The following is a 111,504-nucleotide window of genomic DNA, read 5'->3' as shown; positions in this document are numbered from 1 at the left end:
GCCCAGCGAGGTCACCATCAGCAGAACGAACACTTCCATATTCATCCCCGGGATGGTGGCGGCGATGGTCAGCATGGCCGGCAGCAGCGCGGTAGTGTGCGCGGTGGTGCTGGCAAACAGATAGTGCAGCAGGTAGAACGCCAGCAGCAGGACGATGGTCGCCATCCCCGGGGAGATACCGCTCATCAGCGCGCCGCCCTCTTTACCCAGCCAGGCGATAAAGCCGGTAGAGGAGAGGCCGTCGGCCAGCGCCACCAGGGTGGCGAACCAGACAAAGGTGTTCCACGCCGCTTTGTTGTTGGTGATATCGCTCCAGGAGAGCACGCCGGTCCACAGCATCAGCACGATAACCAGCAGGGCGGCCAGAGCCGGTTCAATCCAGTCGGCGGCGAAGATCCACATCATCAGCGCGAAGCAGACGAACACCAGCAGCAGGATCTCATTGCGCGACAGTTTGCCCAGTTTTTCCAGTTCACGAGCGGCCCACAGCGGCACTTCGTTATTGACTTTCACTTCCGGCGGGTAGAACCAGTAGGCCAGCAGCGGCATGGTCAGGATCAGCAGTACGCCAAGCGGCAGGAAGGCGATGAACCAGGTGCCCCAGGAGATGTTGATACCGACGATGCTTTTTACCAGCGCCAGCGCCAGCAGGTTCGGCGCCAGTGCCGACAGGAACATCGAGCTGGTGATACAGGCGGCAGTGATCGCTACCCACATCAGATAGGAACCGATTTTACGCGCGCTCGGATCGTTTGGTTTTGAACCGTACAGCGGCGGCAGGTTGGCGATAATCGGGTAGATGGTGCCCCCGCTGCGCGCGGTATTCGACGGCGTAAACGGCGCCAGCAGCAGATCCGCGAAGGTGATGGCGTAGCCCAGCGTCAGGCTGCGACGGCCGAGATATTTCACCAGAATCAGCGCCAGGCGGCGGCCGAACTGGGTTTTATCGTAGCCGGCGGCGAACATAAAGGCGCCGAAGATAAGCCACACGGTGGAGTTGCCGAAGCCGCTCACCGCCCACTTAAAGGAGGCGCCGGCCATTTTGAAGCCAGGTGCGGCCATCTGTTCCGGACTGAACAGCAGCCACTGACTGCACAGGGCGATGACCACCACGCCGGTGATGCCGATAACGGCGCCAGGCAGTGGTTCAAAAATCAACCCGACGATCACCCCGACGAAGATAGCGAAGTAGTGCCAGGCGTACGGCGGCAGGCCGTCCGGGACCGGGACGAAGAGTAACAGCACGGCAACGATAATTGGCAGCGCCATCATCAGGAGACGTTTTTTATTCGCAGTCGTTGGATTGACTGCACCGGCAGGCGGTATGGTTGTCTTTTTCTCTTTCATAATGAGTATCTGCAAGTTGTTGAAAATAACGTTTACGCCAGCGATGCGCTCAGTGGTTTCTTTAATTACAAAAGTTTCTTTAGTTTTTATTTTGCGTTTCTGAGTATCGTTGGGGCGATTATTTAACGCGATTTGATGGGCGTTAAATTAAATTTATTGGTTATTTATATATTGCGCTTTCAATGGCCGTTGCAATTGATCAAGATCAAGAAAAGCAGGTGATTTCACTATTTTTTTATTATCAGTATAACCCTATGTGATGAGGTGTTATTTTGGCGAAAATATCGGTAAATGTTAAAATAAAAATAAGCAATTAATGCTAATTTTTTCCATTTGTTTTGTAAGTTGCTGAATAATAACTGTAATGTTCGCGAGTTTGGTTGTTGTGAATGTTAACGTAAGTATCTGAAATGTTATCGTTCATTTGTATTATGTAAATGCTATTTATTATTTTAATAATACAATAGAGGTAGCGATGTTATTGCTGGGGTTAAATAGTTTTATAACTAACGTAATTGATTTAGTAACTAAAAAACCCGTTATATTATTGGCATGACAACAGGAATTAAAAAACCACAACCATTAATGATTCCGTCACCCCATTCTGAATTTTTAATATTTTAAAATCTGGAGCGTAACTTATGACCAGTAACGAACGAATTCTGCAGCCATTTACTTTACCAAATGGTACGGAGCTGAAAAACCGTTTGCTCATGGCGCCGATGACCACCTGCACCGGTTATTTCGATGGGACTGTCACCAGCGAGCTGGTGGAATACTATCGCGCTCGCGCCGGCAGCATCGGCACCATTATTGTCGAGTGCTGCTTTATTGATGACTACGGCCTGGCCTTCCCGGGTGCTATCGGTATCGATAACGATGAAAAAATCGCCGGCCTGGCGAAAATCGCCGAAGCGATTAAAGCGGAAGGTTCGAAAGCGATTCTGCAGATCTATCACGGCGGCCGCATGGTCGACCCGCAGCTGATCGGCGGTCGCCAGCCGGTGGCGCCGAGCGCTATCGCCGCCCCGCGTGAGGGCGCCGCGATGCCGCGGGCGCTGAGCGGAGACGAAGTGGAAGGCATGATCGCCAAGTTTGGCGATGGGGTCCGTCGCGCTATCCTCGCCGGTTTCGACGGGGTCGAAATTCACGGGGCTAACACCTATCTCATTCAGCAGTTCTATTCGCCGAACTCCAACCAGCGCGACGATGAGTGGGGCGGTAGCCGCGACAATCGCGCTCGTTTCCCGCTGGCGGTGCTCGACATCACCCATAAAATGGCCCGCCAGTACGCTGACGATGCCTTTATCATCGGTTACCGCTTCTCGCCGGAAGAGATGGAGGTCCCGGGGATCCGCTTCGACGACACCATGTATCTGCTGGAAAAACTGGCCGCCCGCGGCGTCGATTATCTGCACTTCTCGGTGGGCGCGACTCTGCGTCCCTCTATCGTTGATACCTGCGACCCAACGCCGCTGATTGAGAAATACTGCGCCATGCGCTCTGACACTCTGGCTCAGGTGCCGGTGATGGGCGTCGGCGGGGTGGTTAACGTCGCCGATGCCGAGCTGGGCCTCGATCACGGCTATGACCTGATCGCCGTGGGCCGCGCCTGCATCGCCTATCCGGACTGGGCGGCTCGTATCGCCGCGGGTGAAGAGCTGGAGCTGTTTATCGACAGCACCCAGCGCGAGGCGCTGCACATTCCGGAACCGCTGTGGCGCTTCTCGCTGGTGGAAGCGATGATCCGCGACATGAGCATGGGCGACGCCAAATTTAAGCCGGGGATGTTTGTTGAAACCGTTCAGGATGACGCCAATGAGCTGGTGATCAACGTCAGCCTCGAAAATGACCATATCGCCGATATCGAACTGGCGGCGAGCCCGGTGCAGACCGTGGAGTTCACCTCCAGCTTCGAAGAGATCCGCGAACGTATTCTGACCGCCAATACCCCGCACGTAGACGCTATTTCCGGGGCCACCAGCCAGAGCGAGGCGGTGAAAAAAGCGGTCGCCAAAGCGATGCTGAAATCGAGCAAAGCGCTGGCGGCGGAAGAGGGCGGCAATGACGCCGCGCCGAAAAGCTATGATGTGGTGGTGGTCGGCAGCGGCGGCGCCGGTCTGGCGGCCGCCATTCAGGCTCACGACGAAGGCGCCAGCGTGCTGATCGTCGAGAAAATGCCGACCATTGGCGGGAATACCATCAAGGCTTCCGCCGGGATGAACGCCGCGGAGACCCGCTTCCAGCGCGTGAAAGGCATTCAGGACAGCAAAGAGCTGTTCTATCAGGAAACCCTGAAAGGCGGGCACAATAAAAACAACCCGCAGCTGCTGCGCCGCTTCGTGGAGAATGCCCCGCAAGCCATTGAATGGCTGGCTGACCGCGGCATTATGCTCAACGATATCACCACCACCGGCGGGATGAGCATTGACCGCACCCACCGTCCGCGCGACGGGTCAGCGGTCGGCGGCTATCTGATTAGCGGCCTGGTGCGCAACATCACCAAACGCGGCATCGACGTCCTGCTGGATACCTCGGTGGAAGAGATCCTGATGAGCGGCGATGAAGTCAGCGGCGTGCGTCTGAGCAACGACGAAAACGAGATCATTGAAGTCCAGAGCAAAAGCATTGTGGTGGCCACCGGCGGCTTCAGCGCCAACAGCGCGATGGTGGTGAAGTATCGTCCTGACCTCGAAGGCTTCGTCACCACCAACCACAAAGGGGCCACCGGGAGCGGTATCGCGCTGCTGGAGCGTATCGGCGCCGACACGGTGGATATGGGCGAAATTCAAATTCACCCGACCGTTGAACAGCAGACCTCCTATCTGATTTCCGAGTCGATTCGCGGCGGTGGGGCGATCCTCGTCAACCAGCAGGGTAACCGCTTCTTCAACGAAATGGAGACCCGCGATAAAGTCTCCGCGGCGATTATCGCCCTGCCGGAACACTATGCGTACATCGTCTTTGACGAACATGTACGGGCGAAAAACAAAGCCGCCGATGAGTACATCGCCAAAGGCTTCGTCACCAGCGCCAGCTCGCCGCGTGAACTGGCGGAGAAACTGGGGATGGATTACCATGCCTTCCTCGCCACCCTCGAGTGCTACAACGGGGCGGTGGAAAAACAGCATGATGAACAGTTTGGCCGGACCACCGCGCTGCGCGCGCCGATTAACGAAGGTCCGTTCCACGCCATTCGTATCGCCCCGGGGGTGCACCACACCATGGGCGGCGTGACCATTAACACCGATGGCGAAGTGCTGAACGTTGCCCGGCAGCCGATCCGCGGCGCCTACGCCGCCGGTGAGGTGGTTGGCGGGATCCACGGCGGCAACCGTATCGGGGGTAACGCGGTGGCGGATATCATCATCTTCGGCACCCTCGCGGGCCACCAGGCGGCGAAACGCGCCAGAGGATAACACGCCATTGTTGATGCCGGGCCGGCGCTGTCGCCGCCCGGCTTACCCCTACTAAGGAGAGCCCGATGTCTGATAACCGCGTCTATAGCTACTCCGCCGTTCTGATGGGTTCTCCCATCCTGCTCAAACTCTGCTCCCATGATGAGGCGCTGGCCTCCCGCGTATTTCAGTTAATCAAGCGCTACGAAGATCTGCTTACCGTTAACCGCGCCGAGTCCCAGGTGATGGATATCAACCACGCCGCCGGACGTCACCCGGTGACCGTCAGCCGCCCGGTCTTTCAGCTCATTCAGTGCGCCAAAGCCGCCAGCATGGTGCGCGACAGCGCCTTTAACCTCGCGATTGGGCCGCTGGTGAAGCTGTGGCGGATTGGCTTTCAGGGACACAGCGTGCCTGACGCCGGCGAAATCAGGGCCCGGCTGGCGCTGACCCGCCCGCAGGAGGTGATCCTTGATGAGGCAACCTGCAGCGTGTTTCTTCAGCAGCCGGGGATGGAGCTGGATCTTGGGGCGATCGCCAAAGGCTATATCGCTGACCGGGTGCGTGATTATCTGCGTCAGCAGCAGGTGGAAAGGGCGCTGATCAACCTCGGCGGCAATGTGCATACCCTCGGCGAATGGGCTATTGGCCTGAAAAAACCGTTTGCCGATGCGCAGGCGCTGATCGGCTCCCTGACGGTCAACGGACAGTCGGTAGTCACCTCGGGCACCTACGAACGTTATTTCGAGCAGGACGGCAAGCGCTGGCACCATATTCTCGACCCGCGCAGCGGTTACCCGCTGGACAACGAACTCGACAGCGTCACGGTGATTTCCAGCGATTCTTTAGACGGCGATATCTGGACCACGCTGCTGTTCGGCCTCGGCGTCGAGAAAGGCTGCGCAGCGTTGCGTCAGCGGCAGGATATCGACGCGATTTTCGTCACCAAAAATCGCGACATTATACTGTCATCGCCGCAGCGCTTGCGCTTTGCGTCGCTGGACAGCGGCTACCGCGTTACTGACTGTACTGCTTAAGCAAACTGTACTGTTCGGCCACCAGGCGGTAGCGATAGACCGGCCGCCCGGTGGCGCCGTAGTGGATAGTGGTATAGAGAATATTGATCTGCGCCAGCCAGATCAGATACTTGCGGCAAGAAACGCGGGAGATATTCACCGCCGCCGCCAGCTCATCGGTAGAGAATTCAACGTCCGGGTGAGCGTCAATCCACTGGCACAGGGTGCGCAGTGTTTGCGCGGTGAGCCCCTTGGGCAGCTTGCGCGCGTCGCTGGCCTCCGGCGCGCCGCCGTGCAGCAGGCGGTCAACGTCGGCCTGCTCGTAATAGGGTTGGCCGGTTATCAGCTTGCGCTTCTCCCGCCAGGTGGTGAGCGCCTCTTCAAAACGGGGAAACTGGAAAGGTTTAATCAGATAATCGACCACTCCGTAATGCATGGCGGTCTGCACCGTGGCGGCATCCGCCGCCGAGGTGATCATGATGACATCGATGGCGCGCCCCGATTTACGGATAGTCGGCAGCAGATCGAGCCCGCTGTCCTGCTGCATATAGACATCCAGCAGCACCAGATCGATCTCCAGCTGCGGATCGTTAATCATCTCCCGGGCTTGACTGAGCGTCGAGGCGCTCCCGCTGCAACGAAAGCCGGGAACCCTTGCCACGTACAGGCGATTCAGTTCGGCCACCATGGCATCATCGTCAACAATCAACACATTTATCACGCACGTTTCCTTTTACTATCCCAGGGGAGATGAACAAAAAATTGGGTAAATACGCCGGGTTCCGACTCGACGGCGAGGGTGCCGCCCAGCTCGCGTAATTGCTGGTTGGCGAGAAACAGCCCGACGCCGCGATTCTCGCCTTTGGTGGAGAAGCCTTTGTTAAAGATAGCGTCGATGTTGTTTTCCGGGATCCCCGGCCCGTCGTCGCTCACTTCACCGCTTAGCCAGCCGTCCTGATAGTGCAGCAGCAGGCCGATTTCGCCCTCCGCCTGACCGCTCATGGCGTCCAGCGCGTTCTCGATAAGGTTGCCCAGCACCGTCACCAGCACGGTGACCTGCTTCTCATTCGGGCAATCCGGCACCAGGCTCTCTTCCGCCAGCTTAAGGGTAAAGCCGCACTCGGTGGCGCGCTGCATTTTACTTATCAGAAAGCCGGCCACCACCGGGGATTTAATGCGGTGCTGAATATCGCCGATGTCCGCCTGGTAGCGGTGGGCGGTCTGCAGCACGTACTCCTCGAGTTTGCCATAGCTTTTCATATTCAGCAGGCCGAGGATCACGTGCAGTTTGTTCATGAACTCATGAGAGGTGGTGCGCAGGGCATCCACATAGCTCATCATGCCGTCCAGCCGCTGCAGCAGCTGGCTGACTTCGGTCTTATCGCGGAAGGTACAGATGGCGCCGACCACCGCCTCCTGGCTGCGGATAGGCACCGTGTTGCTGATGAGCAACAGGCCATTGCACCCCAGCTCGCGGTCGTACATCGGCTCGCCGCTATGCAAAACCGTCTGCAGGTCGGCGAGCAGCGGGGTATGCGCGAGGGTCTTGTCCGGCCCGGAAAAGAGTATCTCGCGCGCCGCCGGATTGATCAGGTTAACCTCACCATGGGCATCGACGGCCACCACCCCCTCCTTGAGGGCGTGAAGCATGGCCTGACGCTGCTGAAACTGAGTGGAGATTTCGTGCGGCTCCAGCCCCAGCAGGACGCGCTTCAGGCCGCGCACCAGGCTCCAGGTGCCGATGGCGCAGACCAGCGCGCTGAACAGGATGGTCAGCAGCACGTCCCAGCGGCTGTTGGCGATCTGCTCGTCCACTTTACTCAGCGAAATGCCGACCACCACCACGCCAATCTGCTGATGCTGGTCGTTGAACACCGGGGTAAACACTCGCAGCGCCGGGGCCAGCACCCCGTGGTTAATGGCCACGTTCTCTTTTCCCTGCAGCGTCGGCTGGATATCGTGGCCGATGAAGCGTTTGCCAATAATTGAGCTGTCCGGATGCGAATAGCGAATACCGTGCATATCGGTGACGATAGCGTACAGCAGGTCGTTGCGCCGGGTGATGGCCTGCGCCAGCGGCTGAATAATCTGCTGCTGCGGCGGCGCCGCCAGTCCGCGCTTCACCTGCGGCATATCAGCCATGGTACGCGCCACCGCCAGCGCGGTCTCTTTCAGGCCGTCGCGGGTGGCATTGCTGATCTGCATATACCACAGGGCATAGACCAGCAGCAGCACGGCGCCGATCACGCTGCCAATCATCAAGGAGACGGCGGTGCTCAGCTTTAGCGGTAAGGCGCGTTGACGAACGCGAGGCGGGTGCTCTGATGCCTTCATGACGATCCCGGATAGATTCAGTGAACGATTATTATCGCTGATAGCGCGGCATTCATAAAGCCGTGTAATCAAAGCAAAAGGCCGCTTTTGCTACGGTAGCCTCGGCCCGACCACGATAAACTGTCGCTTTTCGCCACAGGCTTAAGGCAGACATGATGGAACTGGCATCTCTGGTCCGGGATATCCTCCGGCAACAGCACGTTGAACGACTGACGCAGCATCGTCAACAGGACCGTGAAGCGGAAGCAGAGTGGGAGATCGCGCGCTGGCGGCATCGCAGCGGGGTGGTGATCCAGCACCGCTACGAGCTCGAGCTTCCGCAACAGGATGCCGCCTCCTGCCCGGAGTGCTGGATCGACTGGCTGGTTATCGACAGCGCCGGCCTGGAGGTGAAGCCAATGCGCAAACAATTTTATAACCTCTGTCAGCAATCCTTCTGGCTGGCCATGCAGGCGGAAGGCGAAGATAAGACCTGATACAGGATTGCTCAGATAATCGGCAATTGCCCGTGAACGGGCGATCGGGACGGTAAACTGTGACCCCGACGGCGGTAAAGCGCGGAAGATTCCCCTTATAGTGGCGACAGAGGTTAAATAGTCCTGATGAATATAAGGATATGCATCAGGCCGCTGATTTCGCCGAGATGCGCTTTTTCTGTCGTAAATGGAGGTTGTTATGAGCAGTTCGCTAACCGCGTCAATGCAGGCACGTCGTCACCCGGATACCACCCACATCGATCGCCTCGCCACCGCCGACATGCTGGCGATGCTGCATCAGGATGATAAGCAGATATCGGAGGCGGTCGGCGCCTGTCTGCCGGATATCGCCCGGTTGATTGATATCGCCACCGCGACAATGAGCCGGGGAGGGCGTCTGGTCATTATCGGCGCTGGGGAATCAGGCCGCACGGCAGTCCAGGCGGTCAGCGACTACTCTCCGGAAGGCAAACACGCGCTGGTGGGGCTGATTGCCGGTGGCCAGACGGCGGCGATGGCCGAGCGGGAGACGGCGGCGAATAATTACGATCTTGGCGCCTTCGAGCTGCAGTCGCTGGACTTTTCCAGCCACGATATGCTGCTGGCGCTGACCGTTAGCGGCAAGACCCCGTGGGTCTGGGGGGCGATGCGCCACGCCTGGTCGCTGGGGGCCCCGATCGCGGTGGTGACCCAGCAGGCGGCCAGCGAGGCGGCGCAGCTGGCGGATATTGTTATTGCTCCGCAGACCGGGCCGGAAGCGGTGGCGGGCTTGACCAATCCGAAGGCCCGGCTGGCCCAGCGGCAGATCCTTAACATGGTGTCGACGGGCCTCGCTATCCGTGACGGCCGGGTGTACAGCAACCTGCGGGTGGATCTGCAGGCTGACACTCCGCACTGGGCGGAGCGGCAGGTGGCGATTGTCATGGCGGCCACCGACTGCACGCGCAGCGAAGCAAAAGCCGCGCTGACCAGCTGCCACCACCATTGCCGCACCGCGATCCTGATGCTGCTCAGCGGGCTGGACGCCTGGCACGCGCGGGAGCTGCTGACCAAACATCACGATCATCTGCGTCTTGCCCTGCGCGAAGCCCAGCGCAGCGCTGTCACTCCCGCCCATTAAGCCTGTCGCCAGGCGCGCACCAACGGTGTGCGCGTCTGGACTTTATTAACTAAAGAAACCCCTCTTTTCTATTTTCCCCGGCAATCGCGCTGAATTTTCAGCGATAATTTTACGGCGACTTTTATTTTTGCGTCGTTCTGATTTTTTAAGTTAAATAATTATTTGATTAAAAATGCGAGAGTGTAAATGATATTTTAAAATAAAGTAAAAGTGCGTTAATATGCTGCCTCTTATTACCGTGTGCTACGTGATAATTCTATTATGCCTGCAATGAAAAAAACGATTATTTCCTTTACCGCATTAGCGATGTTCGTCAGCGCGGCGACGCATGCTGAAGCGGATACCTCTAAAAAAACTGACTTCCTGCTGATTGGCGGCGGGATCATGAGCGCCTCGCTTGGCACGTGGCTGCAGGCGCTGCAGCCGGACTGGGACCTGACGATGGTGGAGAAACTGGACGGCGTGGCCCTGGAATCTTCCAACGGCTGGAATAACGCCGGTACCGGCCACTCGGCGAATATGGAGCTGAACTATACGCCGGAGCGGGCCGACGGATCGATTGACGTCAGCAAAGCGCTGGATATTAACGAACAGTTTATGATCTCCCGTCAGTTCTGGTCGGCACAGGTGAAGCGCGGTATTTTGCACGATCCGCACTCCTTTATTAATTCCACGCCGCATATGAGTTTCGTCTGGGGCGATAATGTTGATTATCTGCAAAAGCGTTATAACGCGCTGCAGCAGACCACCTTATTCCAGGGAATGAAATTCTCCACCGATCACGCGCAAATTAAACAGTGGGCGCCGTTGGTGATGGAAGGCCGCGATCCGCAGCAAAAAGTGGCTGCCACCTGGACGCCGGTCGGTACCGACGTGAACTACGGCGAAATTACCCGGCAGCTGATCGGCAGCCTGAAGAAAAACAGCCATTTCACCCTGCAAACCTCCTCTGAGGTCACCGATTTCAAACGCAATGCCGATAACTCCTGGCACGTGACCATTAAGAACGTGCAGAGCGGGGAAGCGCAGACTATTGACGCGAAATACGTCTTTATCGGCGCCGGCGGCGGCGCGCTGAAGCTGCTGCAGAAAACCGGTATTCCGGAAGCGGACAACTATGCTGGCTTCCCGGTGGGCGGTTCGTTCCTGATGACCGAGAACCCGGCGGTCACCGCGCAGCACCTCGAGAAAGTGTATGGCCAGGCTTCGGTCGGCGCGCCGCCGATGTCGGTACCGCACCTTGACGCCCGCTACCTGGATGGCAAGCGCGTGGTGCTGTTTGGGCCGTTCGCCACCTTCTCGACCAAGTTCCTGAAAAACGGTTCCTTCTTCGACCTGTTGAGCACCACCACCACTGACAACGTGCTGCCGATGACCCACGTCGGACTCGATAACTTCGACCTGGTGAAATATCTCGTCAGCCAGGTGATGCTCAGCGATGATGACCGCTTCGCCGCGCTGAAAGAGTACTACCCGGACGCGCGTAAAGAGGACTGGAAGCTGATCCAGGCCGGCCAGCGCGTGCAGATCATTAAGAAAGACGCAGAGAAGGGCGGCGTGCTGAAACTGGGCACCGAAGTGGTGGTCGATCAGCAGAAAACCATTTCCGCGCTGCTCGGCGCGTCGCCAGGGGCTTCCACCGCTGCGCCGATCACCCTCAATGTGCTCAAGCAGATGTTCCCGACGCAGTTTAACTCGCCGGAGTGGCAGACCCGTATCCACCAGATCGTGCCGAGCTACGGCCAGAAGCTGAACGGTAACGTGGCGCTGACCCAGCAGGTTTGGGATGATACCGCCGCGACCCTGCAGCTGACGAAACCGCCGGTGATCCAGATGCCAGCGGCTGCGCCCACCGCGACCGCGAAGCCGGCTGAGCCGCAGCGCGACGCCTCGCCGCAGCACGATATGGCGCTGTAAAAGCAAACTCGATAGAGAACAAAAGGGAAGACCACGGTCTTCCCTTTTTTGCGTTCCTTGCCGGCCTAAGCCGCTCTCTGCCTGCAACTTTGCCGTCATAAACGATATACTGATTTGAATTGAAAAAAGAAAAGCAAATCAGGAGTGTGGAAGGGCTATGCAAGACGATATCAACCAGGAGATCACCTTCCGCAAGCTGTCGGTCTTTATGATGTTTATGGCGAAGGGCAATATCGCCAGAACCGCCGAAGCGATGAAGCTTAGCAGCGTCAGCGTTCACCGCGCGCTGCATACCCTGGAAGAGGGGGTGGGCTGCCCGCTGTTTGTCCATAAAGGGCGCAATCTGCTGCCGCTGCAGGCGGCGTGGACGCTGCTGGAATATTGTCAGGATGTGATGAGTCTGATGAGCCGCGGCCTTGAGGCGACGCGCAAAGTCGCCGGCGTCGGCCAGGGGCGGCTGCGCATCGGCACCCTCTATTCCCTGACCCTGGAAACCGTCCCGCGCATTATCATGGGTATGAAGCTGCGTCGCCCGGAGCTGGAGCTGGATTTGACCATGGGCTCTAACCAGATGCTGCTGGATATGCTGGAAGACGACGCTCTCGACGCTATCCTGATCGCCACCAATGAAGGGGAGTTCAACAATACCGCTTTCGACGTGGTGCCGCTGTTTGAGGACGATATCTTTCTCGCCGCCCCGGCGACGGCGCAGCTGGATAGCACACAGCTTGCTGACCTGCGCGATTACGCCGACCGGAAATTCGTCTCGCTGGCGGAGGGGTTCGCCACCTATGCCGGGTTCCGGGAAGCGTTTCATATCGCTGGCTTCGAGCCGACGATCGTCACCCGGGTGAATGACATCTTTTCGATGATTAGCCTGGTGCAGGCGGGCGTCGGGTTTGCGCTGCTGCCGGGGCGGATGAAAAAAGTCTATGAAAAAGATGTACAGCTGTTAAAGCTGGCGGAACCGTACCAGATGCGCCAGCTGATCTCGATTGTCTATTCACACCATCGCGAACGCGATGCCGACCTGCTGGCGCTGGCGGCGGAAGGGAGAATGTACGCCCGGAGCCTTAATCGCTAAGCCGCTGCGCCAGATGGCGGGCGACGTCCACGCCGCTGCGTTCCAGCGAGAGGGTCTCCCCGCGCCAGCCCGCCTGGCGGGTCAGGTAGGTCAATACCCCGCCGGGGGGCATCTCAATGGCTAAGCGCGCGTCGCGCTCATCGGCGGCGATCATCGCCTCCTGCCAGTGGACGGTGCGCGCCATGTTCATCGCCAGATCGTCGGCGATCCGCTGTGGATCCCACAGCACGCGCGCCGTCGAGCCGCTTAAATAGGCGCACTGCGGGCGCGTTAAGGTCACGTCGGCAAAGGCTGTTGCCAGCGCGGCGGCGGGTTTATCCAGCAGCGCGCAGTGCGACGGGACGCTGACCGCCAGCCGCTGCGCCTTACTGGCGCCCGCCTGCAGCGCCAGCTGCGCCACCTCGGCCATGGCTTCATCGTGTCCGGCGATCACGATCTGCGTTTCGGCGTTCAGGTTGGCAAGATAGACCTCGTGACCCTGCATCAGCGCCTCAACCCGCGGGCGGGTCAGGCCCATGATCGCCGTCAGCCCGTAACCGTCGGGATAGGCCTGCTCCATAAGATCGCCGCGCAGGGCCACCAGGCGCAGCGCGCTGGCGAAATCGAGCGCGCCGGCAATCACCGCTGCGGGAAAGGCGCCGATGGACAGGCCGCTGACAATCTGCGGATTGACGCCCTGGCGCTGTAGCTCGCGCGCCCAGGCTACCCCGGCGATCAGCAGGCAGAGCTGGACTGCACGGGTATGTTTTAGCGATCCGGCGCTATCTAGGGCCTCGACTTCATTCCCCAGCACGGCGCGCGCCTGGCTGAGGATCGCTTCGCGGTCGGGGATAGCCGCCAGCATGCCGGGACGCTGGGCACCCTGTCCGGGAAAAGTAAACAAAATCTTCATCATTCCTCCCTGCGCCACGGCGCAGCGGTTAAGCGCGCGCCGCGGGACGTTTTCAGCAGCGCTCGCCCATCGCGTAGCCACTCATTGAGGGCGAAGGCGCCGTATGGCGTTTCGACCTGGGTATCGGCGCGGCACGGGAGCTGGGCCACCCGGGACTGCCAATCCAGCAGCGCCTCGCGGGCCAGCGGCTGCGGGGCGCGGATCAGTAGATCCAGATCGCTTGCCGCATGGAGTACCGGGATTTCGGTCGCCAGCGCGTAGCCGGTGCTGCCGGTGACGCCCCAGCGCCAGGGCCAGTCGCCCAGCGTCAGGGCGATGGCCGCCTGGACCGGCGGCTGCGAAACAAAAGGGGAGCCCAGCAGGCGCTCGCGCTCCACCAGCATCTCCGGGGTGACGCTGCGCACGATATTGTGCGCCTGTACCCAGCCGGCGGCGCGCTGTTCGCGCTTCATGCCCCGCACCCCAACCGGGATGCGGGCCTGGCCGTCAACATCGCGCCTCACCACCACCGGCAGCGCGGCTCGCCACTGCTGCGCCACCCACGGCTCGACAACATCTTCCAGGGCGCTGGCGTGGTTTAACCACACTAAATCGTGGGGACGCGGTGTTGATGACATGGTTTACAGTCCTGAAGTCAAAGAGATAAACAGCGGTAGCGACAGGATACACAGAACCGAGCTCAACAGCAGCACGGCTTCAGCATCCGGGGACTGTACGCCGAAGCGGTTGCCGAAGACCACGCCGAAGAAGCCGGCGGCCAGGGCAATCATCAGGATCGCGGTGATGGCGATGGCGCCGTGCAGACCCAGCAGCATCACCAGACCCCAGGCGATAAACGGCTGTACCAGCAGTTTCACGATGGTGGAGGTGGCGATCAGCGCATTGAGCTGCAGTTTACGCGCCGAGAGGATCACCCCGGTGAGGAACAGCGCCGCGGCGGTGGCGGCCAGGCCCAGCGGTTTGATGGCGGCCAGCAGCAGGTCCGGCATTTTAATGCCGATAGCGGAAAGCACCACCCCGAGCAGCGGGCCCCAGACGATCGGCTTTTTCACCGAACGCCACATCAGCACCGGCAGCATCGCCAGCGTAGAACCGGTGGTTTCCCCCGCGGCGCGGGCTTTTTCACGTTCCAGAATCAGCAGGCAGAAGGGGGTCATCAGTACCGAACCGCAGGCGATAGAGACCGCCACCGACAGCGAAGTCGATGCGCCTTCGCCGAGCACGCTGCCGAGGATCGGCAGGCCCAGCGCGGCATAGTTCGGCAGGGCGACGGTGAGGGTCAGCACCGCGGCATCCTGCGGGGTGCGTTTGAAGACGCTGGTGGCGAGGAAGTAAATCCCGGCGTAGGTGATCCACATCGCGCCAGTAAGCGCCAGCACCAGCGGCGACTGGGCGACGATACCGGCCCACGGAGTTTGCACCGTGGCGCTGAACAGCGTAGCGGGTAAGGCAAAATCCATTACAAAGATATTGAGCAGGGAGACATTTTTGTTATCTACCATCCCGGCCTTACCGGCCCAGAAGCCCAGCAGCATAATGACGAAAATCGGGGCAAGAGCATGAATAATCACATAAGTCATAAATCACCTGTAAATAAAATAGAGTACTGGCGCGATTGTTATTTTTTCTAAAAGCCGTCCCTACCCGGCGCGGTTATTACGCGCTCCGGGGGACGGCTTCCGGCAGGTTTTCTTCTACTACTTACGTACGAACGTGTTACCAGCTGGCGCGCATCAGGTCGCGGACCCGCTGCGAGCTGCGGCGGTTTTCCGCACCCAGGCGGCACTTCAGCGAGGGATCCTGGCGCGCGTCAGCGATGGCGTCGCGCAGGGTGTGGCTGACCAGCGCCAGATCGTGGTCGTCAGGGGCGTCCGGATGGCTGATGTCAAGCAGAGCGGAGAGCAGGCCGAGCGTGGCGTAGTTGCTGACGTCATAGGCCATCGGCGGGATGGTCGCCGCCAGTTTCTCCAGCGCCTCCACGCTGCGCAGGGTAATGCGCGCGGCCGACGCTTTACCCATCGCGTGGACCAGTACGCCGCTGTCGTTAAAGGCGATCAGACGGTTGGCCTGGTAGCCGTGGGCCAGAAACGCCCCGGACATCGCTTTGCCGACGATCAGGCCAATCACCGGATGGCCGGCCAGACGGGCTTTGGCGTAGGCGCCTGCCGCTCCGGCCAGCGCCTGGTGAATACCAAAGGCTTCTTCGCGACGGCCATAGGCCTGGCTGGGGACATCGATAACCGCGATAATCGGGCGCTTTACCGTTTTATCGGCATCGGCGTCGAGGGTTTCGTTGACCACTTTCGCCAGCGTCCAGCCTTCCAGCAGGCCGACTTCGCCACCGGCGGCGCGCGGGTAGTGGTTATTAGCATCCGGTACCACGGCAATAAAACGCACCTTTTCGCCATTAAGCTGGCCGTCTGCCACCTGCACGGAAGGGCACAGGCCGCTCATCAGCGGCGCCTCGGGCGCCAGTTTGTTCAGCCATAGCGCGGCGCGGTTTGGGAACTGACTCATTATTTTTCCTCCCGGGCAAAAAGCTGTTTAATCTGCGCGGTATCCGCCTGCTGGCGGGTGTCGAACTGGCTCAAACGGCGCAGATAGTCGTCATAATTGTCGCTGCGGTGCTGCGCCGGTACGCCTTTGGCGATCGCTTCGTTCATCGCGGTTTTGACGGCCTTGACGCCATCGTTAACCAGCGCGTCGACCAGGCCGCTGGCGGCGCGAATTTCGCCGCCGGTCATGCTCCAGATAAACGGCCGGTTACGCGAGTCGTACTCTTCAATGCCGGCTTCCTGCTCGATAACCTGCGGGCCGTTGAGGCCGAGACGGGCTTCTCGGGTGACGATGAGATAGCTGCACAGCGCGGCGGCGATGGACATGCCGCCGAAGCAGCCGACGGTGCCAGCGATGATGCCGACTACCGGGGTGTAGCGGCGCAGATCGACAATCGCGGCGTGAATATCGGCGATGGCGGCCAGGCCAAGGTTGGCCTCCTGTAGCCGGACGCCGCCGGTTTCCAGGCACAGCACCGCCTGCGTCGGGATACCGTTGCGGTTATCCTCCGCCGCCAGCTCCAGCGCGGCGGCCATTTTGGCGCCGGAGACTTCGCCCATACTGCCGCCCTGGAAGGTGCCTTCGATGGCAATCACCACCGCCGGCTGGCCGTTGATAGTGCCTTTGGCGACCACCATACCGTCGTCGGACTGCGGGACAATGCCCTGCGCGCCGAGCCACGGCGACATAATGCCGTCAAACGGATCCAGCAGTTCACGGTAGCTGCCGTCGTCCAGCAGAGCGTGGGCGCGTTCGCGAGCGCGCAGTTCGATAAAGCTGCGATCGTTACGCATGAGCGGCCTCCTCAAAGACTTGTTCAATACGAATACGGGCGACGCCCGGCGTGGCGCCGAAGTCGTGAATAACCAACTGCCCGGCGGGCAGGCCGTTAATCAGGCTCAGCCGGTCGAACAGCGCCTGCCAGCGCGCCTGGCTGTTATCCACCGAGGTGGTAATTTGCACGCTGAGCGTATCGCTTCCGGCGGCGGTATAGAGCACTTCCATATCGCCTGAACCTACAACCCCTGCCAGCGCTCGGCCGCGGAGGGCGCGGCTGGCAGGAAATGACAATGTAATCTGTTCCATAACATCCTCTGAATGCGTTAGCCGGCAACCCGGTCGAGAAACAGGGTGGCGGCAAGGAGATCGGCGGCGCCGCCCGGCGAGGCGTTGTGCGCCAGCATCTGCGCGTCAAGCCGCGCCAGGGCGGCGGGGGGGGGGCGCGTCCGGCGACGCTGGCGCACCCGCCGGCCGCCAGCACCGCGCGGGCGCCCTGCTGCATGGTCTGCAGGCCGGTCAAGCCGGCGCGCGACAGCACGCAGGTATCGCTCAGCGAGGTCATGATGGCCATCAGCGCGTCAAGTTGCGCCTGCGGCTCGCTGGCGCCACGGGCGCGGCTTTGCTGTAACTGCGGCAGCGCCAGGGTGGTGATATGCGGGAAACCGCGCTGCGCCTCTTCGCGCGCGCCCGGCACCTGCCAGCGGCGGCTGGCGCGTAGCCCTTTACTGAAGCTTTTCGGCGCCAGGCCGTCGGGCAGGCGGGCGAGGGCGGCGGCGGTGTCGGCGATCGCCTGTGAATGACCCGCTCCCCCCAACATCGCTACCGCGCTGACCAGCAGCCCCAGCGCCCAGATGGCGCCGCGGTGGGTGTTGACCCCGCCGGTGGCCTGCATCATCTGCGCTTCGCCTTCCCGGCCGAGGCGGCCGACGGTTTCGCGCAGCGCGATATCTGCCGGGCGGCGCCAGCTTTGCTGGGCCAGCGCGTGGAAGGTCGGCTGCAGGCTGCGGGCGGAGCGTTCCATCAGCGCCAGCGTGAGGTCCTGATGCGCGCCGCTGCCGCGGCTGTCGACCAGACCCGGTTTCGGGCTCAGACGGGCTTCGTCAATCAGACAGGCGCTGGCGGTATCCGCCAGCCAGCTGACGCGGCTTTCTGCGTGCAGGGGGGAGAGAATTTTCATTACCAGCTCCGGAATTTTGCCGGTGGGTTGTACAGTCCGTCGGACCATTCCACCAGGTCGGCGACGCTGCCGGCGGCCAGCAGCGAACGGGTGGCCTCGCTGCGGCGAATGCCGAGATCTTCCGGGTAGACCACTTTGCCGCTCTGACGCAGGGCAGCCACGCGTTTCGCGTCCACTCCGAGACCGATGTCGGTGATCCCGGCGACGGCGGCGACCATCGCCCGGCGCTCTTCCAGGCTTTCCGCACGATACAGGTAGGCGATACCCTCTTCGGTCAGCACGTGGGTGACGTCATCGCCGTAAATCATCACCGGCGCCAGCGGCATGCCGGAGGTTTTGGCGACGTCGACCGCGTCGAGGGTCTCAACAAAGGTCGGCTTCACCCCGGCCTGAAAGGTTTCGACCATCTGCACTACCAGTTTTTTACCGCGCTGCATTGGGTCCGGCTCGGTGATCATATTGAGCCAGGCAGGGGTGGCATGGCGGCGGCCGTGCGGATCGTGGCCCATGTTCGGCGCGCCGCCGAAGCCGGAAAGGCGGCCGCGGGTGACGGTCGAGGAGTTAGCCAGACCATCAACCTGCAGGGTCGAACCGATAAACATATCCACCGCGTACTGCCCCGCCAGCTGGCAGAAGGCGCGGTTGGAGCGCATGGAGCCGTCCGGGCCGGTAAAGAAGATATCCGGACGGGCGCGGATGTACTCTTCCATCCCCAGCTCGCCGCCGAAGCAGTGCACGCTCTCCACCCAGCCGCTCTCGATCGCCGGGATCAGCGTCGGATGCGGGTTCAGGGTCCAGTGTTTACAGATTTTGCCTTTCAGACCGAGCTGTTCGCCGTAAGTCGGCAGCAGCAGTTCGATGGCGGCGGTGTTGAAGCCGATCCCGTGGTTGAGGGACTGCACCTGATGCTCGGCGTAGATGCCCTTGATCGCCATCATCGCCATCAGAATGTGTTCTTGCTTAATCAGGCGCGGGTCGCGGGTGAACAGCGGTTCAATAAAGAACGGCTTGTCGGCGACCACCACGTAATCAATCCACGAGCCGGGAATATCGACGCGGGGCAGATCGCACTCGTCGTCCACCAGTTCGTTAACCTGGGCGATAACAATACCGTCGTGGAAGGCGGCGGCTTCCACCAGCGCCGGGGTATCTTCGGTACTCGGCCCGGTATACAGGTTACCTTTACGGTCGGCTTTGTAGCCGGCGATCAGCGCGACGTTGGGCGACAGATCGACGTACAGGCGGGAGTAGAGTTCGATATAGGTATGAATGGCGCCGATTTCCAGCAGGCCATCTTCCAGCAGCTGCGAAATGCGCAGGCTTTGGGTACCGGAGAAGGAGAAATCGAGTTTGCGGGCGATACCTTTTTCAAACAGGTCCAGATGCTCGCTGCGCCCGACGCTCGGCATGATCATATGCAGATCGTGGATTTTCTGCGGATTGACTTCCGCCAGCATGCGGGAGAGGAAATCGGCCTGCTTCTGGTTGTTGCCTTCCAGCACCACCCGGTCGCCGGGGGCGAGCAGGTTTTCCAGTACGCTGACCAGCTGGTCAGTGGGGATGACTTTGCCGGGGATGTTGGCCTCGGCCAGCCGCCGCTGCTTTTCCGTCCGGCGACGGTTCCAGACCCGCCCCGTCGTTTGTTCGGCATTCATTATTAACCTCCTGATTCGACAAATCGTTTTGTTTGTCCTGGTGGAGGTTAGTGTGCGATGCGAGGCGCGGAGCATCAATTAAGCACGGCGGCCAATCGTTAGCCTGAGAGTAACAATTGTGATTGGCCCTTTGTGATGAGGATCAATAATACGAAAGGCGTAGTGGTCTACCACAGGTGTCAGGGAGAGGGGGGGCCGGCCAGTCGCCGGCCCGGGGAAGGGTTACTCTTTGCTCACATCACTTAATAAGAATGCGATGCTCTGGCCGCCGCTGGTCTGCTCGAGGGCGATTTTGACGATGATCGTCAACGGCACCGACAGGAGCATACCGACCGGACCCAGCAGCCAGCCCCAGAAGATCAACGACAGGAATACCACCAGGGTGGAGAGTCCCAGGCCGCGCCCCATGATCCGCGGTTCGAGAATATTGCCGAACACCAGGTTAACGATCAGATAGCCGGCCAGCACCACCAGCGCCTCGTACAGGCCGCCGAATACCAGGACCTGCAGGATCGGCGGGATGGCCGCCAGCACGGAGCCAATATTGGGAATATAGTTCAGCGCGAAGGCCAGCAGCCCCCACATAAAGGCGAAACGCACGTCCAGCAGAACCAGCATGCCCCAGACCACCAGCCCGGTGACCAGGCTAATCGCGGTCTTCAGCACCAGATAATGCGACACGCTGTCGATGGCGCGCTGAATGGCCCCCATGCCTTCTACCGGGCGGGACATCAGCTGCTGCAGTTTGGCGGGCAGTTGCGGAACCTCCAGCAGCATAAACACCACCGTCAGCAGCAGCAGAAAAATCGAGGACATGGCGTTCGACAGCTGAGTGAGCAGACCGGTGACCAGGGTCATCACGGCGTTGGGGTCGATGTATTTGTTTAGCTCCACCACCGAGACGGTAAAGCCCAGGCGCTGCAGCCAGGGAGCGATGGTTTGCATCGGTTCGTAGAGATAGTTGCGGTACTGCGGCAGGGTGCGCGCCAGCTCGTTAAGCGAAGTCCCCAGCGAGGCCAGCAGCACAACGGCTAACATGACGATAAGGCCGATCAGCAATGAGATCGCCAGCACGCGTGGCACCCGGCAGCGGACCAGCAGCTGGACCAGCGGATTAATAATCACCGCCAGAAAAAGCGCGAGTATAAACGGGACAATAATGTCTGCCGCAAAGCGAATGCCGGTCAGGATGATCACCAGCATGCCCAGCATGATGACCATCTTTAATCCGTTAAGTGTAATAATAGGTTTAGCCATAGGATCCCGTCCTCAATCTTCCTTGCCTGTTAACAGGTTGCGTTACATTAGCATAATGACGTTTTTTTTCAGAAAAAACGCATTGCAGCAAAACCGCGGCGTAAAGAATTGCAAAGTCTTTGAATAAAATGTAGCACTATGCTACAAATGTACCTGTGTTTAACTACTGAGGACAATTTTCATCCGCACCGGACGAGAAGCAACACCGCGGATAATTGTAATTTTATGGACAATCAGTTCAGGATGTATATTTTAAATCACCCCGCAGTATCCCTCACTTTTTCCCGTTTTGCCGGCGAACAGCACTGGCATTCGGCGCTATAGTCACCTTCTTTCTGCCTGAGCTGGCGCCAAGCGCACAGCGAAATCTACGTCAGAAATTTTCCTGTTTACGCGTCGCGTAAACGGTAATGGATTATATTCTCAAGCAGGAGAAGGGATCATGTTTTATTGGATTTTATTAGCTTTAGCGATTATTGCTGAAATTACCGGCACCTTGTCGATGAAATGGGCAAGCATTAGCGGTGGGCATACCGGATTTATTTTAATGCTGGCCATGATTGCCCTGTCATATATTTTTCTCGCCTTTGCGGTTAAAAAAATTGCCCTCGGCGTGGCCTACGCGTTATGGGAAGGGATTGGTATTTTGCTGATCACCCTGTTCAGCGTACTGTTGTTTGATGAAAGCCTGTCGCTGCTGAAAATAGCCGGTCTGACCACCCTGGTGGTGGGGATCGTCTTAATTAAGTCCGGCACCCAGAAAAAAGCGTCGTCGAAGCAGGAGGTGGCTCATGCAGCAGTTTGAGTGGATCCACGCCATCTGGCTGGCTATCGCCATTGTTCTGGAAATTATTGCCAACGTCTTTTTGAAGTTTTCCGACGGTTTCCGCCGCAAGGTCTATGGCATTCTGTCGCTGGCGGCGGTGCTGGGCGCGTTCAGCGCCCTGTCGCAGGCGGTGAAAGGCATCGATCTGTCGGTCGCCTATGCGCTGTGGGGCGGCTTCGGTATCGCGGCGACCATCGCCGCCGGCTGGGTGCTGTTTGGCCAGCGCCTGAATAACAAAGGCTGGGCGGGAGTCATCCTGCTGGTTGCCGGCATGGTGTTAATTAAACTCGCCTGACGTCGCGCCGCCTGCAAAGCCAGGCGGCAAAACGGGTTCGCTGTAGTATGCTTACTCAAGACCGGCCCCGCAGGTATTGTGCCCGGTGACGATGAGGACTGCGCATGCTCACAGCTTTCGGCTGGCGGAAAATTCCTTCCGCCAGGACGTTGTCAATAATGATTTTTCTCGCCGGGCTCGGCCTCACCGCGTCGGTGATCTCCCTGCTTTACCTCTCGCAACACCTCATTGCCAGCAAATCCAATGAAATTGACCAACAGCGCTCGGTCCTGTCGGTGGAAGGGGCGGTGCAGACCTCGGTCAACCGGGTGCTGTCGCTGGTGCTGGACAATGCCATCTGGGACGATGCGGTGACCCAGACTTACGCTCCCAGCCTGGATCAAAAATGGCTGTACGACTCCTGGGGATCCGGCTTCAAAATCAATAATCTGTATGACGGCACCTTTGTCCTTGATGAACATTATCACATCCTGTGGGGCGCCTTTCAGAGTCAGGTTATGCCCCGGGCAGACCTCTCATTTCTCGGCGCCGGGCTGACCAGCCTGATCCGCTATCATGCACAGGCTCTGCGCGAGGGGAGAAACGCCTTCGCCGGCATCACACGTACCGAGGCCGGGATCGCTTTCGTCGGCATCGGCCTGATACGGCCGACGAGCGGCCGGCTGCAGGTGGCTGACGAGACCCGACGCTATCTGGTCATTACCCGGCACATCAGCCCTCAGCTGCTGGAGCGTTTAGGCGACACCTTCCAGATAAGCCATCTGCATCTCAGCGACGGCCCAGGCGAACACCGGATCCCGCTGCGCACGCAGGGAGGCGAGGTTCTGGGCTATCTGGCGTGGCAGCCGCGCCTGCCCGGCGCCGAAGCGGCCCTGGCCTCGTCAGGCAGTATGCGGTTGATCGCCGGGGTGGCCGCCAGCCTGATCCTGCTGTTTATTCTGTTCAGCAGCCTCGGCATGTATAAGCTGGCCCGCGGCGAACGTCAGGCGCGGGAGATCGCCCTGATTGACTGGCTTAGCCGCCTGCCCAACCGGCGTGCGCTGCTGCTGCGGCTCAGCCAGGTGTGCGACACGAGTAAGCACGATATGCAGTGCGTGGTGTTTATCGATCTGGACGGTTTTAAGGATGTGAATGATAACTATGGCCACGATGTGGGCGACACTCTGATCCGCCATATCGCCAGCGCGCTGCAAAAACGGGTGCCGGCGGGGGCCATGCTGGCAAGAATGGGCGGGGATGAGTTCGCCATGGCGGTGAGCGGCGAACAGGCGATCGACCGGGCCGCGGCGTTCGCCTGGGCGGCGCTGGAGCTGCTTAAAGCGCCGGTGGCGCTGAGCAAACGCACAATTTATATCGGCGCCAGCATCGGCATCGCCAGCGGTACTCCGGCGGAATGCTCCAGTACCGAACTGTTTCGCCGGGCGGATATCGCCATGTACCACGCCAAGAAGAGCGGCAAGGGGCGGACGGCCTGGTATGACGATGCGCTGGATGCCGTGCGACGTCATCAGCTGATGATTGAGAATGGCATCCGTCAGGGGCTGGAGCAGGATGAATTTGAGGTCTGGTATCAGCCGGTGGTCGATGCCGATACGCTGGCGATGACCGGCGTTGAAGCGCTGCTGCGCTGGCCGCGTCGCCCGCAGGGTGCGCTGGCGCCGGATGCGTTTATCGCCATTGCCGAGAGTAGCGGCCTGATTGACACCCTCGGCCAGTTCGTCCTGCAACGCGCCTGCAGCGACCTGCAGCCGGTGGGCGATCTGCTGCTGTCGGTGAACATCTCGCCGGCGCAATTTCGCGATCCGGCGTTTGAACGCCGGGTGATGGAAACGGTCGCTGCCTGCCGCTTTCCGCCGTCGCGCCTGCAGGTGGAGGTGACGGAGAGTTATGTGCTGGAAAATCCGGAACGTTCGCAGGCGGTGGTGGAGAATCTGAAGGCCCAGGGCATCGCCGTGGCGCTGGACGATTTTGGCACCGGTTACTCCAGCATCGGCTATTTACGCCGCTTTCGCTTTGACAGCCTGAAGATTGACAAATCCCTCGCCGGGCGGGTGGATTGCGATGCGCAGGCGGCGGAGATGGTGCGCGGCACGGTGCGCATCGCCCGCGCGCTGGGGATGACGGTCGTGGCGGAGGGGGTTGAAGATCCGCAACAGCTGGCGCTGCTGCGGCGGGCCGGTTGCGACCGGCTACAGGGCTTTTACTTCAGTAAACCGATGCCGATCGCCGACCTGCTGCAGCGGCGTCAGCAGCAAGGGTAATTACTCTCCGGCCAGCGCCTCCAGCTTATCGCGAAAGCCGGTCACCGCGATGGCGCGGTTGTCCGCCCGCCAGCGATCCTGCGGGCCGGGAGCCGAACTTTGCACGGCGATCACTTGCCAGCCGTCCGCGGTTTTCAGCAGCAGCGGCGAGCCGCTGTCGCCGGGCAGGGTGTCACACTGGTGCGACAGGACGCTGTTTTGCGCCCAGCCGGTGACGATGCAATCCTGATGGCTGTAAAGATTGTCCAGATGATCTTCAGGATAACCTGACTGGGTCACTTTCCGGTCCGCCGCCTTCAGCGCGGCGGTTAAATCGGCCTTACTGCCGGGGAAGAGCGGGATCGGCGTGATGCCCGAGGGAGCATAGCGCAGCACGATCAGGCCAAAATCCGAGGGCGCCGCGGCGGAGGGAACGATCCAGCCGTCACCGTCGGCTTTCAGACGCTTGCCTAACCCGGGATCCACGCGTCCGGCAATGCCGTGGATCTCATACACCCAGTTACCCTTGCGGGAAATAAAGCGCAGAGCGACCGCTTTGTCCGGCTTGCCGCGCGGGGGCGTTAACAGGCAGTGGCCCGCGGTCAGCGCCAGGTTGGGGGAGATGAGCGTCGCCGTGCACAGATTGCCGCTGGCGGTCTCCAGCTGGCCAATCGCGTCCCACGGACTCTCCTCCGGGCGGCTCACCGCTTTACGCTCATCGTGGCCGAAAAACAACGTCTTAATATCTTTGGCGCTCAGTCCGCTATCTTCGGCATGTGCGCCCAGAGGTAACAGATAAAATGAACACAGTAATAACAGAACGTCTCTACGCATATCACTCTCTGGGGGAGGCTATGATGTCTATTGACAGTAGCAGGAGATTTAAGTTTTTGAAAGTAAACAATAATTCTAATCAGGCCAAACGGCATGTCTCATCTGCGCGCGACGGGCTCTGGCGCGGGTAAAACCTTCTGATTTCAATCGGTTAATACCATTAACCTTCTGCTGCTATTTCCGCAGAAAGCACGGTCTGGCGCAAGCACATTCGTGTATCAGAACGTACTGAAATTGGCGAATAATGCAGCAATACCTCTTTGAGGTTATTCCTGGTTTGGCAGCATAATGCGCAAAAATAATACTTTTACCCGCCAGAACTTCACCAGAATTCGCACTTCTTTACGCCTCACGTAATTATTTTCAATGCGAAACATTTTCTCACCGAAAACGTTGTTACCGTCACCCGGCCGTTGAGTAAATAGAGAGGTAATACCGGCGATGATAGCCTGAATTCTATTTCCCCGGCGTTCGGAGGGTATATGTCTAAAAAAGGTATTCGCGCACTGGTCTATGTTTCCCTGGTCTCGGTGGCCATCTGGGGCGCAACCGGCTATCTGGTGATGGAAGCGGTACGTGCGTTGTGATGAGTCTGGCCGCCGTGTGGGGGCCAGGCGCGCGATGGTTTATTGCTAACGTGTCTGGCGTCTTCGGGCGCCGGGCATGATTTGCGCCGCTGGCAGCGGCAGGGTAAAGAGAGTGATAAGGGTGGGCAACAATATTTGCACGACATTCACCTTGCGGGAAGTCTGAGCCAGGCGGCAAAACGGGAGAGAAAGGCGAAATGATTAATAGAGGAAAAAGCGGGTCGCAACCACTGCGCAAATGATTAACAGGATCAGGATGAGCTCAAAACGATAACGCCGCAGCATAGTGCTCTCCAGAAAAAACGGCGCTGAAGCAGCGCCGATTATTTAAGAAGGTTGGTTCACCGGGAGGAATTAGGCTGCCGGCTGTGCAGCAGGTTTAGCGGCCTGGTGTTTGGTGGTTTTGTGGTGTTTTTTCGCTGCCTGAGCTTTCTGGGCTACCGGTTTAGCGGCAGCTTTGTGGTGCTTTTTCGCGGCCTGGGCTTTCTGCGGAGCGGCGGGTTTGGCTTCTGCTTTTTTGTGTTTTTTAGCGGCCTGGGCTTTCTGGGCAGCGGCTGGTTTAGCTTCTGCTTTCTTGTGTTTTTTGGCAGCCTGAGCTTTCTGCTCTGCAGCTGGTTTGGCCGCGGCTTTATGGTGTTTTTTGTGATGGGTGGTCTTGGCAGCAGTGCTGTGGGTAGCAGCTGGCGCGTGAGTGGTGCTTACTGCGTCAGCAGCGAAAGCGGCGGAAGAGAGACCCATAGCAGCGGCAACGACCAGAGCTAATACTTTTTTCATTCTGATATCCTCGAAAAGTTTTCTTAATTTCAACCCCACTGCGGGGCCGGTGAAATCACTATATGCTTGTCTTTTCGGGCTTTCCGTGAGTGTTTGGTATCGGCGTGTAACCGAATGTACAAGGCGGGGAGTGGAAGGACGCGCCGGGCAGCCCGGCGCGGACGATCACAGATAGCGGGCGGAAAGGTGGTCGCGGAAGTAGCGGCTGTTAAGATCCTCGCCGGTGGCCTGTTGGATCAGCTGCGAGGTGGTGAAGCGGCTGCCATGCTGCCAGATATTCTGCCGCAGCCAGTCAAACAGGGCGCTGAAATTCCCTTCCGCGATATCGCGGTCTAACGTTGGCAGCGCGCGACGGGCGGCGGCCATCAGCTGCGCGGCATACATCGCCCCCAGCGTGTAGGAAGGGAAGTAGCCGAAGCCGCCGTCGGTCCAGTGAATATCCTGCATACAGCCGTCCCGGTAGTTGCCGGTGGTCGACAGTCCCAGCCAGTGCTGCATTTTCTCATCCCACAGCGACGGAATATCTTCCACCTCTATCTCGCCGTCGATCAGCGCGCGTTCAATTTCATAGCGCAGGATCACATGCGCCGGATAGCTGACCTCATCGGCATCAACGCGAATAAAGCCTGGTTTCACCCGCTGGTTCCAGGCGATGAAATTCTCCTCGCTAAAGGCCGGCCGATCGCCAAAGCGTTCGCGCACCGCCGGCAGCAGGCGTTTCAGGAAGCGCTCGCTGCGTCCCAGCTGCATTTCGAAGAACAGGCTCTGCGACTCATGGATAGCAGTAGAGCGGGCCAGTCCTACCGGCTGGTCGACCCACGGGCGAGGCAGATTCTGCTCATAGCGGGCGTGGCCGGTCTCGTGGATCACGCCGAACAGAGCGCTGAGCAGGTCGTTTTCGTTGTAGCGGGTGGTGATGCGCACATCCTGAGGGACGCCGCCGCAAAACGGGTGGGCGCTGATGTCCAGACGCCCGCCGTCAAAGTCAAAGCCGAGGATGCGCATCGCCTGCAGACCCAGTTCGCGCTGCTCAGGGATCGGGAACGGCCCCTGCGGGGCGATCAAGGTTCGCGTCGCCTGCTTATCGACCGCTTGTCGCAGCAGGGAAGGCAGCCAGGACTTGAGATCGGCAAACAGGCTGTCCAGCCGGGCGCTGGTCATATCCGGTTCGAAAATATCCAGCAGCGCGTCATAGCGTGAGCCGCCCCGGGCGTCGGCGCGGATCTGCGCTTCCTCGCGGCTCAGCCTGACCACCTCGCGCAAATTATCGGCAAAGCCAGCCCAGTCATTAGCCGGCCGCTGACTGCGCCAGGCATGTTCGCAACGGCTACCGGCCAGCGATTTGGCCTCCACCAGGCTCTCCGGCAGCAGCGCCGCCTGAGCGTACTGGCGCTGCATTTCCCGCAGGTTGGCCTGTTCGAGGTCGTTGAGATCCTGCTGGCGGGCCGCCTGCAGCCATTGGCCCACTTTTTTATCGGTCAGGATCTGATGCTGTAGCACGCCGAGTTCCGCCAGCGCTTCGCCGCGGGCGGCGCTACCGCCCGGAGGCATCATGGCGAACATATCCCAGCCGGCGATGGCGGAGAGATGCGAAAAGCGCGACAGGCGCTGAAAGGTGCGGGTAAGCTGCTGATAAGGCGTATTTTCAGTCATAGTAGCGTTCGGTCCGTGACAGGTGAATGAACAGATTATCGGTATGCCTCTACACTATCCTGATACGCCTGGCGGGTCGAGCGTGGCGCGCAGAGGGCGGGGTAAAGCATTAGCCGCGTGATAGCAGGAAAAAAAGCGTGGCTCTGTGAGCAGTATTGCAGAAATCGGTAACGCATCGTGACTAAACTGTGATCGATAACGCAAGTCTGGAGGTTCGGGGGTGGTTTATGAATCCGTTCACCTGGCTGTTTATTGCCTTACTGTCCGTTGATGCCGTCAGAGAGCTGATGGGCTTGTCATCTATCATGGGCATGTGGTGAAACGTGGCCCGCAGGCCACGTCACGCGCGATTATTTGAGTCGCCGATACAGACAAGTGCCGGTCAACAGCGCGGCAAGGAGCAGCAGCGCGATAAATCCGCCGACGCCGTTCCAGCCGTAGCGATGCCAGAACACCCCGCCTAATGTCCCCGCCAGGCTTGAGCCAAGATAATAGCTGAACAGATACAGCGATGACGCCTGACCGCGGGCGCGGCGCGCGCGCGGGCCAATCCAGCTGCTGGCGACGGAGTGCGCGGCGAAGAAGCCGGCGGAGAACAGCAGCATGCCGAGGAAAATAAGCCACAGGGAAGAAAAGAGCGTCATCAGCAGGCCGCAGAGCATCACGCCGGTAAAGCCGAGCATCACCGGACCGCGGCCATAGCGTACGGTCATGGCGCCCGCTTTCGGCGAGCTCCAGGTCCCGGTGAGATACGCCACCGACAGCAGACCCACCACCGCCTGGCTTAACGACCACGGCGACATCATCAGACGGTAGCCAATGTAGTTAAACAGGGTGACAAAGGCCCCCATCAGCAGGAAACCCTCGACGAATAGCAGCGGCAGGCCGCGATCGCGCCAGTGCAGGCGGAAATTAATCAGCAGCGTTTTTGGCCGCAGCGAGGTCGGGCGGAAATGGCGCGACTCGGGCAGGATTCGCCAGAACATAATCGCCGCGGCCAGGGCGAAGCCGCTGATCACCGCCAGCGCCACGCGCCAGCCGAAAAAATCGGTAAAGACCCCGGTGAGCAAGCGGCCGCTCATGCCGCCGATGGAGTTGCCGCTGATATAGAGTCCCATAGAGAAGGCCACAAAGCTGGGGTGGATCTCCTCGCTCAGGTAGGTCATACCGACCGCCGCCACGCCGCTCAGCGACAGGCCAATCAGGGCGCGCATAATCAGGATGCCGTGCCAGCTGGTCATCATGGTCGACAACAGCGAGCAGCAGGCGGCCAGCAGCAGCGCGGTGACCATCACCGGCTTGCGGCCTATGGCGTCCGACAGCGGGCCGGTAAACAGCAGGCCCACCGCCAGCATCGCCGTGGAAATGGAGAGAGAAATACTGCTGCTGGCCGGCGATACGCCGAACTCGTTCGACAGCACCGGCAGGATCGGCTGTACGCAGTAGAGCAGGGCGAAGGTGGCCAGACCGGCGGAGAATAGCGCGAGCGTGACGCGCATAAACTGCGGGGTGCCGCGCTTAATAAACGGATCCGGGCGGGATGTACCAGCGACGCTGACCTCGCCCGCCGGCACGGTGTCAACGGTTGTTGTACGACTCACAGAGAATTCCTTGGGTAGAAGTTGCTGCTTACCAACAGAGTGTTGTGACCATTCAGCTCACATTTTTAGGGTATGAAAATGTAAATATTCTGTCTAATATATTAATAATCTCAAATAAGACGTTTTAAATATGAATATCGAGTTGCGTCATTTGCGCTACTTTGTCGCCGTCGCCGAGGAGCTGCATTTTGGCCGCGCCGCGGCGCGACTGAACATCTCTCAACCGCCGTTAAGCCAGCAAATTCAGATCCTCGAGCAGCAGACCGGCGCCCGCCTGTTCGCCCGCACCAACCGCAGCGTCAGCCTGACGGCGGCGGGGAAACAGTTTCTCGCCGACAGCCGACAAATTCTCGCCCAGGTGGAGGACGCGGCCGCCCGCGCCGCCCGTCTGCACCATGGGGAAACGGGCGAACTGCGTATCGGCTTTACCTCCTCGGCCCCTTTTATCAAGGCGGTATCCGATACGCTGTCCCTGTTTCGTCAGCGCTACCCGGATGTGCATATTCTCACCCGCGAGACTAATACCCGCGAACAGATTGTCCCGCTGAGCGAGGGAGCCCTCGACCTCGGCCTGTTGCGCAATACCCAACTGCCGGACACCCTGGCGTGGCAGCGAGTGCTGCGCGAGCCGCTGCTGGCGATGGTCCCGGCGGACCATCCGCTGGCCCGCCAGCCCTCGGTCAGCCTGGCGGCGCTGGCGCGGGAGCCGTTCGTCTTTTTCGACCCGCACGTCGGTACCGGCCTGTATGACGATATCCTTGGCCTGCTGCGCCGCTACGGCCATACGCCGGTGATTGCCCAGGAGGTGGGGGAGGCGATGACCATTATTGGCCTGGTGGCCGCCGGGCTGGGGGTGTCGATCCTGCCGGCCTCCTTTCAGCGCGTGCAGCTCAGCGAAATGCGCTGGCTGCCGATTGACGAACAGGATGCGGTGTCGGAGATGTGGCTGGTGTGGTCGAAACACCATGAGCAGGGGGCGCTGGCAAAACGCTTTCGTGACACGCTGCTGGCCTGGAAAAACGAGCGCAATTGAGGCAAAAAGGGGCTGGAAATGTGCGGTAAATCACAAGGCTAAGCAAAAATTTGACGTTCACCATCGAAGTGCTTCACCATAGCCGAAAGTTTATTTCGAAGCGCGAAAATAAAGGGAGTCAATGGTGGTAGCGGATAGTCAACCAGGCCATATCGATCAAATCAAGCAGACCAATGCGGGCGCCGTCTATCGCCTGATTGATCAGCTCGGCCCGGTATCGCGTATCGACCTCTCCCGATTTGCGCAACTGGCGCCCGCCAGCATCACCAAAATTGTCCGCGAGATGCTGGAAGCGCATCTGGTGCAGGAGACCGAGATTCAGGAGCCCGGCAGCCGCGGGCGCCCGGCGGTGGGTCTGATGGTGGAAACCGAGGCCTGGCACTATCTGGCGGTGCGCATCAGCCGCGGCGAGATCCACCTTTCGCTGCGCGATTTAAGCAGCCAGCTGGTGGTGGAGGAGCAGCTGGAGCTGGCCCTTACCGACAGCTCGCCGTTTCTGACGCGGATCATCGACCATATCGATCGCTTCTTTATTCGCCACCAGAAGAAGCTGGAACGCCTCACCTCCATCGCCATAACGATGCCGGGTATCATTGATACCGAAAACGGCATTATTCATCGCATGCCGTTTTATGAAGAGGTCAAAGACGTCCCGTTGGGCGAAACGCTGGCCAACCATACCGGGGTGCCGGTCTATATTCAGCATGACATTAGCGCCTGGACCATGGCGGAATCGCTGTTTGGCGCCTCGCGCGGCGCCCGGGACGTCATTCAGGTGGTGATCGATCATAACGTCGGCGCCGGGGTTATCACCGACGGACGTCTGCTGCACGCCGGCAGCAGCAGCCTCGTCGAGATCGGTCATACCCAGGTCGACCCCTATGGCAAACGCTGCTACTGCGGTAACCATGGCTGTCTGGAAACGATCGCCAGCGTGGAGAGCGTGCTGGAGCTGGCGCAGATGCGGATGGCGCAGTCGATGAGCTCGCTGCTGCATCAGCGTCCGCTGAGCGTGGAGTGGCTGTGCCAGGCGGCGCTGCAGGGCGACCTGCTGGCCCGGGACATTATCAGCGGCGTCGGTCATCACGTCGGTCGCATTCTGGCGATCATGGTCAATCTGTTTAACCCGCAGAAAATCCTGATCGGCTCGCCATTTAACCTGGCGGCGGACATTCTTTTTCCGGCAATTTCCAGCTGCATTCGGCAACAATCACTCCCGGCCTACAGCCAGCATATCGCGGTTGAAAGCACCCAGTTCTCCAACCGCGGAACGATGGCTGGCGCGGCGCTGGTCAAGGATGCGCTCTATAACGGATCCTTACTCATACGACTGTTACAGGGTTAACATTTTTTCATAGTCACACCAAAAATTGCGCTATCTCAAGCTGACCCCCAGCGGCTTCACGTAGACTTTGCCCACTGTTGATTATTTCTCTCCCGTATATTTCATCGACAAAACTGTGGGGTTAGTGATGTTTAAGCGTTTCTTTATTACAGGTACAGACACTGCTGTCGGGAAGACAGTGGTTTCCCGTGCGCTGTTGCAGGCACTTGCTGCCAGAGGCAAAAGCGTGGCCGGGTACAAGCCTGTGGCGAAGGGCAGCAAAGAGACGCCGGACGGTTTGCGTAATAAAGACGCGCTGGTGCTGCAGAGCGTCTCCACGCTGGCGTTACCCTATGAAGCTGTCAATCCCATCGCCTTAAGCGAAGACGAAAGCAGCGTGGCGCACAGCTGCCCGATCAACTACGGTCTGCTGTCGGATGGTTTGCAGCGGCTGGCCGGGCAAGTTGAACACGTGGTGGTTGAAGGCACCGGCGGCTGGCGCAGCCTGATGAACGACCTGCGACCGCTCTCCGAATGGGTGGTACAGGAGCAGCTCCCGGTGCTGATGGTGGTAGGGATCCAGGAAGGGTGCATCAACCATGCGCTGCTGACGGCCCAGGCGATCGCCAATGACGGGCTGCCGCTGATCGGCTGGGTGGCCAACCGCATCAACCCCGGTCTGGCGCACTACGCCGAAATCATCGATGTGCTCAGCAAAAAGCTGCCTGGGCCGCTCATTGGCGAGCTACCGTATCTGCCGCGCGCCGAACAGCGTGAGCTAAGCCGCTACGTCGACTTAGACATGCTCGGCAACGTGATGGCGATAGATCGAATCCCGGCGTAACGTACGCGACAGCACCGACGCCACCACGCAGGTGATCAGCAGGCCGGGCAGCAGCACATACTGCCCGGTCATCTCACAAATCATCAGAGTCGACATGATTGGCGCATGGGTAGTGGCGGCAAGAAACGCCGCCATGCCGGTCAGTCCCATCATCATAGCCATCTCCTGCTCCCCCGGTAGCCACAGCCCGCTGAAGCGGGCCAATAGCATGCCCATCGCCAGGCCGACAAACAGCGTGGGGGTAAACACCCCGCCCGGCGCGCCGGAGCCACTGCTGGCCAGCACCGCCAGCAGTTTGCACAGGAATACCGCCACCAGCAGCGCGCCGGGCGGCGGCAGCAGCAGATAGCTTTGCACCACGCTGTAGCCGTTGCCCCACACCGCCGGCGTGATGAGCGATAGGCCGCCGACGATCAGACCGCCCAGCGCCAGCTGCCACGGCGGCGCCAGTTTCAGCCTGACGAACCCGCGGTGGCTGTATTCCATCAGCCAGATAAACAGCGGCCCGCACAGTCCGGCCAGCAGTCCGGTGGCGAGCATCAGGCCATAGTGCAGCGCGCTGAGATCCTGCTGCAGGACGACATGGTACAACGGCGCGGCGCCGCCGTTGAGAAACTGGGTCAACAGCAGGGCGATCACTGCCGAGATCACTACCGGCCCAAGCGAAGCCAGCATCAGCGTGCCAAACAGAATTTCAGCGATAAACAGGCTGCCGGCCAGTGGGGCATGATAGGCGCTGGCCATCCCGGCGGCGGCGCCGCAGGCGACCCACAGTTTCCATTCGGCCTGCGGCGTGAAGCGGCGGGCGAACAGCGAGGCCGCCAGCGCGGCCAGCAGGATCATGGCGCCTTCCCGGCCAATCGCGCTGCCGGTGACCACCACCAGCAGCGAGGCCAGCGACTTCACCAGGCTTGCCGGCGTATCGAAGCAACCGTCTCCGGTCTCCAGGGCTTCCATATAATCGGTGGCGGCGTGCGGACGGGCAACGCGGCGTCGTTGCCATAGCCAGAGAAGTGCCCCTGCCGCCAGTCCCCCCAGCGCCGGGGTAATCAGCCGTCGCCACGCCGGCAGCGACTGCGCGGCGTTGACCAGGCTCCCGCTGTCGTTACCGAGAAACAGCGTTTCCAGCACCACCATGGCATGGCGAAACAGGGCCACCGCCAGGGCGGCGAGAAGGCCAATCAGCGTGGCGATCAGCAGGCGACGAAACATCACCTGCACATCAGGATAGGGATGAAGACGGTGCATCGGTCACGGCGAGATTGGGAAAACATGGCCTTATTGTGATAGGGAATAAACTTATATGCAAAAGCGATAAGTGCGGGGCACGGAGAGGGGAGCCATCAAGGAAACCGCGCCGACTCCCGGCGCGGCAAAGGGATTAGCGATAGAGCGGCTTTTCCGCCACCGCGAGGGGCAGACCCGCCTGCCACTGCGCCAGGGTCGCCTGCGCCAGCTGGCCCAGCGCCTGGTAGAAGGGGTGGGTGGCATGTTCGACAAAGACGCTCAGGAAGCGCCCGGACCACGGCAGCAGATGCCAGGCCAGCAGCTGGGCAAACAGCGCCTCCTGCTCCGTTTCGCACAGCCACGCCGCCAGCAGCAGCAGGGTGCCGAAATGGTCTTCCGGCTCGTTGCGATCGGCGTCCAGTGCGATGCCGTTCGCGCGCATCCATTCGCGCAGGGCCAGTGTGGATTCGCCGAACAGCACCGACTCTTTATCCAGCCAGACGGATCCCCAGGGCGGCGCCGGCAGGGCCCACGGTCCGATAAACAGGCGCTGCCATGCTTCCGGCAACGACTCTTCAACCGACGCGGCAAACCCCGATGCCAGCGGGGCGGCAACCGGGAAGGGCCACTGTTGCTGCCAGCTGCCATCCTGGAAGGCGGCCACCAGCGGCGCGATTTGCGGGCTATTCGGCGCATAAGAGAACAACGCGCCCAGGGTACGGGCGCTTAAGGCGACAGCGTCGCGGTGAGGGAACGGCATCATCACTTATTCCTTTCTGCGGCGCGCGCCGGCGCGCCGTCTCATTAACGGGCAACCGCCATACCGACGGTCATATGGAGCCCATAAAACAGGCCGCGGCCAATACATTCCGCGATCAAGACCAGCAGCAGACCGGCCAACAGCCCCGCAGCGCGCGGCGGCTGACGGCGGATCAGCGGACACAGCCAGCAGCCAAGTCCCAGCGCGAGCAGGATCAGACGTAAGGCCTGCAGTCTGCCGTAATCCGGCAGCAGGGTGGCCGCCTGCTGAACGGCGCTGTGAATGGCGCCGAGCCCGGCGCTTTGCATCACGATAATCGCGGCGCTGATGACCAGCGCGGCCACGCTCAGCCCGGCAATAAACCAGACGTTAACGTCGACTTTCGCCATTCGCAGCAGCAGGGCGGCGAACAGCGGCCCGCTGAGGAGTACCGTCAGGAAGAAGGCGCTGGTGGTGTAGCCAGTGTACCATGTCGGCACGGTATCGATTTGATAAACCCGGGTCATCGCCAGCACAAACACCAGCCCCAACAGCAGGGCGATCGCCAGCCAGACTTTACCCAGCGCCGCCGGCATTTTTTCCAGCACGGCCAGCAGCCACCAGAATCCGCCCACGACGAAAAACAAGGCACCGCTGGCGATTTCGTTGCTCAGCGCCGAGGCCCCGACGCGGTTCAGCGAGTTAAACGCCCGCAGCGGCGAACCGAGATGCATCACTGAGGCGAGAAAACCGATCCCCATCAGCAGCCAGATAAAAAACATGCTGCGCACCAGCCGCTGCCGCGCTTCGCGCTGGTCAGCCAGCGCCAGCCAGACCAGACCGCTGACGAGGGTCGCGCCGACCACGCATTGCCCCAGTACCGTAAACAGCACCAGCGGCCATTCCTGCCATCCGCTTCCCATCTCACACCTCCTTCGGATTTGCCAGATAACCGATGGTATCGCCACACGGCCGGGCGTTGCGGTTAGGTTTGATCGCGATGCTCGGCTGAGTGAAGTGCGCCGAGGGCAGCGGGGCCACCGCCGCCAGCTGGCCGTGCTTAGCGCGCAGTTCGGCAATGGGGCCGAAATCGAGCGCCCGCAGCGGGCAGGACTCGACGCAGATCGGCTTTTTCCCCTCGACGACGCGCTGATAACAGCCGTCGCACTTGGTCATATGGCCTTTGTCGGCGTTGTATTGCGGCGCGCCGTACGGGCAGGCCATATGACAGTAGCGGCAGCCGATGCACACCTCTTCATCCACCACCACAAAACCGTCTTCGCGCTTGTGCATCGCTCCACTCGGGCAGACCTTGGTGCAGGCCGGATCGGCGCAGTGGTTACAGGCGATGGAGAGGTAATAGGCGAACACGTTCTGCTGCCAGATGCCGTTGTCCTCCTGCCAGTCGCCGCCGGCGTACTCATAGATGCGACGGAAGCTGACTTCCGGAGTCAGGTTCTTATAGTCCTTACAGGCCAGCTCGCAGGTTTTGCACCCGGTACAGCGAGCGGAGTCGATAAAGAATCCATATTGCGTGCTCATGGTTTACTCCTTAAACCTTCTCGATGTCGACCAGGTTGGTATGCTGCGGATTCCCTTTCGCCAGCGGCGACGGGCGATGGGTGGTCAGGGTATTCATGCAGGCGCCATGGTCAACCCGGTCCCCGGCCATATTGGCGTCGTGCCACGCGCCCTGGCCCATCGCCGACACGCCCGGCATGATGCGTGGCGTCACTTTCGCCGGCAGCCGGACTTCGCCGCGCTGGTTGAACACCCGCACCAGATCGCCGTTTTTAATCCCGCGTTTTTCCGCGTCCAGCGGGTTGATCCACACTTCCTGACGGCAGGCGGCCTGCAGCACGTCCACGTTGCCGTAGCTGGAATGGGTGCGCGCCTTATAGTGAAATCCAAACAGCTGCAGCGGATACTGGCTGCGCAGTGGATCGTCCCAGCCTTCAAATGTGGAGGCATAGACCGGCAGCGGGCTGATGACTTCGTCTTTCTCCAGCTGCCAGCGGGCGGCAATCTCGGCGAGCCGGCTGGAGTAGATCTCAATTTTGCCGGACGGGGTTTTGAGCGGATGCGCTTCAGGATCGCGGCGGAAGTCGCGATAGGCGACGAAGTGGCCGTTCGGGTCCTTGCGTTTGTAGATGCCCATTCGCTTCAGCTCATCGTAGGCCGGCAGCGCCGGATCTTTCGCCACCATTTTGGCGTACAGATGCTGCAGCCACTGCGCCTGAGTACGTCCCTCGGTAAAACGCTGGTAGACATCGTCGCCGAGCCGTTGCGCCACTTCGCTTAAGATCCAGTAAATCGGTTTGCGTTCAAATTTCGCCGAGGTGGCGGGCTGGATGAAAATCAGATAGCCCATATTGCCGGCGTAATCGTTGGGAATAATATCTTCCTGCTCAACGGTCATCAGGTCGGGCAGCAGCAGGTCGGCGTATTTCGCTGACGAGGTCATAAAGTTGTCGATAACCACAATGGTTTCGCACTTGCTTTCGTCCTGCAGAATCTCGTGGGTCTTATTGATGTCGGAGTGCTGGTTGATGAGGGTATTGCCCGCGTAGTTCCACAGGAACTTGATCGGCACATCCAGCTTCTCTTTGCCGCGCACGCCGTCGCGGGTGGCGGTCATCTCCGGGCCTCGAGCGATGGCGTCGGTCCAGGTGAAGCAGGAGATGGCGGTTTTCACCGGGTTTTCCAGCACCGGCAGACGCTCGATGGTGATGGTGTAGGTCGATTCACGGGCGCCGCTGTTGCCGCCGTTGATGCCGACGTTGCCGGTTAAGATCGGCAGCATGGCGATCGCCCGGGCGGAGAGCTCGCCGTTGGCCTGGCGCTGCGGCCCCCAGCCCTGGCAGATGTAGGCCGGTTTGCTCATGCCGATGTCGCGCGCCAGCTTAATGATGCGATCGGCGGGGATGCCGGTGATACGCGAAGCCCACTGCGGCGTTTTGGCGACGCCGTCGTCGCCCTCGCCGAGGATATAGGCTTTATAGTGGCCGTTTGCCGGCGCCCCGGCCGGCAGCGTCTTCTCATCGTAGCCGACGCAGTATTTATCAAGGAACGGCTGATCCACCAGATTTTCGTTAATCAACACCCAGGCGATACCGGCGACCAGCGCGGCGTCTGTGCCGGGGCGAATGGGGATCCACTCATCTTCGCGACCGGCGGCGGTATCGGTGTAGCGCGGATCGATAACGATCATCCGCGCGTGGGAGCGCTCGCGGGCCTGTTCCAGATACCAGGTAATGCCGCCGCCGCTCATGCGGGTTTCCGCCGGGTTGTTGCCGAACATCACCACCAGCTTACTGTTTTCAATATCCGAGGTGCTGTTGCCGTCGTTACTGCCGTAGGTGTAGGGCATGGCGCAGGCGATCTGCGCGGTGCTGTAGGTACCGTACTGGTTAAGCGAGCCGCCGTAGCAGTTCATCAGCCGCGCCACCGGCGAAGCGGAAGGCGAGGAGCGGGTCATGTTCCCGCCGACGATTCCTGATGAGTAGTTAATGTACACGGCTTCGTTGCCATATTGCGCGACGACGCGTTTCAGACGGTCAGCAAGGGTATCCAGCGCTTCCTGCCAGCTGATACGCTCAAATTTGCCTTCTCCGCGTTTGCCGACGCGCTTCATAGGATAGTTAAGGCGATCCGGGTGGTTGATGCGCCGGCGAATCGAACGCCCGCGCAGGCAGGCGCGGACCTGATGATCGCCGTAGCGGTCGTCGCCGGTGTTATCCGTTTCCACGTAGACCACTTCATCATCACGCAAGTGCAGCCGCAGGGCGCAGCGGCTGCCGCAGTTGACCGAACAGGCGCCCCAGACAATCCGGGTGTTGTCGCCGGCAGCCTGCTGTACCGCCGCCGCGGCGCTGCGCAGCGTAAAGGGCAGGGGAAGCCCGCCGGCGGCCAGCGCCAGAGTACCGAGGGCTGTGGATTTAAGTAGCGCGCGTCGGGTGACGCCGCCGGAAGATTCCTGATTCGACATTGCTCACTCCATGATAGTTATGCTGGGCGGAGAAGGGCCGCCGCGTCATTAACAGACGCCGGGGTGAGCGATAATACGTTATGGGTAGCCGGCAGATCTTATCCCTGGTCAATGCAGGGATAAGATCTTTCGTTTGAAAGCGAGGCGGGTTTACTGAGCGTCGTTTTCGGCGGGACTGTCGCTGTTACGGGTGTAGGTGATTTTGAAGGTGTCGTTGGCGCAATGACCCACCACCTGAGCGCCGGGCTGGTCCGCCTGGTCGTTTGGCACGATGGCCAGACTGAAGGCCGTTTCCGGTACGCCATTGTTAATGATCTTCTGTTGAATATCATTTTTGACCCGTTCACAGGAGTCGGGGGCCGCCAGCACGGTCGTGGAGCACAGCAGCAGCGCGGCGCCTGTCCAGAGGGATAGTTTCATCTTACGCTCCTTATCGATGGTATCCAGATTTAAGCATAGCAGAACTGGTGTAAACAATTGTATTTGCTAATATGATTGGATGTACACAAAAGGAATCATCTGTGAAAAGACTGTATTGGCTGATCCCGGCAGCGCTGCTGCTGACGGCGTGCGACCGCGAAAGCGCCCCTGAAGCCTTCACCCCGGAGATGGCGAGTTTTTCCAATGAGTTTGAGTTCGATCCGCTGCGCGGTCCGGTGAAGGATTTTAGCCAGACGTTACTGGACGAACACGATGTGGTGGTCAAGAAGGTGAGCGCGCAGCTGTCAAAAGAGGGATGTTTCGATCTGCTGACGCTGGAGGATGTGGAGAATAACACCGGCGCCACGCTGCTGCTGGACGCCAACTATTACGTCGATGGCCGCACCCATGAAAAGCGGCTGCGTCTGCAGGGGAAATGTCAGCTGGCGGAGATGCCCGCCACCGGCGTGAGCTGGGAAACGGATGATAACGGCTTTATTATCAGCGCCCGCGGCAAAGAGACTACCGCCACCTACCGTTACGACAGCGATGGCTATCCGCTGGGGAAAACCACCACCGCCAAAGAGGAGCGATTTACCGTCGCCTCCACGCCGTCGAAGGATCCGCGCAAGAAAATGGACTATACCGCCATCAGCACCTTCAACGACCGCACGCTGGGCACGGTGCGCCAGACCTGCGACTACGATCGCCATGACAATCCGCTGAGCTGTGAGCTGCAGGTGATCGATGAAAGCGTCCAGCCGCCGCTGACCCGTCACTACACGATTAAAAACCGCATTGATTATTACTGAGCCGTCGGCTTCAGCAGAGACGGGCCCGGCGTTTTGTGTTCCGCCAGATACTGATGCTGGAACAGACACATGCGGATGGTGTTGCGGTACTCGCCGTTAATGAAAAACTCATGGATCAGTTCACCCTCGACCATAAAGCCGAGCTTGCGGTAAATATGGATCGCTTTTTCATTCTCTTTATCCACAATCAGATACAGCTTATACAGATTGAGCACGGTAAAGCCATAGTCCATCGCCAGCCGCGCGGCGCGGGTGGCGAGGCCTTTTCCCTGGAAGTCGGGTGAGATGATGATCTGAAATTCGGCCCGGCGGTGCACATGGTTAATTTCCACCAGCTCCACCAGTCCGGCTTTATCGCCATTGCATTCGATCACAAAGCGACGCTCGCTTTGATCGTGAATATGCTTGTCGTACAGATCGGAAAGCTCAACGAAGGCTTCATAGGGCTCTTCAAACCAGTAGCGCATCACGCTGGCGTTGTTGTCGAGCTGGTGAACAAAGCGCAAATCTTCGCGCTCAAGGGGGCGGAGTCTGACGTGTAGCGCGTCGGTCATGGGAATTCCTGTGGTCAAAGCGGAAAAGAGGGGACTGAAAGGCGGCGCCCGCAGGCGCCAGCGTGCTCAGGGATTGATCGCCCGGCCGGTGCGGCGGTCAAGGCAGCGCAGGGTGTTTGGTTCCCAGTAGGCATTGACGTTGGCGCTCTTCTGGCAGTTATCCTGCGCGTCAAAGGCGACATCGGTTTTGTCCCACTCTTTTTCCGCCCGTTTGTTCACCTTCTGGCGCAGGCTGCGGGTGTCGTTCCATTGCTCTTTTTCCATCGACGCCTGCTGACGGCTTTGCGCGCTGTCGCCGGACTCAATCACCAGCCGGTCGGTGGCCGCGAACGAGCTGGAGGTATAGACGACGGCGCTTAACGCCAGAATGGCGGTCAGGCACCAGCGTTTGTTCAGTGTCATGTTCATCACGGTTTCCTTTAAGTGATGGGTTAACCCTCAGGTTAAGTTTACTACAGCTCTTTTGCCGGGCATAGCCGACGAAACAGCGTAGGGAAAGGGCTATTATCGCGTAGAATAGTTCAACGCTTTGTCTCTTTTACGAATCTTTTAATGCTCAAAACAACGCTGCTGTTCTTTGCCACCGCCCTGTGTGAAATCGTCGGCTGCTATCTGCCGTGGCTATGGTTAAAGCGCGGGGCCACGCCGCTGCTGCTGATCCCCGCCGGCCTGGCGCTGGGGCTGTTCGTCTGGCTCCTGACGCTCCATCCGACCGCCAGCGGGCGGGTATATGCCGCCTACGGTGGCGTCTACGTTTGTACGGCATTGCTCTGGCTGCGGGTCGTTGATGGGGTCAAATTAACCCATTATGACTGGGCGGGCGCGGCCATCGCCCTGTGCGGCATGCTGATCATCGTGGCGGGCTGGGGACGAGCGTAAGCCCGTCTTGTGTGATCCCTGCCACTTTTTTAAACCCTAATTCTTGTATGGTAGTCGACCTGTTGCCTTACTTATCAGACATCATATTGGGTTATGACTCTGTAAGGAATCACGATGGCTATTGAGATATTTGCCCCACAGGCGGGCGCGACGCCGCTGCGCATCCGTCGGGTGCAGAAGATCACCCTGACGCTGCTGTTTATCGCCGGGATCGTTAACTTTCTTGACCGCTCTTCCCTGAGCGTCGCCGGGGAGGCGATACGCGCCGATCTGGGTCTGAGCGCCACCGAGTTCGGGGTGCTGCTCTCCGCTTTTTCTCTCTCCTATGGCTTCGCGCAACTGCCCTCGGGAATTTTGCTGGATCGCCTCGGACCGCGGGTTGTGCTGGGCGCCGGGCTGATATTCTGGTCTGCGATGCAGGCCCTGACCGGGATGGTCAATTCATTCTCGCATTTTATTCTGCTGCGCATTGGCCTCGGGATCGGTGAAGCGCCGTTTATGCCCGCCGGGGTGAAATCGATCAACGACTGGTATGCGCAAAGAGAGCGCGGCACGGCGGTGGGGATATTTAACTCCTCGACGGTGCTGGGGCAAGCCATCGCCCCGCCGGCCCTGGTCATCATGCAGCTGGCCTGGGGCTGGCGGACAATGTTTGTGGTGATTGGTTTGGCCGGTATTCTGGTCGGCCTGTGCTGGTATGTGGGATACCGTAACCGGCGGCAATTTACCCTCCAGGAGGAGGAGCAACGCTATCTGGCCAGCGAGGAGGCGGCCCGGCCGGCGCTGAAACTGAGCGAATGGCTGGCGCTGTTTAAACGGCGTACCACCTGGGGGATGATCCTCGGCTTCTCCGGGGTGAACTATACCGGCTGGCTATATATCGCCTGGCTGCCCGGCTATTTGCAGGCTCAGCAGGGGTTAAGCCTGGCGCGCACCGGCTGGGTGGCGGCGATCCCGTTCCTCGCCGCGGCGGTGGGGATGTGGGTCAATGGTCTGGTGGTCGACGCCCTGGCGCGCAGAGGCTACGATCTGGCGAAAACCCGCAAAACGGCGATCGTTGCCGGTCTGGTGCTGTCGGCGCTGGGAACGCTGCTGGTGGTGCAATCGTCCACGCCGACCCAGGCGGTGGCATTTATCTCTATGGCGCTGTTCTGCGTCCATTTCGCTGGCACCTCGGCCTGGGGATTGGTACAGGTGCTGGTGGCGGAGCATAAAGTGGCGTCGGTGGCGGCGATCCAGAACTTTGGCAGCTTTGTGTTTGCCTCCTTCGCGCCGATAGTCACCGGCTGGGTCGTGGATACCACCCATTCTTTCAATCTGGCGCTGGTGATCGCCGCCGGGGTGACCTTCGCCGGGGCGCTGTGCTACTTCTTTATCGTCAAAACCCGCATCGATTAACCGACCAGGAAGCAACAGGCCCGCAAGGAGGCGCGGCCTGCGCCATGTTCCATCTTCTCTTACCGCTTCGCGGCGGATTTTCTCCTGCCATCCCAGAGATTTTGTGATCGCTCGCCAGCGACCACAACCCGGCAAAAGCTTCTTGTATGGTAGTTGACAGAAATCAAAGATGTTATACCAATTGCGTGAGATGGTTGAGGCACAAAGGCATTCTCCTCGAGAGTTCTCCCAGAGAATGGTTGATGAGCCACATAACAACGAGAGTCATCATGGAAAACACCCTCTTAACCGCTAACGCCATACAGCCGGACTACGATCGCCGCGCGCTGGTTCCCCGTATCGTCCATCTGGGTTTTGGCGCGTTCCACCGCGCCCATCAGGCGGTCTACGCCGATATACTGGCCAGCGAGCACGGCAGCGACTGGGGCTACACTGAAGTCAACCTGATTGGCGGCGAGCAGCAGATCACCGATCTCCGGCAGCAGGATCTGCTGTACACCGTGGCAGAAATGTCCGCCGACGCGTGGACCGCGCGCGTGGTCGGGGTGGTGAAGCAGGCGCTGCACGCCCAGGTCGATGGTCTCGAGGCCGTGCTTTCGGCGATGTGTGAGCCACAGGTGGCCATTGTCTCCCTGACCATTACCGAGAAAGGCTATTGCCATTCGCCAGCCAGCGGCGAGCTGCAGCTCGATCACCCGCTGATCGCCGCCGATCTCGCTAACCCGCGCCAGCCGAAATCGGCAGTGGGCGTGGTGGTGGCGGCCTTAGCGCGTCGCCGGGCGGCAGGGCTGTCGGCCTTTACCGTGATGTCCTGCGATAACATGCCGGAAAACGGTCATGTGATGCGCAACGTCGTCTGCGCCTACGCCCGGGCGCTGGACGCGGATCTCGCCGCATGGATAGAACAGAATGTCACCTTTCCGTCGACCATGGTGGACCGTATTGTCCCGGCGGTGACGGCGGAAACCCTCGATAAAATTGAACAGCTGACCGGCGTGCGCGACCCGGCTGGCGTGGCCTGTGAGCCTTTCCGCCAGTGGGTGATTGAGGATAACTTTGTCGCCGGACGTCCACAGTGGGAGAAAGCGGGGGCGGAGCTGGTCGCCGATGTGGTGCCTTTCGAAGAGATGAAGCTGAGGATGCTCAACGGCAGCCATTCGTTCCTCGCCTATCTCGGCTATCTGGCCGGTTATCAGCATATCAACGACTGTATGCAGGATGACAACTACCGCCGCGCGGCGCTGGCGCTGATGCTGGACGAGCAGGCTCCGACCTTGAAAGTGCAGGGGGTGGATCTGTCACACTATGCCAGTCTGCTGATTGACCGCTACTGCAATCCGACGCTCAAACACCGTACCTGGCAGATTGCCATGGACGGTAGCCAGAAGCTGCCGCAGCGCATGCTGGACTCGGTACGCTGGCACCTGGCGCACCAGCATGACTTCACGCTGCTGGCGCTGGGCGTGGCGGGCTGGATGCGCTATGTCGGCGGTGTTGACGACGCCGGCCAGGCGATCGAAATTTGCGATCCGCTGCTGCCGGTGATCAAGGAGGCGGTAGCCGCCAGCGCCGATGGCGAAGCGCGCGTCAAAGCGCTGTTGGGCATTGAGGCCATCTTCGGCCGTGAGCTGCCGCAGGAAGCGCGGTTCGTCTCGGCGGTGACCCGCGCCTATGTTGCGCTGCAGCGTCAGGGGGCCAAAGCCACCGTTGCCGCATGGGCTGAGGCGCAATAATCGTTTATTCCCGGTGTCGGTCATGGGGTCGACACCGGCTCTTCTGCTGTTTCCGCACGGTTCCGCTGATATATCTTTTTTTGCTGTCGATCGCTTTTAGCAGACTAAAAATATGATCGACCGCAATGTCCTTACATAACTCTATATTTCCCTGATTTACTAAAGATAATTAGCTGTTATTTTTCCGAATAAAGGCTGGTCATTCACCGCAAAAATGGCATAGTTAAGTTATTGAAAAATCACTTTCTCTGGAAAAGGAGTGCGGGCCATGTATAAAAAGATTTTATTGCCTGTTGATGTTTTTGAAATGGATTTAAGCGATAAGGCAGTGCGTCACGCGGAATTTCTCGCGTCGGCGGAAAATGGCGAAATCACCTTGCTCAACGTTCTGCCGAACAGCAGCCGTTCGTTATTACGCGGGTTTACGGCGGATATTCGTAAATTCGAAGCCTATATGCAGGAAGAGTCGGAGAAAAAGATGCGCGAGGTGGCGCGACTGTTCGACATACCGATGTCGCGGATCCATACCCGGGTCGTCTTTGGTAACGTGCGCGATGAAATTCTGGCTATCAGTAACAACGAAGCGTTCGATGTGATAGTGATTGGCTCCCGCAAACCGGGGATCTCCACCCATCTGCTGGGCTCCAACGCCGAATCCATTTTGCGCTACGCCAAAACGCCGGTGCTGGTGGTCAGATAATCCTTTCCATTACGACGGCTGCGTCTGCCTTATTTCGCAGCCGTCTGGTCCTTACTCTTCGCTAAACCAGTCGCGATTCTCCTGGCGGATCAACAGCACGGATTCGCTGATTTCATGCAAATGAATACTCATGGCTTTCTCGACCGCCTCGGCGTCGCGTTTTTCCAGCGCGGTGAAAATTTCATGATGCTGGCGCAGCAGCATCTCCGGGGAGGAGACATGGTCGAGGCTCATGTAGCGCACGCGGTCAATAGCGGCTTTGATGTTTTCCACCGTATCCCAGGCCAGCTGACAATCGGCAATAACTGACAACTTCTGGTGAAATTCATCATCAAGCAGGAAAAAGTCGTTTAACTGCTGACGGTCGACGGCAATACGCTGCTGATGAAGATTCTGCTCCAGCTGATAGACTTGCTCATCGTTAATCATGCCAGCGGCACGGCGGACCACCGCGCATTCAATCGCCTGGCGGACAAAGCAACCATTGCGCACCTGAGACAGGGAAATTTTGTTGACGTAGCTGCCGCGCTGGGGACGGATCTGGATAAGTCCATTCTCCGCCAGCTTAATAAAGGCCTCGCGCACCGGCTGACGAGATACCGCAAAACGCACGGAGACTTCTTTCTCCGACAGCGGCGTGCCAGGCGGGATCAGGCAGTGAACGATATCCCGGCGGAGGATGCGATAAATTTGCTGATTGACGGGTTGCGTCGGATTCAGTTGCGATTCTGCGGCCATTGATGGTTACTTTTTATGGGGTTATGCGCACTATTTTACGCGTTTTTTGCGGTTCCGCCCATACCCGGCCAGCAGGCCGGGTGGCTGACGGTTAGCCCTGGCGGTGAACGCTGAGTCCGGCAAAGCTCTGGCTCACCGGCATCATCTCCAGGGTGTTGATGTTGACGTGTTTCGGCAGGGTGGCCACCCACCAGACCGCCTCGGTCACATCTTCCGGCGTCAGGGCTTCGGTGTTCTCGTAGGTTTTACCGGCTTTGGCGTCATCGCCTTTAAAGCGGACGTTCGAGAACTCGGTGCCGCCCACCAGGCCCGGCTCGATGTCGGTGACGCGCACTGCGGTGCCGTGCAGGTCGGTGCGAAGATTGAGGCTGAACTGACGGACGAAGGCTTTGGTCGCCCCATAGACGTTACCGCCGGCGTAAGGCCAGCAGCCTGCCGTGGAGCCGATGTTGATGATGTGGCCGCGATTGCGCGCCACCATGCCCGGCAGGACGGCGCGGGTCATGTACACCAGCCCTTTATTATTGGTGTCGATCATATCTTCCCAGTCTTCCACGCTGGCGCGGTGCGCCGGCTCCAGACCGAGCGCCAGACCCGCGTTGTTCACCAGCACATCGATTGCCTGCCACTCGGCGGGCAGGTCGGCAATCAGCGTCTCAATAGCGGCGCGGTTGCGAACGTCCAGTTGCGCGATATAAAGATTATCGCCCAGCTCGTCTTTCAGCGTCTTCAGGCGCTCTTCGCGACGTCCGGTCGCAATCACTTTATGACCGTTAGCGACAAAACGGCGAGTAATACTTTCACCAAAACCGGCAGTGGCGCCGGTGACCATGATAATCATCTTACTGTTCCTCAACGCTTTTTGTGTTTTCATACCATAGCACGCACAGGCGGCGACCGGTAACGGAAATCATTGCGACCCCTTAAGGAGAAGCCTAATCTTACAGGATAAGCCTGTACAGGAGAGAAAGATGTCCGAACAAAACCCCTTTTTTAGCGTCAGTCTGTTGCCTTACCAGGCGCCGCGGTTTGATCTGATTGAAGACAGTCACTATCGGCCGGCGTTTGATGAGGGCGTCCGGCAGCAGCGCGAGGAGATCCGCGCCATTATCGACAATCCGCAGCCGGCCAGTTTCGCCAACACGCTCGAGGCGCTGGAGCAGAGCGGACAGCTGCTGGCGCGGGTGACGCGGGTCTTTTTCGCCATGGCCAGCGCCCATACCAACCCTTATCTGCAATCACTGGATGAACAATTTTCCGCCGAGCTCGCCGGGCTGGGGAATGACATCTGGCTCAACGAGGCTTTATTCCAGCGGGTGAACAGCGTCTACGAGCAGCGCGAGACGCTCTCGCTTGACGACGAATCCCGGCGTCTTCTGACCCTGACATGGCAACGCTTTGTTCACGCCGGGGCAACGCTGGCCCCGGCGCAGAAGGCGGTGCTGCGCGCCCTGAACACCGAAGCGGCCACTTTACAAAGTCAGTTCCAGCAGCGGCTGCTGGGGGCGGCGAAAAGCGGTGGCCTGGTGGTCGATGACCGGCATCAACTGGATGGCCTGACCGATGAGGAGATAGCGGCAGCGGCCGACGCGGCGCGGGAAAAAGGGCTCGGCGATCGCTGGCTGCTGACGCTGACCAACACCACCCAGCAGCCGCAGCTGCTTGCGCTGCGCGACCGGCAAACGCGGGAGAATCTCTTCGCCGCCGGCTGGACGCGCAATCAACAGGGCGATGAGCATGATACCCGTAGTCTGGTGCTGCGGCTGGCGGCGATCCGCGCGCAGCAGGCGGAACTGCTGGGGGCGGCAAATTACGCCAGCTGGGCGCTGACCGATCAAATGGCGGCTTCTCCGGCGGAGGCATTGGGCTTTATGCGTCAGATCGCGCCGGCGGCGCGGGCGAGGGCGGAACGTGAGCTGGCGAACATCCAGCAGGTGATCGACAACGAAGGCGGGGAGTTTCGCGCGCAGGCATGGGACTGGCTCTACTACAGCGAGCAGGTGCGGCGGGCTGCCTATGCCATTGATGACGCACAGCTCAAACCCTATTTTGCCCTCGAGCGCGTGCTGCAGGACGGCGTCTTCTGGACGGCATCGCAGCTCTTTGGGCTCCGCTTCGTGGAACGCTTTGACATCCCGGTGTACCATCCGGATGTGCGGGTTTGGGAGATCTTCGACCACAATGGCGAAGGGATGGCGCTGTTTTACGGTGATTATTTCGCGCGCGATTCAAAGAGCGGCGGCGCCTGGATGGACGTGTTTGTCGAACAGTCGACCCTGCGGGAGCAGCGCCCGGTTATCTACAACGTCTGCAATTATGCCCGGCCGCAGAGCGGACAGAGCGCGCTGTTGTCATGGGATGAGGTGATCACCCTGTTCCATGAGTTTGGCCACACCCTGCACGGACTGTTCGCCAGCCAGCGCTATGCCAGCCTCTCCGGGACCAATACCCCGCGGGATTTTGTCGAGTTTCCGTCGCAAATCTTCGAACACTGGGCCAGCCATCCGCAGGTATTCGCCCACTATGCGAAGCACTATCGCTCCGGAGATCCGATGCCGGAGGCGCTGCGCGACAATATGTTGCGTGCGGCAACCTTCAATAAAGGGTATGACATGAGCGAGCTGCTAGCCGCCGCGCTGCTTGATATGCGCTGGCACACGCTGTCGACCACCGGATTTCCGGACGAGGTGGATGCATTTGAGCAGAGGGTGCTCCGGGAAGAACACCTCGATCTGGCGGCCGTTCCCCCGCGCTATCGCAGCAGCTACTTCTCCCATATCTTCGGCGGCGGCTATGCGGCAGGCTATTACGCCTATCTGTGGACCCAGATGCTGGCCGACGACGGCTATCAGTGGTTTGTGGAGCAGGGCGGTTTGACCCGTGAGAACGGTCAGCGCTTCCGCGACGCGATTTTATCTCGCGGCAATAGCGCTGATTTAGCTGAACTGTATCGCCAGTGGCGCGGGCACGATCCACAGATTGAGCCGATGCTGAAAAATCGCGGGTTGAGCGCATAGGCCATCGGGCGGTGAGAAGCGATCGATAGGGTGTTTTCCTTATCAGGCGCTTTTCACTGGCCGTGCTTTGATCGCAGGGGATTGCGCCAGACGCCGGTCAGGAGAAATAGCGCGAAAATAATCAAATACACATTTAGATAAAAGCCACTTAATCCCGTTGCGATATCGAGGTAGTCTTTCAATAACGTCATGCAGGTGGTAATAAAACCACCTGCCACGATATCTCTCCCTGGAAAACGGATAAATAAATGGTTTTGATCGTTACTATGCTTATGTTTGCGCTGGCCCTGTCATTTTCGCCAGGTCCGGTTAATATGGTTATTATCTCTTCCGGCGCTGCGCATGGATTCAGAAAAATATTTTCTTTCGTCTCGGGCGCCACTATTGGTTTTACATTGTTACTGGTCTTTATTAGTTTTGGACTCTACGCGGCCATCGCAACGTCCCCCTGGTTTTTTAGCTATCTGAATATCGTTGGTTCGTTATTTATCTTGTTTCAGGGCTATAAAATTGCTACTTCACATCCGGAATGGACACTGAAAAAAGCACAGGCGCCGGGGTTTGCGCAGGGTTTTTTAATGCAATGGCTCAATCCTAAAGCCTGGGCTGCCTGTGCCTCTGGCGTCGCCTTGTTTTCTGAACCCTCGTCGCGCCTGAGTATATCGCTATTTATTATCATCTACTTTTTTGTCTGCTATCTGTCCCTGGCGGCCTGGGCGATATTCGGTGATAAAATGTCAGCGATTCTCAAAAGCAGAGCACAGATCCGCCTGTTTAATCTGGTGATGGGCGGATTATTGTGCATGACTGCGGGTTATATACTGTATTCGCAGTATATTACCTATTCATAGCGGCTGATGTTCAATGGCATTATAGATATAATTAATCAGTTTATAGGCCGCGCCGCTAACTGAAATATTGCCAGGCCATAGGGCATACACTTTTAGCGGGGCTAATGACCAGTCAGGAAGTAGTTCCTGCATGTCGCCGCGGCGGATATCCTCTTCGCAGAGAAAACGCGGCGGAGCGGCCAGGCCAATTTGTTGCCTGGCAAGGGCATAGGCGGCCTCAACACTATCGACATACACGCCGGGTGTATACTTTATTATCGCCTGTTCGCCGTTGCGATGTCTGAACTCGCGCACATTCTCCCTCATCGTCAGCCCAATCCACGGCATTGATTCAAGCATAGCGGGATGATCAATGGGGGGATAGCGCAGGAGAAAGCCCTTTGCTGCCACCAGCTTTCGCGGCAGAACAAACAGGTGCCGTGCCTTGAGAGCGCTATCGGGGAGCTCGCCAATGCGAAAGGCGACATCAATACTGTCGGCAATAATGTCCTCGCGCAGGTCACTATAAGAAATGCTCAGAGCAATATCCGGGTTCTCTTTAATGAAATTTGCAAGATGGTGAGTGAATGGGCTGTTTAAAAAAACGGCAGGTATGGAAATACGCAGCTTACCGGCTGTGGATACCGAACGTTGCTTAAACTCAATGACGCCTTTTTCATAAAGCTCGAGCATCGACCTTGCGGTCTCCAGCACACTTTCGCCATCTTGTGTTAGAGAAAGCTTTCGGGTATTTCTGTAGAGCAAAGCGCTGTTAAGGTTTTTCTCAAGCCTGGATAAATGTGCGCTTGCTGTTGCGGTCGACAACCCTAACGCCGCGGCGCCGCCTGAAACAGAACCGCTCTCGACAATTTTGGCAAAGACTATCAGGTAGCGGATGTCATCGATCATTTACAGTCCTGTTTTCACTCGGTAACGATATGCGTGGCGCCGACAAAAGGGGATCCCGTTTCCGGATTAACATATCCTATTTTTATTGCCGGAAGTATCTGTTTAATCGCGCTTCTCAGGTCCGCTTGAACAAGTCCCAGGCATCCACCACGGCAGGGAGGGTTCGCGAAGCGTCGCGGGCCACCTCACTCGTCAAGGAGATACGTTTGCATATTGAGACTCATCGCCTGCGTCTTCGCCCAGTCATGGCTGAAGATGTCGCCGATCTTTACCGAATTTATGGCGATCCGGCGACTAATACCTTTAACCCCGCAGGACCCTACCCGGATATTGACTATGCCAGTACGGTTCTCCAGCGCTGGCTTGCCCACTGGCACGATCGCGGGTTTGGCAACTGGGCCATATCGGCGCGTGATGCTCCGAAAAAAATCATTGGCTTTGGCGGCTTAACTATTCGTCGCTATAACGATGTCATCCTCAACAATCTTGGCTATCGATTCGCAACTGAGGCATGGGGAAAAGGGCTGGCCACCGACCTCGCGACCTCGGCGGTAAGATATGGCTTCGAGGCGATCAAACTCACGGAGATTTCAGCGGTGGTGAGGGCGAATCACCTGGCCTCGCGAAAAGTGCTCGAGAAAGCAGGCTTGAGGTTCATCAACGAGATTGCCGATATAGAAAATGCGCCGCCGAGTCTGCTTTATTCGTTGACCTTAAGCGAGTGGTTAAGCCAGTCGGGATAACCCGCGGGGGCTTATTGGCAAGGCTGGATCGCACCGCAGCCGGCGCATCAGGCGGGGGATCGGCCACAGAGTTAGGCGCTCACTCTACTGGCTCAATTAACGCTGGCCCCTGATTGTTCACATTGCCGACCGCCCGCGATACCGCGTGCCAGGTGAAATCGTCGGCGGAGACGCTTCCGTCCCTGGCAATCTCCTCCGCTTCCGCGCCGGTGAGATCCTGCCTCATCCATTCCCGGGCGGCTTCCGGCGTCAGGACCAGCGGCCGGCGGTCATGTATATCGACAAGACCGCGATCGGCGGCAGCGGTCACCAGCAAAAATCCTTCGGCGCTGTCCCCGCGTTCGAAGGGGGTGCTGCCAATAGCGGCCATAAATATCGGCTGGCCATCCTTTCGCTGAATGAAGTAGGGCTGCTTTTTGCCTCCGACCTTTTTCCATTCAAACCAGCCATCGGCGAAACAGATCGCCCGCCCGTGCTGCCACAGCGGTTTGAACATCCTGCTGGTGGCAGCGGTTTCAACCCGGGCATTAATCAGCGGTGATTTATCCCACCATCCCGGCGCATAGCCCCAGTGAACGGGATCGAGGTGGAGTTGCTCATTCCTTTCACTCAGGAGTAACACTTTTGTCCCTGGCGCGACGTTATACCGCCCAATGGGCTCCGGGTCCCAGGGGATATCGCGTTCGGCCTTTTCTGCGAGAAACGCCAGGTATGCTTCACGCGTCTGCGCTTGCGCAAAACGTCCGCACATCGCCACCTCCAGCCAGATATCTGAAGGAAAGTATAGTTCAGCAGGGAAGGGGCGCGGTTAGACATGATTTTGAAATCATGCGATTGTGAATTCTTTTCGCAGGCTTATAGCTGACGCTTAGGCACATACTAGTTAAGTTGCCTACATTGCAGGCCTTAATTCTGGCCTGAACTATATTAATTGAAGTTACACATTCGCCATGTGAATTTTTATTTCGCAAAAGGGTTCGCGGGCGCAAATACTGAGCATTTGTCGCCTGAACAAGAAGTGTGGATGGGGTAGAGGGTGGTGTATTGACCCGCCGCTGCATCAGGTGAATGGCAACGGCGTCCAAAAAGGATTAGTTATCCGGGTTGTTGGAGATGCCTTTCCATACCATCCCCAGACCGATCAACATCGACGCGAAGAGGGCGAACAGGGTGGTAGAGATAAAAATGCCGGTCATAGTGATGCCTCAGAAAGTGCGTATGCAGGTTATTAGGCACGGAGGGATGAGAAAGGTTCCTTCCCTGACGGCGTAAATTTTCGCCAGTGTCTTCCAACTGGCGCCAGCGAGGCCAATGTGATGTCGAGGTCGCCGCAGCTGGCGAAACGATCGTCAGGGGAACCGCATTTCTCGTGGCGCTATTGCAGGGCGACGGGTGAGGGGGCGCGATTCGGGCGTTGACATCCCCTTGAACAAGTAATATATACATGACGCTTCTGTTTATTGAATGTTAAACAGCATCAGTTATGGGACTCAGAAGCACCCCAGCCCCCGCCGTCTGGCGGGGGTCACTTTGCCACCTGACCTGGTTATTTGTTTCTGTGACTGACGAAAAAATTTTTTTATTTCAGGTCTTGAAAAACGCGCTTTAGCTATTATTTTATAAAGCGGACAAGCAATGCTTGCCTTTATGTTGAGCTTTTGAATGGATATTCAGGAGGTTAATTATGGCACTCAAAACCTTGTCAGCACTCCCGGTATTTGCTGATTCCCTTTTTGCCGATCGCTTTAACCGTATCGACCGTCTTTTCAGCCAGTTAACGGGCGATACGCCGGTGGGGACCTTACCAGCCTACGATTTACAGAAAGTGGATGACAGTAATTTCCTGCTCAGCGTCAGCGTGCCTGGCTGGAAAGATGATGAACTGGAAATAGAGACCGTAGGCGGTAATCTGCATATTACCGGTAAACGCGCGCAAACCGAAAATCATTCCGGAAACAGCCAGGGCTGGATTTATAAAGGCATTCGCCGGGCTGATTTCCAGCTTAGTTTTTCGCTTCCCGAACACGCCCAGATTAATCAGGCGCAGCTGGAGAGCGGGATCTTAAAAATCGCTATCCATCAGGAGATCCCCGAGAGCGAAAAACCGCGCAAAATTGCCATTGAGAACCAGGGGCGGGTGATCGAACACAAAGTGTGATTCCGCTTCTGTGCCGAGGTAGTTCCTTTCAAGGCCCGCGCTGCGGGCCTTTATTTTATCCACTCAAGATGGCGTAAACGGCCTCCAGGCGACGAGAGAAATCACTATGCTATCCTGTTAACAGGGCAGTGAGGCGGTGATACTTTTCAAATTCGGCGAGGAGTGAGAATGGCTGACGAGATCGATAAAGACGCACAACATACTCATCAACTGACCGCCGAGGTGGCCCGGGCGCTTATCGCGCGCGGCTGGCGGCTCACCACTGCGGAATCCTGCACCGGCGGCAATCTGGCGGCTGCGCTCTGTGCTCAGGCTGATACTGCGGCCTTTTATGATACCGGCGTGGTCACCTTCAGCGATGAAGCCAAGCGCAATGTGCTGCAGGTGCGCGCGGAAACCCTGGCGGAACACAGCGCTGTCAGCGAAGCGTGCGTGAAGGAGATGTCCAGCGGTATGCTGGCGATAGCCGGGGCCGACATCGCCATCGCCATCAGCGGCTATGCGGGACCGGAGGGGGGAGAGGATGGTACCCCCGCCGGCACGGTATGGTTTGCCTGGAACTTTCGCGGCCAGATCGAAACTCAACGGCTGCGCTTTACCGGCGACTGCGAGACAGTGGTGGCGAAAGCGGTGCGCTTCGCCCTGGCGGCGCTGGGTGAAAAGCTCCCCCACTGGCAGTGACGCTGCCGACTACCGCGGCCTTACAGATCCGTTGCCTGACGCGCTATCGGCCAGCAAATTTCCCCGATGCCGTTCAGGCACGGTCGGGAGAAAAGGAACCCCTGAAACAGGCGAATGCCCACCGACTGCAGCCAGCACCACTCTTCCAGGGTTTCGACGCCTTCCGCCACCACCGTGATGCCCAAATCCTCGCAGCAGCGCACGACCGAGGCGACAATCGCCTGCTTGGCGCCGCTGATATGAATATTGCGCACCAGCTCCGCATCCACTTTGATTTTATCGGGCTGAAAGCGGGTCAGTAACGACAGGCCGGAGTAACCCGCGCCAAAGTCGTCGATGGCCAGCTTCATGCCCGCGACGCGCAGCGCTTTGAGCACCTTGCGGAACTGGTCAAAGCAGGTGATCACCTCCGTTTCGGTAACCTCTATCAGCACCTGGTCCGGTCGGAGGCCGGCCGCCAGCAGGCTGTTCATCAGCCAGCCTACGGCGTCAGGGTGGTTATACAGCGAACCGGGCAGCAGGTTAATGGCCAGCTGGTGTTTACCAAGCGGTAACTGACCAGCGAGAGAGAAGGCATACGCTTTGCTCTCGAGGTCGAAACGGTAGCGATCCTCCGCCGGGATGGCGGCAAACATCTCTACAGGAGATCCGCCGGTGGGGCTGCGGATCAGCGCTTCAAAGGAAGAGACCCGCTTTTTGGCCGGCTCGACGATGGCCTGCAGGGCAAACTGGCAAGGTTGATCGGGCAGGTGGCGCGCGGTGGCAGTGGCCGGGGCAGGCATCATCGTCCAGCGAGAAGGCTGCAGCGGCTCAGGCAGACAATAGCGCCCACCGTCGGCGATAAAGGCGCTAATCAGGCGGAACATCCGGTCGTTGACCGGCTCGGTGACCCCAAACGAGCTAAAGCGCAGGAGCTCCTCAAGCGCGCTTCCGGCTTCGAAAAGACGAAGATCCAGCAGGCGCATTCCGGTGTCGTGAAAACGACGGTAGGCCGAATAGTCGCGCATCAGTTCCACCACGTCGCGATGGCGCGGATCGCTCTGTATCTCGTGGAATAACGACTCAAGATCTTCCTCGCTTCCTTCCAGCACCTGGAAGAACTGCAGGCCGTTAAACAGCAGAATACCGGTGATGCCAAGAGGCATGTTTTTCCCGCTGGCGCGATGAATTAAAGCGTCGAGATCGGTGGGCGGGCGGGCAGGATTAACCTGGCTGCGGTATATCAGGGTGGTTAGCATAATCATTCCGGTCGCTGCGGCAGCGCGTGATGGTCCGCACAGCGCGTATTGAGGGAGGTATGGCCGGACCCTCGAAGAAGGAGGCTGTTTTTTCTGACATTTAACCAACCGTGATGTCCGCTACGCGGAACGGGAGCTTCACTTTGTGATTACCTTCACTCTACAGGGAATCTGAGGTTTAGCTATCTTTTTCTCATTTACAATGCAAAAGGGGGAATCAGGCCGCTCACTCCTCCTGTGGTATAGGCCCACCTCCTTAAATTATCGGTTAACATTCGCCACCAGGAATTATCCTGCCATTATATTACCCGCTCTCAAAAAGAGATGCTGGTCTTGCCTGATTAAAAGCAAATCCATATTATCAACGTAAGTTTAATTCCTTTTTTCAGGTCTGATATGAGCGACTTATTTATTATTTTGTGTCTGATTTTTTGTCCCGTCATTTCTTTATGGAGTGGTCTTTCTTATATTCAGGAAAGACGTAAAAGACGCTACGTCTTCCGTTCCAGAAGATAATCTGCAGAGGTAATATAATGACGATTGTATTAACGTCTGGCGAGTAGTTTTACGAGGTTGTTAAATTGCTGGCGGCTGTGCAAATTGAACTTGCTCATTATATTCTTTTTATGCGAGTGAATGGTTTTGTGGCTAATTTTTAGCGCCGCGGCGACTTCATGCGGACTTAGACCAATACTGAACGCGTAAATGACTTTGGTTTGCGCATCGCTGACCGACTTGCAGGCGCAATTGATGCAACGCCGCAGCCGATTGAAGGACGGGTCTTGCTGAGGTGGCAAGGGGCGCTGAATCGCGCTGGCTATCTCATCTTTAAGACGCTGAACGGGAGCGTGGGGAGGAATAAACACCGCCTGCCGTAGACAGTTGGGTAAGCCCTCTTCGACGGTAGCTTGTTCATTGTCCTGGAAAATAAAAAGCGTGTATTGCTCTGGGGCATGCTGAAACAGGTCATGACACAGGTACCATTCTCCCGCCACCATTTCCGTGAAGAACACCTGAGATTGCGCTATCGACTCCAGGTCCCATTGTTCAGAAAACTGATACGCTGATCCCCCGTAGGTCTTCATCGCTTCATCCACCAGCTCCGCAATAGCGACTCGCAAATAGTGATTTTTTATATTGATCAAAAAATTCGTCATATAACTTCCCTGTGGGGTATGAAAAAAGTGTCAGAATAAATTAAAGAATATAATGGTGATGCGCAGGCCTTTTTTAGCTGGGGTAATCTAAGGGATGTTTTTCATTAATGCAATATCTGCCAGTAAAAGTGAGATAACGGTGTGTTGGTATGCGAAAGTTCCTAATAAACAAAATGATAAGCATATATTTGAAGGTGTTTTAAGCGCTTTGGTAATTTTTTATTTTTGCGATGCATAAAAAGCTTAGTGGCAGCCAGTATCTGTTGCTAAAATTAGCGGAGGACAAGATTACAGGAAGTATGTGGTGCTTATGAAGCAAATGCTCTATTTAAAAATGCTGGCGTGGCTGGAGGATAATATCTACTGTAACCCGGCGATCGATGACCTGGCGCAGTATATGGGCTATTCGCGTCGGTTTGTGTACGAGGTGTTTTATCAATATGGCCGGTTACCCATCGGGCAGTATATTCGCCTGCGGCGGCTGACCATCGCAGCGGTCAGTCTGCGTTTAACGCGGCAACCGATCGCCGCCATAGCCTGGCAGTTAAGTTACGATTCGCCGCAGACCTTCTCCCGGGAGTTTAAGAAACGTTTCTCGCTTTCGCCACGGGAGTACCGCTGCGCGGCGCACTGGGACACGGCAAAACTGTTAAAAAAATTCCCCACGGATGATGAGAGCCTGCCTTTGGCTCGGATCTGTTCCCTGCCGGAGCGGGTCTATTATGGCTACCCGATGAAGTATGAACTGCGCCTGTCGGATATGGTGTTGCAAAGTACCGCCAAGACGGCTATCAGACAAAAGGTTGACCGTTTTTTCGCCGCTGGAGGCGGTTCGCTTTCCATACTCTCCGATTACGCGGCAGCGAGTCAAAATGAGCTTAACGTCGAGGTTAACGCCTTTGTCGGTTGTCACGAGGCGCGAAAGCCGTCGTCCGCGTTGACCACCCGGTCGGGGCTGTATGTGGGGGTTGAATTCTACGGCAGCTGGTCACGCTATGCCCGTTTGTCCAGCGATCTCTATCTGGAACAGTTGCCAACGCTGGGGGTAAGCCGTCGGGATGGGCATGACATTGAATGCTTCATGACCCGTCATGCGGAAGGAGGAGAGGCAGAGGAGAAGCGCTATCACGTACGCTATTTTATACCGGTGACGCAGTCAGCGGGAGGCCAGCTGCCGGGCAGCGATAATGAGTTAGTCCCCGCGAAGGGGACACGATAAGGTGGCCGGAGCCACCCGGGTGAATATTACAGTACAAACCACAGCAGCCAGGTGATCAGGAAGCCCGTCACCCCCATGATGGTGGTCAGTACGGTCCAGGTTTTGAGCCCGTCCGGCACCGAGAGCCCGAGATAGCGCGTGACCACCCAGAACCCGGCGTCGTTAACGTGCGATAACCCGAGCGAGCCGAAACAGGTCGCCAGCGTCACCAGCACCAGCTGCAGCGGCTCCAGCCCGACAACCGCCTGTGACAGCAGGCCGGAGGTGGTGAGGATCGCCACGGTGGCCGAGCCCTGCGAGGCCCGAAGCACCAGCGACAGCAGGAAAGCGGCGGGCATCAGCGGCAGATGAATCGTCTCCAGCGCCTCGGCTAAGGCATTGCCGATGCCGGAGGCGACCAGCACCCCGCCAAAGGCGCCGCCGGCGCCGGCGACGAGGATCACGTCCGCCGAGGAGGGGATCGCGCTGCCGGTGACTTCTCCCAACTTTTTCAGGTTCATCCCCCGCCGGATGCCCAGCGTCCAGCTGGCCAGCCCCAGGGAGATCAGCAGGGCGACGGGCGGGGTGCCAATGACGGTCATCAGCTGGCGAATCGCGTTATCCGGCAGCAGCAGGGCCTGACACAGCGTTCCGGAAACAATCAGCACGATGGGCACCACGATCAGCCCGCCGATAACCAGCGCATTCGGCGGCGCCAGTCGGGTCTGCTGGGCGTTGACGGAGAGGTCGGGCACCTCGGCCGTTTGCTGCTGTTCCAGCACGTTAATCGACAGATGATAATGGCGCTGATTGATAGACCGGGCGACAAAATAGCCCACGATACCCACGACGATCGACACTCCAATTCCCGCCAGCATCAACCAGCCGACATCGCTATGCAGAATACCTGCCGCCGCCGCCGCGCCAGGGTGGGTTGGCAACGCCACATGGACGGTTAACATCACTCCGGCCATCGGCAGGCCAAATTTCAGCGGCGACAGATGGGCAACTTTACTGAAGCCGTAAATTAACGGAATGATGATAATAAAGCCGACTTCAAAGAAGACTGGCGTGCCGAGAATAAAAGCCACGATGGTTAAGGCGGCAATAGTCCGTTTAGAACCCAGCACGCCGGTCAGCGTTTTCGCCAGCGATTCGGCGCCGCCGGATATTTCAATAAGCACCCCCAGCATTGATCCCAAAATAATTATGCTGGCGATGTGGCCGAGCAGGCCGCCCATGCCTTTTTCAATGGTGGTAATGATTTTATCCGCCGGAATGCCGGTGGCGAACGCCACCAGCAGGCTGACGATCAGGAGCGCCACAAAAGGATGCGCTTTCGCTTTGATCACCAGCAGGAGCAACAGCACTACGCTGGCTAACGCAATAAGTAACAGCGCCGATGTCGACATAGTTTTGCCTCGGGTATTAACAGGTGTACAGAGAGTTATATTTTTAGAACCGCGCTTTATTTTTTCCGGTAGGGCGAGAACCATTCCAGTCCGGAAAGGGTATCCGCCCTGGGGATATATTCGCAGCCGATCCAACCGTCATAGCCGACGTTATCCAGCAACGCATAGATCCATGAATAATTAATCTCGCCCTCGTCCGGTTCATGGCGGTCGGGCAGGGAGGCTATCTGAATATGGCGGTACTGACCGGCATACTCGGTAATAAGATGGCTTAAATTGCCGTCCACTTTCTGCGCATGAAACAGATCTAACTGCACGGCGATGTTTGGCCGGTCGACCCGCTGCGCTATCTCCAGCGTCTGATATTGACTGTGGTAGAAATAGCCCGGTTTGGTCTGCGGATTCAGGGCTTCAATAAGCGCCCGCTTGCCGTGGCGGGCAAAGCGCTCAGCGGCGTAGCGCAGGTTATCGAAAAGCTCCGCCTCGCAGGCCGCGCGATCCATCCCCGACTGCACCACGCCGGCCATAACATGCACCTGCGGACAATCCAGCTGGCAGGCATACTCCAGCGCCAGCTCGATATCACGCCGGGCCTCGGCGCTCCTGCCCGGTAGGGCGGCGAGTCCCCATTCCCCGGCGTTAACGTCGCCGGGCGGGGTATTGAACAGCACCAGCTGCAGCTGGTTTTCCTGCAGGCGCTGTTTAATTTCCCCGGCGGCATACTCATAGGGGAACAGAAACTCCACGGCTTCGAAACCGGCGCGGGCGGCGGCGGCAAAGCGGTCCAGGAACGGCAGTTCGGTAAACAGCATGGATAAATTTGCAGCAAATTTTGGCATGGTTTTATCTCAGTTCATCCACTTCGTCAGCGGTCAGGTAACGGATCTCGCGATTGCCGAGGGTAAACATCAGCCGCGCGGTCTCTTCCAGCTCTTCGGTATTATTGGTGGCTTCGCGCAGCGATGAGCCAGTGACCACCGGACCATGGTTGGCCAGTAAAAAAGCGTTATAGCGCGGCGCCAGGCCGGCCAGCGCCTCGGCAATGCGGTCGTCGCCCGGTCGGTAGTAGGGAACCACCGGGACGTCGCCGACCCGCATCACCACGTAGGGAGTAAAGGGGCGAATACAATTGTGCGGATCGAGCCCCTGCAGGCAGGAGAGCGCGGTCAGATAGTGGCTATGCAAGTGGACGATCGCCTTGCAGGCCGGGTTATGCAAATAGACCGCCCGGTGAAAAGCGATCTCTTTCGACGGTTTGTCGCCGGCGATCCATTCGCCTTGCAGGGTGACCACCGACAACCGCTGGGCCTGCAGCTCGCCCAGGCAGGAGCCGGTCGGCGTCGCCAGCAGGTTGCCGTCCGGCAGCAGGAGCGACAGATTGCCGGCGGAGCCGGTGGCATAACCGCGGTTAAACAACGAGGCACCAATCTGCACCATCTCATCTCGCAGCTGTTGCTCAGTCATGACAAAACTCCTGCTGGGCACGGGCAAAGAACTGGATATCGCCGAAATTACCTGACTTCAGCGCCAGGGAGAGCGGCTGGCGGGTGTCACGCACCCAGGGAACCCCAGGGGAGATCGTCGGCCCGATATGGAACGCCTCGACCCCCAGCGTCTGCGCCACAATGCTCGACGTTTCCCCTCCGGCCACAATAAACCGGATGAATCCTTTCTCCTTCAGCGCGGCGGCGAGGGCGGCGAACAGCTGTTCCACCCGTTCGCTGCTGGCCTTGTCGCCATACTGCGCCTGGATCCGCTGCAGCGTTTGCGGCTCAGTCGTGGCATAGACCATCGGCGCCAGCGGCGAATCGCGGTTTGCGTCCACCCAGGCCGCCAGCGTCCCGGCATAGCCCTCCAGATCGGTAAAGCAGGCGCTTAAGTCGACGGCGCGGGCGGGAGCCTGTTCACGATAGGCCACCACCTGGCTGTTGGTCATCAGCGAACAGGAGCCCGAGAGCACTACCGCCGGGCCGGGCAGCGGCATGCCCGCCTGGGATCCTTCACCCTGGGTTCCGTGGCGCTGCGCCCAGTCGCGGGCGAGGCCGATGGCGAGACCAGAGCCGCCGGAGACCAGCTTCATCTCCCGCAGCGCCGCCCCCTGAGTCAGCAAATGCTGTTCACTGAGGGCGTCGAGCACCACATAGCGCACCGCCGGATCGCTGATGGCCGCCAGCGCGGCAGCGACCGCCTCCGGCCCCTGATCGATAATCGGCCAGGCGATCAGCGCCGCTTTTCCGCCGCCCTGGCGCTCAATTAAGCGGCCCAGGTGGGCATCTTCCATCGGCGTCACCGGATGGTGGCGCATCCCGGACTCATTGAGTAACTGCTGGCCGACAAACAGATACCCCTGATAGACCGTGCGGCCGTTTACCGGCAGCGCCGGGGAAATCACCGTCCGGGTCTCGCCCAGCTCTGCCAGCAGAGCATCCAGTACCGGGCCAATATTGCCCTGCGCGGTGCTGTCGAACGTGGAACAATACTTAAAATAAAATTGCTGACAGCCCCGGGCCTGCAGCCAGCGCAGGGCCGCCAGCGACTGGCTGACGGCGGTTTCCACCGGGCAGGAGCGCGTTTTCAGGCTGATCACCACCGCTTCGCTGGTCAGCGGCAGTTCGTGGGGCGGTACGCCGTTTAGCTGCACCGTCGCCATGCCGTTGCGTACGAGGAAGCTGGCAATATCCGTGGCGCCGGTAAAGTCATCGGCAATGACACCAAGCTGCATCTTGTCTCTCCTCACTGTTTATGGCCCGGCAGGGTAATGCCGTTGAAGATCTTGATCACCGCGCTGTCATCTTCCCGGCCGAATCCGGCGTTGCTGGCGGAGGTGAACATATTCAGCGCGGTGGTGGCGAGCGGCAGCGGGAAGGTCAGCGCCCGGGCGGTGTCATTCACCAGGCCGAGATCTTTGACAAAAATATCGACGGCGGATTTTGGCGAGTAATCGCCATCCAGGACGTGCTGCATACGATTCTCAAACATCCACGAATTACCCGCCGCGTGGGTCACCACGTCGTACATCGTCTCCAGCGGGATGCCGGCGCGGGCGGCGAGGGCCATCGCTTCGGCGGCGACGGCGATATGCACCCCGGCCAGCAGCTGATGGATGATTTTTACCGTCGAACCGAGGCCAATGTCGCTCCCGATGCGGTAGACTTTGCCGGCCACCGCGTCCAGAACTGGCGCGAGGCGGGCGAAGGCGGCATCGCTCCCGGAGGCCATCACCGTCATGTCGCCGGCGGCCGCTTTCACCGCGCCGCCCGATACCGGCGCGTCGAGCATCAATAGCTGGTATTCCGCCAGCGCCGCGGCAATCGCCTGGGCATCGGCGGAGGCGATGGTTGACGACACCATCACCGCGGTACCCGGCTTCAGATGGGCGGCGAGGCCGCTCTCGCCGAACAGGATCCCCCGAACCTGGGCGGCATTGACCACCAGCAGCACGACCGCATCCAGCTCAGCGGCGAAAGGCACTGCGATGGGGCCTGCGCCTTTGGCGCCCGCCTCCAGCAGCGCGCGGCAGTTGTCGGGATTGATGTCCACCCCCCAGGTGTTCAGGCCCGCCTGCAGGCAGGCGCGGGCGGCGCCCATGCCCATCGAACCCAGTCCAATCACGCAGACGTTAGTGTGTGCAGTCATGACGGTCTCCTTGTGAATATTCGTTAATTAATGTGATTTAATGATAGAATAAAACGTTGCCATGTGAAATTATGTGAGAGTTATCACGAATAACCCACATGAATATAAAAAATTCACAGACGGAAAGTGGCTGCGCGACGGCGATTCTTGCCCTAAAATAGCGTAAAAACAGCGGTCAAGCAGCGATAACAGCACAGGGGATCTTCAGGTTCCCGGCGTGAGTGGTAAACTCTGGTGTGAAAAAATGGTAAGGGGAGAGCGGTGATTCCAATAGAACGTCATCAGCGTATTTTAGCCCTGGTGGAGCAGCGCGGGGCGGTGAGCATTAATGAGCTGACGGAGATCCTCGGCGTGTCCCATATGACTATCCGTCGCGACGTCAGTAAGCTGGAAGAACAGGGGCTGCTGGTCAGCGTCTCGGGCGGCGTGCGCGCCGTCAGCCGGCTGGCCGCAGAGCCCAGTCATCTGGTGAAAAGCACTCTACAGAGTGAGGAGAAACAGGCCATCGGCGCGCTGGCGGCCAGTCACATCGCCAAAAACAGCTGCATCTATCTCGATGCCGGCACCACCACCCTGGCGCTGGCGCGGGCGATCCTCGACCGGGACGACCTGCAGGTGGTCACCAACGATTTTGAGATAACCCAGCTGCTGATCGATGCCAGCCAGTGCGGCGTGATCCACACCGGCGGCACCCTGTGCCGGGAGAACCGCTCCTGCGTCGGCGAGTCGGCGGCGCGGACCTTGCGCCACCTGGCTATCGATACGGCCTTTATCTCCGCCAGCGGCTGGGACAGCCGCGGGATTTTCACCCCTGATGAGAACAAGGTCACCGTCAAGGAGACCGTCAGCCAGGTCAGCGCCAGAAGCATCCTGCTGTGCGACAGTTCGAAATATAATCAGGTGGCCACGTTTATGGCGTTACCCTTGACCCGCTTTACCACCATCATTACCGACCGGCATCTCTCCGATGCTGCCGCCACACATATCGCCCGGCACGCTTGCGAGGTGCTGCGCGCCGGGTAAGGCGCGCGGCCTTCGCCGGGCTAGCGCTGCCAGTGCTCGATCAGCGCCGCGCCTATTCTGGCGATCTGCTGGTTACGCTCGGCCATGGTCGCCGGCGTATCCCGCAGATAGATCACCACGATGCGCTCCGCTTTGCCGTTCGGGCCGAGCAGGGCGACAATGCCGCGTGAGCCGCGCTCGCCGGCCCCGGTTTTATCGGCGATAAACCAGCCCGCCGGCAGCACGGCGCGGATCAGCGGACCGGCCACCTGGTCGTCCACCATCCACTGCAGCAGCTGCTGCTGCGAACGGGCGCTCAGCGCGTGGCTGGTTAGCAGCTTGCGCAGGGTGGCGGCCATGCTGGCTGGGGTGGTGGTGTCGCGCACGTCGCCGGGAAGCGCTTCATTGAGCTCCGTTTCCCAGCGGTCAAGGCGGGTGACGTTGTCACCGATCTGGCGCAGAAAAGCGGTCAATCCCGCGGGGCCGCCAACGCTCTTCAACAGCAGATTGCCGGCGCTGTTGTCGCTCATGGTGATGGCGGCGGCGCAGAGTTCACCAACGGTCATCCCGTCGGCAAGGTGTTTTTCGCTGACCGGGGAGTAGTCCACCAGATCCTGCTGGCGGTAGCGGATCCGCCGATCCAGCTGTTCGTCTCCGGCATCCACCCGGGCCAGCACCGCGCCGCAGAGCAGCACTTTAAAGGTGCTCATCAGTGGAAAGCGCTCACTGGCGCGCCAGGCGGCCAGCGTGCGGCCGCTGGCCAGATCCATTTCAACATAGCCCACGCGGCCCGCCAGCTGACTTTCGCTGCGTGTAACTTGCTCGAGCGGCTGAGGGCTGGCGAATGCCGCCAGTGGCAGGGCGGCAATCAGGGAGATAAGGCACAGGCGAACATAACGCATAACCGCAATACTTCCTTGAATCAGGGCCATTAAAGGCGAGTAGAGGAGTGATAAAATAGAATAACCTGGCGTTTTGCTGATTCACAATTCCTCTTTTTTCCTTCATCATTTGTCATCTTTTATTTCGAATAATCAATATTTAGCTCAGCCTAAGCACGCTATTTTTTGACTCAAGGCCGCAATGAACTATAAGAAAGTACTTAAGACCGCACTCTGGCTGGCGCCGCTGATTGCTGACGATACGCCCGCCGCGCTGCGCGGTTTGCCAATGATCTATGCCATCCCGGGAGGAACTGGTGCACCCGATAATTAAGGTCATGCTGGTGGGCGGTAAGGCGGATGGACTGCTGGTCAGCGTCGCCGACGATGCGACCGAGGTCTCAGTGACGCCTGCGCAATACGGTGCGCCGTCCGGCCAGCCGCTCAGCTATCGTATCGTGAGTCAAACCATTGACGATGAACGCTATTTCTTTGGCGTTTTCAGTGACGCCCATCAGGATAGCGATAAGCTGACGCGGGTGGCGCTGACCCGCGGAATGAAAAAAATGTTCTGTTAAACCCGGTCGGAGAGAGGGGGCGATAGTATCCCTGCCGCGGCTTTGCTACTGTGGCAGCCTTCTCTCACCGGGCCAGGACGCATCATGATTCAGTACATCCGTATTCAAAACTTTCGCTCAGTCAGGGATATCGCGCTGGAGCTGGGGCCGCTGAACATTGTCTTCGGCCCTAACGGCTGCGGCAAATCCAATATTTACAACGCTATCCATCTGTTGGGCGCGGCTGCCGACGGCAGGCTGTCGGGATTTATCAGCGAAGAGGGGGGCCTTGAAAATATGATGTGGTCCGGAGATCGTTCTCCCCTCGATCGCCATCCCCGCCGGCTGCAAATCGCCTGTCGGACGGAGAGCTTTGATTATGAACTGCAGGTTGGTTTCCCGGAAAAATTGCCCTATCCGACGCAGTTCATGCTCGATCCCATCGTCAAAGAAGAGAACATCTGGCTGGCGGGCTATTCCCGTCGGCCTTCCTCCCGCGTACTGCAGCGTAAGAATCAGGCGGCGTTCCTCGTCGATGTCGCCGGGGAGAAAAGCACCTTCACCGAGAGTATTTATGAAAACGAGTCGGTGTTCGGTCAGCTTGGCGAGCCGCACCGTTTTCCTGAGGTGTCGCGGGTGCGCGAGACCCTGCGCCGCTGGCGGTTTTACCATGAATTCGCTATCGGCCGCCATTCACCGCTGCGCCAGCCGGCCGTCGGCTACCGTTCGCCGGTGCTCGACAGCGACGGCCATAATCTGGCGGCCGCCTTTCAGACCATTGTCGAGATCGGCGCGGAGGAGATTTTGCACGAGATCCTCGCCGACGCCTTTCCCGGCTGCCAGTTTTACTGTGAAAACGAGCACTCGCGTTTCGCGCTGAAAATGCGCCGGGAGGGGATCCGCCGCCCGCTGCTGGCGGCGGAGATGTCCGACGGCACGCTGCGTTTTCTCTGCCTCGCCGTCGCGCTGCTCAGCCCGCGCCCACCGGCCTTTCTGGCGATCAATGAACCGGAAAACAGCCTGCATCGCGACATGCTCCCGGCGCTGGCCAGGCTGATCGTCGAGGCCTCCCGCTACAGCCAGATCTGGCTGACCAGCCACTCGGCAGAGCTGGCGGATCTTATCGCCGCCGGGGCTGCCTGCCAGCGCTATGCGCTGGAGAATAGCGGCGGAGAGACGCGCATTGTAGAGTGAACCCCGTCATCCCTGACGGGCGCGCCCGGTCAGGCGGGGGTCTGCGTCTCCGCTGTCGGCAGCAGGCTTTTGCCGCCGCGTAAGGTGATGAACGAGAGCAGGGTAAAGCTCAGGGTGATGCAGCCGAGGATCAGATAGGCCTGATGGAAGCCGACGGTGTCGTACATCCGGCCCACCCAGGCGGAAAGTACCACCCCGGACAGCTGTTTCGACAGGTTAAAGCCGATCAGAAACAGGGTGGCTGAGAGCCGCGGGTTAAAGGCGGAGGAGATATATTTAAAGGTCCCGACCAGCAGGAAGGGGATCTCAAACATATGCAGCATCTTGAGGATCACCACTTCCACCGCCGATGAGGCAAAAGACGACCCGAGAATACGCACCGACATGATCATCCCCGCGGTCAGCAGGGCGTTTTTGGCCCCGATACGGTTAACGATGGCCGGGGCGCAGAACATGATCACGGCATTGAGCAGCTCGCCACCGGTGGTGACGAAGCCAAACACTTCGGTACCGCGCTGCGGACTGGCGAAGAAGCTTTTGAAAAAGTTAGCAAATTGCTGGTCAAACACGTCGTAGACGCTGGCGACCCCCACCACATAGACGATAAAGCCCCAGAAGCGCGGCATACGCAGCAGCTCTGCCGCCATACGCAGCGAAAAGGCCTGGCGATTGGCCCCGAGCGCCTCGATAACCTGGGCGCTGTTGCTGCTTTCCGGACGCGACAGCCAGAGCAGAAGACCCAGCACCAGCGCAAAGCCGGAGGCGATCCAGAAGGTAATATTGGGGTCGATGCCGAACAGCACGCCGGTTATCGAGGCGCACAGCGCCCAGCCGACGCAGCCAGCGACCCGCACTTTGCCATATTCAAAGCGGTTTGCCCGGCTGACGCGCTCGATATAGGCTTCCACCGCCCCGGAGCCGCTGGAGAAAACAATCCCCAGGTAGATCCCGCCCACCAGCGAACCGGCGATAATATTCATCTGCAGCAACGGGGAGAAAACGAAAATAAAGAACGGCGCGAACAGAATTAACAGCACCGTAATAGTCCACAGCAGATGTTTGCGCAGGCCGAGCTTATCCGACATTAAACCAAATACCGGCTGAAAAATAATCGCGAACAACGAGATGGAGGAGAAGACGATCCCGGTTTCCGTTTTGGTTAAATGGTTAACGTCCGCCAGCCACACCGGGAAAAACGGGAAATAGGCCGACATAATGAAATAGTAAAAGAAAAAGAACAGCAGGAAATAGACAAAATTATGCCGTTCTCGCGGCGCCAGTTCAGAGAATTTCATCACCATGATCCCTTGTTATTCTGTTTGTAGGGTGGGGGCTGCCGCCCCCACGGATTAAAGGCAACGCAATGAGACCTCGTACTGCCAGCGCGTTTGGGTCAGGAGCCACTGCGGCAGCACGCTTGGGGTCCAGGAGTCATCGCCTCCCACCCCCATATGCAGGCCGTCAAGGGTGATCCACACGCCGTCTTCGGCCTCCATCTTGTGCCAGTGGTCGGTCTCCATCAGCTGACGGGTGCTCCACGGCTGAACGGAGAAGTGGAAATGACCGCTGACGTGCCAGCGTCCCCAGTCCAGCGCCTGAGTATCACAGCGCAGGCCGTTTTCCGTCGGGAAGATGTAGGGGGTGGTCATCGCCGCCAGCGGCTGCTCCCAGCGGGCGAAGCAGGCGCTGCTCCGCCGGTCGGGGTAGTTCTCATGCGGCCCCAGCCCCAGCCAGCTCACCGGCGCCTGCTGATCCGCCACCTGGAAGTGCAGCCCGACCCGCGGCAGCGGCGGCAGCGTTTCCGCGCGCTCGCCGTCCACCGCCAGCCGCACCGTTCCGTCCGCGGTAAAGCGCAGACGCCAGTGGCTGACAATCACCACCTCGTCGCCGCGCAGGTAGTGCCAGCGGCTGTCGACAAGGGTCTCATTCGCCAGACGCTGGGCGTCGCACTGCACGCAGCGCGCCTCAAGGTCGAACAGGCCGGCGCTTTTCCAGCGCTCCACCCAGGCGTTGGGGTCGATGCGCTCCACTTCGCTGACCCCGATGTCGTTGTCGAGCGGCGCACGGATAAACTGATCCCGCAGGGGGGTCAGCAGCTGCTCCTGACCGCCAACCGACCAGCCACTCAGCAAACCGGTCCGGCGATCGACGGTCCAGCACTGCGTGCCAGCGCGGATCTGCCAGGCCTCATCGCTGACGATAAGATCCGGGGCGCCGGCTGGCACCGTGGGCGCAGGCAGCGCCAGCGGCGCCGGCAGGGGATATTGCTGCCAGGCGACGCGATGATCCGCCGGGGACCAGGCTGTCGCCTGGGGCTGGACCACCTCCAGCGTCAGCCACACGGCGCGGGCGCCTGGCGGCAGGATCATACTGTCGAGCAGCGTTATCTCGTCGCTGCCCTCAGGCGGGAGCGCCAGCGTCAGGTTGCCGTGGTACAGGGTTTCACCAGCCGCCTGCACCTGCCAGCGCAGCGCTTCGTTATCGGTCTGGCGGAACAGGTATTCGCTGGCGATGCGCACCCGCAGCGGCGAGGTCGACAGCAGGGCGAACTGGAAATACTGCTGGGCGTGCTTCGCCTCGACCAGCGACGGATGCGGCGTGCGATCGGGGAACACCAGACCGTTCATACAGAACTGGCGATCGTTCGGCTTATCGCCAAAGTCGCCGCCGTAGGCCCAGCCGACGCTGCCGTCGTCAAAGATTTTGCGGATCGCCTGGTCGGCCCAGTCCCAGATAAACCCGCCCTGCAGCCGTGGATACTCGCGGAAGGCCTGCCAGTAATCGGCGAAGTTGCCGAGGCTGTTGCCCATCGCGTGGGCGTACTCGCAGAGGATCAGCGGCCGCTGCTCGCCGGGCAGGCTGATCCATTTTTTGATCCCCCACTTCGGTACCGCCGGGATCGGCTGGTCGCGTTCGACGCGGGCGTACATCGGACAGATAATATCGGTGGCGGTGGTATCCGCACCGCCGCCCTCGTACTGCACCGGACGGGTCGGGTCGTTACGCTTCAACCAGTGGTACAGCGCTTCGTGGTTGCCGCCGCCGCCGGATTCGTTGCCCAGCGACCAGATGATAATGCACGGATGGTTGCGGTTGCTCTGTACCATCCGGGTGACGCGGGCGCTGAAGGCTGGCAGCCACGCCGGATCGTCGGACAGACGATTCATCGGCACCATGCCGTGGGTTTCAATATTGGCTTCATCGACCACGTAGAGACCGTAGCGGTTGCACAGCTCATACCAGCGCGGGGCGTTGGGGTAGTGCGAGCAGCGGACGGCGTTAAAGTTGTTCTGCTTCATCAACAGAATGTCCTGCACCATATCCGCCTCGCTGACCACCTGACCGCGTAAATGGTGGTGTTCATGGCGGTTAACGCCGCGGATCAGCAGCGGTTTGCCGTTAAGGCGCAGCAGGCCGTCGGCGATCTCGATGCGGCGAAAACCGATATCCCACGCCTCTGCCTCCAGCAATGCCTCGCCGCGCCACAGGGTGACCACCGCCCGGTAGCAATCCGGGGTTTCCGCGCTCCAGTGCGCCGGCGCCGCCACCGCCAGGGAGAAATCGACCCGTTCGGCGTAACGGCCGCGCTCATCCACCGTCGGGGTGCCTAACGGCTGACGGTGGGCAACGACAGGCTGCTCGCCGCGCCACAGGCTAACCCCGACGCTGAGCCCGGCAAGCGCCGCTTCAGTCGCCTCGACGGTCGCCTGGACCTGCAGAGTGCCGTCGCGGCAGAGGGCGTCAAGGGTCGGCGTCAGCTGGACGTCGCTCAGTCGCTGGTGCGGCTTATTCAGCAGCCACACCGAGCGGAAAATACCGCTCATCCGCCACATATCCTGGTCTTCCAGCCAGCTGCCGGCGCTCCAGCGCATGACCATCACGCACAGGCGGTTGTCGCCCGGACGCAGAAAAGGGCTTAGATCGAACGCCGCCGGCAGGCGGCTGTCCTGGGAGTAACCGACCCAGGCGCCGTTGCACCAGAGATGAAAGGCCGAGTTAACGCCGTCGAAAATAATCTGCGTCTGCCCGTCCGCGCGCCAGGCGTCATCGATCGCAACGTGCAGGGAGTAACAGCCGGTTGGGTTATCCTCCGGCACCCGCGGCGGGGTGGTGTCGATGGGGTAGCGGACGTTGGTGTAGATCGGCGCGTCATAGCCCTCCATCTGCCAGTTGGAGGGCACCGGCGTGCCGCGGCTGCCCGGCAGGTCCTGCGTCAGCCACTGCGCATCGACGGCAAACGGGCTGCGGGCGTAAGCAAATTGCCACTCGCCGTCCAGCTGACGACGATGGGGCGAAGGATGATTATCGCGGGCGGCAAGCTCATCGCGCCAGCTGGCGAACGCGGGATGGGCCGGCAGGCGGTTGAGATGGGTAATGGTCTGGTTCTGCCAGTCTTCGCGGGCGAGGACGGCGTGGAAGTCAGGCGCGTGGCGGCGACTGGTATCGCTTATTGGCATAGTAATCCCCGGTAAGTCAGAAAATGTCGATCGCTAAACAGGATGAAGAACGTTATCGGGTAATTTGTTTTTTCCAGCAACGACGGCGGAAATGAAATTGACAGACGATCACGAAAGCGGGGGTAATACACTGTTTTTTGTCGTGCGTTAAACATAAAATGTTAGCGCACGACATTTTGTCGATGAGGAGAAACTATGCCGCGTCGTACCGCAACCCTGGAGGATGTCGCCCGCGCGGCGGGCGTCTCCCAACAGACGGTCTCCCGGGTCCTGAACCGTCCGGAAGTGGTGTCAGCCCGCACCCGCGAGCAGGTGATCCGCGCGATGCAGACGCTGCACTACGTGCCTAACCGCTCGGCGCAGCTGCTCGCCGGCAAAGCGGCGCCCTCCATTGGGCTGATTACCGCCTCGCTGACCCTGCATGCCCCCTCGCAGATCGCCGCCGCGGTAAAGAGCCATGCCAGCCTGCACCAGCTGGAGGTGGCGATAGCGATGCCAGCGCAGGCCGACTTCGCCGCGCTGCAGGCCCGGCTGGACGAACTGCGCGCCCAGCATATTCGCGGGGTGATCGTCAGCCTGCCGCTGGAGAGCGCCACCGCCGAGCGGCTGGTTAAAGAGAACCCGGATATGGCCTGCCTGTTTCTTGACGTCTCCCCGGAGGCCGATGTCTGCTGCGTGCGCTTCGACCATCGCGACGGCTGCGGAGCCTGCGTGCGCCATCTGTGGGAGCTCGGGCATCGCGAATTTGGCCTGCTGGCGGGGCCGGAAAGTTCGGTTTCCGCCCGTCTGCGTCTCGCCAGCTGGCGCGAGGCGCTGCACAGTCTGAACATTGCCCGTTCAACCACGGTGTTCGGTGACTGGAGCGCCGCCAGCGGCTGGCAGAAAACCTTCGAACTGCTGCACCTCCAGCCGCGGATCAGCGCCATTGTGGTGGCCAACGATCAGATGGCGCTCGGGGTACTCAGCGCGCTGGCCCAGCTCAATCGCAGCGGCAGCCAGGCGGTATCGGTGACCGGCTATGACGACACCGCCGACAGTCTCTACTTTCAGCCGCCGCTCACCACGGTGGCGCAGGACTTCGATCTGCTGGGCAAACGGGCCGTGGAGCGGCTGATTGCTCTGATGGCGGCCCCGCAGATGCGGATCCGCGAGCTGCTGCCGACCCGGCTCATCGTGCGCCAGTCGGCGTGGCCGCTCGCCGACGCGGAGGACCGGCAGCAGACCCTGGCGCAGCTAAAAGCGTTGGTGGAGAAGCTTTAGCCGCAGACCGTTGAGGATTTATTGAGGTTGACCATGCTAACCTCGGGATCAAACGTAGAGAGGTCAGGATCCTCTGCCTGCGAAAAATGCAAAAAACAATCTATCCATGCAAGCATTGATTTACCGCCAGTCACATGGCGGTATTTTTTTTGCCTCCCCCCGTTTCCCCCGTTCTTCCGTTGGTTTTTTCGCCTGGCATCCCCGGCGGCGGCATGCTACATCTTTCTTCCGGGATAGATGCCGAACACGGCGGGAGACAAGGTCATGATGGTGATTGAGGGCAAAGAGGCGATTGCGCGGGTAGACTGGCGGCGGGTGCGGGCCATCGTCGCCGAGGCCGGGCTGAATGAACGTGATGTTCAGCAGCTGGAGCAGGCGTTTCGCCAGAGCACCTTCTGCTGGTTTGGCTATGAGAACGGTCAGCTGATTGCCGTGGCGCGCGCCATCAGCGACTGCACCTGGAGCAGCTACTTGTCGGATGTGGCGATCGTCCCCGACCGACAGGGACAGGGTTACGGACAACAGCTGATGCTGGCGGTTCGGGAGCAGTTGCTGCCCTTTGGCAAAATTTTTATCTATGCGGTGGCCGATAAAATCGCGTTCTATCAGCGTTTTGGTTTTGCCATGCTGACCACCGGGATGGTCTGCGCTGGCGAGGAGGGCATGCGCAAAATGCACGAGCAGGGCTATATCCGCCAGCCCTGAGCGCGGATGCCGGGCAACGCCTGGCTTAAGCTGCAAACCAGGCGCAGGCTCCGTCAGAGGGGCCTTTCAAGCACAAACAGATACGCTTCCCGCGACCAGAACAGGGCGGTACGGCGGCGCTCCACCGACATGGTTTTTACCTCCCAGCCCTCGCGGGTATAGCTGCTGAGAAACTGGCTCATTTTGTCAGGGTCGGCTTTGGCTTCGCCAAAAAACAGGCTGCCCAGCAGGCCCTCTTTATAGATCACTACCCGACACTCTTTCTTCATCATCGACCATCCTGGCGACCGGTTTACTGTGGCCATCTATTGTCCGTGGCTGCGAGGATTTTGCAATCGGAGAAGTAGCAAACTGTTTACGGTACTGCAGCGGGCTTAGCGCGAAGCGCAGGCGAAAATGGTGGCGCAGGGTGCCAGCGCTGGCAAATCCGCAGCGCTCAGCGATCTGGTCGATGCCCATCGTGCTCTCCGTCAGGTGCTGACGGGCGCGCAGCAGACGCTCCTCCAGCAGCCAGCGGGCGGGGGTTTTGCCAGTGGCCTCTTCAAAGCGGCGCAAAAAGGTGCGCGTTCCCATGCCGGCGCGCTGCGCGAGCGAGGCGACGGTGTGGCTGGCGGCGAGATGCTGGTGCAGATAATCAAACAGCTGGCCAAGGCGCAGACTCTCCCGGCTGCGGGCCACCGGACGCAGGACCTGCTGCGCCTGACCGCCGTCGCGATGGGGAGAGACCACCAGGCGGCGAGCGACCACATTCGCTGCCTCGCTGCCAAAATCCTCGCGCACCAGATGCAGACAGAGGTCGATCCCCGCCGCGCTGCCGGCGGACGTCATCAGCAACTCATCGCCCACGTAAAGGACATCCTCCACCACCTGGATCTGTGGAAAACGGGACTGCAGCGCCGCGGTGTAGCGCCAGTGGGTTGTCGCCTGGCGGCCATTGAGCAGCCCGGCGGCGGCGAGAACGAACACTCCGGAACAGATGGAGATTATTCGGCATCCGCGGGCGTGAGCGGCGGCCAGGGCGGCGCACAGCGCTTCGGGGACCGGGGCGTCGATGCCGCGCCAGCCCGGGACCACGATGGTCTGCGCCTGGGCGAGAAGCTCAGGGCCGCCGTCGGTCATCAGGCGGAACCCGCCGGTGGCTCTCAAAGGCCCTTCATCGACGGCGGCGACGGCGAACTGGTACCAACGCTCGCCCATTTCCGGGCGCGGCAGGCCGAAGATCTCCACGGCCACGCCAAACTCAAACGTGCACAGGCCATCGTAGGCGAGGGCCACCACGCGATGAGGTGACAGTGTCACCGAAGGGGTTGTCAGGATGTTAGCGTTTTCTGTCATGGTTGCCGGCAGATAAGGGTGATGGGCGTCAGTAAAGTAGTGTTATCACAGACAAGGAGAAGACGCCATGAGTGTAGTAAGCCAATTTACCCCCGCCACCTCCGCCGAGGCTATCCGCTGGTTCCGCCATAAGCTGCATCTCGAGACCGACTGCGCCGATGTGCACAGCGCCCAGCGTGCCGGCGAGGTCGACTTTGTCCTGCTGCACGTGGTCGGCAGCGAGGAGGCCTTCGCCAGGCGTCACCTGCCCGGCGCGCTGCATCTTCCGCACAGCCAGATCAGCGCCGAGAGAATGGCGGCCTGGCCGGCGGAGACCCTGTTTGTGGTCTATTGCGCCGGGCCGCACTGCAACGGTGCCGACGTAGCCGCGCTGAAGCTGGCCGAACTGGGGCGGCCGGTGAAAATGATGCTCGGCGGGATCACCGGCTGGGAAGATGAGGGTTATGCGTTTGTCGCCGGTAAGTGAATATTTTTCATGTACCATGAAATATTCTCGTTTGCGGCCCGTCGACCTGCATGCCAGTATCTGGACATATAGCCATCCAGAAGTCTAAAAATTCAAATAATGAACTATCACGGTGGGCAACTAACGCGCCCACCGCTAAGGAGACAGCATGCAACGTCAACAGGCCCCGTTCCGCGCAGACATCGTCGGCAGTTTTTTGCGTCCGGACAGTATCAAACAGGCGCGTCAGCAGCTGGCGGAGGGGCTGATCGACGCCGGTCAGCTGCGCGAAATTGAGAATAACGCTATCCGTCATCTGGTCCAGCAGCAGTGCGACTGCGGCCTGCACGTGGTCACCGACGGCGAGTTTCGTCGCGCATGGTGGCATTTCGATTTCTTCGACGGCCTGCAGGGCGTTGAGCGTTACGATGCCGAGCAGGGGATCCAGTTCAACGGCGTGCAGACCAAAGCCCACGGCGTGCGCGTTACCGGCAAGCTGGCGTTCGGCGACCACCCGATGCTGGAGGATTTCCGCTATCTGAAAAGCATCAGCGGCGACGCGCAGCCGAAGATGACCATTCCCAGCCCGAGCGTACTGCACTTCCGCGGCGGTCGGAAAGATATTGATGCCACCGTTTACCCGGATCTCAGCGACTACTTCGACGACCTGGCCACCACCTGGCGCGACGCGATCCGCGCCTTTTATGACGCCGGCTGTCGCTATCTGCAGCTGGACGATACCGTCTGGGCCTATCTGTGCTCCGATGCCCAGCGTCAGCAGGTACGCGAGCGCGGCGACGATCCGGATGCGCTGGCGCGCATTTATGCCCGGGTGCTGAACCAGGCGCTGGAAGGCAAACCGGCCGATCTGACGGTGGGCCTCCACGTCTGCCGGGGTAATTTCCGCTCAACCTGGATCTCGGAGGGCGGTTACGAGCCGGTGGCCGAGGTGCTGTTTGGCGGCGTCAATGTCGATGCCTTCTTCCTCGAATATGACAACGACCGCTCCGGGGATTTCGCGCCGCTGCGCTTTATTCGTCCCGGCCATCAGCAGGTGGTCCTCGGGTTGATCACCACCAAAAACGGCGAGCTGGAGAACCCGCAGGGGGTCAAAGCGCGTCTCGCCGAGGCGGCGCAGTATGTTCCGCTTGAGCAGATCTGCCTGAGTCCGCAGTGCGGTTTCGCCTCCACGGAAGAGGGTAACGCCCTCAGCGAAGACCAGCAGTGGCAAAAAGTTCGTCTGGTGACCGCCATCGCCGCCGACGTTTGGTAATGCCTTTCTTAGCGCAGCGTTGCACCGTGATGAGGCAACGCTGCCATCTCCTTCGCCTCCGCCCTCCGCCTGCGCCGCATCCCGCTGTTCTCACAACCTGGCACCGTTTTTGCCTTATCACCTCTGGTTAGCTGTTAATTCTTTATTTTTGCGCTACTCAGGAGTGAATCATGCAACGAAGAACGTTATTAAAAGCTTTTGCACTCTCCGCCTCTGTAATGGCTATGGGTCTCTCATTCCAGGCCTATGCCGCCGACACCATTAAAGTCGGGATTATGCATTCGCTCTCCGGGACGATGGCGATTTCCGAAACGCCGCTGAAGGACGTCGCCCTGATGGCCATCGACGACATCAACGCCAAAGGCGGGGTGCTGGGCAAGAAGCTGGAGCCGGTAGTGGTCGACCCGGCCTCCAACTGGCCGCTGTTCGCCGAGAAGGCGCGCCAGCTGCTGGCCCAGGACAAGGTGGCGGTGGTGTTCGGCTGCTGGACCTCGGTCTCGCGTAAATCGGTGCTACCGGTGTTTGAGGAGCTGAACGGCCTGCTGTTCTACCCGGTACAGTACGAAGGGGAAGAGATGTCCCCCAACGTCTTCTATACCGGCGCGGCGCCTAACCAGCAGGCCATCCCGGCGGTGGAATACCTGCTGAGCGAGGACGGCGGCGGCGCCAAACGCTTCTTCCTGCTGGGAACCGACTACGTCTATCCGCGCACCACCAACAAGATCCTTCGCGCCTTCCTGCATGCCAAAGGGATCCAGGACAAAGATATCGAAGAAGTCTACACCCCGTTCGGCTATAGCGATTACCAGACCATCGTCGCCAATATCAAAAAATTCTCCGCCGGCGGCAAAACGGCGGTGGTCTCCACCATCAACGGCGATTCCAACGTGCCTTTCTACAAAGAGCTGGCTAACCAGGGTCTGAAAGCGACCGACGTGCCGGTGGTGGCCTTCTCGGTGGGAGAAGAGGAGCTGCGCGGTATCGATACCAAACCGCTGGTCGGCAACCTCGCGGCATGGAACTACTTTGAGTCGGTCGATAACCCGACCAATAAAGCCTTTGTCGCCGACTATCGCGCTTACGCCAAAGCGCACAAGCTGCCGAATGCCGATACGGTGGTGACCAACGACCCGATGGAGGCGACCTGGGTGGGTCTGCATATGTGGGCGCAGGCGGTGACCAAAGCCGGCACCACCGACGTGGACAAAGTGCGCGACGCCATGGCCGGGCAAACCTTTAAAGCGCCGTCCGGTTTTACCCTGACGATGGATGCCACCAACCACCATCTGCACAAGCCGGTGATGATCGGTGAAATCGAAGGCAACGGCCAGTTCAATGTGGTCTGGCAGACCGATGAGCCCGTCCGCGCGCAGCCGTGGAGCCCGTGGATCCCCGGTAATGATAAGAAACCTGACCATCCGGTGAAAACCGTCAGCCAGTAAGCGCCAGGGCCGACGGGGCGGGAGCGTCGCGCCCGTCGGCCGCTGACCAGAGGAGAACGACATGAACGCATTGCGTCTCATGAGTGTGTTGGCGCTGCTGCTGAGCTTGCTGCCATGGCGGGCGCAGGCCGCGGAGGCGGATGATTTCGTCGCCGCCAGCCGCAGCCAGCAGGCGCAGCTGTTGACCCAGTGGGCGGCAGCGCCGCAGGCGGATCGCCTGCCGTTGCTGCGGGCGTTAACCAGCGAAAGCCTGGTGATGGACGACGGAAAACATGCCTTCCGCGTCCGACAGGGCGGCTTACAACCGCTGGGCGCCGCCGCCGCGCCGCAGGGCGACACCCGGCCGGTCCGTCTGACCAACCGCCTGCGCAATCTGGCTGCCGGCGCGCTGGCCAGCCATCTTATTTTAAGTGACAACGTCACAGATCGAGCGTCCGCGGCGCGCACCCTACAGCGGGAAGCGACCCCGGCCATGGCCGCTCTGCTGCAGCAGCGGCTGAAGGCGGAGAGCGATGATAATGTGCGGGGCCTGCTGGAGGTGGCGCTGGCGCGCCTGCAGTTGACTCAGCCTGAGGCCAGCGCGCGGCTGTCCGCCGTGACGCTGCTCGGCCATTCCGCGGACCCGGAAACCCAGGCGCTGCTGATCCCCTTTACCGATGCCCAGCATGAGCCGGATGCGGCGGTGCGCGAGGCGGCCAGCGACAGCCTGCAAAAGATCAAACATCGTCTGCTGCTCGGCGATCTGCTGGGCCAGGCCTTTATGGGGCTGTCTTTGGGCTCGGTGCTGCTGCTGGCCGCGCTGGGGCTGGCGATCACCTACGGCCTGCTGGGGGTGATTAACATGGCCAATGGCGAGATGCTGATGATCGGCGCCTACAGCTGCTGGCTGGTACAGCAGGTCCTGGCGCAGCTCGCGCCGCAGTGGCTGGCCTTTTATCCGCTGGTCGCGCTGCCGGTGGCCTTCCTGGTCACCGCCGGGATCGGCATGGCGCTCGAGCGCACCATTATTCGTCATCTGTATGGTCGGCCGCTGGAGACGCTGCTCGCCACCTGGGGGATCAGCCTGATGCTTATTCAGCTGGTGCGGATGCTGTTCGGCGCGCAGAACGTGGAGGTGGCGAACCCCGCCTGGCTCTCCGGCGGCGTGCAGGTCCTGCCGAACCTGATCCTGCCGTGGAACCGGCTGGCGGTGCTGGCGTTCGTCCTGCTGGTGCTGTGCTTTACCTGGCTCATCCTGAACCGCACCCGCCTCGGAATGAACGTCCGCGCCGTGACGCAGAACCGGGCGATGGCCGCCTGCTGCGGCGTGCCTACCGGGCGGGTGGATATGCTGGCCTTTGGTCTCGGATCCGGTATTGCCGGGCTGGGCGGCGTGGCGCTGTCGCAGCTTGGCAACGTCGGCCCGGAGCTGGGTCAGGGCTATATCATCGACTCGTTCCTGGTGGTGGTCCTGGGCGGCGTCGGCCAGCTGGCCGGCAGCGTGGCGGCAGCCTTTGGGCTGGGCATTTTCAACAAAATTCTTGAACCTCAGATGGGCGCGGTGCTGGGCAAGATCCTGATCCTGGTGATGATTATTCTGTTTATTCAGAAACGCCCGCAGGGCCTGTTCGCGCTGAAAGGGAGGGTGATTGACTGATGAGCCAACCCATTACCTTAACGCTGGCGCAGCGCGCGCCGCGGCCTCTGCGCTGGCTGGGGATCCTGTTAGTGCTGGGGCTGCTGAGCATGCCATTCCTGGCGCTGCTGCCGGCCTCCCATCCGCTGGCGGTGCCGAGCTGGCTGCTGACCCTGAGCGGTAAAATCCTCTGCTACGCCATCGTGGCGGTGGCGCTGGATCTGGTCTGGGGCTACGCGGGTATGCTATCCCTTGGCCACGGGATTTTCTTTGCCCTCGGCGGGTACGCCATGGGCATGTACCTGATGCGCCAGGCGGCGGGGGACGGTCTGCCGGCGTTCATGTCTTTTCTCTCCTGGAACGAGCTGCCCTGGTTCTGGTGGGGCACGCAGCATTTCGCCTGGGCGATGGCGCTGGTGGTGCTGGTTCCCGGCCTGCTGGCGCTGGTTTTCGGCTGGTTCGCCTTCCGCTCGAAGATCAAAGGGGTCTATTTCTCGATCATGACCCAGGCCTTGACCTATGCCGGTATGCTGCTGTTCTTTCGCAACGAGACCGGGTTTGGCGGTAACAACGGCTTCACCGGATTTACCACGCTGCTGGGCTTTCCGGTCACCGCCACCGGCACCCGGGCGGCGCTGTTTATGGCCACGGTTCTGCTGCTGTTGCTGACCCTGTGGCTGGGCTCGGCGCTGGCGCAGAGTAAGTTTGGCCGCATCCTCACCGCGGTGCGGGATGCCGAGAACCGCCTGATGTTCTGCGGGTACGACCCGCGCGGCTTCAAGCTGCTGGTGTGGACGCTGTCGGCGGTGCTCTGCGGCCTGGCGGGGGCGTTATACGTCCCGCAGGTGGGGATCATCAACCCCAGCGAAATGTCGCCGACCAACTCCATCGAGGCCGCCATCTGGGTGGCGCTCGGCGGGCGCGGCACCCTGATCGGCCCGGTGCTTGGCGCCGGGCTGGTCAATGGCGCGAAAAGCATTTTCACCGTGGCGATGCCGGAGTACTGGCAGCTGTTTCTTGGCCTCATGTTCATCATCGTGACCCTGTTTTTACCCCGCGGGGTGATGGGGCTGCTGCGTCGAGGAGACCGCTAATGCAACCGGATGAAGGACTGTTTACCCGCCAGCTGCCCGGAGATCGCTTCCGTGCGCAAACCGACCCGGTACTGCAGCTGGAGAACATTAACGTCAGCTTTGACGGTTTCCGGGCGCTGACGGATCTGTCGCTGTCGATAGGCGTCGGCGAGCTGCGCTGCGTGATCGGCCCCAACGGCGCGGGCAAGACCACCCTGATGGACGTGATCACCGGTAAAACCCGGCCGCAGAGCGGCAAAGCGATCTATGACCAGTCGGTGGATCTGACTACTCTCGACCCGGTGGCCATCGCCCGCCAGGGTATCGGGCGCAAGTTTCAAAAGCCGACGGTCTTCGAAGCGCTGACGGTGGCGGAAAATCTCGCCCTGGCGATGAAGGGGGATAAATCGGTGTGGGCCAGCCTGCGCGCCCGGCTGAGCAGCGAACAGGACGATCGGCTGAATGAGGTGCTGCGCCTGCTGCGCCTCGACGGCGAACGCTACCGCCAGGCGGGTCTGCTGTCCCATGGCCAGAAACAGTTTCTTGAGATCGGCATGCTGCTGGTGCAGGAGCCGCATCTGCTGCTGCTTGATGAGCCAGCGGCCGGCATGACCGATGCGGAAACCGAATATACCGCGGAGCTGTTTCGCACGCTGGCCGGACAGCACTCCCTGATGGTAGTGGAGCACGACATGGGGTTTGTCGAGACCATCGCCGACCGGGTGACGGTCCTGCATCAGGGCCAGGTGCTGGCGGAGGGGTCGCTGCGGGAGGTGCAGGCCAATGAGCAGGTCATTGAAGTTTATCTGGGACGTTAAGGAGCGCCAATGTTACAGGTGAGTCAGTTACATCAGTACTACGGCGGGAGCCACATCTTGCGCGGGGTGGATTTTACCGCCCGTCAGGGCGAGGTCACCTGCCTGCTGGGGCGCAACGGCGTCGGTAAGACCACCCTGCTGAAATGTCTGATGGGGCTTATTCCGGCGCGCAGCGGCGAGGTGCGCTGGCAGGATCAGAACATCACCCACCGTAAACCGCACCAGCGGGTGCAGGCCGGGGTGGCCTACGTCCCCCAGGGACGCGAGATTTTTCCTCGCCTGACGGTGGAAGAAAACCTGCTGATGGGGCTGTCGCGCTTTCCCGCCCGCGAGGCGCAGCAGGTGCCGGAGGAGATTTACCAGCTTTTCCCGGTGCTCAAGACCATGAAGCAGCGGCGGGGCGGTGACTTATCCGGCGGTCAGCAGCAGCAGCTGGCGATCGGCCGCGCGCTGGCCAGCCGTCCGCAGCTGCTGATCCTCGATGAGCCCACCGAGGGGATCCAGCCCTCGGTCATCAAAGAGATTGGCGAGGTGATCCGTCAACTGGCGAGCCGCGGGGATATGGCCATTCTGCTGGTGGAGCAATTCTATGACTTTGCCGCCGGGCTGGCGGACCACTACCTGGTGATGTCGCGCGGCGCCATCGTCCAGCAGGGAAAGGGCGGAGATATGGAAACCGACGGCGTGCGCGCCATGGTGACTATCTGATCGGGCCGGCGGCGCGCGCCGCCGGTTTCCATGCTATTTACGCAGCAGCCGCTGCAGGCGCGCCTGGCGCCAGTTTTTGATCCATTCGCCAAAGACGAACAGACGTAATCCTCTCACCACCAGCAGAGCGCCCCAGATCAGGGCGACCCAGCCGGACCAGTAGTCCTGCGGGTTCGTGTACCGGTTGAGCACCGCCAGCAGCATGCAGACCACCAGCGCCACCGACAGCGAACGAAAAAAGCGGCTCTCCTGCTGCACCCGCGCTTTCGCTTCCTCTATACGCAGATCCAGCGAAGCTTGCGGACCCGGCGCGCCCTCCCGCGAGGCTTCGCCGCCGATCTCGGCCACCGTCACCTCAAAGACCGCGGCGAGGGCGCTGAGGGTCTCCAGCCCCGGGCGTTCGCCATTCTCAATGCGCTGGATCGTGCGGACGCTGAGCCCCGCCATTTCGGCCAGCTGTTCCTGGGACCAGGCGCGCTGCAGCCGTAATTGTTTGACCTGATTGATGCTGTTCATATTCATATGCTCCATGACGTTCTGCGGATGTAAACCTGTGATGGAGTATGGAAAAGCGGGCCGCCAGCCACCACGACAGCGACCCGACAACGGCCCGACAGTAACCTGACAGCCGCATGTCAGCTGGCGTCAGGCCCTGGCCAGCGGAGAATCCGGCTGCCAGGGACGGGCATTGATCCCCCGGAAAATCATCAGCCAGGCGGCGACAATAGCCACGATAAGAATGACAAACAGCGACCAGTGCGGCAGATGGGTGAGGATCAACCCGGTGAACATCGGGTTGAAGGCCGCGCCCAGCCATCCCAGCGACTGAGCGGAGAAGTAGCTGGCCTTCATTCCCGGCGGGGCGATATGGTCAATCAGCATATACTCGCCGGGGGCATAAATCACCTCGCCAAGGGTGAAGATCGCCGCCGAGATCCCCCACGCCCACAGGCTGGCGCCGGAGAACATAAAGCCCACGAGGCCGATCACAAAGCAGACGGTACCGAAGGTCATCAGCGGGCGGATATTTCTCGCGCTCAGCCGCCGGCCAACGGCGTACTGCAGGGCGACGACCACCGCGGCGTTAACCGGCAGCACCACGGCCACGACTTTCTCGGCGAAGTCGCTGCTGGCGACCACCAGCACGTACTGCGAGATACAGGAGGCGAAGGCGCCGCCGACGAAGGAGGCCAGCAGCCCGGAACAGGTAAACCACAGCAGCGCGCGGTCGCGCAGCAGCACCGAAGGCGTCCAGGCGGCAGCTCCCGGCTGGGCGGCGGCGGCCCCATCCCGCTGGAGAAACAGCTGAATAAACACCAGCGGGAAGGCGGCGCAGGCCGCCGCCAGCCAGAAGGGCAGATTAATGCTGTGCATCACCAGCAGCGTGCCGATAGGCGGCCCGACGGTCCAGCCGATGTTGAGGATGGTGTAGTTCAGCGAGAAGATGCGCGCTTTTTTCTCCGCCGTCAGCCGGTCGGCGAACCAGGCTTTCAGTACGGTGGAAAAGACCGAATAGGCGCAGTTGATCAGCGCAAAGAAGATCACCACCAGGGTCGCGTTATGGACCAGCGGTATCGCGCTGAAACCGAGGATAAATACCAGCACTGACCACACCATATAGCGCTTTTTGTCGAACTTGTCCGCGAGGATGCCAAAGCCCATGCTGAACAGCACGCCGACCACCAGGGCCAGCGACAGGGCGTAGCCGATCACATCCACCTCCAGCTGATAGCGTCGGGTGAGGTAGATGGTCATAAACGGCAGTGTGGCCCCGCGGCCGATAGTCAACAGTAACGACGATGCCAGCAGCGCGATGGTGGAGCGCCGGAGTGTGGTGATCATGATTTCCTTGCCTGTCATGTTGTTATAATTTTATGTCTTCGATCACAAATAACACGGTCATCACGCCTTGTACAGGTCGCCCCGGTCGCGATCGGCACTTCTGAACCTGCCAAAAATAATGATCTATCCTGGCGGCCGCTTTTTCGCTACTTTGATTTTGTTCACAAAAATTCTAATAACGACAGAGGCAGGGGTATGACGAGGAAAGATGGACTGCTGGCGCTGCTGGTAGTGGTGGTGTGGGGGCTTAACTTCGTGGTGATTAAGCTGGGATTGCACAATATGCCGCCGCTGATGCTGGCGGGCCTGCGCTTTATGCTGGTGGCCTTCCCGGCGCTGCTGTTTGTCGCCCGGCCAGCCATTCCGCTGCGCCTGCTGTTGGGCTATGGCCTGACCATTAGCTTTGGCCAGTTTGCCTTTCTGTTCTGCGCTATCGGCCTGGGCATGCCGGCGGGGCTGGCGTCGCTGGTTCTGCAGGCGCAAGCCTTCTTTACCATCATCCTCGGCGCCTTCGTCTTTGGCGAACGCCTGCAGGGCAAGCAGCTGGCGGGGATCGCTCTGGCGATCTTCGGCGTGCTGGTGCTGGTGGAGGGGAGCCTCGGAGGGGAACATGTCCCGCTGGTGGGCTTTATGCTGACCCTGGCGGCGGCGCTCAGCTGGGCCTGCGGCAATATTTTCAACAAAAAAATCATGTCCCAGGCGACCCGGCCGCCGATCATGTCGCTGGTGGTGTGGAGCGCATTGATCCCGGTGCTGCCGTTTATGCTCGCCTCGTGGCTGATCGATGGCCCGCAGTTGATGCTGGCGAGTCTGCGCCAGATCGATGTGCTGACGGTTCTCTCGCTGCTTTACCTGGCGTTTATCGCCACTATTGTCGGCTACGGTATCTGGGGCTCGCTGCTGGGGCGGTATGAAACCTGGCGGGTGGCGCCGCTGTCGCTGCTGGTGCCGGTGGTGGGGATGGCCAGCGCCGCGCTGCTGCTGGGAGAGACGCTGAGCGGACTGCAGCTCGCCGGGGCGGCGCTGATCATGGCCGGGCTCTATATCAACGTTTTCGGTCTGCGTCTGGTGCGGCCGGGCATGGCGCGCGGGTAAAAAAAAGCCCCGGAGACGGGGCTATACACAAGTATGCGTGTAATGGCATCACAGGTCGTGCTGCTGGTAGTACGGCACGCCAAGTTCGTCAGATTTATCATTGCCGGCCGCCATATGATTGAAATCAAACGGCGAGTCGTTATGTTCCGAAGGGAGAATCATTGTGTCACGCTGGTTTTGCCGCACCGGCGTGGTGGTTTGCTCCGCATAGCTGAAGCTGGATGCCAGCGACAGAACGACGATGGCTGCGGCAGCGAATAGTTTCATGATTTCCTCAATACGTCTTTAATAATGCAGGCGATTAACAACAGTTATTTAGCGGATGCAGATAGCGGGATTCGCCAGGTACATTCGTTATGCGATATTTGTGGGGCGGAACATCGAAATAGTTTTTAAACGTTCGCGTCAGGGTCTGCTGCGATTCGAAACCGTAGCGTTCCGCCAGGTACAGGATTGGTTCATTGCTCTGCTTGAGCTTTTGCGCAATCTCCGTCAGCTTACGGCTGCGGATGTACTGGCCGAGGGAATGGCCGGTCTCTTTCTTAAACATACGTTGCAGGTGCCACTTGGAGTAACCTGAGCGCTCAGACACTTTTTCCAGCGACAGGGGCGATTCCAGGTTATCCTCGATCCACGACAAAATACTATGGATAGTGATGGCGTCATTATTACGTCTGGACATCATCTTACCTCTTCTTATTTTTACGGCAGGACCTTCTTGAGGAGTTGCTCAAGCATGGCGACTTCGTCCGCCGACAGATTTTTTGTTAACTCCTGGTGTAACTTCTGACCCACAACCTGATGACACTGCTCGCAAAGGGCTGCGCCGTCTGGCGTCAACTGTACCAGCACGCCACGCTTGTCAGCGGGGTTGGGTAACCGTTCAATCCAGCCTTTACACGCCAGGCGGTCGAGCATACGCGTCATCGCGCCCGGGTCGACGGAAAGCACGGTTTTCAGCTCAACGGGGGTAATACATACCTCGCAACGAATGGAACAGAGCACCCGGAACTGGGTCGCGGTAATATCCATGGGTGAGAGGTAGTCGTTGAGCAGGCGATCTTTTTTCTGGTTAACCATCTGGATCAAGCGGCCCAGCGGGATCATCTCGTTGAACAGGTCGCTGGTACTTTTCATGATGGTTGCCCAGGCAATGATTTAGTTGCGAGTGATACTATTGCCCAGGCAATCATAAGTCAACATTATGAATTGGCCGATGCCACGATTTGCTAAAACAAGAAAATTCGACACGGGTCACTGTTTGTGAATTTTCTAACGCTTGTTAATTTTTGGCGAAGGTGATTTATCAGCAGGCTGGCGTTGGAATTGTTGAAGACGGTATACTCACGGCGTGAAACCATCCTTAAAAAATGAATATTTACGGGACTTTTTTTAACTATGTTTGATTTGTTTAAAGCGATAGGGCTCGGCCTGGCGGTGCTGTTACCGCTGGCGAATCCGCTGACTACCGTGGCGCTGTTCCTTGGCCTGGCGGGCAATATGAACAACGCCGAGCGGAACAAACAGGCGTTGATGGCTTCGGTGTATGTCTTCGCCATCCTGATGGTGTCGTGGTATGCCGGCCAGGTGGTGATGAATACATTCGGCATATCAATACCTGGGCTGCGTATCGCCGGGGGGTTGATTGTGGCCTTTATCGGTTTCCGCATGCTGTTCCCCCAGCAAAAAGCCCACGATTCGATGGAAGCGAAGATCAAATCGGAAGAGCTACAGGATGAGCCAACCGCCAATATCGCCTTTGTGCCGCTGGCCATGCCAAGCACCGCCGGTCCGGGCACCATCGCGATGATCATCAGTTCCGCCTCAACCGTGAAGCACGGCGTGGACTTCCCGGAGTGGGTGGTGCTGGCGGCGCCGCCGATTATCTTTGCCCTGTTGGCGATCATTCTCTGGGGTTGCCTGCGCAGTTCGGGGGCGATTATGCGTCTGGTAGGCAAAGGCGGCATTGAGGCCATTTCGCGGCTGATGGGCTTCCTGCTGGTCTGCATGGGCGTGCAGTTCATTATTAACGGCGTGCTGGAGATCATTTCGACCTGGCATCCCTGACCGCGGTGATGCGCAGAGAGACAAAAGCCCGCCGGAGCGATACCGACGGGCTTTTTTTTGCGGCTCAATCAAGAGTGGTGCGGCTGGTGCTCTTCCAGCGATACCGGCCAGCGACGGAAGATCAGCAGGGCCCAGATCAGGCCTGCCAGCGCCGGGATGGCGCCGATGTAGCCGATGGAGGCCATAGAGAGGTGCAGACTCACCTGGCTGCCCACCAGCGCGCCGGCGCCAATGCCGATGTTAAAAATGCCCGAGAACAGCGACATGGCGACGTCGGTAGCGTCCGGGGCGGAGGCCAGCACTTTCACCTGCATGCCGAGACCGATAATCATGATCGCCACCCCCCAGAAGATGCTGAGCAGCATCAGGTGGTGCGGGTTATGCGAGGCCGGCAAAAGCAGCAGCAGACAGGCCAGCAGCAGGCCGATGGCGAGGCTTATCAGCCCCGAAGCGTGCTGGTTACCGAGCTTGCCGAACAGAATGCTGCCGATAATCCCGGCCCCGCCGAGGATCAGCAGCAGTACGGTGGCAAAATTGCCGCTCAGACCCGCCACCGTCTGGACGAAGGGTTCGATATAGCTGTAGGCGGTATAATGGGCGGTCACCACCACCACGGTCAGAATGTACACGCTGACCAACGCCGGGCGACGGAACAGCACCGGCAGGCTTTTCAGCGAGCCTGAGTGTTCGCTCGGCAGCGTCGGCAGCAGTTTCACCAGGCAGGCCAGAGTGGCTAAGGCGCCGAGGCCGATCGCCAGGAAGGTCATCCGCCAGCCAAAATACTGGCCGATGATGCGGCCGATCGGAATGCCAAACACCATCGCCAGCGCGGTACCGGTGGCGATCAGGCTCAGCGCCTGCGCCCGTTTGCCCGGAGGCGCCATGCGGATGGCCAGCGCCGACGTTATCGACCAGAACACCGCATGGGCGAAGGCGATGCCGATGCGGCTGATGACCAGCACGTCAAAATTCCATGCAAAGAACGACAGCACATGGCTGGCGATAAACAGAATAAACAGGCCGATGAGCAACCGCCGACGCTCCACTTTGCTGGTCAGCAGCATAAACGGCAGCGACATTAACGCCACCACCCATGCGTAGATGGTCAGCATCATGCCCACCTGGGCGGTTTCCATGCCGAAGCTGTCGGCAATATCCGACAGCAGACCGACCGGGGCAAATTCTGTGGTGTTAAAAATAAACGCGGCGATGGCCAACGTCACGACACGTAGCCACGCTACCTTGCGTGAGACCGTATTCGTAGTCATAAGCTCTGGACTGGTGATTCAGGGGAAGATGTGACGCTGATCTTAAAACGTTTGCTGGCGAAAAGACAATCATTTTGTGATCTGCATCTCATTTCACTGCAAACGGCCAGGTGCGGTTAAGCAATTAATTTTGCTATGGATAGTGTCAGGGGGGCGCTTTTATGTCATGTTGAAGGAAAGTAAAAAAAGTAAGGACAGTGTATGCAGGAAATACAATTTTATCTGGTCGATGCTTTCAGCGATAAAAACTTCGGCGGCAATGCCGCGGCCGTTTGCCCCCTCAGCGAGTGGTTAGCCGACGATGTGCTGCTGAAAATGGCCCAACAGCATAACCAGTCCGAAACGGCGTTCTTCGTCCGCACCGACGAAGGCTATGAGCTGCGCTGGTTTACCACCCTTGGCGAGATCAACCTCTGCGGCCACGCCACCCTGGCGACGGCGCACGTTATTTTTGAATATCTCGACCATCCCTCGGCGACGATTACCTTTAGCACCCGTTTTGTCGGCGACCTGCGGGTGACCCGCAGCGGCGACTGGCTGACGCTCGACTTCCCGGCGTGGACGACCACCCCGGTGGCCAATCCGCCGGCGGACCTGCTGGCCGGGCTGGGCCTCGAGGCGGCCGTCGAGGTACGGGAAGGGCGCGATTATCTGGTGCTGCTGGCGGATCGCCGGCAGGTTGAAGCGGTGCAACCGGACATGGCGCGCCTGCAGACGCTCGGCAAAATGATCTGCGTGAGCGCGCCGGATGAGGAATATGACTTTGTCAGCCGCTTCTTCTGCCCGGGAGAAGGGGTGCCGGAGGATCCGGTGACCGGCTCCGCCCACAGCATGCTGATCCCCTGGTGGGGCGACAAGCTGGGGAAAACCACCATGATGGCGCGCCAGGTCTCCGCCCGCGGCGGGGATCTGCGCTGCCAGTGGCAGGGCGACCGGGTGCTGATCGGCGGCCAGGCCACCACCTATCTGCGCGGAACGGTGTACCTGCGAGGTTAACAATGTGTTTACGCCCGGTGGCGTCCTCTACCGGGCGGATTGGACTTAATGTTGTTCTGCGGCATTAAGAACGGGTGATTTTCCACCTTTGTCATTGATAGGTTCTATTTTACCCATCAGGAACAGGTAGTTGATTATCCCGATCACGACAAGAATGGCCGAGAAAATCAGAGCCCAGTTGAATGAACCTGTCGCAGCAACGATCGCACCCGTAATGATTGGACCGACTGCGCCTCCCATATTCGAAACTGTATTTTGCAGCCCAGCGACAATTGAGACGCTATTTTTGGGTGCAACATCACCCGGTAAGGCCCAAACCTGTGATGCGGCGACCGTCGTGCCTGATTTGGCGACACACAAGAGAAAGACGGTCATAAACACGGAGTCGGTAAATGGTGCAAAGCCGATACAAAGTGCCATGAGCAAGCCGATAGTCAAAAACAGTTTACGGGTCGCTGTGAGAGACAGTACTTTCTTATGTACCAGACGATCCGAGGCCCAGCCAGCAAAAACTTCAATCACCATCCCGCATAATAAAGGCAGAGCGGCTACCATTCCCATTTTAATAAAATCCATACCTTTTTCTTTTACCAGGTAAGTAGGAAGCCAGGTAATGAAAAAATAGGAGGTGTAATTGATGGTAAAAAAGCCGATACACATTGCCCAAATGTTACGATAACGCAAGAGCTTATACCATTTCATGGGCAATACAGTTTTGTCGCCGTGATGTTGTTTTTGTCCATCGCGAATAATACGCACTTCTGAAGGACTGATGCGTTTGTGTTCTTCTGGATTTTCAGCATAGATAAAATACCAGGCGATAACCCATAAAATGCCCACACTGCCGATAATCAAAAAGGTCAGTCGCCAGTCAAATGTGTAGATCATCCAGACGATAAGCGGCATGGCAATCGCCCCGCCAAATTTTGACGCACTATCGAAGAGTCCGGATACGGTGGCACGTTCTTTATCCGGAAACCAGCGTGCGGCGATCCCAGCGTTGCTGGGGTAGGCGGCGGCCTCGCCAACACCTAAAGCCAGACGCAGTGCCAGAAGTGATTTAAAACCCGTAGCAACCCCCATCATCGAGGTGGCAATTGACCACCAGGCGACAGCTAAACCAAGACCTTTTTTCTGACCAAAACGATCGGCGAACCATCCGGCGGGGATCTGTAATAACGAGTATGACCAAAAAAAAGCAGCCATGATAAACCCCATCATTTCGGGATCGAGTTTCAGTTCATCAATTAAATGTGGGGCTGCGGCAGATAATACTGTCCGGTCGATATAGTTGATGGCAATAGCCAACCACATTAACCCGGCTATCCACCAGCGAATACGAGTAGTGTTAGCTGTCGTGTTCATATATTCGGCTCTGAGTAGATGTTCGTTATATTGGTGGGAATGGCATGCTTCCCACCTCGTTATTTACAGCGAATTCATAATGTTTTCAGGTCGTTCACCGTGACAGACGCAGGTAATAATATTGTTGACGCAGCGCGCGCTAATATCGCTAATTGCGCCATCCGTATATCCAGCAATATGAGATGTTGGCGCAAAATTCGCCAGGGTAAATAAAGGGTGCGTAGCGCAAGGTTCCTCGAGAAAAACGTCTGCTGCGGCTCCGGCGAGGTGTCCTGATTTCAATGCTTCATACAACGCTTGTTCATCAACAATACCGCCTCTGGAAACATTGATCAGGAATGCCCCTGATTTCATCTGCTGTAGCCGGGCGGCATTAAACATATTTTCAGTTTCCGGGGTTAAAGGGGTATGTAGGCTAATAAAATCACTTTGCGCCGTCAGGGTATCCAGTGAGACATATTCAATCTGGTGTTCTTGTGCAAATTCTCTGTCTGGCCAGGCGTCGGTGGCGAGCACTCGCATATTGAATCCGCGCGCACGTCGCGCCACTTCCTTACCGATATGGCCTAAACCGACGATCCCCAGGGTCTTGCCATAAACATCAGTGGCAAAAATACGAGGCCAGTTGCCTGCTTTCGTTTCACTGATTGCCTGAGAAATCTGGCGGGCAGTATTGAGAATTAAGCCAAAAGCAAAATCGGCCACCGCATGTTTGTTGGCATCAGGAACGTTAGTGACAAAAATTTTGCGCTGACGTGTAGCGTTAAGATCGATGTTATCCACACCAACACCGTGTTTGCAGACAATTTTTAGCCTCGGGGCCTTTGCCAGCAGCGATTCATTGATGTCGGTGAAGGCGACAATCATCGCTATGGCATCAGGTAGATGCTGAGCCAGCATCTCTATAGAGGCATCGGCAGGCAACATGACCAGTTCCAGATCGGCCTCTTTCAGTGCCGAAATGGGCGCGTCGTCGTATTTGGCGAATGAGGGCGAGGTGCAAATTACTTTCATAACCGTTTCCTGTTTACTGGCGACAATAAGCGTCGCAAATACAAGGCCTTACCCCAACCAGTGATGGTCGGGGCGGATACGTAAATTAGTGAAGGTAGGTGTTAATGATATTTTTAATCTGCTGCAGCTGCTGGTCACTAAACTGCACCGCGTAGCGGCTGTCGCCCACCTCATGGCCCATCAGCTGCAGCGCTTTTTTCACCGCCGCGGGTGAGAACGCTACCTTGTACAGGTCGGTGCGCAGGCCCGTTACCCGCTCCTGCGCCTGGCGCGATCCGGCGATATCTCCAGCATGGAACAGCGACCAGATAGCGTTGATCTCGGCAGGCGCGACGTTGGCAAGCCCCGAGATGCAGGCTGAGCAGCCGTCGACAAACCCCTGATGGATAAGCGAGTCCGGGCCGTTGAGAACGTCGAAACCGTCAATGTCGCGTACCGCGTCAAGAAAGCCTTTCAGACTGTCGTAGCTGCCGGCGCTATCCTTGATGCCAATGATATTGTCGTGCTGCGCCAGCTTACGCGCTGTCTCCGGCGCAAGGGTGTTACCGGTGCGGGCGGGAATGTTGTAAAGAAAGAGCGGGACGCTCAGCGCGTCGGCGATCGCCGTATAGTGGTTTATCAGCTCTTCCTGCTTCAGGGGCACGAACCACGGGGTAATGGCCGATACCGCGTCAACCCCGAGGCGGGCGATCTGCTGGCCAAGCCGGCGGGTCTCCCGGGTGGAAACCTCCCCGATGTGGGCTACCACCGGCGCGCGACCGGCGGCCGCCTCCACGCAGGTTCTGGCGACGGCGATCTTCTCTTCCTCATTGAGGACAAAAAACTCGCCGTTGGTGCCGCCGCAGAATATGCCGTTGCCCGCGGCGATCTGGCGCTGCACCTGCTGCTGCAGCGCTGGCAGGTTAAGGGCTCCCTCGGTGGTAAAGGGGGTAACGATGGCGGTGAGTACGCCGCTAATGGCTCTCCTCATTTGATTTTCTCCTGTTAGGCATGTTCCGGAAACAGCGTCTGGTAGATAGCCGCGATCTCTTCACGGCTGACGCTGCAGGGGGCGTTATTCATCAGGCGCTTCACGTTCTGCGCCGCCGCGCTGAGGGCGGGGATGCTGTCTGCGGGAACGCCGAGCGCGGCGAGGTTATCGGGCAGCGGTAAGCGTTTGACCAGCGCCGCCAGCCATGCCACCAGCGCATGGGATTTCTCTTCCTCGCTGAGGGTGAGGTCCGCGTCGGGGATCAGATCCCAGACCTGAGCGAACTTCGCCACCGCGTGGGGGCGGACCACCCGCATGCAGGGCGCCAGCAGAATGGCGTTGGCCACCCCGTGCGGCAGGTGCCAGGTGCCGCCGAGCGGATAGGAGAGCGCATGCACCAGATGGGTGCCGGCATGGTTGATCGCCGCGCCGCCGTACCACGAGGCCCAGAGCATCTCCAGCTTCGCCGTCAGATCCTGCGGCTGATCCACCGAGCGTTCGATATGACGCACCAGCTTGTGTAAACCGATTAACGCCGCGTTATCGCTTACCGGGTTGGCCACGGTGGAGGTGAAACACTCCAGCAGATGGCACAGAGCATCGATCCCGGTCGAGGCTGCGATGCTGGCCGGCATGCTGGTGGTCAGCTCCGGCAGCAGGGCGACGTAGTCAGGGAGCAGCACCGGGGAGATGATCCCCACTTTGGTCTGCTGCTCGGGGATCGCCAGAATAGCGTTCGGCGTTGCTTCGGAGCCGGTCCCGGCGGTGGCAGGGATCAGCAGGGAGCATAGCCGTCGTTGCGGCTGTTCACCCGCCAGCAGGGCCGTCAGAGTGGGGGCTTGCGGATGCAGCAGCACCGACAGCAGTTTCGCCACGTCCAGTACGCTCCCGCCGCCAATGCCGACGACCATCTGCGGTTGAGAAGCGCCCAGCTGGCTGACGATCTCCGCCACATCCTGATGACTGGGCTCGGCAGGCACACTGTTAATGACCTCAACCTGGCGCCCGTCAGCCGCCAGCAGGCGATGGATCGCCCGGGTCGCCTCCAGCGCCCCGACGTTCTTGTCGGTCACCAGCAGGATACGGGTTTTATCTGCCAGCAGCGGGAGCAGGGCCGATGAGGCGCCAGCCCCGCTGATGATCGTGCTGTGTATCGTCGCCACGCGTTTCTCCTTGGTAGTGGTTGATTGAATTCAATCATTCACGAGTCGTTCTACTCGTCTGGTGGGGAAAAGTTATAATTTATACGGCGGTTTAATAACTTGAGCTTGCTCACATTTAATCAAATATGATTGAATATAATCAAATTCAGGTTTGCAACGTTTACAACGACCACAAGGCAGGACAATGAAAGACGGCAATAACAGCGTGCTGGTGCTGGCAGATGACTTTACCGGAGCCAATGACGCCGGGGTCAGCCTGGCGGAGGCGGGCATGTCGGTAGAAGTGGCATTCTCCGCCGGGCAGGCGTCATCCGCCCGGGCGTTAATACTCAACAGCGACAGCCGGGCGATGACCGCCGGTGCGGCCGCCGACAAGGTCACCGCTCTGCTGCGCGGCGCGGCGCGATTCGCCCCGCGCTGGCAGATAAAGAAGATCGACTCCACGCTGCGCGGCAACCCCGGCGCCGAACTGGAAGCGATGATGACGGCGCAGGGCTGCCGGGTGGCGGTTGTGGCGCCGGCTTACCCGGCGGCCGGGCGGCATACCCGGGACGGACGCTGCTATGTACACGGGATACCCCTCGATCACACCGAATTTGCCAGCGATCCGAAGACGCCGGTTAGCCGGGCGGATATTGCCGGCATTCTCGCCATGCAGAGCCGGCTGCCGAGCCGGTCGCTGAGCGCCGCCCAGCTTCCGGGAGCGTTAGCGACGGCGGGCGAAGCGAGGCAGGTACTGATTATCGACGCCTGGGAAGACAGCCATCTGGACCAGGTGATTGACGCCGTCGCTCCTCATGCGCAGGAGACCCTGCTGGTCGGCTCGGCAGGCCTTTGCGAGGCGCTGGCGCGCCGCCTGCGCCGCAGCGAGCAGGGGCCGCTGCTGGCGGTGGTCGGCTCGATGAGCGAGATGGCGCAGCGCCAGGTCGCGGCGCTGCAGGCTCATTCCCGAGTGAGAAAGATCGAAATTGATGTCGAACAGGCCTTTAGCGGATCGCCGAAGGAGGAAACCTCGCGGATCGCCGAGGTGCTGCGTGAGGGTGATCACTGCGTGGTGACCACCCGCCCGAATAACGCCGTCCGGCACGGGATTGAAGCTCAGTGCCGCGAACGCGGTCTCAGCCGTGCGGCCTACGGGGAGCACATCTGCGCCTGGCTTGCCGACGTTACGGCACAGGCGGTGGCGCTGTGCCCCCCTGGCGCGCTGTATCTCTCCGGTGGCGATGTGGCCATCGCCGTGGCTCAGGCGCTCGGCGCCACCGGTTTTCAGATCCGCGGCCGGGTCGCGGAGTGCGTCCCATACGGATACTTCCTCGGCGGCCGCTGGTCGCGGCCGGTGATGACTAAAGCCGGAGGATTCGGCACCGACACCACGCTATTACATGTTGTGAATTTTATTGAGGAGAAACTGAGTGTCTAACATCATTGCAGTCACAATGGGCGACCCGGCAGGGATTGGTCCGGAGATTATTATCAAATCCCTCGCCGAAGGGGCGCTGAGCGGCGCGCCGGTGGTGGTGGTGGGCTGCGCGCAGACGCTGCGGCGTATCCTGGCGTTGAACATCACCCCGCGGGCTGAGCTACGCATCATTGACCATCCCGCCGAGGCAAGCTTTGCCCCGGCGACGATTAACGTCATCGATGAGCCGCTCAGCGACCCGCAGGGGCTGCGTCCTGGCGAAGTGCAGGCCCAGGCCGGGGATCTGGCGTTTCGCTGCATTAAGCGGGCGACCCGCCTCGCGCTGGAGGGCGCCGTCGCGGCCATCGCCACCGCGCCGTTGAATAAAGAGGCGCTGCATCTGGCGGGGCATGCTTTTCCCGGCCATACGGAACTGTTGGCCCACCTGACGCAAACTACCGATTACGCCATGGTGCTGTATACCGAAAAGCTTAAGGTTATCCATATCACCACCCATATCGCCCTGCGCCAGTTCCTTGACACCCTCAACCAGCCGCGGATTGAAACAGTGATCGGCGTGGCGGATCGCTTTCTGCGCCGGGTCGGCTATCAGCGTCCGCGCATTGCGGTCGCCGGCGTGAACCCGCACGCCGGGGAGAACGGCCTGTTTGGCGATGAAGAGATCCGCATCGTCGCCCCCGCGGTTGCCGCCATGCGGGAGCAGGGAGTGGAGGTAACCGGCCCCTGTCCGCCGGACACGGTGTTTATGCAGTGTCATGAGGGGATGTACGACATGGTCGTGGCGATGTATCACGACCAGGGGCATATTCCGCTGAAGCTGCTGGGATTCTATGATGGGGTCAATATCACCGCCGGGCTGCCGTTTATCCGCACCTCTGCGGATCATGGCACCGCGTTTGATATTGCCTGGACAGGTAAAGCGAAGTCTGAGAGCATGGCAACCTCCATTGAGCTCGCCATGCACATCGCGCAGGAATAACATGAAGGGATATAACCGGTTAGAGCAGATTATGGACTTCCTGAAAAGCCATAATCTGGTGACAGTCGACCAGCTGGTGGCGGCGACCAACGCCTCGCCAGCCACCATTCGCCGCGACCTGATCAAACTCGATCAGGAAGGGGTGATCAGCCGCACGCACGGCGGGGTGACGTTGAACCGGTTTATTCCTGCCCAGCCGACGACGCTGGAGAAAGCCCAGCGCAGCCCGCTGGAAAAGCAGGCGATCGCCAGCGCGGCGGCAGCGCTGGTGAAAGCCGGCGACGCCATTGTGCTTGATGCCGGCACCACCATGATTGAACTGGCGCGGCAGATCACCCATCTGCCGCTGCGGGTGATCACCAGCGATTTACATATCGCCCTGTTTTTGTCGGAATTTAAGCAGATTGAAGTGACGATTATCGGCGGGCGCATCGATGACAGCAGCCAGTCGTGCATCGGCGATCACGGCCGCCGCCTGCTGCAGACCATCTGGCCCGATCTCGCCTTCGTCAGCTGCAACGGCTGGGACCTTGAGAAAGGGATCACCGCCCCGACGGAGGAGAAGGCCGCCCTGAAACGCGATCTGATGGCCAATGCCCGCCGGCGCATTCTGCTGGCGGACAGCTCCAAATACGGCGCCTGGTCACTCTTCAACATTGCCCCGCTGGAGTCGTTGACCGATATCGTCACCGACGGCCACCTGCCGGAAGCGACCCGCGAGGCGCTGGTGACCCTTTCCCCTCAGCTGATCATTGCCGACTGATCCAGACGCCGCCGTCTGCCGTCAGGGCAGACGCGCGATATTGGCTTTGATCACCGCAACCGACTGGCTGAACTTCGCCTGTTCTTCGCCGGCCAGCCGCAGTTCGATAATCTGCTCCACGCCCCCCTGGGCCAGCACCGCCGGCACCCCAGCCGCCGCGCCGCTGACCCCGTACTCACCGTCAAGAATGCAGGAGACCGCCAGCGCGCGGTGGCTGCCGGTAAAAATATTGCGGCAGATCTCGGCGATGGTGCCTGCCACGCCATATTCCGTACAGCCTTTGCCGGCGTAGATCTCAAACCCCAGCTTGCGCACTTTGTCGGCCATCGCCTCCCGGTCGAGCGGCCGGCCGGTGCGTTGCTGGTAGAGGTCGGCGATCGGCGTGCCATATACCGAGGAGTGCGACCATACCGGAAACTGGGTATCGCCGTGCTCGCCGAGGATAAAAGCGTCGATGCTCTGGGCGCCAATGTTCAGCTCCTGCGCCAGCAGACGACGCAGGCGGGTGGTATCCAGCCAGACGCCGGTGCCCAGCACCTGGCTGCGCGGCAGGCCGGAGAGCTGCCATACCTGCCAGGTGATGATGTCACACGGGTTGGTGGCCACCAGGAAGATGCCGTTAAACCCGTTGGCCATCATCGTCGGCACAATGCTCTTGACGATTTTCGCGGTAGTGGTCAGTTCATCGAGACGGCTCTGGCCGGGGCGCAGCGCGCCGCCGGAGACGGTGATCACCGCGATGTCGACATCGGCGCAGTCGCTGGCCTCGCGGGTGGAGATGGTCATCATTCCCGGCAGATAGGCCGCGGCATCGCTGAGGTCCTGAGCGTGGGCCTCGGCGCGCGGCTGGTTAAGGTCGACGAGGATCAGCTCCTCACAAATGCTCTGGTTGAGCAGGGCGTAGGCCGCTGACGCGCCGACGTTACCGGCGCCAATAATCATCACTTTACGGGCTTTGGTGCGCATATTCAGGTCTCAAAAACGGACAGCAGGGGATAAAGTTACTGCGTTTCAGTTAGTTAGCGCAAGTGGCGGGCGGCAATATAAGTTAATGCTATGGCGGTAACCGTTCCGGGGCGCGCTACAGTGGCGTAAAAAAAGGAGCTCACCTATGTATACCATCACCGACATCGCCCCCACCGACGCCGAATTTACCGCCCTGATTGCCGCCCTCGACGCTTGGCAGGAGACACTCTACCCGGCGGAGAGCAACCATCTGCTGGACCTCGGTCAGCTGCCGCCGGAGACAGTGATCGCCCTGGCGATCCGCAGTCCGCAGGGCGAAGCCGTTGGCTGTGGGGCTATCGTCCTCAGCGAGGAAGGTTTTGGCGAGATGAAGCGGGTCTATATTGATCCACAGCATCGTGGGCAACAGCTGGGAGAAAAGCTGCTGGCGGCCCTGGAGGCGAAAGCGCGCCAGCGCGACTGCCATACTCTGCGCCTGGAGACCGGCATCCATCAGCATGCGGCCATCACCCTCTATACGCGCAACGGCTATCAGACCCGCTGCGCGTTTGCTCCCTACCAGCCCGATCCGCTCAGCGTCTTTATGGAGAAACCGCTGTTTGCCGATCTTCGTTCAGCAGCGCTATAAACGCTTCCAGCTGGCGGGTTTTGGCGCCCCGGCGCCACACCAGCCAGGTGGTGAGCCAGCGCCACTCTTCCGCCAGCGGCCAGGCGGAAACCTGCTGATGGCCCGGCATACTCTCCAGCATACTGCGCGGGATCAGCGCCAGCCCGGCGCCGGCGATCACGCAGGCCAGCATCCCGTGATAAGACTCCATCTCATGGATCCGGCCCGGAGTAGCTCTGTCGGCATGGAACCAGCTCTCAAAATGCCGGCGGTAGGAACAGTTGGCGCGAAAAGCGTAGACATTAGCCCCGTTCACTTCGCTGGCGCGGGCGATGGGCGCGTGGCCGTAGGGGGCGACGATCATCATCTCTTCAGGGAACACCGGCAGCCCCTCCAGGCCCGGGTGCACCAGCGGTCCGTCAACGAACGCGGCGCTCAGGGCTCCCTCCAGCACGCCGTCGATCATCGTCCCGGAGGGGCCGGTGGAGAGGGCGAGATGAATTTTCGGGTAGCGCTGATTAAAGTGGGCCAGGGTGGTGGGGATCCGCACCGCCGCGGTGCTCTCCAGCGAACCGAGAGAGAAGAGTCCCTGGGGTTCGTCGCCCGCCACTACCATTCGCGCCTCGTCCACCAGGGCGAGGATCTGCTGGCTGTAGCGTAAGAAGCTGTGGCCCGCGGGCGAGAGGCGCAGCCGCTGGTTCTCGCGGATAAACAGCTCAACGCCAAGATCCGCCTCCAGCTGGCGGATGCGGGTGGTGAGGTTGGACGGCACGCGATGCACTTTCTGCGCCGCCTGGGTAATGCTGCCGGTGCTGGCGACGGCGTTAAACATCTCTAGCTGAGTCAGGTCCATACTATTCTTCTTTTGTGAATGCGTTGCTTAATATTATTCATTTTCAATGAATGGAAAGGTAAGCCAGAATACGTTCACTTCGCAAGCAACGAGAGAGAGAATAACGATGAATTTATCTGCAACGCACGCCGTCTCCGTCAACCCGACTACCGGCGAGGTGGTCTCCTCGCTGCCGTGGGCCAGCGAACGCGAGGTCGACGCGGCTATCGCTCTCGCCGCGGCGGGCTATCGCCAGTGGCGTCAGACGCCGCTCGCCGCACGCGCCGACGCGCTGCGCCGCATCGGGGCCGAGCTGCGCGCCCGCGGTGAAGAGGTGGCCCAGACGATCACTCTCGAGATGGGCAAACCGATTGCTCAGGCTCGCGGCGAGGTGGCGAAATCCGCCAATCTCTGTGACTGGTATGCCGAACATGGCCCGGCGATGCTGGCGACCGAAGCCACGCTGGTGGAAAATAACCAGGCGGTGATCGAATATCGTCCGCTGGGGGCCATTCTGGCGGTGATGCCGTGGAACTTCCCGGTCTGGCAGGTGCTGCGCGGCGCGGTGCCGATCCTGCTGGCCGGCAACAGCTACCTGCTGAAGCACGCCCCGAACGTGATGGGCAGCGCCCGCCTGCTGGGCGAGATTTTTGCCGCCGCCGGCCTGCCGGAGGGCGTGTTTGGCTGGGTCAACGCCACCAATGACGGCGTTACGCAGATTATCAATGACGACCGCATCGCGGCGGTGACCGTCACCGGCAGCGTCCGCGCCGGGAAAGCGATTGGCGCTCAGGCGGGCGCAGCGTTGAAGAAATGCGTGCTCGAGCTGGGGGGATCCGATCCCTTTATCGTTTTGAATGATGCCGATCTGGATGAAGCGGTGAAGGCCGCCGTCACCGGCCGCTATCAGAACAGCGGCCAGGTGTGCGCCGCGTCGAAGCGCTTTATCCTCGAAGCCGGCATTGCCGAGGCCTTCACCCGCAAATTTGTCGACGCCGTCGCGGCGCTGAAGATGGGCGATCCGCGCGACGAGCAGAATTACGTCGGGCCGATGGCGCGATTCGATCTGCGCGATGAACTGCACCAGCAGGTAACGGCGACCCTCGATGAAGGCGCAACCCTGCTGCTGGGGGCGGAAAAAATCGAAGGGGCGGGCAATTACTATGCGCCAACGGTCCTGGGCAACGTCACCGCCGGCATGACCGGCTTCCGCCAGGAGCTGTTTGGTCCGGTCGCGACCCTGACCACCGCCCGTGACGCAGACCATGCGCTGGCCCTCGCCAACGACAGCGAATTTGGCCTGTCGGCAACGGTCTACACCACCGACGAGGCGCAGGCCCAGCGCTTTGCCCGCGAGCTGGAGTGCGGCGGTGTCTTCCTTAACGGCTACTGCGCCAGCGACGCCCGGGTGGCTTTCGGCGGCGTGAAGAAGAGCGGTTTTGGTCGCGAACTGTCGCATTTTGGCCTGCATGAGTTCTGCAATGCGCAGACCGTCTGGAAAGACCGTCGCTAATCTGCGTTTGCCCCTGACGACCGTCGTTCTCGTCTGCTATACTCGCCCACCAAAATTTGACGGTGGGCAAGGAGCCGCGTGTGGCGACGGTGATCAATAACGCAATGCTGGAAGCCATTCTGGCAGAAATCAGGCCGCTGATTGGCCGCGGTAAAGTGGCGGATTATATTCCGGCGCTGGCCAGCGTCAGCGGCGATAAGCTTGGCATCGCTATCTGTACGGTGGACGGGCAACATTTTGCCGCCGGCGATGCCCATGAACGATTCTCCATCCAGTCGATCTCCAAGGTATTGAGTCTGGTGGTGGCCATGAACCACTATCAGGAAGAGGAGATCTGGCAGCGGGTAGGGAAAGATCCCTCCGGTCAGCCCTTTAACTCGCTTCTGCAGCTCGAGATCGAGCAGGGCAAACCGCGCAACCCGTTTATCAACGCCGGGGCGCTGGTTGTCTGCGACATGCTGCAGAGCCGGCTCAGCGCGCCGCGCCAGCGAATGCTGGAGATTGTCCGCCGCCTGAGCGGCGTGGCCGATATCGCCTACGATCCGCTGGTGGCCCGCTCTGAGTTTGAGCATTCGGCGCGCAACGCCGCTATCGCCTGGCTGATGAAATCCTTCGGCAACTTCCATAATGATGTCGCCACCGTGCTGCAGAACTATTTCCACTACTGTTCGCTGGAGATGAGTTGCGTCGAGCTGGCGCGAACCTTTCTGTTTCTCGCCGACCGCGGCATTGCCCCGCATCTCGAAACGCCGGTTATCACGCCGATACAGTCCCGCCAGGTGAATGCCCTGATGATGACCAGCGGCATGTACCAGAACGCCGGCGAGTTTGCCTGGCGCGTCGGTCTGCCGGCGAAATCGGGCGTCGGCGGCGGAATTGTGGCAATTGTGCCGCAGGAGATGGCGATCGCGGTCTGGAGCCCGGAGCTTGACGAGGCGGGGAACTCCCTGGCCGGCGTGGCGCTGCTGGAGAAACTGACTCAGCGGATGGGGAGGTCGGTGTTCTGATGGTCGATCAGGATCGATTATTTGCTCGCCTGGCGCGTTCGACGTTTCGTTCACGCTTCCGGCTGGGAATGAAAGAGCGGCAATACTGCCTCGATAAAGGGCCGGAGGTCATCGACCAGCATGCCGCCGATTTTATCCGTCAGCGGCTGGCGTCCGCCGCGCCGGCCAATGATGGCAAGCAGACGCCGATGCGCGGTCACCCGGTGTTTATCGCCCAGCACGCGACCGCCACCTGCTGTCGCGGCTGCCTGGAAAAATGGCACGCCATTCCCCATGGCCGCGCGCTGAGCGAGCAGGAGCAGCGCTATATTGTGCAGGTGATCCACCGCTGGCTGGTGCTGCAGATGAATGGCCCGTCTGTGCGCTAATTTGCATTTGATCGGCGCCGGAGTATGCCTGATAAATATTCTCATGTTATGATAATCCGCTAACTAACTATTAACATTATAATTGCCTGAAACAATTAGACGGATAATTACTGAATGTCTTCACTGTCGATTCGGTCATTTACGCTGTTTCGTGAAGAACAACCCGTGCGCGATGCACTGGTCTTATTTACGTTAACGCTATTGCTGCATTTTCTGGGCGCGATGCTGCGTCTGGTGCAGGAGCTCTCTTTCTTCTGGCCGCTCAACGCAGTGATGGCCGGGATCTTTGCGCGCTACGTATGGCTTAATCGCAGCTATTTTTATGCCGTCTGCTTTGCGGCAATGCTGGTCTATGACGGATTAACTTCGCGCTGGGGAATGGGCTTTGCCTCATTGCTGATTAACTTCTCCAATATTGTCTTTATTGTGACCCTGGCGCAGCTGGTGCTGTGGGATAAACGACGCGCCGACTCGATGCCCGGCCCGATTAACGCGCTTAATTTATTCTGTTTCTGTCTGTTAGCCGCGCTGCTGTGCGCAGCGGTCGGCGCGTTGGGGTCGGTGGACGTCGAGCGCGCCACCTTTATTCCCCAGCTGGCGGACTGGTTTAGCGAGCAGTTCTCGACGGCGGTGCTTATTCTGCCGTTTATTCTGACCCTGACGCTGCCCTCCGCGTTAAGCGGTTTTCGCTTTCGCCAGCTGCTGCCCGCGCTGGCGCTGGTGCTGTCGATTGCCCTCGGCGTGGCGGTGGGCGGCGCCGGCAGCATTACCTTCCCGTTACCGGCCCTGATCTGGTGCGCCGTGCGCTATCCGCTGCCGCTGACCTGCCTGTTGACCTTTCTCACCGGCATCGGCGAGATACTGCTGGTGGCCAACTCGTTAATTCACTTTGCGCCGGATACGCGAATGCAGCCGTGGCAGCTGTTCTCCACTCGCCTGGGGATCGCGGCGATGCTGATAAGTCCGGTGATCGTCGCCTCCAGCGTCGAGGCGATTAACATGCTGGTGAAACAGCTGGCCCTGCGCGCCGATTTTGATTTCCAGACCCGGGTCTATTCCCGTTCCGGGCTGAGCGAGGCGCTGAAGCGTCAGGCCTTGCCGGCCGATAAACTGCTGACGGTGATGGTGCTGGATATCGATGGCTTCAAAAGGGTGAACGATGCCCTGGGCCATGAGGGCGGAGATTGCGTACTGACTCAGTTTGCCCAGCAGGTCAGGCAACTGGTGGGCGAGCAGGGTATGGTCGCCCGTATCGGCGGCGAGGAGTTTGCGGTCGCCGCCGTGGTCGACAGCACCCAGCAGGGTTACCTGCTGGCGGAGAAGATCCGCCACGGCGTAGAGTCGCAAGCTTTCGGTTGGGGACATAACCCGATCCACCTGACCATCAGTATGGGACTGGAGACACGCGAGGTGGGCCAGGCCCGTATTACCGAGCTGTTTAACCAGCTGCTGCTGGCGGCGGACGATGAAATGGTCAAAGCCAAACAGACAGGCCGTAACCGCATCTGTATGCCGACGCTGACGGAAAGCGCACCATAAGAAAATCCTATAGGTGTTATGCTTGTGTTAATGCTTGGTTAAAATATAGTGATGTGGTCAAAAACAAGGAGCTAGTATGATCACATCATTTTCACTGCGCACGCTATCGCGCGACGATATTCTTCATCACCTTCCGGCATTAAGCGATATCCTGGCGAGCTGCGTGAACGGCGGCGCCTCGGTGAGCTTTATGCTGCCTTTCAGTCAGCAGACGGCGACGACCTTCTGGCAACATGTCGCCAACAGCGTGGCGGCCGGGGAGCGCATCGTGCTGGCCGCCCTTGACGCTGAGGAACGTCCCGTCGGCACCGTGCAACTGATCACCAGCCAACCGGAAAACCAACCCCATCGTGCGGACGTGGCCAAACTTTTGGTTCACCAAAATGCCCGTCGCCTGGGGATTGCCAACGCGCTGATGGCGGAGCTGGAGCAAACCGCCCGGCGGGTAGGCAAGACGGTGCTGGTGCTGGACACGGCGACCGGCAGCGGGGCGGAACAGTTCTATGTCCGCTGTGGCTGGGAAAAAGTGGGCGAAATTCCGCGCTATGCGCTGATGCCTGACGGTGAGATGACCGCCACTTCACTGTTCTATAAGTTTCTTCCCTGACGGCGGTTATTACAGAATCCTTTGATCAAAACAGGGTTTCACTGGTAGTAAAACCTGATAAGTTATTGGACCAATTACTCAGGTTGTATGACTACTCTTAGAGGGAACCCATTGTGAAAACGTTAAACCGTCGTGATTTCCCCGGCGCGCAGTACCCTGACCGTATCATCCAGTTTGGAGAAGGTAACTTCCTGCGCGCATTCGTTGACTGGCAGATTGACCTGCTCAACACGCATACCGACCTGAATGCTGGCATCGTGGTCGTTCGTCCTATCGCCACCGATTTCCCACCCTCCCTGAACACCCAGGACGGCCTCTATACCACTATCATTCGCGGTCTCAACGAGCAGGGCGAAGCGGTGAGCGACGCGCGGCTGATCCGCTCGGTCAACCGGGAAATCAGCGCTTACGCTGACTACGACGCTTTTTTACGTCTGGCGCATAACCCCCAGATGCGGTTTGTCTTTTCCAATACCACTGAGGCGGGCATCAGCTACCATGCCGGGGATCGGTTTGATGACGCGCCGCCGGTAAGCTATCCGGCAAAACTGACCCGCCTGCTGTTTGAACGCTACCAGCATTTTGCCGGCGCAGCCGATAAGGGATGGGTGATCATCCCCTGCGAACTGATCGATTATAACGGCGAGGCGTTGCAGACGCTGGTGCTGCGCTATGCCTCCGAGTGGCAGCTGCCGCAGGCCTTTATCAACTGGCTGACGTCGGCAAATACCTTCTGTTCCACGCTGGTGGATCGCATTGTGACCGGCTACCCGCGCGATGAAGTGGCGGCTCTGGAGGCGCAAACCGGCTATCAGGACGCTTTCCTCGATACTGCCGAGCACTTTTATTTGTTCGTTATTCAGGGGCCCGCCTCATTAGCCAGCGAGCTGCGACTCGATAAGCTGCCGCTCAATGTGCGCATCGTGGACGATATCAAGCCCTATAAAGAGCGCAAAGTGGCGATCCTCAACGGGGCGCACACCGCCCTGGTGCCGGTGGCCTTCCAGGCCGGGATCGACACCGTCGGCGAGGCGATGAACGATGCGGAAATTTGCGCGTTTGTCGAAAAGGCGATTTATGACGAGATTATTCCGGTGCTGGATCTGCCGCGCGATGAGCTGGTGTCATTCGCCAGCGCCGTGACCGGGCGCTTCCGTAATCCCTATATCAAACATCAGCTGCTCTCGATCGCTCTCAACGGCATGACCAAATACCGCACCCGTATTCTGCCGCAGCTGCTGGCAGGGCAGAAGGCGCATGGCGCGCTGCCGCCGCGCCTGACCTTCGCCCTGGCGGCGCTGATCGCCTTCTACCGGGGAGAGCGGGAGGGGACAAGCTATCCGGTACAGGATGATGCGGAATGGCTGACGCGCTACCAGACGCTTTGGGCGCGCCATCGTGACGGCCAGATATGCACCCGCGAGCTGGTTTCCGCCGTGCTCAGCGTGGAGTCCCACTGGGAGCAGGATCTCAGCCAGATCCCCGGCCTGGTGGAGCAGGTCGCCGCTGACCTTGACGCTATCCTGACCCGCGGTATGCGCGACGCCGTCAGGCCGCTCTGCTGAAAGCGGAGTCTATTCACCCGGCTGCGGCCGGGTTTAATCGCAATCGAATTAGTTACAACATACTTTTTTATTAACCAGATTTAGCCGGTCGGCAGCCTCGCTGCAAAAGGCTTTTTAGTGCCAAATCGCCCTGCACAGGGGGAGAATTGTGGTTAAGCCGCTTGAACAAATACCTGCGCAGGAAAATAATGGCCTTAACACATATCACATATTTCCTGCCAATGTTCGCAGGCTAATTCATTCATCTGTAAGGAAACTCGCATGGTCATCGATATCCGGGAAGTTCGGCCGCATGACAAAGCCGAATGGCTTCAGCTCTGGGAAGGCTATACCCGCTTCTACGGCAGCCCGCAGCCGGAAGAGGTGACCGAATGCACCTGGCAGCGGATGCTGGAGGTGAACTCACCCGTGCTGGGCAGAGTCGCGGTGGTGGATGATACCGTGGTGGGGTTCGCTATCTGCATTCTGCACGAAGGCACCTGGGTCACCACGCCGATCTGCTATCTGGAGGATCTATTCGTCGATCCTGCGTTCCGCGGACAAGGCATTGCCAGAACGCTGATTAAGTCGCTGCAAACCGAAGGGGCTGAGAAAGGCTGGTCACGTCTGTACTGGCATACTCGCCGTGATAATCCCGCCCGCCACCTGTATGATGAATTCACCCCGGCTGACGATTATGTGCGCTACAGGATCACCCTCGACTCCTGAAGCGATAAGATGTTGTTAAGCTTTTCCCGCTATAACAGGGGAAACAGGCTCAGGAGAAGCAACGATGGAAAAACGTCTCGAAACAGTGGTCAATCTGATAATGTTTCTTTCGCTCTTGGCGACGGCCTGGGATCTGTCACTGGTGCATCATCTCGCCTGGTAGCAACAAAATAGCCTGAATCGCGGCGCTCTGCAGGCGCCGCCTGTCTTATTCACCCGCCATTATGCCGGCGCTGAAACTCCAGTCCTCCAGCTGGTTAAACTGGATCACCACCATCACGTCCTTCGGGCTGACCGCCATCTCATCGGCTAACCGCGCGCACAGCCGACGGTAGAACCCCTGTTTCTGCGCCCGGCGGCGCGGCTTCCCGGCGAAAATATGAAACAGCACGAAGCGGGCGCTGCGCCCGCAGCTGAGATAATGCGGGTCGTAAATGCGCTGTCCGTCGGCGGTCTGCTCGATAAACTGAAATTTGTCCGCCGGCGGCACGTCAAACTCCGCCACCAGGCATTCATGGAATAGCGCCGACAGTTGAGCAAACTCCGCGGGGCGCCAGGCCGCGCCAAGCGAAATACGCGTCAGAGGCATGGCGCCTCCTGCGCGTTCAGGCAGGTCAGGGCGCTGGCCGCCGCCGGCCAGCCGGCGTAGAACGCCAGGTGGGTAAACATTTCGACCATCTCCTCCTGGCTCAGGCCATTTTGATAGCCGTAGGCGATATGCCAGGGCAGTTGCTCCGTTTTGCCCAGCGCCGTCAGGGCGGAGAGGGTGATTAAGCTGCGTTCGCGGAGCGACAGCTCGCTGCGTGCCCAGATATCGCCAAACAGCACCGTTTCGGTCAGTTCGGCCAGTTTTGGCGCAATGGCGGCCAGCGTGTGGCGATCGACAGGGGGGGTATGCATAGTGACTCCCGTTACAGGTTGAAGTGGTCGTCACTGTCGCACGCTGAGGAATGTGTTGAATATCGCAATGTTCAGGATAGTTAATCCTGAAAATCAGGATGGTCAGCTGGCCCGCTCTTATTTATGTGTTGGTTATGTTTTACGACTTGCTCAGGCCAACCGTCAGGCGGCTCTTTTTCGCGCCACGATAAACAGACGCGGGAAGCGCAGAAGCACCATTCCGTTACACTGTAACGGATAGTGGTCGGCCAGCAATGCCAAATAGCGGGTCAGAAAGGCGCTCCTGGCCGGTTCATCTAGGCCCGTCAGATAAGGTCGCAGTCCGGTGCCCTGCAGCCAGTCGACGATCGCCTGATGCGAAGCGAGCGGATGAAAATAGGTGGTGCGCCAGATATCAACTTCGCAGCCCTGACGGGTGAGCAGATCGTACCAGGCGTTCGGCGGAAGCAAGGGCTGGCGACCACGGTCCGGCAATCCCAGCTCGCCGGCGACCTGACGCATCAGAGTATGGGAGGGCTCCTGCCAGTTATCCGGCATCTGCACCGCCAGCGTACCGTTCTCCGCCAGCTGGTTAACCAGATGCGGAAACAGCGTCTCATGATCCGCCAGCCACTGCAGCGAGGCGTTGGCATAGATGACGTCTGGCGGTTGCGCAGGCCGCCAGCTGGCGATATCGGCCTCGATAAACTCACAGTCAGGTAAGGCCTGCGTCGCCTGGCCCAGCATGGCCGGGGAGTTATCGATACCGACGATCGCCGCCAGCGGCCAGGCGGCACGCAGCAGGCGGGTACTGTTGCCCGGCCCGCAGCCAAGGTCAACGACGCTCTCGACCTGCAGGTGAGCGATACGGGAAAGCAGGTCAGCCGCCGGGCGGGTGCGCTCAGCGTCAAACTGCAGATACAGGGAAGGGTTCCAGTCGGCCATCGGGCGTTGTCCTGTGTAAGGGAGACAGGGCAAAGCATAGAACGCCCGGGGCCGCCTGTCAGGGGGAAATGATCCACTGCAGCATCTGCCGTGCGTGACAGTGTCACCGATAAAGTGACCTCAGCAGGCTATCCCGTGCGTGATGTGCACATTGTCAGGGAGTAAGCGGATTGGGCAGCATCTGCGCCCGCAGCGGGCGCAGTGGCTTATTCGGCGTTCTTGAGCGCTTCGGCGCGGCTGGCGGTGGCGTAAACAAAATCCAGCATCGGCTCGAGATCGGTATCGTAGCCGGCCTGAATAATCTTCCCGCGCAGCCATTCGATTTCACTGGTGATATCGGGAGGGAAAATGTTGTTATCCTGCGCCCGGCGCAGCCATTTCAGCAGAAAGTTGTTCTTTCCTCTGATACCGCCCGACTTTTTCGACTTTCCGTGCATCTTCAGCGCGACCAGGACGCAGTAATAGAAATGAACGCGCTGATTAAAACTTTGGTGCATGTCTGTGTTTCCCGCCAGAATCAGGAATTCACCGTGTGGGTCAGTGATTCGGATTGGACTACGGCGGCGGGCCGGATCGTTGCGCGATCTCTGTTGTTTTCCGCCACCGTCCTTGCATCTGTCGCCAGACGCTGAAAGGGATGTTGGCACGGAAGCCGAATCGTCGTCAATTGCCGATTCGTTTTTTGCCGGTGTCGGCGGCCCGCGGCGTTCCGCGAGCCGGGCCTGGCTACGTCCTGACCGCGGCCCGCTGTTGCAGATATACGCGTAAAATCAGCAGGAAAGCGAACACTACGACGATTGCCGCCAGCAGATACAGGGTGGCGAGATCGTAGTAACCGGCGACCCAGCCGGCCAGCGGCCCGGTCAGCCCCAGCGCGAGATCAAGGAACGCCGAGTAGGTGCCAAGGGCGGTCCCCTGGTTTTGCTCTTCCACCTGTTTTACCGCCTCAACCCCCAACGCCGGGAAGACCAGCGAAAAACCCGAGCCGGTGAGAAAGGCGCCGATCCCCGCCACCCAGGCCGACGGCGCCAGCCAGATAAGCAGCAGGCCGAGACATTCGATGACGAAGCAGGCCAGGGATACCGGGACCCCGCCATAGCGAGTGATGGTGTTCCCCAGCACCAGGCGAACACAGATAAAGCCGACGCTGAACAGCGAGAGGGTAAACGCGGCGCCCTGCCAGCTGTGCGCGGCAAAGTAGAGGGTGATAAAGGTGGCAATAACGCCGAAACCGACGGTGCCAAAGGCCAGCCCCAGCCCATAAGGCCAGATTTTGCGCACCACCGCGTGAAAGGGCGCTCTGACGCCGGCGGTCACGCTGACGTCCTGCCGCGTGCGGGCGAACAGCAGGCCGATGGCGGCGACCAGCACCACCACCGTGGCAAAGCCGCTGATGCCGAAATACTGGTTAAGGGTGACCCCCAGCGGCGCGCCGACCGCCATCGCCACATAGGTTGCCACGCCGTTCCAGGAGATCACCCGCGACGTATGGATCGCGCCGACGGTTTTGATCCCCCATAGCGTGGCGCCGGTGGCGGTAAAGCTTTCGCCGACGCCAAGAAACACCCGGCCCGCCAACAGCGCGGCAATCGCCAGCATCGGCATCGCCTGCAACATTACCGCCAGCAGCGTGAAGGCGCCGCTGAGCAGACAGCAGACGATCCCGAGGCTAACCACTTTTTTCGGGCCCCAGATATCGGTGTAGCGCCCGGCGTGCGGCCGGCTTATCAGCGTCGAGATGTACTGCAGGCTGATCACGATCCCGGCGACAAAGGTGCTGTAGCCCAGCTGATAGTGAATATAACCCGGCAGAACGGCCAGCGGCAGACCAATGGAGAGGTAACAGATACAGGTAAAAACAACGATCGAAATGATGCGCAGATTAAGTTGCGTGGTGCTGACGGAAGTGCTCATAGGGATAAAGGGTTAATACATAGGGATGTTTAGCATAACGCGCCGCGAAGAGGCTGGCGAGTGGCGAGGGCGTTTTATCCGTGATCGATGGCCTCGCCGCCGTCATTAACGGTGTTGCCGCTGACGCCGGCTTCGGGGCATGATGACGGTATCTTGCCGCCGCCTTGAGGAGAGAATATGTCCCAGGAATTCGCCGATATTGACGTTATGTTCATTGCGGGCTTCGGCCCTATTACCCAAAGCACCTCGCAAAGCCGTGATTTCTATTGTCAGGCATTGGGATTACCGCTGAAGCCGATGCCGGGTAACGAGGCGTATCTGCTTAGCGAGCAGGATGCCATCGGCGGGGTGAAGCATTTTGCGCTGTGGCCGCTGGCGCAGGCGGCGCATTCCTGTTTTGGTCAGGAGCAGTGGCCGGAGACGGAGCCGGTGCCGCAGGCGTGGATTGAATTTGAGGTCCGCGACCTTGCCGCGGCGACGGCGCGGCTGCAGCAGCAGGGGTACCATCTCCTTGTTGCCGCGCGCGACGAGCCGTGGGGGCAGACCGTCACCCGTCTGCTCAGTCCGGAAGGTCTGCTGGCCGGGCTTACCGTGACGCCGTGGCTGCGGGCGGAACAGGCTTAACGTCCCCGCCGGGCGCGGTGCGGGTCACCTCGGGGAGGTTATTGAGGCTCCTCGTGATGTGAAACGTTTCGCACTTCCCCCCAAGCGCGGTTTTGCAGCACGGTGCGATAGCCGTCGCGGTCGACGAAAGTGACGCCGTTAACCTCCCAGTAGGGGTTGAATGCCGTGACGCGCAGAAACCCGGCGGCGTCCATGGCTCTGCATTGTGCCTTCCAGGCCTCAGGCTGCGGATAGTACAGCACCAGCAGATCTTCATCTCCTGGCGAGGGGGTAACGGGATGGTGGCGGCAGTGGGTGAATTCCAGATGCCAGCTGGCATCCGGCGAACCGATCATCATCCCGCTGAATCCTTCATGATCGGTAAAGCTTCCAAGTTGCTGCAGCCCCAGCCCGGCGCAATACATGCTGGCGGTGCTCTCCAGTTCGCTGACCGGTCTGGCGATGCGCATGTGGCAGAACGACATAATGACTCCCAAAAGGCGTAGGCCGGGTCAGGCGCAGCCGCCACCCGGCAAAAAAGCGGCATCATGGCCGCG

Annotated in this window: 114 protein-coding genes and 1 pseudogene (1 of these 115 only partly in view); 54 read left to right on the top strand and 61 right to left on the bottom strand. The window is 59.5% G+C overall.

Annotated elements, in window-relative coordinates:
* Window positions 1-1,347, bottom strand: partial view of an anion permease gene (locus tag ABLX76_RS20835; RefSeq protein ID WP_049092623.1) — the 5' portion only. Its footprint begins 165 nt before the window's first position; the window shows 1,347 of its 1,512 coding nt (coding positions 1-1,347); its start codon is at window positions 1,345-1,347; its stop codon lies beyond the left edge, outside the window.
* Between the two features lie 641 nt (window positions 1,348-1,988).
* Between ABLX76_RS20835 and ABLX76_RS20830 the strand changes: the two genes are divergently transcribed.
* Together ABLX76_RS20830 and ABLX76_RS20825 are read left to right on the top strand one after the other, a co-directional pair.
* Window positions 1,989-4,766: a flavocytochrome c gene (locus ABLX76_RS20830; protein ID WP_348875222.1), complete on the top strand. Its 2,778-nt coding sequence runs from the start codon at window positions 1,989-1,991 to the stop codon at window positions 4,764-4,766.
* A gap of 65 nt (window positions 4,767-4,831) precedes the next feature.
* Window positions 4,832-5,782, top strand: a complete 951-nt coding sequence (locus ABLX76_RS20825) for an FAD:protein FMN transferase (protein ID WP_023289523.1) — start codon at window positions 4,832-4,834, stop codon at window positions 5,780-5,782.
* Here the strand turns inward: ABLX76_RS20825 and dcuR are convergent.
* Both dcuR and ABLX76_RS20815 read right to left on the bottom strand, forming a co-directional pair.
* Window positions 5,763-6,482, bottom strand: a complete 720-nt coding sequence (dcuR, locus tag ABLX76_RS20820) for a two-component system response regulator DcuR (RefSeq protein WP_023289524.1) — start codon at window positions 6,480-6,482, stop codon at window positions 5,763-5,765. The genes ABLX76_RS20825 and dcuR overlap by 20 nt on opposite strands.
* Window positions 6,479-8,095, bottom strand: a complete 1,617-nt coding sequence (locus ABLX76_RS20815; protein ID WP_086076207.1) for a sensor histidine kinase — start codon at window positions 8,093-8,095, stop codon at window positions 6,479-6,481. The genes dcuR and ABLX76_RS20815 overlap by 4 nt, the downstream gene beginning before the upstream one ends.
* A 155-nt stretch (window positions 8,096-8,250) precedes the next feature.
* Here ABLX76_RS20815 and ABLX76_RS20810 point away from each other — a divergent pair, with 155 nt between their 5' ends.
* The 4 genes from ABLX76_RS20810 (at window position 8,251) to ABLX76_RS20795 (ending at window position 12,692) form a co-directional block, all read left to right on the top strand.
* Entirely contained in the window at window positions 8,251-8,571 is a 321-nt protein-coding gene (locus tag ABLX76_RS20810) for a hypothetical protein (protein ID WP_065882290.1), read from the top strand.
* Window positions 8,572-8,770: 199 nt separating this feature from the next.
* A complete protein-coding gene (locus ABLX76_RS20805) occupies window positions 8,771-9,691 on the top strand; it encodes an N-acetylmuramic acid 6-phosphate etherase (protein ID WP_023289527.1) in 921 nt (306 codons plus the stop codon).
* A gap of 306 nt (window positions 9,692-9,997) precedes the next feature.
* Entirely contained in the window at window positions 9,998-11,608 is a 1,611-nt protein-coding gene (gene mqo / locus ABLX76_RS20800) for a malate dehydrogenase (quinone) (RefSeq protein WP_236947715.1), read from the top strand.
* 157 nt (window positions 11,609-11,765) lie between these two features.
* Window positions 11,766-12,692: a LysR substrate-binding domain-containing protein gene (locus ABLX76_RS20795; protein WP_023289529.1), complete on the top strand. Its 927-nt coding sequence runs from the start codon at window positions 11,766-11,768 to the stop codon at window positions 12,690-12,692.
* Here the strand turns inward: ABLX76_RS20795 and mdcH are convergent.
* From mdcH to ABLX76_RS20750, 9 genes and pseudogenes are all read right to left on the bottom strand, one after another.
* Window positions 12,682-13,584: a malonate decarboxylase subunit epsilon gene (gene mdcH, locus ABLX76_RS20790; protein WP_348875265.1), complete on the bottom strand. Its 903-nt coding sequence runs from the start codon at window positions 13,582-13,584 to the stop codon at window positions 12,682-12,684. The genes ABLX76_RS20795 and mdcH overlap by 11 nt on opposite strands.
* Window positions 13,584-14,201, bottom strand: coding sequence for a malonate decarboxylase holo-ACP synthase (locus tag ABLX76_RS20785; protein ID WP_065882294.1), 618 nt, complete (start codon window positions 14,199-14,201; stop codon window positions 13,584-13,586). Before ABLX76_RS20785 ends, mdcH begins: the two co-directional genes overlap by 1 nt.
* 3 nt (window positions 14,202-14,204) lie before the next feature.
* Window positions 14,205-15,164, bottom strand: coding sequence for an AEC family transporter (locus ABLX76_RS20780; protein ID WP_065812480.1), 960 nt, complete (start codon window positions 15,162-15,164; stop codon window positions 14,205-14,207).
* Between the two features lie 136 nt (window positions 15,165-15,300).
* Entirely contained in the window at window positions 15,301-16,101 is an 801-nt protein-coding gene (gene mdcE, locus ABLX76_RS20775; RefSeq protein ID WP_086076203.1) for a biotin-independent malonate decarboxylase subunit gamma, read from the bottom strand.
* On the bottom strand, window positions 16,101-16,934 hold the full coding sequence (locus ABLX76_RS20770) for a biotin-independent malonate decarboxylase subunit beta (protein ID WP_032452728.1): 834 nt from the start codon (window positions 16,932-16,934) through the stop codon (window positions 16,101-16,103). Before ABLX76_RS20770 ends, mdcE begins: the two co-directional genes overlap by 1 nt.
* Entirely contained in the window at window positions 16,927-17,226 is a 300-nt protein-coding gene (mdcC, locus tag ABLX76_RS20765; RefSeq protein WP_023289535.1) for a malonate decarboxylase acyl carrier protein, read from the bottom strand. The genes ABLX76_RS20770 and mdcC overlap by 8 nt, the downstream gene beginning before the upstream one ends.
* Window positions 17,227-17,243: 17 nt before the next feature.
* Window positions 17,244-18,097, bottom strand: a pseudogene (locus ABLX76_RS20760) (triphosphoribosyl-dephospho-CoA synthase).
* Window positions 18,097-19,752 carry a malonate decarboxylase subunit alpha gene (mdcA, locus tag ABLX76_RS20755; RefSeq protein WP_004206060.1) on the bottom strand — a complete coding sequence of 552 codons (1,656 nt, stop codon included), beginning with the start codon at window positions 19,750-19,752 and terminating at the stop codon, window positions 18,097-18,099. The pseudogene ABLX76_RS20760 and the gene mdcA overlap by 1 nt, the downstream one beginning before the upstream one ends.
* 222 nt (window positions 19,753-19,974) lie before the next feature.
* The gene (locus tag ABLX76_RS20750; RefSeq protein ID WP_023289538.1) at window positions 19,975-21,009 is read right to left on the bottom strand and encodes an AI-2E family transporter; all 1,035 of its coding nucleotides are present in this window, start codon (window positions 21,007-21,009) and stop codon (window positions 19,975-19,977) included.
* A 442-nt stretch (window positions 21,010-21,451) separates the two neighbouring features.
* On the opposite strand from ABLX76_RS20750, the gene kpnE reads away from it, so the two are divergent.
* Together kpnE and kpnF are read left to right on the top strand one after the other, a co-directional pair.
* Complete coding sequence (kpnE, locus tag ABLX76_RS20745) at window positions 21,452-21,814, top strand: multidrug efflux SMR transporter subunit KpnE (protein ID WP_023289539.1); 363 nt, start codon at window positions 21,452-21,454, stop codon at window positions 21,812-21,814.
* Complete coding sequence (gene kpnF / locus ABLX76_RS20740) at window positions 21,801-22,130, top strand: multidrug efflux SMR transporter subunit KpnF (protein ID WP_023289540.1); 330 nt, start codon at window positions 21,801-21,803, stop codon at window positions 22,128-22,130. Before kpnE ends, kpnF begins: the two co-directional genes overlap by 14 nt.
* Window positions 22,131-22,185: 55 nt before the next feature.
* Here the strand turns inward: kpnF and ABLX76_RS20735 are convergent, their stop codons facing one another.
* Window positions 22,186-22,275 (bottom strand): ArsR family transcriptional regulator, encoded by a 90-nt coding sequence (locus ABLX76_RS20735; protein ID WP_258315333.1) that lies wholly within the window; start codon window positions 22,273-22,275, stop codon window positions 22,186-22,188.
* Between ABLX76_RS20735 and ABLX76_RS20730 the strand changes: the two genes are divergently transcribed.
* Window positions 22,235-24,391 (top strand): bifunctional diguanylate cyclase/phosphodiesterase, encoded by a 2,157-nt coding sequence (locus ABLX76_RS20730; protein ID WP_348875219.1) that lies wholly within the window; start codon window positions 22,235-22,237, stop codon window positions 24,389-24,391. The two genes, ABLX76_RS20735 and ABLX76_RS20730, sit on opposite strands and share 41 nt — an antisense overlap.
* On the opposite strand, the gene ABLX76_RS20725 is transcribed toward ABLX76_RS20730, so the two are convergent.
* The 3 genes from ABLX76_RS20725 to ABLX76_RS20715 all read right to left on the bottom strand — a co-directional run bounded on the left by ABLX76_RS20725 (window position 24,392) and on the right by ABLX76_RS20715 (window position 28,218).
* A complete protein-coding gene (locus ABLX76_RS20725) occupies window positions 24,392-25,204 on the bottom strand; it encodes a serine protease (RefSeq protein ID WP_348875217.1) in 813 nt (270 codons plus the stop codon). It abuts the gene before it with no gap.
* Between the two features lie 941 nt (window positions 25,205-26,145).
* The gene (gene asr / locus ABLX76_RS20720) at window positions 26,146-26,565 is read right to left on the bottom strand and encodes an acid resistance repetitive basic protein Asr (RefSeq protein WP_348875215.1); all 420 of its coding nucleotides are present in this window, start codon (window positions 26,563-26,565) and stop codon (window positions 26,146-26,148) included.
* 165 nt (window positions 26,566-26,730) lie between these two features.
* The gene (locus tag ABLX76_RS20715) at window positions 26,731-28,218 is read right to left on the bottom strand and encodes a carboxypeptidase M32 (protein ID WP_348875214.1); all 1,488 of its coding nucleotides are present in this window, start codon (window positions 28,216-28,218) and stop codon (window positions 26,731-26,733) included.
* Window positions 28,219-28,445: 227 nt separating this feature from the next.
* On the opposite strand from ABLX76_RS20715, the gene ABLX76_RS20710 reads away from it, so the two are divergent.
* Window positions 28,446-28,538 carry a hypothetical protein gene (locus ABLX76_RS20710; protein ID WP_004206050.1) on the top strand — a complete coding sequence of 31 codons (93 nt, stop codon included), beginning with the start codon at window positions 28,446-28,448 and terminating at the stop codon, window positions 28,536-28,538.
* A gap of 30 nt (window positions 28,539-28,568) precedes the next feature.
* Here the strand turns inward: ABLX76_RS20710 and ABLX76_RS20705 are convergent, their stop codons facing one another.
* Window positions 28,569-29,819 (bottom strand): MFS transporter, encoded by a 1,251-nt coding sequence (locus ABLX76_RS20705; RefSeq protein WP_348875212.1) that lies wholly within the window; start codon window positions 29,817-29,819, stop codon window positions 28,569-28,571.
* A 130-nt stretch (window positions 29,820-29,949) separates the two neighbouring features.
* Between ABLX76_RS20705 and ABLX76_RS20700 the strand changes: the two genes are divergently transcribed.
* The 3 genes from ABLX76_RS20700 (at window position 29,950) to bioD (ending at window position 33,020) form a co-directional block, all read left to right on the top strand.
* On the top strand, window positions 29,950-30,852 hold the full coding sequence (locus tag ABLX76_RS20700) for a LysR family transcriptional regulator (RefSeq protein WP_023289546.1): 903 nt from the start codon (window positions 29,950-29,952) through the stop codon (window positions 30,850-30,852).
* 124 nt (window positions 30,853-30,976) lie between these two features.
* Window positions 30,977-32,197 carry a sugar metabolism global transcriptional regulator Mlc gene (mlc, locus tag ABLX76_RS20695; RefSeq protein ID WP_032429145.1) on the top strand — a complete coding sequence of 407 codons (1,221 nt, stop codon included), beginning with the start codon at window positions 30,977-30,979 and terminating at the stop codon, window positions 32,195-32,197.
* 127 nt (window positions 32,198-32,324) lie between these two features.
* Window positions 32,325-33,020, top strand: coding sequence for a dethiobiotin synthase (gene bioD / locus ABLX76_RS20690; RefSeq protein WP_101977533.1), 696 nt, complete (start codon window positions 32,325-32,327; stop codon window positions 33,018-33,020).
* Here bioD and clcB read toward each other — a convergent pair.
* The 6 genes from clcB to ABLX76_RS20660 all read right to left on the bottom strand — a co-directional run bounded on the left by clcB (window position 32,973) and on the right by ABLX76_RS20660 (window position 39,394).
* Entirely contained in the window at window positions 32,973-34,268 is a 1,296-nt protein-coding gene (clcB, locus tag ABLX76_RS20685; protein ID WP_064154666.1) for a voltage-gated ClC-type chloride channel ClcB, read from the bottom strand. The genes bioD and clcB overlap by 48 nt on opposite strands.
* 133 nt (window positions 34,269-34,401) lie before the next feature.
* Window positions 34,402-35,010: a Tat proofreading chaperone DmsD gene (gene dmsD / locus ABLX76_RS20680; protein WP_087776828.1), complete on the bottom strand. Its 609-nt coding sequence runs from the start codon at window positions 35,008-35,010 to the stop codon at window positions 34,402-34,404.
* A 41-nt stretch (window positions 35,011-35,051) separates the two neighbouring features.
* The gene (locus ABLX76_RS20675) at window positions 35,052-35,909 is read right to left on the bottom strand and encodes a DmsC/YnfH family molybdoenzyme membrane anchor subunit (protein WP_044522798.1); all 858 of its coding nucleotides are present in this window, start codon (window positions 35,907-35,909) and stop codon (window positions 35,052-35,054) included.
* A 1-nt stretch (window position 35,910) separates the two neighbouring features.
* On the bottom strand, window positions 35,911-36,528 hold the full coding sequence (locus ABLX76_RS20670) for a DMSO/selenate family reductase complex B subunit (protein WP_348875210.1): 618 nt from the start codon (window positions 36,526-36,528) through the stop codon (window positions 35,911-35,913).
* A 10-nt stretch (window positions 36,529-36,538) separates the two neighbouring features.
* The gene (gene ynfE, locus ABLX76_RS20665) at window positions 36,539-38,974 is read right to left on the bottom strand and encodes a selenate/tellurate reductase subunit YnfE (protein ID WP_348875208.1); all 2,436 of its coding nucleotides are present in this window, start codon (window positions 38,972-38,974) and stop codon (window positions 36,539-36,541) included.
* Between the two features lie 150 nt (window positions 38,975-39,124).
* On the bottom strand, window positions 39,125-39,394 hold the full coding sequence (locus ABLX76_RS20660; protein ID WP_004206039.1) for a DUF1161 domain-containing protein: 270 nt from the start codon (window positions 39,392-39,394) through the stop codon (window positions 39,125-39,127).
* Window positions 39,395-39,495: 101 nt separating this feature from the next.
* On the opposite strand from ABLX76_RS20660, the gene ABLX76_RS20655 reads away from it, so the two are divergent.
* The gene (locus tag ABLX76_RS20655; protein ID WP_044522806.1) at window positions 39,496-40,206 is read left to right on the top strand and encodes a YnfC family lipoprotein; all 711 of its coding nucleotides are present in this window, start codon (window positions 39,496-39,498) and stop codon (window positions 40,204-40,206) included.
* On the opposite strand, the gene speG is transcribed toward ABLX76_RS20655, so the two are convergent.
* Both speG and ABLX76_RS20645 read right to left on the bottom strand, forming a co-directional pair.
* Complete coding sequence (gene speG, locus ABLX76_RS20650; protein WP_004206037.1) at window positions 40,200-40,760, bottom strand: spermidine N1-acetyltransferase; 561 nt, start codon at window positions 40,758-40,760, stop codon at window positions 40,200-40,202. The genes ABLX76_RS20655 and speG overlap by 7 nt on opposite strands.
* 66 nt (window positions 40,761-40,826) lie before the next feature.
* On the bottom strand, window positions 40,827-41,168 hold the full coding sequence (locus ABLX76_RS20645) for a DUF1283 family protein (protein ID WP_004206035.1): 342 nt from the start codon (window positions 41,166-41,168) through the stop codon (window positions 40,827-40,829).
* Window positions 41,169-41,276: 108 nt separating this feature from the next.
* Between ABLX76_RS20645 and ABLX76_RS20640 the strand changes: the two genes are divergently transcribed.
* The 4 genes from ABLX76_RS20640 (at window position 41,277) to ABLX76_RS20625 (ending at window position 45,470) form a co-directional block, all read left to right on the top strand.
* Complete coding sequence (locus ABLX76_RS20640; protein WP_072140454.1) at window positions 41,277-41,639, top strand: YnfA family protein; 363 nt, start codon at window positions 41,277-41,279, stop codon at window positions 41,637-41,639.
* Window positions 41,640-41,753: 114 nt separating this feature from the next.
* Window positions 41,754-43,037, top strand: a complete 1,284-nt coding sequence (locus ABLX76_RS20635; protein ID WP_277475494.1) for an MFS transporter — start codon at window positions 41,754-41,756, stop codon at window positions 43,035-43,037.
* Window positions 43,038-43,306: 269 nt separating this feature from the next.
* A complete protein-coding gene (locus ABLX76_RS20630; protein WP_348875205.1) occupies window positions 43,307-44,770 on the top strand; it encodes a fructuronate reductase in 1,464 nt (487 codons plus the stop codon).
* Between the two features lie 268 nt (window positions 44,771-45,038).
* Window positions 45,039-45,470, top strand: coding sequence for a universal stress protein (locus ABLX76_RS20625; RefSeq protein WP_048334875.1), 432 nt, complete (start codon window positions 45,039-45,041; stop codon window positions 45,468-45,470).
* Between the two features lie 51 nt (window positions 45,471-45,521).
* Here ABLX76_RS20625 and ABLX76_RS20620 read toward each other — a convergent pair whose 3' ends face one another.
* Both ABLX76_RS20620 and ydfG read right to left on the bottom strand, forming a co-directional pair.
* The gene (locus ABLX76_RS20620) at window positions 45,522-46,208 is read right to left on the bottom strand and encodes a GntR family transcriptional regulator (protein ID WP_004206025.1); all 687 of its coding nucleotides are present in this window, start codon (window positions 46,206-46,208) and stop codon (window positions 45,522-45,524) included.
* A 91-nt stretch (window positions 46,209-46,299) separates the two neighbouring features.
* The gene (ydfG, locus tag ABLX76_RS20615; RefSeq protein WP_023289559.1) at window positions 46,300-47,049 is read right to left on the bottom strand and encodes a bifunctional NADP-dependent 3-hydroxy acid dehydrogenase/3-hydroxypropionate dehydrogenase YdfG; all 750 of its coding nucleotides are present in this window, start codon (window positions 47,047-47,049) and stop codon (window positions 46,300-46,302) included.
* Window positions 47,050-47,179: 130 nt separating this feature from the next.
* On the opposite strand from ydfG, the gene dcp reads away from it, so the two are divergent.
* Window positions 47,180-49,225: a peptidyl-dipeptidase Dcp gene (gene dcp, locus ABLX76_RS20610; RefSeq protein WP_348875202.1), complete on the top strand. Its 2,046-nt coding sequence runs from the start codon at window positions 47,180-47,182 to the stop codon at window positions 49,223-49,225.
* Window positions 49,226-49,278: 53 nt separating this feature from the next.
* Here dcp and ABLX76_RS20605 read toward each other — a convergent pair whose 3' ends face one another.
* A complete protein-coding gene (locus tag ABLX76_RS20605) occupies window positions 49,279-49,443 on the bottom strand; it encodes a hypothetical protein (protein ID WP_348875201.1) in 165 nt (54 codons plus the stop codon).
* Window positions 49,444-49,473: 30 nt separating this feature from the next.
* Here ABLX76_RS20605 and ABLX76_RS20600 point away from each other — a divergent pair, with 30 nt between their 5' ends.
* Entirely contained in the window at window positions 49,474-50,076 is a 603-nt protein-coding gene (locus ABLX76_RS20600) for a LysE family translocator (RefSeq protein WP_348875199.1), read from the top strand.
* Here ABLX76_RS20600 and ABLX76_RS20595 read toward each other — a convergent pair.
* The gene (locus ABLX76_RS20595; RefSeq protein WP_087849193.1) at window positions 50,071-50,964 is read right to left on the bottom strand and encodes a LysR family transcriptional regulator; all 894 of its coding nucleotides are present in this window, start codon (window positions 50,962-50,964) and stop codon (window positions 50,071-50,073) included. The genes ABLX76_RS20600 and ABLX76_RS20595 overlap by 6 nt on opposite strands.
* 206 nt (window positions 50,965-51,170) lie before the next feature.
* On the opposite strand from ABLX76_RS20595, the gene ABLX76_RS20590 reads away from it, so the two are divergent.
* The gene (locus ABLX76_RS20590; RefSeq protein ID WP_087849194.1) at window positions 51,171-51,707 is read left to right on the top strand and encodes a GNAT family N-acetyltransferase; all 537 of its coding nucleotides are present in this window, start codon (window positions 51,171-51,173) and stop codon (window positions 51,705-51,707) included.
* A gap of 79 nt (window positions 51,708-51,786) precedes the next feature.
* Here ABLX76_RS20590 and ABLX76_RS20585 read toward each other — a convergent pair whose 3' ends face one another.
* Window positions 51,787-52,458 (bottom strand): SOS response-associated peptidase, encoded by a 672-nt coding sequence (locus ABLX76_RS20585; protein ID WP_087849195.1) that lies wholly within the window; start codon window positions 52,456-52,458, stop codon window positions 51,787-51,789.
* A 340-nt stretch (window positions 52,459-52,798) separates the two neighbouring features.
* Window positions 52,799-52,855, bottom strand: a complete 57-nt coding sequence (locus ABLX76_RS20580; protein ID WP_274729131.1) for a YnaM/YnfT family protein — start codon at window positions 52,853-52,855, stop codon at window positions 52,799-52,801.
* Between ABLX76_RS20580 and ABLX76_RS20575 the strand changes: the two genes are divergently transcribed.
* The 3 genes from ABLX76_RS20575 (at window position 52,836) to ABLX76_RS20565 (ending at window position 54,546) form a co-directional block, all read left to right on the top strand.
* Window positions 52,836-52,979, top strand: a complete 144-nt coding sequence (locus ABLX76_RS20575; protein WP_274729130.1) for a hypothetical protein — start codon at window positions 52,836-52,838, stop codon at window positions 52,977-52,979. The two genes, ABLX76_RS20580 and ABLX76_RS20575, sit on opposite strands and share 20 nt — an antisense overlap.
* Window positions 52,980-53,391: 412 nt before the next feature.
* Entirely contained in the window at window positions 53,392-53,865 is a 474-nt protein-coding gene (locus ABLX76_RS20570) for an Hsp20 family protein (protein ID WP_023289594.1), read from the top strand.
* Window positions 53,866-54,033: 168 nt separating this feature from the next.
* On the top strand, window positions 54,034-54,546 hold the full coding sequence (locus ABLX76_RS20565; RefSeq protein ID WP_023289595.1) for a 2-oxo-tetronate isomerase: 513 nt from the start codon (window positions 54,034-54,036) through the stop codon (window positions 54,544-54,546).
* Window positions 54,547-54,566: 20 nt separating this feature from the next.
* On the opposite strand, the gene ABLX76_RS20560 is transcribed toward ABLX76_RS20565, so the two are convergent.
* On the bottom strand, window positions 54,567-55,784 hold the full coding sequence (locus tag ABLX76_RS20560; RefSeq protein WP_262962838.1) for a diguanylate phosphodiesterase: 1,218 nt from the start codon (window positions 55,782-55,784) through the stop codon (window positions 54,567-54,569).
* Between the two features lie 396 nt (window positions 55,785-56,180).
* On the opposite strand from ABLX76_RS20560, the gene ABLX76_RS20555 reads away from it, so the two are divergent.
* Window positions 56,181-56,300 carry a small membrane protein gene (locus ABLX76_RS20555; RefSeq protein WP_137910593.1) on the top strand — a complete coding sequence of 40 codons (120 nt, stop codon included), beginning with the start codon at window positions 56,181-56,183 and terminating at the stop codon, window positions 56,298-56,300.
* Window positions 56,301-56,329: 29 nt separating this feature from the next.
* On the opposite strand, the gene kbvR is transcribed toward ABLX76_RS20555, so the two are convergent.
* Window positions 56,330-56,941, bottom strand: coding sequence for a LuxR family transcriptional regulator KbvR (gene kbvR / locus ABLX76_RS20550; protein WP_241516064.1), 612 nt, complete (start codon window positions 56,939-56,941; stop codon window positions 56,330-56,332).
* A gap of 310 nt (window positions 56,942-57,251) precedes the next feature.
* On the opposite strand from kbvR, the gene ABLX76_RS20545 reads away from it, so the two are divergent.
* A complete protein-coding gene (locus tag ABLX76_RS20545) occupies window positions 57,252-58,160 on the top strand; it encodes a helix-turn-helix domain-containing protein (protein ID WP_087849197.1) in 909 nt (302 codons plus the stop codon).
* A 26-nt stretch (window positions 58,161-58,186) separates the two neighbouring features.
* On the opposite strand, the gene ABLX76_RS20540 is transcribed toward ABLX76_RS20545, so the two are convergent.
* The 5 genes from ABLX76_RS20540 to ltnD are packed head-to-tail and all read right to left on the bottom strand — an operon-like array spanning window position 58,187 to window position 63,187.
* On the bottom strand, window positions 58,187-59,551 hold the full coding sequence (locus ABLX76_RS20540; protein ID WP_023289599.1) for a GntP family transporter: 1,365 nt from the start codon (window positions 59,549-59,551) through the stop codon (window positions 58,187-58,189).
* A 56-nt stretch (window positions 59,552-59,607) separates the two neighbouring features.
* The gene (locus ABLX76_RS20535; RefSeq protein ID WP_137916277.1) at window positions 59,608-60,390 is read right to left on the bottom strand and encodes an HPr family phosphocarrier protein; all 783 of its coding nucleotides are present in this window, start codon (window positions 60,388-60,390) and stop codon (window positions 59,608-59,610) included.
* 4 nt (window positions 60,391-60,394) lie between these two features.
* The gene (locus ABLX76_RS20530; protein WP_065806325.1) at window positions 60,395-61,015 is read right to left on the bottom strand and encodes an aldolase; all 621 of its coding nucleotides are present in this window, start codon (window positions 61,013-61,015) and stop codon (window positions 60,395-60,397) included.
* Entirely contained in the window at window positions 61,008-62,273 is a 1,266-nt protein-coding gene (gene otnK, locus ABLX76_RS20525; protein WP_348875193.1) for a 3-oxo-tetronate kinase, read from the bottom strand. Before otnK ends, ABLX76_RS20530 begins: the two co-directional genes overlap by 8 nt.
* Window positions 62,274-62,284: 11 nt before the next feature.
* On the bottom strand, window positions 62,285-63,187 hold the full coding sequence (ltnD, locus tag ABLX76_RS20520; protein WP_218810102.1) for an L-threonate dehydrogenase: 903 nt from the start codon (window positions 63,185-63,187) through the stop codon (window positions 62,285-62,287).
* A 261-nt stretch (window positions 63,188-63,448) separates the two neighbouring features.
* Between ltnD and ABLX76_RS20515 the strand changes: the two genes are divergently transcribed.
* Window positions 63,449-64,210, top strand: coding sequence for a DeoR/GlpR family DNA-binding transcription regulator (locus ABLX76_RS20515; RefSeq protein ID WP_023289604.1), 762 nt, complete (start codon window positions 63,449-63,451; stop codon window positions 64,208-64,210).
* 20 nt (window positions 64,211-64,230) lie between these two features.
* Here ABLX76_RS20515 and ABLX76_RS20510 read toward each other — a convergent pair whose 3' ends face one another.
* Window positions 64,231-65,091, bottom strand: a complete 861-nt coding sequence (locus ABLX76_RS20510) for a broad-spectrum class A beta-lactamase OKP-A-12 (protein ID WP_063860899.1) — start codon at window positions 65,089-65,091, stop codon at window positions 64,231-64,233.
* A gap of 181 nt (window positions 65,092-65,272) precedes the next feature.
* On the opposite strand from ABLX76_RS20510, the gene ABLX76_RS20505 reads away from it, so the two are divergent.
* The 3 genes from ABLX76_RS20505 (at window position 65,273) to ABLX76_RS20495 (ending at window position 66,821) form a co-directional block, all read left to right on the top strand.
* Window positions 65,273-65,404, top strand: coding sequence for a hypothetical protein (locus ABLX76_RS20505; protein WP_258959434.1), 132 nt, complete (start codon window positions 65,273-65,275; stop codon window positions 65,402-65,404).
* Window positions 65,388-65,648, top strand: a complete 261-nt coding sequence (locus ABLX76_RS20500; protein WP_004205993.1) for a hypothetical protein — start codon at window positions 65,388-65,390, stop codon at window positions 65,646-65,648. Before ABLX76_RS20505 ends, ABLX76_RS20500 begins: the two co-directional genes overlap by 17 nt.
* Before the next feature lie 84 nt (window positions 65,649-65,732).
* Window positions 65,733-66,821, top strand: coding sequence for an AAA family ATPase (locus tag ABLX76_RS20495; protein WP_348875189.1), 1,089 nt, complete (start codon window positions 65,733-65,735; stop codon window positions 66,819-66,821).
* Between the two features lie 29 nt (window positions 66,822-66,850).
* Here ABLX76_RS20495 and ABLX76_RS20490 read toward each other — a convergent pair whose 3' ends face one another.
* Complete coding sequence (locus tag ABLX76_RS20490; protein WP_261901464.1) at window positions 66,851-68,116, bottom strand: MFS transporter; 1,266 nt, start codon at window positions 68,114-68,116, stop codon at window positions 66,851-66,853.
* A gap of 54 nt (window positions 68,117-68,170) precedes the next feature.
* Window positions 68,171-71,278 carry a beta-galactosidase gene (locus ABLX76_RS20485; protein WP_289553289.1) on the bottom strand — a complete coding sequence of 1,036 codons (3,108 nt, stop codon included), beginning with the start codon at window positions 71,276-71,278 and terminating at the stop codon, window positions 68,171-68,173.
* A gap of 195 nt (window positions 71,279-71,473) precedes the next feature.
* Here ABLX76_RS20485 and ABLX76_RS20480 point away from each other — a divergent pair, with 195 nt between their 5' ends.
* Together ABLX76_RS20480 and ABLX76_RS20475 are read left to right on the top strand one after the other, a co-directional pair.
* Window positions 71,474-72,538, top strand: a complete 1,065-nt coding sequence (locus ABLX76_RS20480; protein WP_086076324.1) for a LacI family DNA-binding transcriptional regulator — start codon at window positions 71,474-71,476, stop codon at window positions 72,536-72,538.
* Window positions 72,539-72,802: 264 nt separating this feature from the next.
* A complete protein-coding gene (locus tag ABLX76_RS20475; RefSeq protein ID WP_131096243.1) occupies window positions 72,803-73,243 on the top strand; it encodes a GNAT family N-acetyltransferase in 441 nt (146 codons plus the stop codon).
* 53 nt (window positions 73,244-73,296) lie between these two features.
* On the opposite strand, the gene ABLX76_RS20470 is transcribed toward ABLX76_RS20475, so the two are convergent.
* Window positions 73,297-73,512 (bottom strand): DUF4177 domain-containing protein, encoded by a 216-nt coding sequence (locus ABLX76_RS20470; RefSeq protein WP_004205985.1) that lies wholly within the window; start codon window positions 73,510-73,512, stop codon window positions 73,297-73,299.
* Complete coding sequence (gene ftrA, locus ABLX76_RS20465; protein ID WP_348875185.1) at window positions 73,481-74,578, bottom strand: transcriptional regulator FtrA; 1,098 nt, start codon at window positions 74,576-74,578, stop codon at window positions 73,481-73,483. Before ftrA ends, ABLX76_RS20470 begins: the two co-directional genes overlap by 32 nt.
* A 67-nt stretch (window positions 74,579-74,645) precedes the next feature.
* On the opposite strand from ftrA, the gene ABLX76_RS20460 reads away from it, so the two are divergent.
* From ABLX76_RS20460 to urtE, 7 genes are all read left to right on the top strand, one after another.
* Entirely contained in the window at window positions 74,646-75,044 is a 399-nt protein-coding gene (locus ABLX76_RS20460) for a rhodanese-like domain-containing protein (protein WP_023289613.1), read from the top strand.
* Window positions 75,045-75,192: 148 nt separating this feature from the next.
* The gene (locus ABLX76_RS20455) at window positions 75,193-76,296 is read left to right on the top strand and encodes a cobalamin-independent methionine synthase II family protein (RefSeq protein WP_004205982.1); all 1,104 of its coding nucleotides are present in this window, start codon (window positions 75,193-75,195) and stop codon (window positions 76,294-76,296) included.
* Window positions 76,297-76,466: 170 nt separating this feature from the next.
* Window positions 76,467-77,738: an urea ABC transporter substrate-binding protein gene (gene urtA / locus ABLX76_RS20450; RefSeq protein WP_004205981.1), complete on the top strand. Its 1,272-nt coding sequence runs from the start codon at window positions 76,467-76,469 to the stop codon at window positions 77,736-77,738.
* Window positions 77,739-77,799: 61 nt separating this feature from the next.
* Complete coding sequence (gene urtB, locus ABLX76_RS20445) at window positions 77,800-79,374, top strand: urea ABC transporter permease subunit UrtB (protein WP_348875182.1); 1,575 nt, start codon at window positions 77,800-77,802, stop codon at window positions 79,372-79,374.
* Window positions 79,374-80,447: an urea ABC transporter permease subunit UrtC gene (gene urtC, locus ABLX76_RS20440; RefSeq protein ID WP_044522890.1), complete on the top strand. Its 1,074-nt coding sequence runs from the start codon at window positions 79,374-79,376 to the stop codon at window positions 80,445-80,447. Before urtB ends, urtC begins: the two co-directional genes overlap by 1 nt.
* Window positions 80,447-81,244, top strand: a complete 798-nt coding sequence (gene urtD / locus ABLX76_RS20435; RefSeq protein WP_101977513.1) for an urea ABC transporter ATP-binding protein UrtD — start codon at window positions 80,447-80,449, stop codon at window positions 81,242-81,244. Before urtC ends, urtD begins: the two co-directional genes overlap by 1 nt.
* A gap of 9 nt (window positions 81,245-81,253) precedes the next feature.
* Entirely contained in the window at window positions 81,254-81,952 is a 699-nt protein-coding gene (gene urtE, locus ABLX76_RS20430; RefSeq protein WP_348875179.1) for an urea ABC transporter ATP-binding subunit UrtE, read from the top strand.
* Between the two features lie 33 nt (window positions 81,953-81,985).
* Here the strand turns inward: urtE and ABLX76_RS20425 are convergent, their stop codons facing one another.
* Entirely contained in the window at window positions 81,986-82,468 is a 483-nt protein-coding gene (locus ABLX76_RS20425; protein WP_348875177.1) for a helix-turn-helix domain-containing protein, read from the bottom strand.
* A gap of 129 nt (window positions 82,469-82,597) precedes the next feature.
* A complete protein-coding gene (ydeE, locus tag ABLX76_RS20420) occupies window positions 82,598-83,794 on the bottom strand; it encodes an efflux MFS transporter YdeE (RefSeq protein ID WP_032452770.1) in 1,197 nt (398 codons plus the stop codon).
* A gap of 195 nt (window positions 83,795-83,989) precedes the next feature.
* Between ydeE and eamA the strand changes: the two genes are divergently transcribed.
* Window positions 83,990-84,889, top strand: coding sequence for an O-acetylserine/cysteine exporter (gene eamA, locus ABLX76_RS20415; RefSeq protein WP_023289620.1), 900 nt, complete (start codon window positions 83,990-83,992; stop codon window positions 84,887-84,889).
* Between the two features lie 48 nt (window positions 84,890-84,937).
* Here eamA and marB read toward each other — a convergent pair whose 3' ends face one another.
* From marB to marR, 3 genes are read right to left on the bottom strand one after another with little or no spacing between them, the layout of a single operon-like run.
* Entirely contained in the window at window positions 84,938-85,156 is a 219-nt protein-coding gene (marB, locus tag ABLX76_RS20410; protein WP_044522908.1) for a multiple antibiotic resistance protein MarB, read from the bottom strand.
* Between the two features lie 34 nt (window positions 85,157-85,190).
* The gene (marA, locus tag ABLX76_RS20405) at window positions 85,191-85,571 is read right to left on the bottom strand and encodes an MDR efflux pump AcrAB transcriptional activator MarA (RefSeq protein WP_004205971.1); all 381 of its coding nucleotides are present in this window, start codon (window positions 85,569-85,571) and stop codon (window positions 85,191-85,193) included.
* A gap of 20 nt (window positions 85,572-85,591) precedes the next feature.
* The gene (marR, locus tag ABLX76_RS20400) at window positions 85,592-86,026 is read right to left on the bottom strand and encodes a multiple antibiotic resistance transcriptional regulator MarR (protein ID WP_004143563.1); all 435 of its coding nucleotides are present in this window, start codon (window positions 86,024-86,026) and stop codon (window positions 85,592-85,594) included.
* Window positions 86,027-86,287: 261 nt separating this feature from the next.
* On the opposite strand from marR, the gene ABLX76_RS20395 reads away from it, so the two are divergent.
* Window positions 86,288-86,956, top strand: coding sequence for a MarC family NAAT transporter (locus tag ABLX76_RS20395; RefSeq protein ID WP_004205969.1), 669 nt, complete (start codon window positions 86,288-86,290; stop codon window positions 86,954-86,956).
* Between the two features lie 68 nt (window positions 86,957-87,024).
* Here ABLX76_RS20395 and ABLX76_RS20390 read toward each other — a convergent pair whose 3' ends face one another.
* On the bottom strand, window positions 87,025-88,224 hold the full coding sequence (locus tag ABLX76_RS20390; protein ID WP_032452773.1) for a sugar transporter: 1,200 nt from the start codon (window positions 88,222-88,224) through the stop codon (window positions 87,025-87,027).
* Window positions 88,225-88,425: 201 nt separating this feature from the next.
* Here ABLX76_RS20390 and ABLX76_RS20385 point away from each other — a divergent pair, with 201 nt between their 5' ends.
* The gene (locus ABLX76_RS20385; protein WP_085550840.1) at window positions 88,426-89,220 is read left to right on the top strand and encodes a PhzF family phenazine biosynthesis protein; all 795 of its coding nucleotides are present in this window, start codon (window positions 88,426-88,428) and stop codon (window positions 89,218-89,220) included.
* 45 nt (window positions 89,221-89,265) lie between these two features.
* Here the strand turns inward: ABLX76_RS20385 and ABLX76_RS20380 are convergent, their stop codons facing one another.
* The 4 genes from ABLX76_RS20380 to ABLX76_RS20365 form a co-directional block, all read right to left on the bottom strand.
* The gene (locus ABLX76_RS20380) at window positions 89,266-90,585 is read right to left on the bottom strand and encodes an MFS transporter (protein WP_004179768.1); all 1,320 of its coding nucleotides are present in this window, start codon (window positions 90,583-90,585) and stop codon (window positions 89,266-89,268) included.
* 63 nt (window positions 90,586-90,648) lie between these two features.
* Window positions 90,649-91,599 carry a phosphoglycerate dehydrogenase gene (locus tag ABLX76_RS20375; protein ID WP_348875174.1) on the bottom strand — a complete coding sequence of 317 codons (951 nt, stop codon included), beginning with the start codon at window positions 91,597-91,599 and terminating at the stop codon, window positions 90,649-90,651.
* An 85-nt stretch (window positions 91,600-91,684) separates the two neighbouring features.
* Entirely contained in the window at window positions 91,685-92,569 is an 885-nt protein-coding gene (locus tag ABLX76_RS20370; RefSeq protein ID WP_121936079.1) for a dihydrodipicolinate synthase family protein, read from the bottom strand.
* 14 nt (window positions 92,570-92,583) lie between these two features.
* Window positions 92,584-93,732, bottom strand: a complete 1,149-nt coding sequence (locus ABLX76_RS20365) for an iron-containing alcohol dehydrogenase (protein WP_049014016.1) — start codon at window positions 93,730-93,732, stop codon at window positions 92,584-92,586.
* 184 nt (window positions 93,733-93,916) lie between these two features.
* On the opposite strand from ABLX76_RS20365, the gene ABLX76_RS20360 reads away from it, so the two are divergent.
* Genes ABLX76_RS20360 through ABLX76_RS20350 form a run of 3 tightly spaced genes read left to right on the top strand, consistent with a single transcriptional unit; the run spans window position 93,917 to window position 96,894 of the window.
* Window positions 93,917-95,152: a four-carbon acid sugar kinase family protein gene (locus ABLX76_RS20360; protein WP_348875171.1), complete on the top strand. Its 1,236-nt coding sequence runs from the start codon at window positions 93,917-93,919 to the stop codon at window positions 95,150-95,152.
* Window positions 95,145-96,131, top strand: a complete 987-nt coding sequence (locus tag ABLX76_RS20355) for a D-threonate 4-phosphate dehydrogenase (RefSeq protein ID WP_032452794.1) — start codon at window positions 95,145-95,147, stop codon at window positions 96,129-96,131. The genes ABLX76_RS20360 and ABLX76_RS20355 overlap by 8 nt, the downstream gene beginning before the upstream one ends.
* Window position 96,132: 1 nt before the next feature.
* Complete coding sequence (locus ABLX76_RS20350) at window positions 96,133-96,894, top strand: DeoR/GlpR family DNA-binding transcription regulator (RefSeq protein ID WP_023289632.1); 762 nt, start codon at window positions 96,133-96,135, stop codon at window positions 96,892-96,894.
* Between the two features lie 21 nt (window positions 96,895-96,915).
* Here ABLX76_RS20350 and ABLX76_RS20345 read toward each other — a convergent pair whose 3' ends face one another.
* Entirely contained in the window at window positions 96,916-97,860 is a 945-nt protein-coding gene (locus ABLX76_RS20345; RefSeq protein ID WP_044522927.1) for an L-lactate dehydrogenase, read from the bottom strand.
* A 145-nt stretch (window positions 97,861-98,005) separates the two neighbouring features.
* Here ABLX76_RS20345 and ABLX76_RS20340 point away from each other — a divergent pair, with 145 nt between their 5' ends.
* Window positions 98,006-98,488: a GNAT family N-acetyltransferase gene (locus ABLX76_RS20340; protein ID WP_023289634.1), complete on the top strand. Its 483-nt coding sequence runs from the start codon at window positions 98,006-98,008 to the stop codon at window positions 98,486-98,488.
* On the opposite strand, the gene ABLX76_RS20335 is transcribed toward ABLX76_RS20340, so the two are convergent.
* Window positions 98,442-99,320 (bottom strand): LysR family transcriptional regulator, encoded by an 879-nt coding sequence (locus ABLX76_RS20335; protein WP_023289635.1) that lies wholly within the window; start codon window positions 99,318-99,320, stop codon window positions 98,442-98,444. The genes ABLX76_RS20340 and ABLX76_RS20335 overlap by 47 nt on opposite strands.
* 106 nt (window positions 99,321-99,426) lie before the next feature.
* On the opposite strand from ABLX76_RS20335, the gene sad reads away from it, so the two are divergent.
* From sad to ABLX76_RS20300, 7 genes are all read left to right on the top strand, one after another.
* Window positions 99,427-100,812, top strand: a complete 1,386-nt coding sequence (sad, locus tag ABLX76_RS20330) for a succinate-semialdehyde dehydrogenase (protein ID WP_065882378.1) — start codon at window positions 99,427-99,429, stop codon at window positions 100,810-100,812.
* An 80-nt stretch (window positions 100,813-100,892) separates the two neighbouring features.
* Window positions 100,893-101,819, top strand: coding sequence for a glutaminase B (gene glsB / locus ABLX76_RS20325; protein ID WP_348875168.1), 927 nt, complete (start codon window positions 100,893-100,895; stop codon window positions 101,817-101,819).
* On the top strand, window positions 101,819-102,187 hold the full coding sequence (locus ABLX76_RS20320) for a DUF4186 domain-containing protein (RefSeq protein ID WP_023289638.1): 369 nt from the start codon (window positions 101,819-101,821) through the stop codon (window positions 102,185-102,187). The genes glsB and ABLX76_RS20320 overlap by 1 nt, the downstream gene beginning before the upstream one ends.
* 114 nt (window positions 102,188-102,301) lie before the next feature.
* Window positions 102,302-103,726 (top strand): GGDEF domain-containing protein, encoded by a 1,425-nt coding sequence (locus tag ABLX76_RS20315; protein WP_023289639.1) that lies wholly within the window; start codon window positions 102,302-102,304, stop codon window positions 103,724-103,726.
* Between the two features lie 76 nt (window positions 103,727-103,802).
* Window positions 103,803-104,333, top strand: a complete 531-nt coding sequence (locus tag ABLX76_RS20310) for a GNAT family N-acetyltransferase (RefSeq protein ID WP_065882383.1) — start codon at window positions 103,803-103,805, stop codon at window positions 104,331-104,333.
* 113 nt (window positions 104,334-104,446) lie between these two features.
* On the top strand, window positions 104,447-105,898 hold the full coding sequence (locus ABLX76_RS20305) for a tagaturonate reductase (protein ID WP_060590741.1): 1,452 nt from the start codon (window positions 104,447-104,449) through the stop codon (window positions 105,896-105,898).
* A 261-nt stretch (window positions 105,899-106,159) separates the two neighbouring features.
* Window positions 106,160-106,606, top strand: coding sequence for a GNAT family N-acetyltransferase (locus ABLX76_RS20300; protein WP_032452801.1), 447 nt, complete (start codon window positions 106,160-106,162; stop codon window positions 106,604-106,606).
* A 208-nt stretch (window positions 106,607-106,814) separates the two neighbouring features.
* Here ABLX76_RS20300 and ABLX76_RS20295 read toward each other — a convergent pair whose 3' ends face one another.
* The 5 genes from ABLX76_RS20295 to ABLX76_RS20275 all read right to left on the bottom strand — a co-directional run bounded on the left by ABLX76_RS20295 (window position 106,815) and on the right by ABLX76_RS20275 (window position 110,344).
* On the bottom strand, window positions 106,815-107,195 hold the full coding sequence (locus ABLX76_RS20295; RefSeq protein ID WP_261901449.1) for a tautomerase family protein: 381 nt from the start codon (window positions 107,193-107,195) through the stop codon (window positions 106,815-106,817).
* Entirely contained in the window at window positions 107,186-107,506 is a 321-nt protein-coding gene (locus tag ABLX76_RS20290; RefSeq protein WP_023289644.1) for a carboxymuconolactone decarboxylase family protein, read from the bottom strand. The genes ABLX76_RS20295 and ABLX76_RS20290 overlap by 10 nt, the downstream gene beginning before the upstream one ends.
* 162 nt (window positions 107,507-107,668) lie before the next feature.
* Complete coding sequence (tam, locus tag ABLX76_RS20285) at window positions 107,669-108,430, bottom strand: trans-aconitate 2-methyltransferase (protein WP_137916265.1); 762 nt, start codon at window positions 108,428-108,430, stop codon at window positions 107,669-107,671.
* A gap of 206 nt (window positions 108,431-108,636) precedes the next feature.
* The gene (locus tag ABLX76_RS20280) at window positions 108,637-108,927 is read right to left on the bottom strand and encodes a hypothetical protein (RefSeq protein WP_008804940.1); all 291 of its coding nucleotides are present in this window, start codon (window positions 108,925-108,927) and stop codon (window positions 108,637-108,639) included.
* Window positions 108,928-109,156: 229 nt separating this feature from the next.
* Window positions 109,157-110,344: an MFS transporter gene (locus ABLX76_RS20275; protein ID WP_023289646.1), complete on the bottom strand. Its 1,188-nt coding sequence runs from the start codon at window positions 110,342-110,344 to the stop codon at window positions 109,157-109,159.
* 177 nt (window positions 110,345-110,521) lie between these two features.
* On the opposite strand from ABLX76_RS20275, the gene ABLX76_RS20270 reads away from it, so the two are divergent.
* Complete coding sequence (locus tag ABLX76_RS20270) at window positions 110,522-110,968, top strand: VOC family protein (RefSeq protein WP_261901448.1); 447 nt, start codon at window positions 110,522-110,524, stop codon at window positions 110,966-110,968.
* A 38-nt stretch (window positions 110,969-111,006) separates the two neighbouring features.
* Here ABLX76_RS20270 and ABLX76_RS20265 read toward each other — a convergent pair whose 3' ends face one another.
* On the bottom strand, window positions 111,007-111,432 hold the full coding sequence (locus tag ABLX76_RS20265; RefSeq protein WP_261901447.1) for a VOC family protein: 426 nt from the start codon (window positions 111,430-111,432) through the stop codon (window positions 111,007-111,009).
* Window positions 111,433-111,504: the final 72 nt, after the last annotated feature.

The sequence above is a fragment of the Klebsiella sp. JB_Kp004 genome (assembly GCF_040065795.1).
Classification (GTDB): domain Bacteria; phylum Pseudomonadota; class Gammaproteobacteria; order Enterobacterales; family Enterobacteriaceae; genus Klebsiella; species Klebsiella quasipneumoniae.
This window is presented reverse-complemented; position numbering and strand designations above follow the sequence as displayed.

Coding starts and splice junctions, on each gene's coding strand:
- ABLX76_RS20830 (WP_348875222.1), top strand. CDS start 1,989: ATGACCAGTAACGAACGAATTCTGCAGCCATTTACTTTACCAAATGGT.
- ABLX76_RS20825 (WP_023289523.1), top strand. CDS start 4,832: ATGTCTGATAACCGCGTCTATAGCTACTCCGCCGTTCTGATGGGTTCT.
- ABLX76_RS20815 (WP_086076207.1), bottom strand. CDS start 8,095: ATGAAGGCATCAGAGCACCCGCCTCGCGTTCGTCAACGCGCCTTACCG.
- ABLX76_RS20810 (WP_065882290.1), top strand. CDS start 8,251: ATGGAACTGGCATCTCTGGTCCGGGATATCCTCCGGCAACAGCACGTT.
- ABLX76_RS20805 (WP_023289527.1), top strand. CDS start 8,771: ATGAGCAGTTCGCTAACCGCGTCAATGCAGGCACGTCGTCACCCGGAT.
- mqo (WP_236947715.1), top strand. CDS start 9,998: ATGTTCGTCAGCGCGGCGACGCATGCTGAAGCGGATACCTCTAAAAAA.
- ABLX76_RS20795 (WP_023289529.1), top strand. CDS start 11,766: ATGCAAGACGATATCAACCAGGAGATCACCTTCCGCAAGCTGTCGGTC.
- mdcH (WP_348875265.1), bottom strand. CDS start 13,584: ATGAAGATTTTGTTTACTTTTCCCGGACAGGGTGCCCAGCGTCCCGGC.
- ABLX76_RS20785 (WP_065882294.1), bottom strand. CDS start 14,201: ATGTCATCAACACCGCGTCCCCACGATTTAGTGTGGTTAAACCACGCC.
- ABLX76_RS20780 (WP_065812480.1), bottom strand. CDS start 15,164: ATGACTTATGTGATTATTCATGCTCTTGCCCCGATTTTCGTCATTATG.
- mdcE (WP_086076203.1), bottom strand. CDS start 16,101: ATGAGTCAGTTCCCAAACCGCGCCGCGCTATGGCTGAACAAACTGGCG.
- ABLX76_RS20770 (WP_032452728.1), bottom strand. CDS start 16,934: ATGCGTAACGATCGCAGCTTTATCGAACTGCGCGCTCGCGAACGCGCC.
- mdcC (WP_023289535.1), bottom strand. CDS start 17,226: ATGGAACAGATTACATTGTCATTTCCTGCCAGCCGCGCCCTCCGCGGC.
- mdcA (WP_004206060.1), bottom strand. CDS start 19,752: ATGAATGCCGAACAAACGACGGGGCGGGTCTGGAACCGTCGCCGGACG.
- ABLX76_RS20750 (WP_023289538.1), bottom strand. CDS start 21,009: ATGGCTAAACCTATTATTACACTTAACGGATTAAAGATGGTCATCATG.
- kpnE (WP_023289539.1), top strand. CDS start 21,452: ATGTTTTATTGGATTTTATTAGCTTTAGCGATTATTGCTGAAATTACC.
- kpnF (WP_023289540.1), top strand. CDS start 21,801: ATGCAGCAGTTTGAGTGGATCCACGCCATCTGGCTGGCTATCGCCATT.
- ABLX76_RS20730 (WP_348875219.1), top strand. CDS start 22,235: ATGCTCACAGCTTTCGGCTGGCGGAAAATTCCTTCCGCCAGGACGTTG.
- ABLX76_RS20725 (WP_348875217.1), bottom strand. CDS start 25,204: ATGCGTAGAGACGTTCTGTTATTACTGTGTTCATTTTATCTGTTACCT.
- asr (WP_348875215.1), bottom strand. CDS start 26,565: ATGAAAAAAGTATTAGCTCTGGTCGTTGCCGCTGCTATGGGTCTCTCT.
- ABLX76_RS20715 (WP_348875214.1), bottom strand. CDS start 28,218: ATGACTGAAAATACGCCTTATCAGCAGCTTACCCGCACCTTTCAGCGC.
- ABLX76_RS20710 (WP_004206050.1), top strand. CDS start 28,446: ATGAATCCGTTCACCTGGCTGTTTATTGCCTTACTGTCCGTTGATGCC.
- ABLX76_RS20700 (WP_023289546.1), top strand. CDS start 29,950: ATGAATATCGAGTTGCGTCATTTGCGCTACTTTGTCGCCGTCGCCGAG.
- bioD (WP_101977533.1), top strand. CDS start 32,325: ATGTTTAAGCGTTTCTTTATTACAGGTACAGACACTGCTGTCGGGAAG.
- clcB (WP_064154666.1), bottom strand. CDS start 34,268: ATGCACCGTCTTCATCCCTATCCTGATGTGCAGGTGATGTTTCGTCGC.
- dmsD (WP_087776828.1), bottom strand. CDS start 35,010: ATGATGCCGTTCCCTCACCGCGACGCTGTCGCCTTAAGCGCCCGTACC.
- ABLX76_RS20675 (WP_044522798.1), bottom strand. CDS start 35,909: ATGGGAAGCGGATGGCAGGAATGGCCGCTGGTGCTGTTTACGGTACTG.
- ABLX76_RS20670 (WP_348875210.1), bottom strand. CDS start 36,528: ATGAGCACGCAATATGGATTCTTTATCGACTCCGCTCGCTGTACCGGG.
- ynfE (WP_348875208.1), bottom strand. CDS start 38,974: ATGTCGAATCAGGAATCTTCCGGCGGCGTCACCCGACGCGCGCTACTT.
- ABLX76_RS20660 (WP_004206039.1), bottom strand. CDS start 39,394: ATGAAACTATCCCTCTGGACAGGCGCCGCGCTGCTGCTGTGCTCCACG.
- speG (WP_004206037.1), bottom strand. CDS start 40,760: ATGACCGACGCGCTACACGTCAGACTCCGCCCCCTTGAGCGCGAAGAT.
- ABLX76_RS20645 (WP_004206035.1), bottom strand. CDS start 41,168: ATGAACATGACACTGAACAAACGCTGGTGCCTGACCGCCATTCTGGCG.
- ABLX76_RS20635 (WP_277475494.1), top strand. CDS start 41,754: ATGGCTATTGAGATATTTGCCCCACAGGCGGGCGCGACGCCGCTGCGC.
- ABLX76_RS20630 (WP_348875205.1), top strand. CDS start 43,307: ATGGAAAACACCCTCTTAACCGCTAACGCCATACAGCCGGACTACGAT.
- ABLX76_RS20625 (WP_048334875.1), top strand. CDS start 45,039: ATGTATAAAAAGATTTTATTGCCTGTTGATGTTTTTGAAATGGATTTA.
- ABLX76_RS20620 (WP_004206025.1), bottom strand. CDS start 46,208: ATGGCCGCAGAATCGCAACTGAATCCGACGCAACCCGTCAATCAGCAA.
- ydfG (WP_023289559.1), bottom strand. CDS start 47,049: ATGATTATCATGGTCACCGGCGCCACTGCCGGTTTTGGTGAAAGTATT.
- dcp (WP_348875202.1), top strand. CDS start 47,180: ATGTCCGAACAAAACCCCTTTTTTAGCGTCAGTCTGTTGCCTTACCAG.
- ABLX76_RS20600 (WP_348875199.1), top strand. CDS start 49,474: ATGGTTTTGATCGTTACTATGCTTATGTTTGCGCTGGCCCTGTCATTT.
- ABLX76_RS20595 (WP_087849193.1), bottom strand. CDS start 50,964: ATGATCGATGACATCCGCTACCTGATAGTCTTTGCCAAAATTGTCGAG.
- ABLX76_RS20585 (WP_087849195.1), bottom strand. CDS start 52,458: ATGTGCGGACGTTTTGCGCAAGCGCAGACGCGTGAAGCATACCTGGCG.
- ABLX76_RS20570 (WP_023289594.1), top strand. CDS start 53,392: ATGGCACTCAAAACCTTGTCAGCACTCCCGGTATTTGCTGATTCCCTT.
- ABLX76_RS20565 (WP_023289595.1), top strand. CDS start 54,034: ATGGCTGACGAGATCGATAAAGACGCACAACATACTCATCAACTGACC.
- ABLX76_RS20560 (WP_262962838.1), bottom strand. CDS start 55,784: ATGCTAACCACCCTGATATACCGCAGCCAGGTTAATCCTGCCCGCCCG.
- ABLX76_RS20555 (WP_137910593.1), top strand. CDS start 56,181: ATGAGCGACTTATTTATTATTTTGTGTCTGATTTTTTGTCCCGTCATT.
- kbvR (WP_241516064.1), bottom strand. CDS start 56,941: ATGACGAATTTTTTGATCAATATAAAAAATCACTATTTGCGAGTCGCT.
- ABLX76_RS20545 (WP_087849197.1), top strand. CDS start 57,252: ATGAAGCAAATGCTCTATTTAAAAATGCTGGCGTGGCTGGAGGATAAT.
- ABLX76_RS20540 (WP_023289599.1), bottom strand. CDS start 59,551: ATGTCGACATCGGCGCTGTTACTTATTGCGTTAGCCAGCGTAGTGCTG.
- ABLX76_RS20535 (WP_137916277.1), bottom strand. CDS start 60,390: ATGCCAAAATTTGCTGCAAATTTATCCATGCTGTTTACCGAACTGCCG.
- ABLX76_RS20530 (WP_065806325.1), bottom strand. CDS start 61,015: ATGACTGAGCAACAGCTGCGAGATGAGATGGTGCAGATTGGTGCCTCG.
- otnK (WP_348875193.1), bottom strand. CDS start 62,273: ATGCAGCTTGGTGTCATTGCCGATGACTTTACCGGCGCCACGGATATT.
- ltnD (WP_218810102.1), bottom strand. CDS start 63,187: ATGACTGCACACACTAACGTCTGCGTGATTGGACTGGGTTCGATGGGC.
- ABLX76_RS20510 (WP_063860899.1), bottom strand. CDS start 65,091: ATGCGTTATGTTCGCCTGTGCCTTATCTCCCTGATTGCCGCCCTGCCA.
- ABLX76_RS20505 (WP_258959434.1), top strand. CDS start 65,273: ATGAACTATAAGAAAGTACTTAAGACCGCACTCTGGCTGGCGCCGCTG.
- ABLX76_RS20495 (WP_348875189.1), top strand. CDS start 65,733: ATGATTCAGTACATCCGTATTCAAAACTTTCGCTCAGTCAGGGATATC.
- ABLX76_RS20490 (WP_261901464.1), bottom strand. CDS start 68,116: ATGAAATTCTCTGAACTGGCGCCGCGAGAACGGCATAATTTTGTCTAT.
- ABLX76_RS20485 (WP_289553289.1), bottom strand. CDS start 71,278: ATGCCAATAAGCGATACCAGTCGCCGCCACGCGCCTGACTTCCACGCC.
- ABLX76_RS20480 (WP_086076324.1), top strand. CDS start 71,474: ATGCCGCGTCGTACCGCAACCCTGGAGGATGTCGCCCGCGCGGCGGGC.
- ABLX76_RS20475 (WP_131096243.1), top strand. CDS start 72,803: ATGATGGTGATTGAGGGCAAAGAGGCGATTGCGCGGGTAGACTGGCGG.
- ABLX76_RS20470 (WP_004205985.1), bottom strand. CDS start 73,512: ATGAAGAAAGAGTGTCGGGTAGTGATCTATAAAGAGGGCCTGCTGGGC.
- ftrA (WP_348875185.1), bottom strand. CDS start 74,578: ATGACAGAAAACGCTAACATCCTGACAACCCCTTCGGTGACACTGTCA.
- ABLX76_RS20460 (WP_023289613.1), top strand. CDS start 74,646: ATGAGTGTAGTAAGCCAATTTACCCCCGCCACCTCCGCCGAGGCTATC.
- ABLX76_RS20455 (WP_004205982.1), top strand. CDS start 75,193: ATGCAACGTCAACAGGCCCCGTTCCGCGCAGACATCGTCGGCAGTTTT.
- urtA (WP_004205981.1), top strand. CDS start 76,467: ATGCAACGAAGAACGTTATTAAAAGCTTTTGCACTCTCCGCCTCTGTA.
- urtB (WP_348875182.1), top strand. CDS start 77,800: ATGAACGCATTGCGTCTCATGAGTGTGTTGGCGCTGCTGCTGAGCTTG.
- urtC (WP_044522890.1), top strand. CDS start 79,374: ATGAGCCAACCCATTACCTTAACGCTGGCGCAGCGCGCGCCGCGGCCT.
- urtD (WP_101977513.1), top strand. CDS start 80,447: ATGCAACCGGATGAAGGACTGTTTACCCGCCAGCTGCCCGGAGATCGC.
- urtE (WP_348875179.1), top strand. CDS start 81,254: ATGTTACAGGTGAGTCAGTTACATCAGTACTACGGCGGGAGCCACATC.
- ABLX76_RS20425 (WP_348875177.1), bottom strand. CDS start 82,468: ATGAACAGCATCAATCAGGTCAAACAATTACGGCTGCAGCGCGCCTGG.
- ydeE (WP_032452770.1), bottom strand. CDS start 83,794: ATGATCACCACACTCCGGCGCTCCACCATCGCGCTGCTGGCATCGTCG.
- eamA (WP_023289620.1), top strand. CDS start 83,990: ATGACGAGGAAAGATGGACTGCTGGCGCTGCTGGTAGTGGTGGTGTGG.
- marB (WP_044522908.1), bottom strand. CDS start 85,156: ATGAAACTATTCGCTGCCGCAGCCATCGTCGTTCTGTCGCTGGCATCC.
- marA (WP_004205971.1), bottom strand. CDS start 85,571: ATGTCCAGACGTAATAATGACGCCATCACTATCCATAGTATTTTGTCG.
- marR (WP_004143563.1), bottom strand. CDS start 86,026: ATGAAAAGTACCAGCGACCTGTTCAACGAGATGATCCCGCTGGGCCGC.
- ABLX76_RS20395 (WP_004205969.1), top strand. CDS start 86,288: ATGTTTGATTTGTTTAAAGCGATAGGGCTCGGCCTGGCGGTGCTGTTA.
- ABLX76_RS20390 (WP_032452773.1), bottom strand. CDS start 88,224: ATGACTACGAATACGGTCTCACGCAAGGTAGCGTGGCTACGTGTCGTG.
- ABLX76_RS20385 (WP_085550840.1), top strand. CDS start 88,426: ATGCAGGAAATACAATTTTATCTGGTCGATGCTTTCAGCGATAAAAAC.
- ABLX76_RS20380 (WP_004179768.1), bottom strand. CDS start 90,585: ATGAACACGACAGCTAACACTACTCGTATTCGCTGGTGGATAGCCGGG.
- ABLX76_RS20375 (WP_348875174.1), bottom strand. CDS start 91,599: ATGAAAGTAATTTGCACCTCGCCCTCATTCGCCAAATACGACGACGCG.
- ABLX76_RS20370 (WP_121936079.1), bottom strand. CDS start 92,569: ATGAGGAGAGCCATTAGCGGCGTACTCACCGCCATCGTTACCCCCTTT.
- ABLX76_RS20360 (WP_348875171.1), top strand. CDS start 93,917: ATGAAAGACGGCAATAACAGCGTGCTGGTGCTGGCAGATGACTTTACC.
- ABLX76_RS20350 (WP_023289632.1), top strand. CDS start 96,133: ATGAAGGGATATAACCGGTTAGAGCAGATTATGGACTTCCTGAAAAGC.
- ABLX76_RS20345 (WP_044522927.1), bottom strand. CDS start 97,860: ATGCGCACCAAAGCCCGTAAAGTGATGATTATTGGCGCCGGTAACGTC.
- ABLX76_RS20340 (WP_023289634.1), top strand. CDS start 98,006: ATGTATACCATCACCGACATCGCCCCCACCGACGCCGAATTTACCGCC.
- ABLX76_RS20335 (WP_023289635.1), bottom strand. CDS start 99,320: ATGGACCTGACTCAGCTAGAGATGTTTAACGCCGTCGCCAGCACCGGC.
- sad (WP_065882378.1), top strand. CDS start 99,427: ATGAATTTATCTGCAACGCACGCCGTCTCCGTCAACCCGACTACCGGC.
- ABLX76_RS20320 (WP_023289638.1), top strand. CDS start 101,819: ATGGTCGATCAGGATCGATTATTTGCTCGCCTGGCGCGTTCGACGTTT.
- ABLX76_RS20315 (WP_023289639.1), top strand. CDS start 102,302: ATGTCTTCACTGTCGATTCGGTCATTTACGCTGTTTCGTGAAGAACAA.
- ABLX76_RS20310 (WP_065882383.1), top strand. CDS start 103,803: ATGATCACATCATTTTCACTGCGCACGCTATCGCGCGACGATATTCTT.
- ABLX76_RS20300 (WP_032452801.1), top strand. CDS start 106,160: ATGGTCATCGATATCCGGGAAGTTCGGCCGCATGACAAAGCCGAATGG.
- ABLX76_RS20295 (WP_261901449.1), bottom strand. CDS start 107,195: ATGCCTCTGACGCGTATTTCGCTTGGCGCGGCCTGGCGCCCCGCGGAG.
- ABLX76_RS20290 (WP_023289644.1), bottom strand. CDS start 107,506: ATGCATACCCCCCCTGTCGATCGCCACACGCTGGCCGCCATTGCGCCA.
- tam (WP_137916265.1), bottom strand. CDS start 108,430: ATGGCCGACTGGAACCCTTCCCTGTATCTGCAGTTTGACGCTGAGCGC.
- ABLX76_RS20280 (WP_008804940.1), bottom strand. CDS start 108,927: ATGCACCAAAGTTTTAATCAGCGCGTTCATTTCTATTACTGCGTCCTG.
- ABLX76_RS20275 (WP_023289646.1), bottom strand. CDS start 110,344: ATGAGCACTTCCGTCAGCACCACGCAACTTAATCTGCGCATCATTTCG.
- ABLX76_RS20270 (WP_261901448.1), top strand. CDS start 110,522: ATGTCCCAGGAATTCGCCGATATTGACGTTATGTTCATTGCGGGCTTC.
- ABLX76_RS20265 (WP_261901447.1), bottom strand. CDS start 111,432: ATGTCGTTCTGCCACATGCGCATCGCCAGACCGGTCAGCGAACTGGAG.